Source organism: Streptomyces sp. NPDC001100 (genome assembly GCF_053598575.1).
The window spans coordinates 57,672-169,902 of sequence record NZ_JBSFKO010000003.1; the positions used below are offsets into that span (position 1 = coordinate 57,672).

At 68.8% G+C, this 112,231-nt stretch carries 117 protein-coding genes and 4 pseudogenes (2 of these 121 only partly in view); 31 read left to right on the top strand and 90 right to left on the bottom strand.

The features are described 5' to 3' along the window. A protein-coding gene (locus tag ACWDEW_RS04670) for an ATP-binding protein (RefSeq protein WP_450509582.1) crosses the window boundary here: on the bottom strand, positions 1-477 show its beginning. It extends 1,173 nt beyond the left edge of the window; the window shows 477 of its 1,650 coding nt (coding positions 1-477); its start codon is at positions 475-477; the stop codon falls past the left edge of the window. Between the two features lie 98 nt (positions 478-575). On the opposite strand from ACWDEW_RS04670, the gene ACWDEW_RS04675 reads away from it, so the two are divergent. The 3 genes from ACWDEW_RS04675 (at position 576) to ACWDEW_RS04685 (ending at position 3,640) form a co-directional block, all read left to right on the top strand. Continuing rightward, positions 576-1,562, top strand: coding sequence for a tripartite tricarboxylate transporter substrate binding protein (locus ACWDEW_RS04675; RefSeq protein ID WP_450509584.1), 987 nt, complete (start codon positions 576-578; stop codon positions 1,560-1,562). Positions 1,563-1,668: 106 nt separating this feature from the next. After that, positions 1,669-3,114 carry a GntP family permease gene (locus ACWDEW_RS04680; protein WP_450509586.1) on the top strand — a complete coding sequence of 482 codons (1,446 nt, stop codon included), beginning with the start codon at positions 1,669-1,671 and terminating at the stop codon, positions 3,112-3,114. A 184-nt stretch (positions 3,115-3,298) separates the two neighbouring features. After that, positions 3,299-3,640: a barstar family protein gene (locus ACWDEW_RS04685; protein ID WP_450510157.1), complete on the top strand. Its 342-nt coding sequence runs from the start codon at positions 3,299-3,301 to the stop codon at positions 3,638-3,640. A 118-nt stretch (positions 3,641-3,758) separates the two neighbouring features. Here the strand turns inward: ACWDEW_RS04685 and ACWDEW_RS04690 are convergent, their stop codons facing one another. The 9 genes and pseudogenes from ACWDEW_RS04690 to ACWDEW_RS04730 form a co-directional block, all read right to left on the bottom strand. After that, on the bottom strand, positions 3,759-4,421 hold the full coding sequence (locus tag ACWDEW_RS04690) for a response regulator (RefSeq protein ID WP_391279793.1): 663 nt from the start codon (positions 4,419-4,421) through the stop codon (positions 3,759-3,761). Beyond that, positions 4,418-5,611, bottom strand: coding sequence for an ATP-binding protein (locus ACWDEW_RS04695; protein ID WP_450509588.1), 1,194 nt, complete (start codon positions 5,609-5,611; stop codon positions 4,418-4,420). The genes ACWDEW_RS04690 and ACWDEW_RS04695 overlap by 4 nt, the downstream gene beginning before the upstream one ends. Before the next feature lie 93 nt (positions 5,612-5,704). Continuing rightward, positions 5,705-6,847, bottom strand: coding sequence for an ABC transporter substrate-binding protein (locus ACWDEW_RS04700; RefSeq protein WP_450509590.1), 1,143 nt, complete (start codon positions 6,845-6,847; stop codon positions 5,705-5,707). Positions 6,848-7,270: 423 nt separating this feature from the next. Next, positions 7,271-7,627: a TetR/AcrR family transcriptional regulator C-terminal domain-containing protein gene (locus ACWDEW_RS04705; protein ID WP_450509592.1), complete on the bottom strand. Its 357-nt coding sequence runs from the start codon at positions 7,625-7,627 to the stop codon at positions 7,271-7,273. A gap of 50 nt (positions 7,628-7,677) precedes the next feature. Beyond that, positions 7,678-7,794, bottom strand: a pseudogene (locus tag ACWDEW_RS04710) (TetR/AcrR family transcriptional regulator); the annotation flags it as partial. Between the two features lie 8 nt (positions 7,795-7,802). Further along, a complete protein-coding gene (locus ACWDEW_RS04715; RefSeq protein WP_450509594.1) occupies positions 7,803-8,546 on the bottom strand; it encodes an SDR family oxidoreductase in 744 nt (247 codons plus the stop codon). A gap of 267 nt (positions 8,547-8,813) precedes the next feature. Then, positions 8,814-9,038: a non-oxidative hydroxyarylic acid decarboxylases subunit D gene (locus tag ACWDEW_RS04720; protein ID WP_450509596.1), complete on the bottom strand. Its 225-nt coding sequence runs from the start codon at positions 9,036-9,038 to the stop codon at positions 8,814-8,816. After that, positions 9,035-10,462 (bottom strand): non-oxidative hydroxyarylic acid decarboxylases subunit C, encoded by a 1,428-nt coding sequence (locus ACWDEW_RS04725; RefSeq protein WP_450509598.1) that lies wholly within the window; start codon positions 10,460-10,462, stop codon positions 9,035-9,037. Before ACWDEW_RS04725 ends, ACWDEW_RS04720 begins: the two co-directional genes overlap by 4 nt. After that, positions 10,446-11,096, bottom strand: coding sequence for a UbiX family flavin prenyltransferase (locus ACWDEW_RS04730; RefSeq protein WP_450509600.1), 651 nt, complete (start codon positions 11,094-11,096; stop codon positions 10,446-10,448). Before ACWDEW_RS04730 ends, ACWDEW_RS04725 begins: the two co-directional genes overlap by 17 nt. Before the next feature lie 241 nt (positions 11,097-11,337). Between ACWDEW_RS04730 and ACWDEW_RS04735 the strand changes: the two genes are divergently transcribed. After that, the gene (locus ACWDEW_RS04735; protein WP_450509602.1) at positions 11,338-11,694 is read left to right on the top strand and encodes a MarR family winged helix-turn-helix transcriptional regulator; all 357 of its coding nucleotides are present in this window, start codon (positions 11,338-11,340) and stop codon (positions 11,692-11,694) included. 649 nt (positions 11,695-12,343) lie between these two features. On the opposite strand, the gene ACWDEW_RS04740 is transcribed toward ACWDEW_RS04735, so the two are convergent. Then, positions 12,344-13,195 (bottom strand): LysR substrate-binding domain-containing protein, encoded by an 852-nt coding sequence (locus ACWDEW_RS04740; RefSeq protein WP_450509604.1) that lies wholly within the window; start codon positions 13,193-13,195, stop codon positions 12,344-12,346. Between the two features lie 81 nt (positions 13,196-13,276). Here ACWDEW_RS04740 and ACWDEW_RS04745 point away from each other — a divergent pair, with 81 nt between their 5' ends. From ACWDEW_RS04745 to ACWDEW_RS04755, 3 genes are all read left to right on the top strand, one after another. Continuing rightward, on the top strand, positions 13,277-13,771 hold the full coding sequence (locus tag ACWDEW_RS04745) for a cupin domain-containing protein (RefSeq protein WP_450509606.1): 495 nt from the start codon (positions 13,277-13,279) through the stop codon (positions 13,769-13,771). A 168-nt stretch (positions 13,772-13,939) separates the two neighbouring features. Further along, a complete protein-coding gene (locus ACWDEW_RS04750) occupies positions 13,940-14,299 on the top strand; it encodes a DoxX family protein (protein WP_450509608.1) in 360 nt (119 codons plus the stop codon). 69 nt (positions 14,300-14,368) lie between these two features. Then, positions 14,369-14,794: a hypothetical protein gene (locus ACWDEW_RS04755; RefSeq protein ID WP_450509610.1), complete on the top strand. Its 426-nt coding sequence runs from the start codon at positions 14,369-14,371 to the stop codon at positions 14,792-14,794. A gap of 15 nt (positions 14,795-14,809) precedes the next feature. Here ACWDEW_RS04755 and ACWDEW_RS04760 read toward each other — a convergent pair whose 3' ends face one another. The 5 genes from ACWDEW_RS04760 to ACWDEW_RS04780 all read right to left on the bottom strand — a co-directional run bounded on the left by ACWDEW_RS04760 (position 14,810) and on the right by ACWDEW_RS04780 (position 18,433). Beyond that, positions 14,810-15,217 carry a PIN domain-containing protein gene (locus tag ACWDEW_RS04760; RefSeq protein ID WP_450509612.1) on the bottom strand — a complete coding sequence of 136 codons (408 nt, stop codon included), beginning with the start codon at positions 15,215-15,217 and terminating at the stop codon, positions 14,810-14,812. After that, entirely contained in the window at positions 15,214-15,447 is a 234-nt protein-coding gene (locus ACWDEW_RS04765) for a type II toxin-antitoxin system VapB family antitoxin (protein WP_450509614.1), read from the bottom strand. The genes ACWDEW_RS04760 and ACWDEW_RS04765 overlap by 4 nt, the downstream gene beginning before the upstream one ends. Before the next feature lie 706 nt (positions 15,448-16,153). Further along, complete coding sequence (locus ACWDEW_RS04770) at positions 16,154-16,384, bottom strand: hypothetical protein (protein ID WP_450509616.1); 231 nt, start codon at positions 16,382-16,384, stop codon at positions 16,154-16,156. An 82-nt stretch (positions 16,385-16,466) separates the two neighbouring features. Continuing rightward, a complete protein-coding gene (locus ACWDEW_RS04775; RefSeq protein WP_450509618.1) occupies positions 16,467-17,111 on the bottom strand; it encodes a response regulator transcription factor in 645 nt (214 codons plus the stop codon). Beyond that, positions 17,096-18,433 (bottom strand): sensor histidine kinase, encoded by a 1,338-nt coding sequence (locus ACWDEW_RS04780; RefSeq protein ID WP_450509620.1) that lies wholly within the window; start codon positions 18,431-18,433, stop codon positions 17,096-17,098. The genes ACWDEW_RS04775 and ACWDEW_RS04780 overlap by 16 nt, the downstream gene beginning before the upstream one ends. 294 nt (positions 18,434-18,727) lie before the next feature. On the opposite strand from ACWDEW_RS04780, the gene ACWDEW_RS04785 reads away from it, so the two are divergent. Both ACWDEW_RS04785 and ACWDEW_RS04790 read left to right on the top strand, forming a co-directional pair. Next, the gene (locus ACWDEW_RS04785) at positions 18,728-20,032 is read left to right on the top strand and encodes a serine hydrolase domain-containing protein (protein ID WP_450509621.1); all 1,305 of its coding nucleotides are present in this window, start codon (positions 18,728-18,730) and stop codon (positions 20,030-20,032) included. Between the two features lie 141 nt (positions 20,033-20,173). Continuing rightward, entirely contained in the window at positions 20,174-22,765 is a 2,592-nt protein-coding gene (locus tag ACWDEW_RS04790; RefSeq protein ID WP_450509623.1) for an MMPL family transporter, read from the top strand. A gap of 1,172 nt (positions 22,766-23,937) precedes the next feature. Here ACWDEW_RS04790 and ACWDEW_RS04795 read toward each other — a convergent pair. The 22 genes and pseudogenes from ACWDEW_RS04795 to ACWDEW_RS04900 form a co-directional block, all read right to left on the bottom strand. Continuing rightward, positions 23,938-25,587, bottom strand: a complete 1,650-nt coding sequence (locus ACWDEW_RS04795; RefSeq protein ID WP_450509625.1) for a DUF4192 family protein — start codon at positions 25,585-25,587, stop codon at positions 23,938-23,940. Further along, positions 25,584-26,108, bottom strand: a complete 525-nt coding sequence (locus ACWDEW_RS04800) for a hypothetical protein (protein WP_450509627.1) — start codon at positions 26,106-26,108, stop codon at positions 25,584-25,586. Before ACWDEW_RS04800 ends, ACWDEW_RS04795 begins: the two co-directional genes overlap by 4 nt. Further along, positions 26,105-27,136 (bottom strand): N-6 DNA methylase, encoded by a 1,032-nt coding sequence (locus ACWDEW_RS04805; protein WP_450509629.1) that lies wholly within the window; start codon positions 27,134-27,136, stop codon positions 26,105-26,107. The genes ACWDEW_RS04800 and ACWDEW_RS04805 overlap by 4 nt, the downstream gene beginning before the upstream one ends. An 82-nt stretch (positions 27,137-27,218) precedes the next feature. Further along, the gene (locus tag ACWDEW_RS04810; protein ID WP_450509631.1) at positions 27,219-27,521 is read right to left on the bottom strand and encodes a hypothetical protein; all 303 of its coding nucleotides are present in this window, start codon (positions 27,519-27,521) and stop codon (positions 27,219-27,221) included. Positions 27,522-27,590: 69 nt separating this feature from the next. Next, complete coding sequence (locus ACWDEW_RS04815) at positions 27,591-28,217, bottom strand: hypothetical protein (RefSeq protein ID WP_450509633.1); 627 nt, start codon at positions 28,215-28,217, stop codon at positions 27,591-27,593. Positions 28,218-28,300: 83 nt separating this feature from the next. Continuing rightward, positions 28,301-28,594, bottom strand: a complete 294-nt coding sequence (locus ACWDEW_RS04820; protein WP_450509635.1) for a hypothetical protein — start codon at positions 28,592-28,594, stop codon at positions 28,301-28,303. A gap of 119 nt (positions 28,595-28,713) precedes the next feature. Beyond that, on the bottom strand, positions 28,714-29,352 hold the full coding sequence (locus ACWDEW_RS04825; protein WP_450509637.1) for a hypothetical protein: 639 nt from the start codon (positions 29,350-29,352) through the stop codon (positions 28,714-28,716). Further along, positions 29,349-29,849: a hypothetical protein gene (locus ACWDEW_RS04830; protein WP_450509639.1), complete on the bottom strand. Its 501-nt coding sequence runs from the start codon at positions 29,847-29,849 to the stop codon at positions 29,349-29,351. Before ACWDEW_RS04830 ends, ACWDEW_RS04825 begins: the two co-directional genes overlap by 4 nt. Positions 29,850-29,910: 61 nt before the next feature. Next, positions 29,911-30,252, bottom strand: a complete 342-nt coding sequence (locus ACWDEW_RS04835) for an HU family DNA-binding protein (protein WP_450509641.1) — start codon at positions 30,250-30,252, stop codon at positions 29,911-29,913. A gap of 157 nt (positions 30,253-30,409) precedes the next feature. Further along, on the bottom strand, positions 30,410-31,213 hold the full coding sequence (locus ACWDEW_RS04840) for a hypothetical protein (protein WP_450509643.1): 804 nt from the start codon (positions 31,211-31,213) through the stop codon (positions 30,410-30,412). Between the two features lie 464 nt (positions 31,214-31,677). Next, the gene (locus ACWDEW_RS04845) at positions 31,678-32,409 is read right to left on the bottom strand and encodes a hypothetical protein (RefSeq protein ID WP_450509645.1); all 732 of its coding nucleotides are present in this window, start codon (positions 32,407-32,409) and stop codon (positions 31,678-31,680) included. Positions 32,410-32,440: 31 nt separating this feature from the next. Beyond that, complete coding sequence (locus ACWDEW_RS04850; RefSeq protein WP_450509647.1) at positions 32,441-33,931, bottom strand: DNA cytosine methyltransferase; 1,491 nt, start codon at positions 33,929-33,931, stop codon at positions 32,441-32,443. A gap of 204 nt (positions 33,932-34,135) precedes the next feature. Next, positions 34,136-34,753, bottom strand: coding sequence for a hypothetical protein (locus ACWDEW_RS04855; protein ID WP_450509649.1), 618 nt, complete (start codon positions 34,751-34,753; stop codon positions 34,136-34,138). Between the two features lie 92 nt (positions 34,754-34,845). Next, entirely contained in the window at positions 34,846-35,124 is a 279-nt protein-coding gene (locus ACWDEW_RS04860; protein WP_450509651.1) for a hypothetical protein, read from the bottom strand. 103 nt (positions 35,125-35,227) lie between these two features. Then, on the bottom strand, positions 35,228-36,154 hold the full coding sequence (locus ACWDEW_RS04865; protein ID WP_450509653.1) for a helix-turn-helix domain-containing protein: 927 nt from the start codon (positions 36,152-36,154) through the stop codon (positions 35,228-35,230). A gap of 84 nt (positions 36,155-36,238) precedes the next feature. Further along, positions 36,239-37,381 carry a PD-(D/E)XK nuclease family protein gene (locus ACWDEW_RS04870; protein WP_450509655.1) on the bottom strand — a complete coding sequence of 381 codons (1,143 nt, stop codon included), beginning with the start codon at positions 37,379-37,381 and terminating at the stop codon, positions 36,239-36,241. A 68-nt stretch (positions 37,382-37,449) separates the two neighbouring features. Next, a complete protein-coding gene (locus ACWDEW_RS04875) occupies positions 37,450-38,445 on the bottom strand; it encodes a recombinase RecT (protein WP_450509657.1) in 996 nt (331 codons plus the stop codon). A gap of 15 nt (positions 38,446-38,460) precedes the next feature. After that, positions 38,461-38,805 (bottom strand): hypothetical protein, encoded by a 345-nt coding sequence (locus ACWDEW_RS04880; RefSeq protein ID WP_450509659.1) that lies wholly within the window; start codon positions 38,803-38,805, stop codon positions 38,461-38,463. Between the two features lie 105 nt (positions 38,806-38,910). Further along, positions 38,911-39,114, bottom strand: coding sequence for a hypothetical protein (locus ACWDEW_RS04885; RefSeq protein ID WP_450509661.1), 204 nt, complete (start codon positions 39,112-39,114; stop codon positions 38,911-38,913). Between the two features lie 74 nt (positions 39,115-39,188). After that, positions 39,189-39,758, bottom strand: coding sequence for a hypothetical protein (locus ACWDEW_RS04890; protein ID WP_450509663.1), 570 nt, complete (start codon positions 39,756-39,758; stop codon positions 39,189-39,191). 457 nt (positions 39,759-40,215) lie between these two features. Further along, positions 40,216-40,458 carry a hypothetical protein gene (locus ACWDEW_RS04895; RefSeq protein ID WP_450509665.1) on the bottom strand — a complete coding sequence of 81 codons (243 nt, stop codon included), beginning with the start codon at positions 40,456-40,458 and terminating at the stop codon, positions 40,216-40,218. 328 nt (positions 40,459-40,786) lie between these two features. Continuing rightward, positions 40,787-41,695 (bottom strand): annotated as a pseudogene (locus ACWDEW_RS04900) (peptidoglycan-binding protein); the annotation flags it as partial. A 170-nt stretch (positions 41,696-41,865) separates the two neighbouring features. Between ACWDEW_RS04900 and ACWDEW_RS04905 the strand changes: the two are divergent. Further along, entirely contained in the window at positions 41,866-42,516 is a 651-nt protein-coding gene (locus tag ACWDEW_RS04905; RefSeq protein WP_450509667.1) for a hypothetical protein, read from the top strand. A 3-nt stretch (positions 42,517-42,519) separates the two neighbouring features. Here ACWDEW_RS04905 and ACWDEW_RS04910 read toward each other — a convergent pair whose 3' ends face one another. The 25 genes from ACWDEW_RS04910 to ACWDEW_RS05030 form a co-directional block, all read right to left on the bottom strand. Beyond that, complete coding sequence (locus ACWDEW_RS04910) at positions 42,520-42,963, bottom strand: hypothetical protein (protein ID WP_450509669.1); 444 nt, start codon at positions 42,961-42,963, stop codon at positions 42,520-42,522. Continuing rightward, positions 42,964-44,070: a hypothetical protein gene (locus ACWDEW_RS04915; protein WP_450509671.1), complete on the bottom strand. Its 1,107-nt coding sequence runs from the start codon at positions 44,068-44,070 to the stop codon at positions 42,964-42,966. Next, the gene (locus tag ACWDEW_RS04920; protein ID WP_450509673.1) at positions 44,067-44,993 is read right to left on the bottom strand and encodes a hypothetical protein; all 927 of its coding nucleotides are present in this window, start codon (positions 44,991-44,993) and stop codon (positions 44,067-44,069) included. The genes ACWDEW_RS04915 and ACWDEW_RS04920 overlap by 4 nt, the downstream gene beginning before the upstream one ends. A 13-nt stretch (positions 44,994-45,006) precedes the next feature. Next, entirely contained in the window at positions 45,007-45,963 is a 957-nt protein-coding gene (locus tag ACWDEW_RS04925; protein WP_450509675.1) for a hypothetical protein, read from the bottom strand. Further along, positions 45,963-50,231, bottom strand: coding sequence for a phage tail tape measure protein (locus tag ACWDEW_RS04930; protein WP_450509677.1), 4,269 nt, complete (start codon positions 50,229-50,231; stop codon positions 45,963-45,965). Before ACWDEW_RS04930 ends, ACWDEW_RS04925 begins: the two co-directional genes overlap by 1 nt. Positions 50,232-50,265: 34 nt before the next feature. Further along, positions 50,266-50,664 carry a hypothetical protein gene (locus ACWDEW_RS04935; RefSeq protein ID WP_450509679.1) on the bottom strand — a complete coding sequence of 133 codons (399 nt, stop codon included), beginning with the start codon at positions 50,662-50,664 and terminating at the stop codon, positions 50,266-50,268. Continuing rightward, positions 50,607-51,161 carry a hypothetical protein gene (locus ACWDEW_RS04940; protein WP_450509680.1) on the bottom strand — a complete coding sequence of 185 codons (555 nt, stop codon included), beginning with the start codon at positions 51,159-51,161 and terminating at the stop codon, positions 50,607-50,609. Before ACWDEW_RS04940 ends, ACWDEW_RS04935 begins: the two co-directional genes overlap by 58 nt. 2 nt (positions 51,162-51,163) lie before the next feature. Next, complete coding sequence (locus tag ACWDEW_RS04945; protein ID WP_450509682.1) at positions 51,164-51,838, bottom strand: phage tail tube protein; 675 nt, start codon at positions 51,836-51,838, stop codon at positions 51,164-51,166. 125 nt (positions 51,839-51,963) lie between these two features. Beyond that, entirely contained in the window at positions 51,964-52,407 is a 444-nt protein-coding gene (locus tag ACWDEW_RS04950; RefSeq protein ID WP_450509684.1) for a hypothetical protein, read from the bottom strand. Continuing rightward, positions 52,404-52,832 (bottom strand): HK97 gp10 family phage protein, encoded by a 429-nt coding sequence (locus tag ACWDEW_RS04955; RefSeq protein WP_450509686.1) that lies wholly within the window; start codon positions 52,830-52,832, stop codon positions 52,404-52,406. Before ACWDEW_RS04955 ends, ACWDEW_RS04950 begins: the two co-directional genes overlap by 4 nt. Beyond that, the gene (locus ACWDEW_RS04960) at positions 52,832-53,263 is read right to left on the bottom strand and encodes a DUF6093 family protein (protein WP_450509690.1); all 432 of its coding nucleotides are present in this window, start codon (positions 53,261-53,263) and stop codon (positions 52,832-52,834) included. The genes ACWDEW_RS04955 and ACWDEW_RS04960 overlap by 1 nt, the downstream gene beginning before the upstream one ends. Continuing rightward, positions 53,253-53,630, bottom strand: a complete 378-nt coding sequence (locus tag ACWDEW_RS04965) for a hypothetical protein (RefSeq protein ID WP_450509692.1) — start codon at positions 53,628-53,630, stop codon at positions 53,253-53,255. Before ACWDEW_RS04965 ends, ACWDEW_RS04960 begins: the two co-directional genes overlap by 11 nt. 48 nt (positions 53,631-53,678) lie before the next feature. Next, on the bottom strand, positions 53,679-54,071 hold the full coding sequence (locus ACWDEW_RS04970) for a hypothetical protein (protein ID WP_450509693.1): 393 nt from the start codon (positions 54,069-54,071) through the stop codon (positions 53,679-53,681). A gap of 170 nt (positions 54,072-54,241) precedes the next feature. Beyond that, positions 54,242-55,018 carry an aldo/keto reductase gene (locus ACWDEW_RS04975; RefSeq protein WP_450509695.1) on the bottom strand — a complete coding sequence of 259 codons (777 nt, stop codon included), beginning with the start codon at positions 55,016-55,018 and terminating at the stop codon, positions 54,242-54,244. Then, complete coding sequence (locus tag ACWDEW_RS04980; protein WP_450509697.1) at positions 55,015-55,611, bottom strand: AAA family ATPase; 597 nt, start codon at positions 55,609-55,611, stop codon at positions 55,015-55,017. Before ACWDEW_RS04980 ends, ACWDEW_RS04975 begins: the two co-directional genes overlap by 4 nt. After that, the gene (locus ACWDEW_RS04985) at positions 55,608-56,213 is read right to left on the bottom strand and encodes a 3'-5' exonuclease (RefSeq protein ID WP_450509698.1); all 606 of its coding nucleotides are present in this window, start codon (positions 56,211-56,213) and stop codon (positions 55,608-55,610) included. The genes ACWDEW_RS04980 and ACWDEW_RS04985 overlap by 4 nt, the downstream gene beginning before the upstream one ends. Beyond that, a complete protein-coding gene (locus tag ACWDEW_RS04990; RefSeq protein ID WP_450509700.1) occupies positions 56,210-57,403 on the bottom strand; it encodes a radical SAM protein in 1,194 nt (397 codons plus the stop codon). Before ACWDEW_RS04990 ends, ACWDEW_RS04985 begins: the two co-directional genes overlap by 4 nt. Continuing rightward, positions 57,339-58,508 carry a nucleoside-diphosphate kinase gene (locus tag ACWDEW_RS04995; RefSeq protein WP_450509702.1) on the bottom strand — a complete coding sequence of 390 codons (1,170 nt, stop codon included), beginning with the start codon at positions 58,506-58,508 and terminating at the stop codon, positions 57,339-57,341. The genes ACWDEW_RS04990 and ACWDEW_RS04995 overlap by 65 nt, the downstream gene beginning before the upstream one ends. Then, positions 58,466-59,488: a thymidylate synthase gene (locus ACWDEW_RS05000; protein ID WP_450509704.1), complete on the bottom strand. Its 1,023-nt coding sequence runs from the start codon at positions 59,486-59,488 to the stop codon at positions 58,466-58,468. The genes ACWDEW_RS04995 and ACWDEW_RS05000 overlap by 43 nt, the downstream gene beginning before the upstream one ends. Before the next feature lie 245 nt (positions 59,489-59,733). After that, positions 59,734-59,910, bottom strand: a complete 177-nt coding sequence (locus ACWDEW_RS05005) for a hypothetical protein (protein ID WP_450509706.1) — start codon at positions 59,908-59,910, stop codon at positions 59,734-59,736. A gap of 158 nt (positions 59,911-60,068) precedes the next feature. Then, positions 60,069-60,584, bottom strand: coding sequence for an NUDIX domain-containing protein (locus ACWDEW_RS05010; RefSeq protein WP_450509707.1), 516 nt, complete (start codon positions 60,582-60,584; stop codon positions 60,069-60,071). A 37-nt stretch (positions 60,585-60,621) separates the two neighbouring features. Further along, on the bottom strand, positions 60,622-61,329 hold the full coding sequence (locus ACWDEW_RS05015; RefSeq protein WP_401948298.1) for a hypothetical protein: 708 nt from the start codon (positions 61,327-61,329) through the stop codon (positions 60,622-60,624). Beyond that, on the bottom strand, positions 61,326-61,724 hold the full coding sequence (locus ACWDEW_RS05020; protein WP_450509709.1) for a DUF6415 family natural product biosynthesis protein: 399 nt from the start codon (positions 61,722-61,724) through the stop codon (positions 61,326-61,328). The genes ACWDEW_RS05015 and ACWDEW_RS05020 overlap by 4 nt, the downstream gene beginning before the upstream one ends. Then, positions 61,724-62,194, bottom strand: a complete 471-nt coding sequence (locus ACWDEW_RS05025) for an ATP-binding protein (protein WP_450509710.1) — start codon at positions 62,192-62,194, stop codon at positions 61,724-61,726. The genes ACWDEW_RS05020 and ACWDEW_RS05025 overlap by 1 nt, the downstream gene beginning before the upstream one ends. Then, positions 62,194-62,958 (bottom strand): TauD/TfdA family dioxygenase, encoded by a 765-nt coding sequence (locus ACWDEW_RS05030; protein ID WP_450509712.1) that lies wholly within the window; start codon positions 62,956-62,958, stop codon positions 62,194-62,196. The genes ACWDEW_RS05025 and ACWDEW_RS05030 overlap by 1 nt, the downstream gene beginning before the upstream one ends. Positions 62,959-63,162: 204 nt before the next feature. Here ACWDEW_RS05030 and ACWDEW_RS05035 point away from each other — a divergent pair, with 204 nt between their 5' ends. The 3 genes from ACWDEW_RS05035 to ACWDEW_RS05045 all read left to right on the top strand — a co-directional run bounded on the left by ACWDEW_RS05035 (position 63,163) and on the right by ACWDEW_RS05045 (position 66,186). Next, the gene (locus ACWDEW_RS05035) at positions 63,163-63,582 is read left to right on the top strand and encodes an NUDIX hydrolase (RefSeq protein WP_450509714.1); all 420 of its coding nucleotides are present in this window, start codon (positions 63,163-63,165) and stop codon (positions 63,580-63,582) included. A gap of 6 nt (positions 63,583-63,588) precedes the next feature. Beyond that, positions 63,589-64,752: a helix-turn-helix domain-containing protein gene (locus ACWDEW_RS05040; protein ID WP_450509716.1), complete on the top strand. Its 1,164-nt coding sequence runs from the start codon at positions 63,589-63,591 to the stop codon at positions 64,750-64,752. 192 nt (positions 64,753-64,944) lie between these two features. Beyond that, positions 64,945-66,186 (top strand): helix-turn-helix transcriptional regulator, encoded by a 1,242-nt coding sequence (locus ACWDEW_RS05045; protein WP_450509718.1) that lies wholly within the window; start codon positions 64,945-64,947, stop codon positions 66,184-66,186. 66 nt (positions 66,187-66,252) lie between these two features. Here the strand turns inward: ACWDEW_RS05045 and cutA are convergent, their stop codons facing one another. After that, entirely contained in the window at positions 66,253-66,579 is a 327-nt protein-coding gene (gene cutA, locus ACWDEW_RS05050) for a divalent-cation tolerance protein CutA (protein ID WP_450509720.1), read from the bottom strand. Positions 66,580-66,708: 129 nt separating this feature from the next. On the opposite strand from cutA, the gene ACWDEW_RS05055 reads away from it, so the two are divergent. After that, the gene (locus ACWDEW_RS05055) at positions 66,709-67,230 is read left to right on the top strand and encodes a hypothetical protein (RefSeq protein ID WP_450509722.1); all 522 of its coding nucleotides are present in this window, start codon (positions 66,709-66,711) and stop codon (positions 67,228-67,230) included. A 92-nt stretch (positions 67,231-67,322) separates the two neighbouring features. On the opposite strand, the gene ACWDEW_RS05060 is transcribed toward ACWDEW_RS05055, so the two are convergent. Beyond that, entirely contained in the window at positions 67,323-67,751 is a 429-nt protein-coding gene (locus tag ACWDEW_RS05060) for a DUF6233 domain-containing protein (RefSeq protein ID WP_450509724.1), read from the bottom strand. Positions 67,752-67,934: 183 nt separating this feature from the next. On the opposite strand from ACWDEW_RS05060, the gene ACWDEW_RS05065 reads away from it, so the two are divergent. Both ACWDEW_RS05065 and ACWDEW_RS05070 read left to right on the top strand, forming a co-directional pair. Beyond that, positions 67,935-68,330 carry a luciferase domain-containing protein gene (locus tag ACWDEW_RS05065; RefSeq protein ID WP_450509726.1) on the top strand — a complete coding sequence of 132 codons (396 nt, stop codon included), beginning with the start codon at positions 67,935-67,937 and terminating at the stop codon, positions 68,328-68,330. Positions 68,331-68,356: 26 nt separating this feature from the next. After that, complete coding sequence (locus ACWDEW_RS05070) at positions 68,357-68,563, top strand: three-helix bundle dimerization domain-containing protein (RefSeq protein WP_450509728.1); 207 nt, start codon at positions 68,357-68,359, stop codon at positions 68,561-68,563. Positions 68,564-69,462: 899 nt separating this feature from the next. On the opposite strand, the gene ACWDEW_RS05075 is transcribed toward ACWDEW_RS05070, so the two are convergent. From ACWDEW_RS05075 to ACWDEW_RS05105, 7 genes are all read right to left on the bottom strand, one after another. Then, positions 69,463-69,933, bottom strand: a complete 471-nt coding sequence (locus ACWDEW_RS05075) for a hypothetical protein (RefSeq protein ID WP_450509729.1) — start codon at positions 69,931-69,933, stop codon at positions 69,463-69,465. A gap of 222 nt (positions 69,934-70,155) precedes the next feature. Continuing rightward, entirely contained in the window at positions 70,156-70,488 is a 333-nt protein-coding gene (locus ACWDEW_RS05080) for a hypothetical protein (RefSeq protein WP_450509731.1), read from the bottom strand. A gap of 77 nt (positions 70,489-70,565) precedes the next feature. Continuing rightward, positions 70,566-70,856 (bottom strand): hypothetical protein, encoded by a 291-nt coding sequence (locus ACWDEW_RS05085; protein WP_450509733.1) that lies wholly within the window; start codon positions 70,854-70,856, stop codon positions 70,566-70,568. Then, complete coding sequence (locus tag ACWDEW_RS05090) at positions 70,856-71,905, bottom strand: major capsid protein (RefSeq protein ID WP_450509735.1); 1,050 nt, start codon at positions 71,903-71,905, stop codon at positions 70,856-70,858. The genes ACWDEW_RS05085 and ACWDEW_RS05090 overlap by 1 nt, the downstream gene beginning before the upstream one ends. A gap of 13 nt (positions 71,906-71,918) precedes the next feature. Continuing rightward, positions 71,919-72,335 carry a head decoration protein gene (locus ACWDEW_RS05095; RefSeq protein WP_450509737.1) on the bottom strand — a complete coding sequence of 139 codons (417 nt, stop codon included), beginning with the start codon at positions 72,333-72,335 and terminating at the stop codon, positions 71,919-71,921. A gap of 109 nt (positions 72,336-72,444) precedes the next feature. Further along, on the bottom strand, positions 72,445-73,152 hold the full coding sequence (locus tag ACWDEW_RS05100) for a hypothetical protein (RefSeq protein WP_450509739.1): 708 nt from the start codon (positions 73,150-73,152) through the stop codon (positions 72,445-72,447). A 675-nt stretch (positions 73,153-73,827) separates the two neighbouring features. Then, complete coding sequence (locus ACWDEW_RS05105; RefSeq protein ID WP_450509741.1) at positions 73,828-75,603, bottom strand: hypothetical protein; 1,776 nt, start codon at positions 75,601-75,603, stop codon at positions 73,828-73,830. Between the two features lie 143 nt (positions 75,604-75,746). Here ACWDEW_RS05105 and ACWDEW_RS05110 point away from each other — a divergent pair, with 143 nt between their 5' ends. Beyond that, positions 75,747-76,643, top strand: a complete 897-nt coding sequence (locus ACWDEW_RS05110; RefSeq protein ID WP_450509743.1) for a hypothetical protein — start codon at positions 75,747-75,749, stop codon at positions 76,641-76,643. A gap of 23 nt (positions 76,644-76,666) precedes the next feature. On the opposite strand, the gene ACWDEW_RS05115 is transcribed toward ACWDEW_RS05110, so the two are convergent. Together ACWDEW_RS05115 and ACWDEW_RS05120 are read right to left on the bottom strand one after the other, a co-directional pair. Next, the gene (locus tag ACWDEW_RS05115) at positions 76,667-78,160 is read right to left on the bottom strand and encodes a terminase large subunit domain-containing protein (protein ID WP_450509745.1); all 1,494 of its coding nucleotides are present in this window, start codon (positions 78,158-78,160) and stop codon (positions 76,667-76,669) included. Further along, positions 78,157-78,693 carry a hypothetical protein gene (locus ACWDEW_RS05120; protein WP_450509747.1) on the bottom strand — a complete coding sequence of 179 codons (537 nt, stop codon included), beginning with the start codon at positions 78,691-78,693 and terminating at the stop codon, positions 78,157-78,159. Before ACWDEW_RS05120 ends, ACWDEW_RS05115 begins: the two co-directional genes overlap by 4 nt. Before the next feature lie 258 nt (positions 78,694-78,951). Here ACWDEW_RS05120 and ACWDEW_RS05125 point away from each other — a divergent pair, with 258 nt between their 5' ends. Beyond that, on the top strand, positions 78,952-79,605 hold the full coding sequence (locus tag ACWDEW_RS05125; protein WP_450509749.1) for a hypothetical protein: 654 nt from the start codon (positions 78,952-78,954) through the stop codon (positions 79,603-79,605). A 32-nt stretch (positions 79,606-79,637) separates the two neighbouring features. Then, the gene (locus ACWDEW_RS05130; protein WP_450509750.1) at positions 79,638-80,798 is read left to right on the top strand and encodes an ImmA/IrrE family metallo-endopeptidase; all 1,161 of its coding nucleotides are present in this window, start codon (positions 79,638-79,640) and stop codon (positions 80,796-80,798) included. A 66-nt stretch (positions 80,799-80,864) separates the two neighbouring features. Here the strand turns inward: ACWDEW_RS05130 and ACWDEW_RS05135 are convergent, their stop codons facing one another. The 3 genes from ACWDEW_RS05135 to ACWDEW_RS05145 form a co-directional block, all read right to left on the bottom strand. Then, on the bottom strand, positions 80,865-81,062 hold the full coding sequence (locus tag ACWDEW_RS05135; RefSeq protein WP_450509752.1) for a hypothetical protein: 198 nt from the start codon (positions 81,060-81,062) through the stop codon (positions 80,865-80,867). Positions 81,063-81,115: 53 nt separating this feature from the next. Beyond that, positions 81,116-81,865, bottom strand: coding sequence for a hypothetical protein (locus ACWDEW_RS05140; protein WP_450509754.1), 750 nt, complete (start codon positions 81,863-81,865; stop codon positions 81,116-81,118). Positions 81,866-82,264: 399 nt separating this feature from the next. Continuing rightward, a complete protein-coding gene (locus ACWDEW_RS05145) occupies positions 82,265-83,278 on the bottom strand; it encodes a GlxA family transcriptional regulator (protein WP_450509756.1) in 1,014 nt (337 codons plus the stop codon). Between the two features lie 70 nt (positions 83,279-83,348). Between ACWDEW_RS05145 and ACWDEW_RS05150 the strand changes: the two genes are divergently transcribed. From ACWDEW_RS05150 to ACWDEW_RS05160, 3 genes are all read left to right on the top strand, one after another. After that, complete coding sequence (locus tag ACWDEW_RS05150; protein WP_450509758.1) at positions 83,349-84,317, top strand: NADP-dependent oxidoreductase; 969 nt, start codon at positions 83,349-83,351, stop codon at positions 84,315-84,317. Continuing rightward, positions 84,314-84,955 carry an NADPH-dependent F420 reductase gene (locus ACWDEW_RS05155; RefSeq protein WP_450509760.1) on the top strand — a complete coding sequence of 214 codons (642 nt, stop codon included), beginning with the start codon at positions 84,314-84,316 and terminating at the stop codon, positions 84,953-84,955. The genes ACWDEW_RS05150 and ACWDEW_RS05155 overlap by 4 nt, the downstream gene beginning before the upstream one ends. A gap of 260 nt (positions 84,956-85,215) precedes the next feature. Then, the gene (locus tag ACWDEW_RS05160; RefSeq protein ID WP_450509762.1) at positions 85,216-86,169 is read left to right on the top strand and encodes an IS481 family transposase; all 954 of its coding nucleotides are present in this window, start codon (positions 85,216-85,218) and stop codon (positions 86,167-86,169) included. Here the strand turns inward: ACWDEW_RS05160 and ACWDEW_RS05165 are convergent. Continuing rightward, the gene (locus ACWDEW_RS05165; RefSeq protein ID WP_450509764.1) at positions 86,166-87,065 is read right to left on the bottom strand and encodes a ParB N-terminal domain-containing protein; all 900 of its coding nucleotides are present in this window, start codon (positions 87,063-87,065) and stop codon (positions 86,166-86,168) included. The genes ACWDEW_RS05160 and ACWDEW_RS05165 overlap by 4 nt on opposite strands. A 2-nt stretch (positions 87,066-87,067) precedes the next feature. Then, positions 87,068-88,402, bottom strand: a complete 1,335-nt coding sequence (locus tag ACWDEW_RS05170; RefSeq protein ID WP_450509766.1) for a putative antirestriction adenine methyltransferase — start codon at positions 88,400-88,402, stop codon at positions 87,068-87,070. Between the two features lie 184 nt (positions 88,403-88,586). Between ACWDEW_RS05170 and ACWDEW_RS05175 the strand changes: the two are divergent. After that, a pseudogene (locus tag ACWDEW_RS05175) lies at positions 88,587-89,329 on the top strand (IS5 family transposase). A 37-nt stretch (positions 89,330-89,366) separates the two neighbouring features. Here ACWDEW_RS05175 and ACWDEW_RS05180 read toward each other — a convergent pair. Then, complete coding sequence (locus ACWDEW_RS05180; RefSeq protein ID WP_450509768.1) at positions 89,367-92,777, bottom strand: choice-of-anchor D domain-containing protein; 3,411 nt, start codon at positions 92,775-92,777, stop codon at positions 89,367-89,369. 84 nt (positions 92,778-92,861) lie between these two features. Here ACWDEW_RS05180 and ACWDEW_RS05185 point away from each other — a divergent pair, with 84 nt between their 5' ends. Continuing rightward, on the top strand, positions 92,862-93,116 hold the full coding sequence (locus ACWDEW_RS05185) for a hypothetical protein (protein WP_450509770.1): 255 nt from the start codon (positions 92,862-92,864) through the stop codon (positions 93,114-93,116). After that, a complete protein-coding gene (locus ACWDEW_RS05190; RefSeq protein ID WP_450509772.1) occupies positions 93,113-93,268 on the top strand; it encodes a hypothetical protein in 156 nt (51 codons plus the stop codon). The genes ACWDEW_RS05185 and ACWDEW_RS05190 overlap by 4 nt, the downstream gene beginning before the upstream one ends. A gap of 66 nt (positions 93,269-93,334) precedes the next feature. Here the strand turns inward: ACWDEW_RS05190 and ACWDEW_RS05195 are convergent, their stop codons facing one another. Then, positions 93,335-94,849: an exo-alpha-sialidase gene (locus ACWDEW_RS05195; protein WP_450509774.1), complete on the bottom strand. Its 1,515-nt coding sequence runs from the start codon at positions 94,847-94,849 to the stop codon at positions 93,335-93,337. A gap of 791 nt (positions 94,850-95,640) precedes the next feature. On the opposite strand from ACWDEW_RS05195, the gene ACWDEW_RS05200 reads away from it, so the two are divergent. Further along, positions 95,641-95,955: an acetyl-CoA synthetase gene (locus ACWDEW_RS05200; protein ID WP_450509775.1), complete on the top strand. Its 315-nt coding sequence runs from the start codon at positions 95,641-95,643 to the stop codon at positions 95,953-95,955. A 38-nt stretch (positions 95,956-95,993) separates the two neighbouring features. Here ACWDEW_RS05200 and ACWDEW_RS05205 read toward each other — a convergent pair whose 3' ends face one another. Next, entirely contained in the window at positions 95,994-98,651 is a 2,658-nt protein-coding gene (locus ACWDEW_RS05205) for a glycosyl hydrolase (RefSeq protein ID WP_450509777.1), read from the bottom strand. A 234-nt stretch (positions 98,652-98,885) separates the two neighbouring features. Between ACWDEW_RS05205 and ACWDEW_RS05210 the strand changes: the two genes are divergently transcribed. Together ACWDEW_RS05210 and ACWDEW_RS05215 are read left to right on the top strand one after the other, a co-directional pair. After that, positions 98,886-99,452, top strand: coding sequence for a Chromate resistance protein ChrB (locus ACWDEW_RS05210; protein ID WP_450509778.1), 567 nt, complete (start codon positions 98,886-98,888; stop codon positions 99,450-99,452). A 420-nt stretch (positions 99,453-99,872) separates the two neighbouring features. Then, positions 99,873-100,418: a hypothetical protein gene (locus tag ACWDEW_RS05215; protein ID WP_450509780.1), complete on the top strand. Its 546-nt coding sequence runs from the start codon at positions 99,873-99,875 to the stop codon at positions 100,416-100,418. 38 nt (positions 100,419-100,456) lie between these two features. Here the strand turns inward: ACWDEW_RS05215 and ACWDEW_RS05220 are convergent, their stop codons facing one another. Further along, positions 100,457-100,879, bottom strand: a complete 423-nt coding sequence (locus ACWDEW_RS05220; RefSeq protein WP_450509782.1) for a YkvA family protein — start codon at positions 100,877-100,879, stop codon at positions 100,457-100,459. 172 nt (positions 100,880-101,051) lie between these two features. Between ACWDEW_RS05220 and ACWDEW_RS05225 the strand changes: the two are divergent. After that, positions 101,052-101,892 (top strand): annotated as a pseudogene (locus tag ACWDEW_RS05225) (undecaprenyl-diphosphate phosphatase). A gap of 310 nt (positions 101,893-102,202) precedes the next feature. Continuing rightward, positions 102,203-105,064 carry a hypothetical protein gene (locus ACWDEW_RS05230; protein ID WP_450509784.1) on the top strand — a complete coding sequence of 954 codons (2,862 nt, stop codon included), beginning with the start codon at positions 102,203-102,205 and terminating at the stop codon, positions 105,062-105,064. Positions 105,065-105,752: 688 nt separating this feature from the next. Here ACWDEW_RS05230 and ACWDEW_RS05235 read toward each other — a convergent pair. From ACWDEW_RS05235 to ACWDEW_RS05265, 7 genes are all read right to left on the bottom strand, one after another. Beyond that, positions 105,753-107,222: a sensor histidine kinase gene (locus ACWDEW_RS05235; protein WP_450509786.1), complete on the bottom strand. Its 1,470-nt coding sequence runs from the start codon at positions 107,220-107,222 to the stop codon at positions 105,753-105,755. Then, complete coding sequence (locus ACWDEW_RS05240; RefSeq protein ID WP_450509788.1) at positions 107,219-107,950, bottom strand: response regulator transcription factor; 732 nt, start codon at positions 107,948-107,950, stop codon at positions 107,219-107,221. The genes ACWDEW_RS05235 and ACWDEW_RS05240 overlap by 4 nt, the downstream gene beginning before the upstream one ends. A 197-nt stretch (positions 107,951-108,147) precedes the next feature. Further along, positions 108,148-108,765 carry a hypothetical protein gene (locus ACWDEW_RS05245; protein ID WP_450509790.1) on the bottom strand — a complete coding sequence of 206 codons (618 nt, stop codon included), beginning with the start codon at positions 108,763-108,765 and terminating at the stop codon, positions 108,148-108,150. A 29-nt stretch (positions 108,766-108,794) separates the two neighbouring features. Then, on the bottom strand, positions 108,795-109,190 hold the full coding sequence (locus ACWDEW_RS05250) for a PepSY domain-containing protein (protein WP_450509792.1): 396 nt from the start codon (positions 109,188-109,190) through the stop codon (positions 108,795-108,797). Positions 109,191-109,417: 227 nt separating this feature from the next. Then, positions 109,418-110,554, bottom strand: a complete 1,137-nt coding sequence (locus ACWDEW_RS05255) for an MFS transporter (protein ID WP_450510159.1) — start codon at positions 110,552-110,554, stop codon at positions 109,418-109,420. Positions 110,555-110,592: 38 nt separating this feature from the next. Further along, a complete protein-coding gene (locus ACWDEW_RS05260) occupies positions 110,593-111,165 on the bottom strand; it encodes a Chromate resistance protein ChrB (protein ID WP_450509794.1) in 573 nt (190 codons plus the stop codon). 48 nt (positions 111,166-111,213) lie between these two features. Continuing rightward, on the bottom strand, positions 111,214-112,050 hold the full coding sequence (locus ACWDEW_RS05265; RefSeq protein WP_450509796.1) for an undecaprenyl-diphosphate phosphatase: 837 nt from the start codon (positions 112,048-112,050) through the stop codon (positions 111,214-111,216). Between the two features lie 108 nt (positions 112,051-112,158). Between ACWDEW_RS05265 and ACWDEW_RS05270 the strand changes: the two genes are divergently transcribed. Continuing rightward, positions 112,159-112,231, top strand: the 5' end (the start) of a protein-coding gene (locus tag ACWDEW_RS05270; RefSeq protein ID WP_450509798.1) for a BlaI/MecI/CopY family transcriptional regulator. The gene runs 323 nt beyond the window's last position; only the first 73 of its 396 coding nucleotides appear in the window; it begins with the start codon at positions 112,159-112,161; its stop codon lies off the right edge, out of view.

Sequence of the window (112,231 nt, forward strand, 5' to 3'; positions counted from 1 at the left end):
CATGACGGTGCCCATGGTGCGCCCCAGGTCCCCGCTCGCCGCGCCGAGCACCGGCACCTGCGCCACCAGTTCGCGGCTGCCGTCCCAGGTGAGCGAGCCGGACCAGCCCCGTCCGCGGGCCACCCCCGGCCCGAGCCGCAACCGGTCACCGATGACCGTCGGGTTGGTCGAACTGACGATGCGACCGGAGGAGTCGGCGATCGTCACGGAGGTGATCCCGGACTGCACCAGCGTGGAGTGCGTCAGCGGGGCCAGCGTCTCCTCCGGCGCCGGTCGTGGGAGCTGGTTGCGCACCAGTGGATTGGCGGCCAACTGCTCGGCCAGCGCACTCACGCGGCGGCCCTCGACCCGGCTGAAGGTGGCCTCCGACTGGGCGAGCGAGAGCGCCGCGACCGCCAGCAGCACGACCACGACGATGGCGAGCTGCAGCGCCAGCATCTCGCCCGCGAGGGTATGACGCCGAAAACTGGTGACCACAACGAACTCAATCTCTACTGCTGACACAAACTGGGCGGCTCGCACCACGGGCCGCACAATCATGACGTCCATCCCGACGGCTGCGGAAGAGAGGTGCCATGAGAGGTCGCTCGCACGCCCTTCGCGGTGCCCTCCTCGCGCTGTCACTGCTTCTCGTCACCGGGTGCCAGGTGCTGCCCGACGGGGAAGGGGCCGACACCGGGCTGCGGATCATGGTTCCGAACACCCCCGGTGGCGGCTACGACACCACGGCCCGGACAGTGGCCCGCGTGCTGCAGGAGACCGGTGTGGACTCCGGCGTGCAGGTCTTCAACCTGCCGGGAGCGGGCGGCACGGTCGGCCTGCAGCGCATCGTGAACGAGCGGGGCAACGGCCGGCTCGTTCTGCAGATGGGTCTCGGAGTGATCGGTGCGTCGCACGTGGCACACGCGAAGGCGTCCGTCATCGAGACCACTCCGCTGGCCCGGCTGGTCGAGGAGGCCGGCGCGGTGGTCGTGCGCCGTGACTCGCCCTACCGGTCGATCGACGATGTGATCGCCGCCTGGAAGAGGAATCCCGCGAGCCTGAAGGTCGGGGGCGGATCCTCACCCGGCGGACCGGACCACCTGCTGGCCATGGAGCTGGCCAAGGCCGTCGGTATCAAGCCGCATCGGGTCGGCTACGTCGCCTATGGCGGCGGTGGCGGCGACCTGCTGCCCGCTCTCCTCGACGGCAAGGTCGACTTCGCCACCACCGGGTTCGGCGAGTTCCTCGACCAGATCGACGCCAGTCAGCTCAGGGTCCTGGCGGTGACCAGCCCACGACCGATCGACGCACTGCCCGGAGTACCGACCCTCAAGGCGTCCGGCATCGACCTGGTCTTCAGCAACTGGCGGGGGGTCGTGGCGCCGCCCGGCATCAAAGGCGCCGATCGGAAGCGGTGGATCGAAGCGCTGACGGCGATGCACCGGTCCCGGCAATGGAAAGCGGAACTCCGCCGCCATGGCTGGACCGACGCGTTCACCACCGGCGACGCCTTCGCCGCGTACCTGTCCGAACAGGACACATCTGTGGCCCGTCTCGTCAGGGATCTCGGACTGGACTGACCGGGCTACCTACCGCCCGCCCCTCCTGACACCAGCCGCACAAACACCCTTCCGCGCTGCGGCTCACTTCGCCATGCCCATCACCTGTCCGTCGAAAGGCACCCGCATGACCACGCACACCTGGTGGTTGCTGCTCATCCTCACCATCGCGATCACGGCCCTGATCTACCTCATCAACTCCCGCTTGCGCATCCATCCGTTCGTCGCGCTCATCGTCGTCGCTGTCGGCACCGGCCTCGCCGCCGGTGAGCCCGCCGCCAAACTGGTGGAGTCCCTTGAGGACGGTGCCGGCGGCACCCTCGGGGACGTGGGCATCACGCTGGCCCTGGGCGCCATGCTCGGGCGCCTGCTGTCCGACTCGGGCGCCACCGATGCCCTCGCCCACGCCCTGATCGACCGCTCCAGTACCCAAAGGCTGCCTTGGCTGGTCACGGCCGCGGCGTTCGTGATCGGCATCCCGATGTTCTTCGAGGTCGGCCTGATCGTGCTGCTGCCGCTGATCTTCAGCGTGGCGCGCCGGCTGGAGGCCCAGGGCGGCACGAAGGGCTCCCCCTACGTCCTGCTCGGCGTACCGGCCATCGCCGCGCTGTCCACCCTGCACGGCATGCTGCCGCCGCACCCGGGGCCGCTCACCGCCATGACCGGTCTCCACGCCGACCTGGGCCTCACCATGGTCGTCGGCTTCGTCTGCGCCGTCCCCACCGTGATCCTGGCCGGCCCCGTCTACGCCCGGTGGATCGCGCCGCGCCTTGCCGAGGTCCGCCCGGACGAGGCTCTTGTCGCGCAGTTCACGGGTGCGTCGCAGTCCGTCCGAGAGAAGTCGCCCGTCAGCCTGACGGCCGGCGCTCCGCACGCGTCATCGGCGGATACGGACGTCACCTCCCGTTCCCGGATACCGACCGGGCTGGCCATCACCGCAGTGCTCGTCCCTGTCGCCCTCATGCTGCTGCGTACCCTCGCCGAAACGGTGCTCGACGAGACGACCACCGTGAGTTCCGCGCTGACCTTCCTGGGCGAACCCGTCGTGGCGATGCTCGCCGGGCTGCTCTTCGCTCTCGGCGTGACCACTCTGGGCACGGGCCGCTCCGGCGAGGAGGTCCGCGCATCCCTGACGGACAGCCTGAAGTCCATCGCCGCCATCCTGCTCATCATCGGTGGCGGTGGTGCGTTCAAGCAGGTTCTCCAGGACTCCGGCATCGGCGACGCGATCGCCTCCGCCGCCAAGGGGGCGCATCTGAACGTCATCGTGCTGGGCTGGCTGATCGCACTCCTGCTGTCGCTGACCACCGGTTCCGCCACCGTCGGCATCGTCTCCGCCACCGGCATCATCGCCCCCATGGTCAGCGGAGGCGGCCTGGAGGCATCGCTGCTCGTGGTGGCCATCGGGGCAGGCTCCCTCGGGCTGAACTACGTGAACCACGCCGGCTTCTGGCTGGTCAAGGAATCCTTCGGCATGGATCTCACCCAAGCCACCAAGACGCAGACGGTGGTGCAGACCCTGGTCAGCGTGCTGGGTTTGGGCATGGCCCTCCTGTTGTCCGTCTTTGCTTAGGAAGTGGACCGACCCGCGGCGCGTCGGCCCACTGGGTCGGGAAATCCGCGAGGCGCGCCACGCATCGAAAGCCGCTCTCCCACCGAACCTGTCAACGTTCACGTGGCAGGTCGAGACCGCTCGACAGATGAGCAACGTGGCTCCGGAGTATCGCAGTTGAGCCGTCCGACACCTTGAGCAAGGGATCGAGGACCCGAATGGGCGCCGGCTCGGATTCCCGGACTGGTTCGGCCACCACTGGGACGCCTTCCTCGACTGCCTGCGCACGGTGGTGGACAACGCGGACCACGACCTGACGGTCGTCGTCCGAGAGGCCGGCGACTTGCTCACCGACGAGCAGCCGGGCGTACTGGGAGTCTTTCTGGCCGTCCTGAGTCAGGTGAGGGATCGGCCCGGCACGGCACCTGGCTCGTCATTGCTCGTGGCCGACGCTTCCGACCGTCTGTCCGGTCTGGCACGGAGCATGACAGGGGCCGGCTGCTTCGTGGATCTCGACGACGGCTGGAGTGCTTCTGCGTCCTTCTGATCAGCACGGCCACGGAGCTGACCGGCGCGAGCCGGGACTCACGCCGAAGGGGTGCCTCTCACGAGAGTGGTGCCCCTTCCGGCATGCAACGGCCGGACACGCGGTGTCCCCCGAACGGTCAGCCCACGTCCAGTTCGAGCAGTCCCAGCCGCACAGCCTCACTGACCGTGCCGGCCCGGTTCTCGGTGCCGAGCTTGCGATAGATCCTGACCAGGTGGGTCTTGACCGTGGCTTCCGTGACGAACAGGGCCGAGGCGATGGCCCGGTTGCTGAGCCCCTCGGCGAGCAGTCGAACGACCTCGGACTCACGATCGGTGAACACGGGCCCCGGTTCGGCGGGCCGACCCACGAGGCGAGCCGCCGCCTCGGGGGCCAAGCCCATGCCGCCGGCAGCTGCGGCGCGCACGGCACGGAACAGCTCCTCGGGCGGGCCGGCCTTGAGGATGTAGCCCCGGGCGCCTGCCTCGACGGCGCGGACGACATCGCCACGGCCGCTGTAGCTGGTCAGCACGACGACATGGACGCCCGGTGCGGCGGCGGTGATACGGCGTGTCGCCTCGATCCCGCCGAAGCCGTCGTCCGACGTTGCGCCGTCCGACAGCCGCAGGTCCATGAGCACCACGTCGGGCCGCAGTCGCTGGGCCAGCCGTACGGCCTCCCTGCCATCGCCCGTCTCGGCTATCACATCGAGGCCTGGCTCGCCCTCCAAAAGAGCACGCAGACCGGCTCGTACAACCGTGTGGTCGTCGACGATCAGCACCCGCAGCGTCTTCTCGGTCACGAGGCGCCGACCAGGTCGCGGTCGGCCACCGGCAGTACGGCCCGGACGCTGGTGCCGTGGCCCGGGGTGCTGTCGACGGTGAGCGTGCCGCCGAGGGAGCTCAGGCGTTCCCTGGCGGCGACCAGTCCGAACCCCCGGTTCTGGCTTACGGGTTGAGCGATCCGTTGGTCGAAGCCCCGTCCGTTGTCACGGACTTCGACAGCCGCCCAGCCGTCCCCGTGGGTGAGAGTGACATGGACGTGGGTCGCCCGGGCGTGTTCGCGGGCATTGGCGAGCAGGCCCTGAGCCACGCGCAGCAGCGTCACGGCACGTTCGGTGGGCAGGAGGTGAGGTGCTCCTTCCGCACGAAAGGCGACGTGCGGTGCGGTGGTGGCGGACTGCAGGCGGGTGCACAGCCCGCGCAGGGCGGTTTCCAGGTCGTCCCGCTCCAGGGCGGGCGGTGTGAGGTCGCTGATGATGCTCCGGGTCTCCTCCAGGTGCGCGCCGAGGGCCTGGGAGACAGCACGCACCTGGCGCAGGGCGGCGTCCGGGTTGCGCTGCCAGTCCCGTTCGACGGCCTGAAGGAGCATGCGGCTGCCCGCGAGTTCCTGAGCGAGGGTGTCGTGCAGGTCCCGGGCGATTCGCGCCCGCTCGGCGAGCCGTCCGGCCTCACGCTGACGGTTCGCCAACTCACCGCGCGTGGACTCCAGTTGGCTGTTCAAACGTTGCTGGGAACGGTAGAGGACGACCGTGGCGCCAAGGGCGGCGAGCGGGGGCCCCAGCACATCGGCGTCGACGCCGCCGATCCGTACCAGCGAGGCGAGCAGCCCGGCCGTGATCGCGCCCACCGTCGCGACCGTCACCCCGCGCCCGGGCATCCGCAGTGCCAGCACCGCCAGCGGAACAGCGAGCCATGTGTAGGCGAAGGCGAGTGGTACCGGGATCTCCCAGGAGGTCCAGGCCCACAGAAGTACCAGCGTCCACAGCCAGACCGGCCGTCCCGCGGCACCGAAACGGTCCCAGCGGGCCGGCCCGGCCATGTAGAGCAGGCCGAGGGCGGCGGTAGCCGGTGCGACCCTCCAGCACAACTCGCTGTTCAGCTCGACGAGCCGCACGAGAGTGCCCGCGACCGGAAGCAGGAAGACCAGGTGCGCGAAGTGCCGCACGGTCGGGAACTGCCGTCGCTGAGCGACGGGACGGGAAGGGGACACACGGGCTCCCTGCGGCGGGCCGAACGCAGTCGACAACGGTGCCAGGAGTGTAGGACGCGTCTGTGTGCCCCCGGTAAACCACCCTCCACGTGGTCACCGCCCCGGGTGCAGGCCCAACCACCCCGGCGACGGGTCGCCCTTGACCTCACCGAAGTACAGGGCGAAGGTCTGCTTCAGGCGCTCGACCTCGGCCCGGTCCTCCATGAACTCCGGGAAGCCGTCGACGTGAGCGTTCGGGAAGTCCCAGACGGGCTTGAGGCTCGCGTTCGGAGTGATGTCCTCGCGGACCGACCAGCCGTTGAAGGCCGCTTTCTGGCGAGCCTCGGACAGTTGCCAGTTCATGTAGAGCTTGGCCGCCGCCGGATGAGCGGCCTGCTTGAGGATCGCAGCGCGCTGGCCCCAGGCCATGAAGGGCGCATCCTCCGGGAGGACCCACTTCAGTGTGGTCGAGGTGGAGACCGCGCTGCCGGAGCCACCGACGCCGATGGTCTTCTGCCGGCCGGTGACCGCGGCGCCAGGGGTGTGGGTGCCGCGCGCGAACTGCGGTTGCTGCGCCGCGAAGGCGGCCACCCAGTCCCAGCCGTAGGTGCGCTGGTAGAGGCTGTAGAGGTAGAGAACCGCGTCGTCGTCGTTGGGGTAGGAGGACGCGATGGCGTTCCTCCAGCGGGCGTCGACCAGGTCGGCGGCGGTCTTCGGGGCGTGGGCGCCGGCGGCCTGAATGTCGTACATGAAGCTGAAGGCGATGACCATCAGTGCCGTCCACGCGCCGTCGGGGTCCTTGAAGCCCTTGTGCACCTCGGAGAAACCGGCCGGCTTGTAGGGCAGCAGCTTGCCCTGACGCTTCCAGCGGGTGAAGTCCTGGAGGGTCTGCAACTGGACGACGTCGGGGACCAGAGTGCCGGTCGCGAGCTGGTTGTCGACCCGGACGTCGTGGTACTTGCTGTAGTCGACGGCGACCGTCAGCTCGACCTCGGGGAAGGCAGCGGCCCATGCGGTCCGAACGCCGGCGGCCTGGCTGTCGACGTCGCCGCCCTGGTAGAGGACGAGCTTGCCGCCCTCGGCGACGGCGGCCTCGTACAGCTCTTCCAAGGAGCGCCGCTCCTCACGGACTCCGAACAGGGAAGCCCCGGCGCTTCGGGCGCCGGGCGCGGCAGACGCCTGCCCGGCGGCGGCCCCGGCGAACGCGACGCCCGCGCCTGCGGCGATCAGCCGACGCCTGCTGAAGTCCCTGGACATGGTGGGAATCCTCTCCTCGTGTCTGATCTGCGATTCATCGGCGACTCGGGCTCGACGACCTGGCAAGTCTCGCGGGAGGAGGCTCTGTTCCGCGTCACCCGTAAGCCGGGACCGCATTCAACCGTTCGATGGACTCACGAACTCCTCTACCGACCGGACTCCACTGGCCACCGATACATTGATACATCCATATATGAAAGATCTTGTGTATACATATCGTCCGCCTTGCACGACGAGGAGTGATTCACCACCGCCTACGCGCGCGGGCTGCTCGCCACCGCCGGCGTCCAGCCGCCACGCGATGAGAATCTCGCCCTCTTCACCGACTGGGTCGCGCGGACCGTGGCCGAACCGCCACCACGGCACGTCGATCTCATCCGCCCGTTCGCCGAATGGCACGTCATCCGCGAAGCCCGCCGACGCTCAGCGCACGGTCCCTACGAGTTGGGCCCACAGGAGCTGGCCGCAGATCATGCCGAGGAACTGTTCGGCCACTGCGGATGCCGTCTGCGTCTGTCGGTCGGTAGAACGGGAGATGAGGGTGCCGGCTTGCACTTCGGCCTCGAGGTAGTCGCAGAGCCGGTCGAAGAAGGGGCCGCGATCGACGGCCAAGCCGGTGCCGGCGATGTCAGCGAGTTCCGGCGTCCGGGGAAGCTCGGTGCTGATGAGGCGGCACAGCGCCGCCGTGCCGGGCCGCGACACCAGGCAGGTGTAGTCGCGGCCGATGTGAGTCGGGCCGTTCCGGGGATCGCCGGGCGGAGGCGGCTCGACGTACTGCACATGAAGAGGGTGCCGGTGGAGACGCGGGCCTCCCCGGTGATCCGGGCCAGGGAGGTCTTGTCGTATCCCTGGGCGAGGAAGAGGTCGCGGGCCGCGCGGATGATGCGCGCGCGGTTCTCCGCTTTGATCTGCGCGTGATACCCGGCCTCGCCCGTCTCCCAGCGCACCCTCGCTGTCAGAGGACGGTCTGGCCACCGTCCAGGACAAGGTCCTGGCCCACAGTGAAGGCCGAGGCATCGGAGGCCAGGTACACGACGGCTTCCGCGATCTCTCCGGGCATACCCATGCGTCCCACAGGGATGCCGGAGCTGATCGCCTCCAGCATCGCCGCGCGCTGCTCTCCGAACTTGGAGTACAGCGGGGTGTCCACCGGGCCGGGGCTGATCGCGTTGAACCGGATGCCGTGCGACTTGAGCAGGTCCGCGTTCCACGACCGCATCAGGGAGCCGACAGCCGCCTTCGTCGCCGCGTAGGCGTTCGCCCGCCCGTAGCCGCCGTGCGCGCTGTTGGACGAGTTGAGGATGACCGAGGACGGGTTGGCCAGCACGGGTATCAGTGCCTGCGTGAGGAAGAAGACGCTCTTGACGTTGATGTCGAAGAGCCGGTCGAAACTGTCCTCCGTGTGGTCCTCGAACGGCCGCCAGTCCGAGACGCCGGCGTTCAAAAAGGCCACGTCCAGCTCTCCGAAGTGCTCACGCACCCGCTCCGCCAGGCCGCGCTGCGCATCGAGATCACGCGCATCCGCCCGGACCACCGGCACCCTGTCCCCGAGGACCTGTCGCGCCTTGTCGATGCTGGCCGGGGTTACGCCTGTGACCAGCACGTCCGCCCCCTCCGCGACAAAACGCTGCGCGGTCTCCAGACCGATCCCGCTCGTGCCGCCGGTGATGAGGGCGCGCTTGCCCGCAAGACGATTCATGTGTCTGTTCCTTGTCGAGACGCGAGGTAGGTCGATGGACTTACCAACTGGGGGTAGCTGCTGCACTCCCCCCTCATGGCAAGTGGATCCACTTGCCATCAAGGGAGATTTGTTGATCACGTGGATGTGAGCGAGATGCCGCGCATGCGTGAGCTGCCGGAACCCACCGACTGTTCACCGGCCCCTGCCGCAACGGCCCAGGACCTGTCGGCGGTTCGGGGGCTGCACGCCGGCGTCACGCCCGATGATCACGACTCGATACGCGCCCTAGACGAGACGCGGGGCGTGCTGGATGTCGTCGGGGGTGATGCGGAAGTCTTCGGGATAGGCGTCGGGGTCGGTGGCGGCGGCGGGTTCGGTGGACCGCCAGGCGTACCAGCACCGGGAGCAGGAGCGCATGACCCATTGCCCGAGGAGGGGCGACTCGGCGACCAGGCTGATGTCCGGCGAGCTGCAGCGGGGGCAGATGTGGGGTGTGGTCACGGCGGTCATCGCAGCATCTCCTTGAGGGTGCGCTCCCAGTCGGCGGTCTCCGGGTAGGGGGTGATGAGCTGGTCGTCCTCACCGCGGATGTCCGGGGACCTGGGGGTCGTGGCGTCCAGGACGAGGCGGGTCGTGATTCCCTGGGGATCGCTCGCAGGGTCCAGGGGGTTGCCGAACATCCGCGGGATGCTGATGGCGTCATGCTGCGGGTTGAACTTCACGGACAGGGCCCACATGACCTGTTCCAGGTTGAACGGGTCGACGGTCTCGTCCACGACGATGACGAGCTTGGAGTACCCGATGCCGTGCGGGGTCGTCAGCGCGCGCAGGCCGACGACGCGACCGAACCCGCCGTGGCGAACCTTGGTGGAAATGATGTTGACCATGCCATGGGTGTACATGGCGTTGACGGCCTGGACCTCGGGGAACGCCTCCTTGAGCTGCCGGTGGATCGGCACGGAGGTGTTGAGCGCCATCAGGTAGTCGATCTCGGTCCAGGGGAGGCCGAGGTAGAGGTGTTCGAAGATCGGGCTGCGGCGCATGTGGACGCGGTGGACCTTGACGACGGGCAGGGCGCGGCCGCCGGAGTAGTGGCCGGTGAACTCGCCGAAGGGGCCTTCGAACTCGCGGTCCCCGTAGATGACCTCGCCTTCCAGGACGACCTCGGATCCCCAGGGCACGTCGAGTCCGGTGTACGGGGCCTTGACGATCGGGTAGGGGACGCCGCCGCGCCAGGCGCCGGCCATCTCGTACTCGGACTGGTCGTAGGCCAGCGGGGTGCTGGCGACCAGGGACAGGATGGGGTCGTTGCCGATGGCGATGGCGATCGGCAGGCCGGTCTTCTTGCCGTCGGAGGCCATGATGTGGCGGCCGAAGTCGTGCGGGGGGCCGGACTGCAGGCCGAGGTGGTCGGGTCCCTTGACCTGCATGCGGTAGATCCCGACGTTCTGCTTGCCGAAGTTGTCCGGGTCTGCGGAGTCGCGGGTGATGACGGCTGCCTTGTCGATGTACGGGCCGCCGTCGGCGGGGTTGAGGCGGAAGACCGGCAGCAGTTCGAAGAGGTTGATGTCCTCGGAGATGCTGATCTCCTGCCACGGTGCCTCGGTGCGGCGGTCGACCGGCACAGGGAACTTCTGCCAGCGGTCACCGAGCTCGAAGAACTGCTCCTTGAGGGAGGTCTCCTTGGGAAGGCCGAGCATCAGTGCGTGGTTGGCCCAGGAGCCGTGGACGTTGAGCGCGACGCGTGCGTCGCTGAAGCCCTTGATGTTCTCGAACAGCAGGGCCGGTGCCGTGTTGCCGTCGAGGTTGGCGACGGCACGGCCGGCAGCGCCGAGATCGGGCTCGGGCTTGACTTGACGGTCGATGCGCAGCAGCTGCTTGTCGGCTTCGAGCGCGCTCAGGAAGCTGCGCAGATCGTCATAGGGCGCTTGCATGAGATACCTCCCGGGAGGCGGGTGCGTCTCCCTCGGTGCAGATGAGGCTTGGGGTGGCGGGAGCCTTCCTCCGAGGCGGCGGGCCTTCCCAGCGGGGAGTGTCGGACAGTTCCAGGTCGAACTGGTCCAGCAGCCGCGCGACCGTGTGGTCGACGATCTCGTCGACGGATTCGGGGCGGTGGTAGAAGGCCGGCATGGGCGGCACGATGGAGGCGCCCATCCGGGACAGGGTCAGCATGTTGTCCAGGTGGATCTCGCTGAGCGGCGTCTCACGGGGTACCAGCACCAGCCTGCGACGTTCCTTGAGGGTGACGTCGGCGGCCCGGCCGATGAGCCCTTCGCCGTATCCCATGCGGATGGCGGCCACCGTCTTCATGCTGCACGGAGCCACGATCATGCCGTCGGTGCGGAACGATCCGCTGGAGATGGCGGCGGCCTGGTCCTTCGGGCCGTAGGTCCGCGTGGCAAGCGCACGGACATCGCGGACGGAGAAGTCGGACTCCATCTCGATCGTGGCTCTGGCCCACTGGCTGAGCACGAGATGGGTCTCCACGTCGAGCGTGCGCAGCGCCTCCAGCAGCCGTATGCCGATGATCGCGCCCGTGGCACCGGTCATGCCTACCACCAGTCGCATCGGCCCTCCTTCGAGCAACACTCCACACTCGGAATGTAAGAACACGGAATGTCCGTGCTTGGACTAAGGTAGGGCGAGGAAGCGTGAAGCGCAAATGCCGATGCGCAGAAGTGAAGGGCTGGACATGCAGGAGACGAACAGGCCAGGCGGGGCGGGGCTTGGCTCTCTCGACCCGCTCAAAGCGACAGGTCACCTGCTGCGACGGGCCAATCAACGCTTCGTGGCGCTCTGGTCCGGCACCATGCCTGGAGGTCTGACATCGCCCCAGCTCGCCGTCCTGGCCCTGCTCGCCGTCGAGCAGCCGCTGGACCAGCAGACCATCGGGGAACGCGGCGGCTTCGACAAGTCGACCTGCGGCTACCTCATCGACCGTATGGACCGCACCGGTCTCATCCATGCGGCCGTCGACCCGGCCAACCGGCGCCGCAAGCTCGTACACCTCACCCCGGAAGGCCGTAGCACCCTCAACGAAGCACTGCCCGTAACAGTCCAGGTGGAAGAGGCCATGACGGCATCACTGACCCGGAGCGAGAGAACTGAACTCAACCGTCTGCTCGCCAAGATGCTCACCCTGCAGGGACACGGGACTGCACCCTGAGGTTCCCTCGCCGGGGTGGGCCGGGGGCCGAGCCGACACGGAGGCTTTATCCCAACGACGAGCCCGAGAACAACAGTTGAGGTCCTCTCCGTCTGTCACCCCATGTGCAGCCAGACCTTCCCGTGCGAGCCGTCCACGGCGTGCGTCCCGCGGATCGCGGTCTTCAGTGGTCAGTCAGGGTCGTGATCAGCGCGAAGAGTTCGCTGATGCCGGTCTCGGCGCCTTTGACGGAGAAACTCGATCACGCGCACAAACACCCGCTCACCCTTGCGCCGCCCGCGCAGCTCTCTCAGGGACGTCCCGTCCGGCAGGCGCCCAGGGCGACCAGCGTGGCACGGACTCGGCCCATGCGGGCGGAGAGACGAGGCAGGCTCATACGGATCCCCAGACCACGACAGACCTCCTGCGCCGCCGGCGCCGTCGCGGCCGTCGCGCCATTGGGCGTGACAAGCGTTCACAGCGAGACCGACGCCGCGGCCAGAGCCCCGCCGGCCAACAGCCACCGAGACCGCCGACTTCTGTGCGACCGACGCCTGGCTTTGTTCACGAGAAGAGAAGCGACAGCAGATATTCACCATTTCCGGAGGCGGTCACGAGGGCTGCAGCGTTCGAATTGTTCACGAGCTGCGGCAGCGCCATTTGCCGATCCTCAGTGGCGGTACGCGGCTGTCGCGATCTTGATGAATGATCGGGTCAACGGGTTGGTGTCTCCTTCGTTGCACACCGCCACCACTCGGCTCGGCGCCATGTCGATCAGCGGCACCACGGTGAACTCCGCGGGCAGGTCGTGTCCGAGCGGGGCCAGGCCGACCGTGCCGTTCCACAGCACAGCCTGCAGGCATTCCTGGACGGCGCGCACCACTGGTCCCTCCCGCGGCCTGCCACCGTTCCAGTACGACTGCCAGATGGGGTCTGTGCCCTGCGGGAACTGGAACCACCGGCGGTCGCGCAGCTCGGCCAGCCGCAGCTCATCGCGGCGGGCCAGCGGATCGTCGGCGCGCAGGACCACGCCGACCGGATCGGTCCGCAGCGCATGCACCGTCAGGGCGGTCTCGTCGAACGGTGCCCGGGTGAGGGCGACGTCGACCAGTCCAGCGCGCAGTCCGCACGTCGGGTCAGTCAGATCGGTGTCGCGGATGCGGATGTCGACTCCGGGGTGGTTTCGGCGGTAGGCCGCGGCCAGCCTGGCCACTCCCGGGTCGGTGCCGTCGCCCAAGATGCCGACGGTGATAGTCGCGACGCCGGCTGCTGCGCTCACACGTACCCGGACGCGGTCGGCGTGGTCGAGTAGGGCTCGCGCCTCGTCGAGCAGCACCGCGCCCACTGGAGTGAGCGTGACGCCGGTGGTCGAGCGGGCGAAGAGCAGGGCCCCGACCTCGGCTTCCAACTGCTTGATCGCCCGGCTCAGCGGCGGCTGACTCATATGCAGTCGGGTGGCGGCCCGGCCGAAGTGGAGTTCCTCGGCGACCGCCACGAAGTAGCGCAAGGTCCGTAGCTCCACGCTGCAACGATACCCATGAGGTATCGGCTCCGCTGAATCGGTCTTGGACACCGGCGAGGTCCCGGCGGTGCACTCGTGACCATGACCGAAAAAGCGAAGACCAGCGAGCCGCAGGCCGACCCCGCCGTATCGGTGGTGGGTCCCCACGACGGCGAGACGATCGTTCTGGGCGCCACGCGCATGCGCGTTCTGGAGGACGGCAGCCACACCGGGCACCGCCTCGCGATCGCCGAGTCCGTCCTCGCCCCGCACACGCAGGGCCCGCCGCAGCATCGCCATGGCCAACACGACGAGGGCTTCTATGTCCTCTCCGGCACCGTGCGGTTCACCGTCGGGGACGAGGACTACGACGCCGCCGCGGGGACGCTCGTCATGGTTCCGCCCGGCACCCCGCACACCTTCGCCAACCTGACCGACCAACCCGCCGTCATGCTCAGCACATTCACCCCTGACCTGTATGTGCAGTACTTCCGAGACCTTCAGGAGGTGCTCGCATCCGGACAGCCGCTGACGCCACAGGCCAACATCGACACAATGAGCCGCTACGCGACACAGCCCGCGACCGACCTCGCCTGAAGTCGGCGGGACGGAACGGCCCGGCCGCCCTCCTTTCGGCCTCTGGGGCCGTGGCGCTCCCGCCTTTCGCGTCCGAACCCCTCGGACGACGGACCGGCCGTCTCCAGGGGCTTCCCTGGCACTCGACGCAATCGAACCCCGCGAACCGGGGCCCCGTGAACGGAAACCATGAACATCGCCTACTGGATCATCGCGGGACTGCTCGCGCTCTTCTACCTCTACGCAGGCACGCTGAAGGTGATCCGCAGCCGCGATCAACTCCGACCGATGATGGCTTGGGTCGACCGTATTCCCCTGCCCGCCGTCAGGGCGCTGGGGGCGGTCGAAATACTCGGCGCGGCCGGTCTGGTCCTACCACCGCTGACCGGTACCGCGCCTTGGCTGGCGTCGGCCGCAGCCATCGGCTTCGTACTTCTGCAGACCGGTGCGATCGCCGTTCACCTGACCGGAGAAGACCGCCGGATCACACTCAATGTCGCACTCACCGCCACCGCGGCCGTGACCGTCTGGTTGGCCACCAGGCTGTGACCGTGGCTCAGTCCTCGACCGGCGGAGGCGACTGCTCGGCCAGCCGCCTCACGGCCGCTGTCACTTCTCATGAACATCGAACACGCCGCCGTCCACGCGCTGCGCGGTGGGGCACGCGAGAGCAGCTCGGAACTCGTCCACCCCGACGGGACGGTGGTCATAAGGGGCGGACGTGACACCAACGTGCGCTGGTGGACCTGGGCCGGTTACCGAGCCAACGCCACCCTGGCCGCCACACTCACCACGATCGCCGATCCCCTCCAGCGGCCGACGGACGTCTGCATCCGGCTTCGCGAGGACGTGACGCCCGCAGAATGGAGGAAGGCCGTTTCGGAGTCAGCCGATCAACTGTGCCTTCCCGCAGTGGACGCGCGTGCGCTGAATGGCCTCAATTTCAGCGCGGCACTGCCGACCCAGCTCGCGGAGGCCACCCTTGCCGCACGGCTCGCGAATCTGGACGGTGCGACGGCCGCGCTCAGAGGACCGACCAAGTGAACCGGCTCCAGAAGATCAGGCTCGTACGTCCCGCTGCTGAACTTCCTTGAGCACTCCGGCCACCGTCACGAAGTCATTGTCCACGTGGAGGACAGTGTGCCCATGGTGCACAGCTGTCGCACACACCAACAGGTCGATCGCCCCAGCCGTTCGGTGCTGACCCTGCTGGGTCAGTTTGTACTGGGCGGTGTCGACCCAACGCCAGGCATTCTTCGGAACCGGAGCGAGCAAGCAGAGCGCGTCCAACTCCTCCGCCAGTTCGTCCCGGTGGGCAGGGCTGGTTGCCGAGTAGAGAAATTCGGCCCGTGTCGGCTCGCAGAGATGGAACACCCCGGCAGCAATGTGTCCCTCCCAGGGACGCAACGCACCTGGAGTGCGAAACAGATGCCACAGAGCCGAGGTGTCCACCAGATACGTGATCACTCGAAGGCCTCGCGTCGCGCACGCTTCTCCGCGTCATGCGCCGCCGCAGCCTGCTCGAACTCACCACGCGCACCCCGCGCGGCGAGCTTCTCCGCAGCCTCAAGCCGCCTGAACCGCGCCACGTAGTCCCGAAGGGCCGCGTTGACGGTCTCCTTCTTCGTCGTGACACCCATGAGCCGCATGGCCTCGGCCAGCGCCTCGTCGTCGAGATCAATCTGCGTGACGGACATCGGACACCTCCAACATCCACGATGTATGCACCCAAGATACATCACCAACATTGGGCGCAGTCATCGATCACAGACAGACCACGCGAGGCAAGTGCGCTGGGTGTCGGAGCGTTCCCATGGACCTCTTCCCGCCACGGGTCGAGGCACCGAAGACCTGCTCGACGTCGACACGAAATACCGCATAGGCGCCATGCCCGACTTGACCGGAATCGGTATCCAGAATCCGTCCAGACGATCATGAAATCATGACCGCGACGGGGTCGCCAGGATCCTCAACTCGCCCGACCCTCCAGCGAAGTTGCCGGTCAGATCGATTCTGCTCGCGTAGCGAGTGGTGGGGCGGGTGGGACTCGAACCCACGGCCGACGGATTATGAGTCCTTCGAGGATCTTGGCGCCCCTTGCCGATCAACGCCCATCCATGACGTTTTCGCAGCTCAGATACAGTTATCCGTGTTGGGGTTAGTCAGCCCCTGCCGGTCTGTTCCTGTCCTCGCGGCCTCAACTCGGCCTCAATGAGGCCCGGCAAGATCGCGCCGACGAGATAGCGGACGGTCGCACCAGTTCAAGGACGGGAATCGAACCCACGCGCAGCGGATTCCCCTTCCAACGCGCAGAGACTCCACCCCAGGGTGCCAGGGCGGAACCTCTGGGAGCAGTTTCACCGAGCAACGCGTATACACAGAGCCCGAGCTACAGGACCGGAATCAGTCTGCGTCCAGCTCGGCCGCTTCGACGGAGTGCCGCTGCAGCCAAACGTATGCGTCGGAGTTCTCCTTGAGCCAGCGGGCACAGACGGCCCACTCAACCCGCTCGCTGCCCGCGTCACTCAACACGACGTCCGCGACCAGCCACGTACAGCCCGCCCAGGCACCATGGGCACTGCACACCTTCTTGACGTCACGTGAGGAGCGACAAAAGGCGACGCGTGACGTCATGACCCGCTCCTCCTCGACATACGTGCGGTGGGTCACCGGCTGAGGCGTTCCCACACCCCTGGTGGCTGACGGCGGTGGTGGCTCAGCCTTGCAGGTAGGCGAGGACGGCCAGGATCCGGCGGTTGTCGTCCTCGGACGGTTCGAGTCCGAGTTTGGTGAAGATGTTGTAGCTGTGCTTGCTGACGGTCTTCTCGCTGACGAACATCCGGCCGGCGATGGCGGCGTTGGAGCGGCCCTGGGCCATCAGCGAGAGCACCTCGTGCTCACGCGGGGTCAGCTCCAGCAGGAGGGGGTCGGCCGAGCGGTGGGTGAGGAGGGCGCCGACCACGTCGGGATCCATGACCGTACTGCCGGCGGCGACCTGCCGGACGTTGGCGACGAACTGGTCGACGGCCATGACCCTGTCCTTCAGCAGATAGCCCACGGCCCCGGCCCGGTCCGACATCAACTCCCTGGCGTACAGCTGCTCGACGTACTGCGAGAGCACCACGACGGGCAGGCCGGGGAGCTGTCTGCGTGCGTCGATCGCGGCGCGCAGGCCCTCGTCGCTGAAGGTCGGGGGCAGCCGTACGTCGACGATGGCGACGTCGGGCCGATGGGTCGTCAGTGCCCGGATCAGCGAGGGGCCGTTGTCGACGGCGTCGACGACCTCGAAGCCGTTGGCCTGGAAGATCCTGATCAGGCCCTCACGGAGCAGGGCGAGGTCTTCGGCTATGACGATGCGCACGGCAGCGACATCCTTATCTCGGTGGGTCCGCCGGGCGGACTGTCGGCGGTCAGGGTGCCGTCGAAGGCCGCCAGGCGGCGCGCGATGCCCCGCAGGCCGGTGCCGCCGTCAAGGCTGGCCCCGCCGCGGCCGTCGTCGGACACCCGCATCGTCAGCAGCCCCGCCGCCGTGCCCGGTTGGGGCGTGAACTCCACGGTGATCCGGACGTGCCGGGCCCGGGCGTGCTTGATGGCGTTCGTCAGGGCCTCGGCGACGGCGAAGTAGGCAGCGGACTCGACCGGCGCGGGCAACCGTCCAGGCAGGCGGGTGACCACTGTCGTCGGTATCGGGTTGGCCAGCGCCAGGGCCTTCAGGGCGCCGTCCAGGCCGCGGTCCGCGAGCACCGGCGGATGGATGCCGCGTACCAGGTCCCGCAGTTCGGCCAGGGCGTCGGAGGTCGATGCGCGGGCCTCGGCCAGCAGGTGCTGGACGGCCTGCGGATCGTCGGGCAGGAGTTGTTCGGCCAGGCCCAGGCTCATGCCCAGCGACACCAGCCGGGCCTGTGCGCCGTCGTGCAGGTCCCGTTCGATCCGGCGTAGTTCGCCCGCCTGGGTGTCGACGGTCTCGGCCCGCGAGGCGGCCAACTGCGCTACTCGGGAACGTAGTTGTGCCTGTGCAGTGGGTGCCAGCAGGGAGCGGATCACCAGGGCGTTGAGGTTCGCCAGCCGTACGGCGGTGGTGTACCAGAGCAGGAGGAACACCGGGCCGAGCGGGACCAGCGCGAACGACTCCTGGACGCTGTGCAGCTGGAAGCCGTTGCCCAGCGGCGTGCGGAACACCTGAGGAGGGGTCAGCGCGTACAGCAGCGGATAGCTCAGGTAGAAGACGCCGCAGAGGAAGAACAGGAACGACAGCCCGTAGGTGAACAACCCGGTGATCGAGTTGGCCGCCAGCCAGGCCCAGTCCCGCCAGGTCGCCGGGTCACGCACGATCGCCCACAGCCGCACCGGCCAACCACCGTCGGGTGTCGGCAAGTAGGGCCGGGCCACCGGTTCACCGAGTCGGTCGGCGGCCCATTGGCGGTGCAGGTCGGCGAACCAGCGCACCAGGACGGTCAACAGCAGGATCAGCGGGATACCGGCCCCGAGCGCGACGACTGCGATCGAAGTGCTCCAGAGTGTGAGCAGGCCGAAACCCAGGACCGCGCCGAGCAGCAGCACCAGCGACCAGCCCAGCAGGCTCACCCGCAGGGCGAGCCCGGCGCGCGGGGCGACGCCGGTCGCGGGACGTTCCTCCGACTGCCGTGTGCCACGAGGGAACTGGCGCTCGTCGGAGTAGGTCATCGCGCTCCATCATCGTGCATCGGTGCCGCGTCGACCGACCGTCGACGCCAGGCCACCATCACGGGCCGGAAGTTGATGATGACCGACCGACCCGGCTCCCCGCACTGGGGTTATGTCCACCATCTCGGGGGCCCAGCACCCGTGTCCTTCGCCCCCGTGGCCGGGAGGCTGAAGTGGTCGGAAGGCGTGGTGCGGCAGGCCCCACGTGGACGCGGTCATCGCCTGACCCGATCCGACCCATGCGCCACGTTCGACCGCCCCATTCCCCATTCCCCACGTCCAGGAGGACACTTCATGCCCCGGAACACTCCCTACCCGCGCCGCGCTCGGCGCGCATACCTGACGCTGGCCCTGGCCACGGTACTGACGGGTTCGCTCACGGCCTGCGAGACGTCCGCCGCGGCACAGGGCACCTCCCACACCCCTGTCGGACGGCCGGGCGTGGTGGCAGCCCAGGAGGCTCGGCTGACCGCGCTCGCCCAGCAGACCGTGGACGCCGGAGTGCCCGGGGTCATCGTCCGGGTCGACAAGGGCCACGGGCGGCCGACCGAGATCGTCCGGCAGGCCTCCTGGAGCAAGGCGGACCACGTCGTGGCCGCGAACGACGAGTTCCGGATGGGCTCGAACACCAAGACGATGGTGGCCACCGTGGTCCTGCAACTGGTCGCCGAACACCGGCTCAAGCTGAGCGACCCGATCGGCGAGTGGCTGCCCGGCCTCATCCCGAACGGGGCCGCGATCACCGTGCGGATGCTGCTCAACCACACCAGCGGCCTGTTCGACTACACCGAGGACCCAGACGTGCTCAAGGCGTTCACCGGCCAGGACACCAGGCTCTGGACCCCTCAGGAGGTGCTCGCCGCCGCCGTCCGACACGACCCGCTGTTCGCTCCCGGTATGAAGTACTCCTACAGCAACACAGGCTATCTCGCGCTCGGTCTGATCGCCGAGAAGGTGACCGGACACACCCTGGGCGACCTGGTACAGCAGCGGATCGCCGGTCCGCTCCACCTCAAGAACACCTATTTGGTGACCGGCGCCGACACTGCGAAGAGTCCCGCGTTCGCCCACGGCTACGAACCGGACGCCGCCCGCCTCGCCCCGTTGCTCCCCTCTTACGCGCCCGCCGGGACCGCGTTCGCCGGCCCGGCCCGGTCCGCGGGATATGTCGACACGACGTGGATCAACAACAGCACCGAGTGGGCCGCCGGCGCCATGGTCTCCAGCGCGCGGGACTGGGCCCGCTTCGACACCGCGCTGATGTCCGGCAAGCTCCTGCCGCCAGCCCAGCTGAAGGAGATGCGCACCACCGTCGCCGAGGAGTCCGGGAATCCGAACCGGTACGGGCTCGGTCTGGAGCGGGTGGTCACCCCCTGCGGCACTGTCTGGGGCCATGACGGCCAGGCCCCCGGCTTCTCCAGCTGGGACTACACGGACGCCACCGGACAACGCACCGTCTCGGTCCTCGCCACCACCATCTTCGGCCTGGCCGTGCCGAGGACCGGCTCCGCCGGCAAGGCCCTGCTGAACGCCGCGGTCTGCACCATGCTCGACAAGCCGCTCCCCGCCGCGCCCGCGTCCGCGCCGACCGGCTCCTGAGACCTCGCCGCACCCGCGTGCCCTGGCGGACAGACGCAGCCGCCCCGACCGGTGCGTGCCGACCGTCCCATTCCACGCGCCTTCCACACGCCTCCCGCTTTCCTATACAACTCCCCGCACCGCAAAGAAGGTTGTACAGCCATGTCCGCACTAGCCAGATGGTGCTTCCGGCACCGCCTCCTCGTCGTCGGGATCTGGGCCGCGTTACTGGTCGCACTCGCCGTGCCGTACGCGACGCTCGGCACCAGCTACTCCGACGCGTTCAGCCTGCCCGGGCTGGAGTCGTCGAAGGCGCAGGCGCGGCTCCAGGCGTCCGAGCCCCGGCAGGCCGGAGACAGCGACCAGATCGTGGTGCACGTACCCGACGGGTCGATCCGGGACGCCGCCGTCCGGCGGAGGGTGACCTCGATGCTGGACCGGGTCGCGGCTCTGCCCTCGGTCGCCTCGGTGACCAGCATGTACGGCCCTGCGGGAGCACCCCGGATCAGCGAGGACGGCAGGACCGCCTACGCGACGGTGACCTTCGACGCGCAGGCCGAACGGATACCGGCCGCCGACATCACCGGGGTGATCGACACCGCCCGGGCTGCGCGTGACGCGGATCTGCGGGTGGAACTCGGCGGCGAGGCCATCAGTTCCGCGGCTGAGGGCAAGACGCGGAGCACCGAGGCGATTGGGCTGGTCGCCGCCGGCGTCATCCTCTTCGTCGCCTTCGGCTCACTGCTGGGCATGCTCGTGCCCCTGCTGGTAGCGATCGCCGCGCTCGGCGCCGGACTGCTCGCCGTCGGGCTGACCTCGCACGTGATGACCCTGGGCACCGACGCCCCGACGGTCGCGGCCCTCATCGGGCTCGGAGTCGGCATCGACTACGCCCTGTTCATCGTCACTCGCTACCGGACCGGCCTGCAGACCGGCCTGACACCCGAGCAGGCAACCGTACGCGCCCTCAACACCTCCGGGCGGGCGGTGGTCTTCGCCGGACTCACCGTCGTCACCGCCCTCCTGGGCCTGCTCGTCCTGCGGATCGGCCCACTCAGCGCGATGGGGATCAGCGCCGCGACGGCCGTCCTGGCCACGATGATCGCGGCGGTGACCCTGCTGCCGGCCCTGCTCGGCCTCTTCGGGGACAGACTCCTGAACAGGCGTCAGCGGCGAGCCGCGACCACCCGGAACCCAGGGACCGGTCACCCGCCCGTGCACCCGCAGCCGCACAGAACGGCAAGGCCCCGGGGCCGCTGGGCCGAGCAGGTCGAACGCCACAGGACGCTGTTCGCCATGGCCGCGCTCCTTGTCGTCGCCGTCCTCTCGCTGCCCGCGCTGTCGCTGCGCCTGGGTACCTCGGACGCCGGAAACGACCCGAAGGGCACCACCACCAGAGCCGCGTACGACCTGCTCGCCCAGGGCTTCGGCCCCGGATCCAACGGCCCGCTGGTACTGGTCGCGCAGCTGAGCGCGCCCAGCGACGCGCCAGCCCTGAACAGGCTGATCTCGGCCGTGCGCAGCACCCCCGGGGTGGCATCGGCAACGGCCGAGCCGGTCACCGCGAAGACAGGACTGTCCGTCATCGACGTGGTGCCGACCAGCGCGCCGCAGGACGAGGCCACGAGCACCCTGATCACCCACCTGCGCAAGGACGTCGTCCCCGCCGCGGAGCGGGGAAGCGGTCTGACGGTCTACGTCGGTGGCACCACAGCCGCCTCCGGTGACCTGGCGGATCTGCTGGCGGGCAAGCTGCCACTGTTCCTCGGGGTGATCGCCGGACTCGGCTGCCTGCTGCTGATGGTCGCCTTCCGCAGCGTCCTGGTGCCGCTGACCGCCGCCGTGATGAACCTGCTCGCCTCGGCCGCGTCCTTCGGAGTCGTCGTCGCCGTGTTCCAGTGGGGATGGGGCTCCGAACTTTTGGGCCTGGGAAAGGCCGGGCCGGTGGAGGCCGAGCTTCCGGTGATCATGCTGGCGATCCTCTTCGGCCTGTCCATGGACTACCAGGTCTTCCTGGTCAGCCGGATGCACGAGGAGTGGGAGCACACCCGTGACAACCACCGCGCCATCCGGATCGGTCAGGCCGAGACCGGTCGGCTGATCAACGCCGCCGCCCTGATCATGATCTGCGTGTTCACAGCCTTCGTCTTCGGCGGGCAACGGGTCATCGCCGAGTACGGCGTGGGACTGGCCGCGGCCGTCGCGATCGACGCCTTCGTCCTGCGGACCGTGCTGGTCCCGTCACTGATGCACCTGCTCGGACGGGCGAACTGGTGGCTGCCTGCCTGGCTGGAGCGGATCCTGCCGCGCGTGTCCATCGAGGGCACCCCCTCCCGCGAACCCGTCCCCTTCGTCCCCGTGCCCGCGGGGGCCCCTCGGGCAGAGCGGACGGCGAACCCTCACCACACAGGCTTGCCGACGACCACGGGCCGACCGGCGGTGATGTCACCGCCATCCAGGCCCGCGCCGCCGCTACGACAGGACAGCACACCGCGTGCTCCGAAGTCGGTCGCTGTGGCGTACCTCTGGTGGTTCTTCCTCGGCCTGTTCGGCATTCACCACTTCTATCTAGGCAGGACCGGCCGTGGGCTGCTACACCTGTGCACTCTCGGCATCTGCGGGCTGGGCTGGCTGGCCGACGCGCTCACCCTGCCCCACCAGGTCCGCAGCGCGAATGCCCGCATCGCCCTGCAGGACGTCGCACCCCGGGCCGACGCCATGACAGGCCCGGCCCCGACCGACTCTGTCCGCTGACCGACGAATTCGCCGGTCAGCCCCGACGTCCCCTGTCCGAGCAAACCGGAGACGGTACGCCAATGCCCTACGGATGCGCTTGTGGTCCACCGACCAGGCCGACACCTCGCGCCACGCCGGCATCTGTGACTTCGTCCGGAGCCGGCGCCGAATCAACACGCCTTTCTCGTTCTCCAGCAGCCAACCGAGCTGCGGCCGACGACGGCCGCAGGTCACAGACCGCCGGTGCTCCGCCAGGCTCGCCTGGCGGCAGAAACCTCACGAGCCGTCCAACCCGGTGTCCTACGAAACGCGGCGAGCGGCCAACTCGACCGCCCTCCGCTACGGCCAGTACAAGTCGTGAACCGCAGTCCGGTCCGACGGGCGACTTTCCTGATCGAGCCGGGTGGCCCATGACTGATCCCAGAGGTGCGCCAACGGCCCGGAGACACCGTCGGCCTGGACACCGCCGCGGCGTCCCGGCCCCTGTACGGCCCCTGTACGGCACCTGGTTTTGGTATCGGCCCTCAGGGCAGCCGCCCGGACCGCGAAAGACAACCTCGGCCACCTGCTTCACCGCAGGTCAGAGGGGTTCGAACTTCCCGAGCACCGCCGGACTCCAAACCCACGAGCAGCGGATTCAGTCCGCTCAGGCAGAGTTGACGCTCCAACACCCAAAAACAAACGTTTCCGCAGGTCAAGAACCTGCACAGGTGGGGCGGGTGGGACTCGAACCCACGGCCGACGGATTATGAGTCCTTTGAGGATCTTCCGGCCGCTTCCTGATCTTGCCTCGATCTTCCTGTTTTCGCAGGTCAGAGACGTAGATCGGTTCGGGTCTTGCTCTGGGTTTCCCAGTCTTTCCAGATCCTTCCGTCCCCTGCACGTCCCCTAGGGATCCCCTCGCGGGGCTTCCCCGGCGCAACCGCGGCCGAGATCTCACGCGTCACGGCAGGTCAACCCAAGGGGAGAATCACACGGTAGAACTCTCGCGCAGCGGAGTGCCTTACCGGCGGAGTGGGCTCCCACCCCCTGTGCCCGAGGGTGGAGCCGAGCGGCTTTTCGCAGGTCAGCCGCCGTACTCAAGCTTAACGCGCAGCTCCCCGTTCCGGACGGTGCGCCGGGAGGCGTAGGCATGAGATGTCTCCGGGTTGGGAGCGGCCCCGGCGAAGCTGCCGGGGCCGCCGTGGGGATCAGAGGTTGTCGAGGTCGGCGCGGCCCTCGGTGAACCGCTGTGCTGCCTCGCGGTAGATCGCCAAGAACGCGGCCGGGTCGTGCTCGGTGCGAATGCCGTCGAGCATGTGCTTGGCGAGCCTGTAGTCGGGATCGATGTCGAGGGCGTCCGAGAAGGCGTGGTTGGCGGTGACGGTGTCGTTCTGCCGCCAGGCGACCCAGCCGAGGAGGGTCAGGAGCGGCGGGGCCTTGTCAGTGTGCGGGGGCACGCAGCGCCGGGCGAGGTGACCCCACAGTTGCCGCTCGGTGGGGAGTTCGCTCTCGTCGCCGGTGGACAGCGCGGCATAGCGCGTCTCGGGATCTTGAACGCCGAGGATGATGCGGGCGGCGATCTCGTCCATGAGCTGCGGTGAGCCGTTGCGGAAGTCGGTCAGGGCTCCGCGGATGATGTCGATCGTCCCGTAGCAGGCAAGGAGCTGTCCGCGGTAGGTGCTGGCCTGCGCGGTGTAGTAGTCGGTGGCGGCGTCGAGGGCTTCGCGGTGGCGGTCCGCCGTGCTGTCGGTGACGGGTCGGTACTCGCTGGCGACCTGGACGGCGTGCTGGACGTGCGCCATGCGGCGGTCGCGGCTCTCGCGGGCGGAAGCGAGGAAGTCCCGGGGGTCCTCGCCATCGATGGTGCCGAGGTGTATGCCGACGGCTACCTCGTAGTCGGGGTCGGCGGTGAGCGCGTCCCGGAGGGCTAGCCGGGCGGCGATGAGGTCGCCTTGCCGCCAGGCGACGAAGGCGTACAGAGTCAGCGCGGGAGCGGCCGCCTGTGTGAACGGGTCGGCGCAGTGCCGAGCGAGGTAGGCCCACAGGCGTCGGGCGTGGGGAAGGTCGTCGTCCTCCGCGTGCGCCATACCGGCCTCCAGTGCGCCGTCGTCGTGCAGGCCGACGATGAGCTGAGTGGTCAAGGCGCGGTTGAGGGCGGTCGCTCCGGCCTGGAACTGGCTCAGGGCCGCGTCGATCTGGGCGCACGTCGAGGTGAGCGTGGCGTCGCGTCCGACGCTGGTCTCGCATCGGACATTGAACTGGTCGATGGCGGCGTCCAGTTGCTTGAGGAAGTCGGTGTCGGTCGGGGCTGCCGCCCGGAACTCCTTGACGATGTCGCGGGTGCGAGGGCCGGGGGTGCGGCCGAGGCGCGTCATCTGTGCCGCAACACTGGTGGGGTCATCGGCAGTTGGAAGCGGCTGGCCCTCGCAGCACCCTTCGGTGGTGCACTCGAACGCCCACCACCGGTTCGCGACGAGACCGATGGTCTGGAGTACTTCGGCGCGCTGCCGGCCGAGGGCTGTCGTGAGCCAGTCGGCGACGGGGGCGAGGAGCGCGGCGGTGTCCCACGGGGTCTCGTCGGCGCGCGGCTCGCGGCAAAGGTAGACGACGACGCCCTCTCCGGGATCGTGCCTCATGTCGTGGGCGTACGCCACGAACTGCCGGGCGGTGAGTTCGGCGGCGGCCTGCCATTCGGCGGGGTCGTCGGGCAAGGGGCACGTCATGGTCGGGCCGTCGATGAAGTTGGGGCCGGGGGCGTGGAGGGCGATGCTGTCGTCCGGGTAGTGCCCGAGGAGGTACGGCAGGATCTCGGCGAGGTTGGGCAGGCTGGTGACCTGCACGGTGTTGTCGGGGCTCACTTCGGGTCTCCCTCAGGGGTCGGGGTGGGGTCGGACTGCCCGATACGGGCGGGCGGGGGCGGCGCCGGGATGCCGCGCGGCTTGTTCGTCAGGGCGGGGAGCAGGTGGTCGCGGACAAGTGCGCCAAGGTCGGCGGCGAGGGCCTTACTGGTGCGCGTGTTGAGGACGGCGTGCCAGTTGCGGCCGGGCTGGAGCCGGGCGTCGCGGGCCGCCTGTGCCTCGGCCTGCTCGGCGGGGGTCGCACCGTCGGGGATCGGCGGCAGGTCGGGGCCCGCGGTGATCCACGTCTGGATGGCGAAGCCGCGGGATTGGATGCGCAGGCCGACGCTGTGGCCGTCGGGATGGCGGTAGAGGGCTTTGCGGTCGGGGGTGTCGGTGTCCTCCTTGCGCCAGGGCGGGTCGAAGGGTGGGGCGATCTGGTCGAGGGGCGGTACGTCGATCTCGTCGCGTGGCTCGGCGAAGGCCGGGCGTCGGCGGCGGACGACGGGCGTCTTGCCTGGGCGGTCGAAGGTGCCGGTCATGCGACGGGCTCTGTGCTGGGCATCAGCTCGTCGACCAGGTCGAAGGCGCGGCGGAAAGCGACGAGCGAGTGGGCAGTGCCCAGGTACTGGTCGCGCTCCTCGAAGGCTTCGAGGGCTTCGGCGCGGGTCTTGGCGTAGTCGTCGTCCGGGGCGAGGGAGTCGGCGCAGCCGATGAGGCAGCGGGGGCCGAGGTCCCAGATGATCGCGTTGACGGCGGCGCATCCGGCCGACAGCGAGTCGATGTCGTTGCCGTACCAATGGAAGTCGTGCGGATCGAGGCCGAGTTCGCGCAGGCGGACGGCGACGGAGCGGAACATCGTCCCCGAGCCGACGGCGGGTTCACGGAAGGACATGCCCGGCTCCGCGAAGTCCTTGTCGATGGTGATGTTCGCCATGAGGTCCGTGATGCATGCCGGCGTGTGGTACTCGCCGCGCCACTTCTTGTCGCTCTTGTGCCGGAGGCCGGTGAGAAGGGGGCTGAGGACGTCGGCCTCGGAGCGTCGCCAGACGTCGTCGTGGCCGGTGAGGTCCATCAGGCCGGTGTTGATAGCGGCGCGGGTGACGGCGTGGACGGCGCGGAGCTGCTGTTTGTCGGGATCGGGGTTCCAGGCCCAGTCGTGCAGGCGTATCGCGCGGTTGATGAGGTCGGGGCGGTTGATCCAGTGGCCGAAGTAGATCTCCTTGAAGAGCTGGGGCAGTTCGTGCGGCTGGCGACCCAAGACCCAGTCGGCGAGACCGGTGCCGGTGTCCGGCGGCTGGCGCAGGAGCGCGAGCGCGGCGACGGTGCCGAGGGGGACGTCGATGCTGCTCCCGCCGTGGCTCTGGTACCAGGCGTCCATGACGTTCTCGGCGATCTTGCGGGCATGGTCGTGGGGGTCGCGCGGGGCGAGGGCCTTGCGCCAGGTGGTCTTGGCGGGGCGTACAGCCGCCTTCGATTTGGGCGGGGCCTTCTTCTTCGCCCAGCTGGGTGCGGTCCGGGCCGCGGCGGGCGCGGCGGCTCGCGGCAGGAATATGTCGTCGTCAGGCATGGGGTTCCTCTGGATGCGCGCGTGAGGCCGCCCCGGTGCGCGGGGCGCGGCCGGGGCGGCAGTGGGACTGAGGCGTCGGGATTCAGTCGGCCTCGCGACAGGCCTGGAGTTGGGCCACGGCGGCTCGTATCTCGACGGCTTCGGCCGCTTCGGGGTGTCCGGTCTGGCGCAGGCCGGTGACCAGGAACATCAGGGCCAGCTCGTCGACGCCCATGTCGGCGACCAGCTCCTCGAAGCTGAAGTGCTCAAGCGCCACGGGGCGGTGGTCATAGCCGACTCGCAGGGTCTTCTCGATCTCCGTGAGAGTGCTGACCCTCTGTTCTTCGGTGAGGCCCAGGAGGGAGGACCACGCGGTGAGGGTGTCGTCGTCTACCGGGAACTTCACGTGCAGTTGGCCTTTCTGGGGCGGCCGCTCCCGGCCCGCGCACGCCGACCGGGAGCGGGTCGGGTGCGGTCAGGAGGGGAAGGGGTCGTTGCGGTGGTCGGGGTGGACGACGGCCCACAGTCCGGAGGGCATGGGTTCGGTGATGACGCCCCATCCGGCCCAGCGCATGACGGCGAGGTAGCCGAGCGGTCCGCCGGCGAAGCCGGTGCGGTCGCCGCAGTCCGGGTCGGGCGCGATGAAGATCCATCCGGGCAACGCGTCGCAGGCAGGCAAGACTTGGAAGCCGGGGCGCAGCTCGCGGGTGCCGTCGGTGACGATGGGCGGCAGTCCGGCGGCGTCGAGGATGCGGATGGCCTGCTGGATGTGGGGGTGGTCGTGGTGCTCGGGGAGCGTTCCGACGCCCTTGCGGATGACCTGCCGGGGCGGCTTTGCGCCTTGGCTGGCGTGGTAAATGTCCATGAGGAGCAGCGCGTCCTCGATGCGCCCGGCGAAGCGCAGGGCGAGGTTGGCGACGACGGCGACAACATGGCGGTCGCTGCCCATGAGGCGCCGGAATTGCTCGTCGGTCATGTGCTGGAACTGGTTGGCGCGTATGACCGCGTGGGCGCGGGATGCCGTGCGCAGGGCGCGGGCGACGTATTCGGGTTCGGTACCGATGTGGTTGGCGAGGGTCTGAATTCCTCGGGTGTAGGTCATGCGGTGGTCTCCAAGAGGACGCTTGCGCGTATGGGTGCGCCCCCGGCCGTTGGCCGGGGGCGCTGTGCGGTGAGGGGTGTTGGTTACGGGGCGCCGTGGTGGAGGAGGACCGTGGCCATGACCTGTTGCTCCTTGAGGGTGAGGGGGCGGCCGATGATGCGGGTGATGTGGGGGCCGCCGTTGTTCTCCCGCGCGGTCACGGTGGAAAGGAGGTTGGCGTTGACCACGGTCCAGGTGACGTTGTGGTGGGTGAAGAGGGAGAACCGCTCGTCGCTGGCCAGGTCCCATTCGACGCTGCCTTCGGTGAAGGCGGTGAGGAGGGTTTGCTCCTCGACCTGGGCCCTTCCGTTGGGGAGTTCCGTGTAAGGAAGGTTCATTTCTTCACCTTTCTTTTTGGTTCGGCTTTTCCGAACTTCTTACTTATATCTTAATGGCAAATACCCTAGAAGCAAGTTCCAGGCATTTTTATGCGCATTTAATTTCCGCAATTCAATTCCTAATTCGCTGATGCGGGAATGAGGTCGGGCCAACGGACTGCCTCCAGCGCGCGGCGGTGGGAGTCGGGTACCGGCACGGTGGGATAGCCGAGCCAGTCGAGCCCCATCGCGGCGAGGATCGCGGCGTCCGCTTGGTCGTAGCGGCCGGGCCCGTCGCACTCGACGCCGTATCGCTCGACGGCCACCGCGCGCACCATGCCCTTCGCGACCCGGGCGCGGTCCTTCCGCGGGTAGTCCAGGGCGGGGTTGGCGCGGCCGGTCGCGTAGATCGTGCGGCCGTGCGGGGTCACGACGGCGTACGGGATGCGGCACCGCCACAGGTACTGGGTGACCAGCCACCACAGGCCGGCCAGCTCGTGATGGCCGGCCTGCCCGCCCTGGGCGTACGCGGCCCCCTCGACCACCACCAGGTCCGCACTGTCCGTGCCGACCTTCACGTTGAGCGCGACCGCCGCCAGCAGCCAGTCCAGCCGTTCATGGCTGCGGCGGCGCCCGGGCCGGAAGGCACGCGCCCAATCGCTTCCGGCGATGCCCGTCGAGGTCAGCGACAGGTCGAGACCGACGACGCAGGGCTGCCACTCCCCCGTCGCCTGGACGCTGGGCAGGGTCACCGGGGCGCTCTGGAGTTCGGCGGTCACCGGGCGCCCTCACCGGTCGCCGCACGGTGCTTGGTGATCAGCCGCTCGGCCTCGGCGATCGCAGGCTCCCTGCGGCGGTCGGTCCACTCGCCCTCGTAGCTGCCGACCGGGCCCCACAGGTACCAGCCGGTGTCGTGGTAGCCGTCGTTCGGGTTCCTGCGGCGGCGGCCCAACTCCCACCAACCGTCGCGCCAGCGCCAGAGGCGATTCGCATCCGCTTCGCGCACCCAACCCGCACGCTCGGCCAGGGCCTGGAAGCGGGCCAACTCGGTGCGCAGCATGGCCGCTTCAGCTGCGGCGTCCAGGTCTCGCGGGGCGGCGCGTTCGGCATGGCCGGTCCGGTGTACGGGTGATGCGGGGTGCAGGCCGAGTTGCTGCACGGCGTCGTCCCTCTGGCGGGCGACGCGGAGCAGCAGGCGGGCAGCGCCGTGCATGCCTCGTTCTTCGAGCCACTTTGCGGTGGCGTCGATCTCGACCCCCACGGATCGGTCGTTCATCGGTCGGACTCCTTCGCGGGGCCGCCCCGGCACTGGCCGGGGCGGCCCCGATGCACGGTGGTTACGGGCGGGCGGGCTTGGGGGTCTTCGGGTCCTTCCGGATGCAGATGCCGGAGTCAGGCATCACCCGGCCGCCCGCGACCAGTTGCTTGAAGCGCACACCGGGGCGGAACCTCACGACCCGGCGGGCGGTGAGCTCCACGGGCTGCCCGGTCTGCGGGTTTCGGGCGGTGCGGGCGGGGCGCATCTCGGGGGTGAGGCTGCCGAAGCCGGTGACGGAGACGGTTTCACCGGCGACGACGGCGCGGACCATGGCGTCGAGGACGGCTTCGACGGCGAGGGTCGCGTGGGCGCGATCGCCGGTGGCCTGCGTGACCGCGTCGACGAGCTGGGCCTTGTTCACTTCGGGTTCCTTTCGATTCAGGAGCTGGAGCGCGGTAGTCGAGGGGCGGGCGCGCCACGCGGAGGGAAGAGGCCCCAGCCCTAGGCCGGGGTCCGTGTCGTCACACGCACTCCCACACGTGTGTGAGAAATGATTCATGAATGTCATCTATCTCTTGTCAGTCGGGAAGACGGATCAGGAACTTTCCGATCGCGAGTACCTGGGAGATCGGCAGGACCACAGCGTCGGCGGAGACCAGATACGGCTCCTCGCCGGCACCGGGGCGTGCGGGCACCGTCCACACCGTTCCCGTGAGGTCCGCGTACCGGGCCCCCACCTCGAGGAGGCGTCCTGCGGAAAAGAACCTGCGGGTGCGCAGCGACGGGGACCATCCCTCGCCGGGCACCGGACCGTCCCCGGTGCCCGGCACCTGGAGGCCGAGGAAGTTGGGTCCGGCCGTCACCAGGGTGCCGACGGCCCCCAGGGAATGGAACTCGATGGCCTCGCCATGCTGGCCTGCCTTCAGCCACCTGGAGAGGTCGTCAGCACTGAGCTGGACAGGCCGCCCATACACCGAGCCGTCATCACGGGCTCCGAGCATGACGCGCAGCAGCGAGCGCCACGGCAGGAGGCTGGCGTTGGAAGCAGCCGGGACCGTGATCTGGGCAGTTCCTTCGGTGAACCTCAGCCGGTGGTGACCGTCAGCCGTGACGTGCTCGACGGTGACGGTGTCCGACGACTCCAACCAGCCGCGCAGTGCAGCGGCGTCCTCGTAGGCAATCGGTGCCGTCCACACATCGCCCGCGATCTCGGTCCGGGCGACCGCAAGGGCTCGGTCACTGCACGCAGCCGCGTGAAGGTAGCCGGGGGTGGAGTCGAGAACCAGGACATCGTGGTCATGGGCGTCGTCGTCCACGGGGAAGCGGTGCGGGGCGACCTGGTCGAGGATGGCCGCCAGGGTGTCGGCCCGAAGGGTGAACATGATGGGTCTCCGCAGGAGTTGTAGGAGTTGGTGTTCAGGTCGTTGAAGCGCGTTTGCGGGCTCGGCGCGCCCGTTGGGCGAGCCGTCCGGCCTCTCTGCACAGGGAACAGGCGCGCTCCCCGCGTCGGTTGTGAGCACGGGCTCCGGCTTCGGTGCCGTGACGTATCGGGCGCCGCACGCGCTCGTGCAGCTCGTCTGGGCTCGCGCCTCCGCAGGTGGCGAGGATCTGCCCGCTGCGCCAGTACCGGCCGCCGCACACACCGTCGAACAGGCTTGCTTTCGGCAGGACCAGCTCGACGCAGCGTGCTCGGAACGGACAGCTCCGGCAGACGGAGAGGAGCGAGAGGACCAGCGGCTCCGTCGGGGCTGCGTCCGCCGTCTCGTCGAACGTGAAGCGGTCGTCCCCCACGCAGGGAGCCGCGGCGACCCACCCATTGCCGCTCATCTGCTCCGCCTGCCGTGGGCTAGGCGGTTGGCGGCAACGGAATCAGGTGCGTCTGATCGCTGGTACTGACGCCGTGCGGGTGGACGTAGTCGCTGGGCAGGGGCATCAGGTGTCGGTCGGCCAGCGCGGGGATGGAGAGCACCTGGGCGAGGATCCGGGTGAGGCGGGTGTCGCAGGACGGCGTCCACCTCGGACGCGGCGCTCGGATCTGCGTGCCGTCGTCGGCGACACCTTCGAGGACCTCGATGATCCGGCCCCCTGACCTGCGGCCGTCGACAATGACTGCGGTTGCCTCCGGGTGACGCTCACGCACCAGTTCGGCCACCCGCGCTACCCGGTCGACCGGTGGCAGCTCCAGCAGCCACGAGTTTCCCTCGGAGGCCGAGTTGCGGTGGACCGAAGCCCATGCCGGAGAGAGGTAGGGCGCGAGCGCGGTCTGTACGTCGGACTCGATCTCGTCCGCGATGTAGTCGAGCGGATGCTCCTGGGCGCCTTCGCGGTTGTTCCACAGCTCGGGGCACGTTCCGAGCGGGCTGGTCTGGGCACCCAACACAGCGTGCAGGTCGAGGGTCCGCGTGCTGTAGAAGGCGAATGTCACGTAGACCGCCTCGGGGCAGGCGGCACGGATCTTCGCGCTGACGTGGTCGAGCACCGCGAGGCAGTAGGCCTGTGCGATGCGCTTGCCCTGGGCGTCCAGTTGACGGCGCTGCTCGGCGAGCAGTGTCAGGTCTTCATGCGTGGTGGATGTCATGGCAGGGGTGTCTCTTTCTTGTAGGGGTGGGTCAGGCGAGGACGGGCATGAGGCGTTCACCGATCCAGCGGGCGACGTTGACGGACACGGCATTGCCGGCCTGTTGCGTCTGGGCGGCCTTGCTACCGACGACCTGGTAGGTCTCGGGGAACCGCTGGGCCGACAGGTGCTCGCGGGGTTGGAGCATGCGAAAGCGGCAGTCCATAACGGCGGGCGCGCTGCGCACGACAGCCGCCGAGGCCCGGGTCGACAGGGTGTGCAACGGTTCAGCCGCCGTCTTCGGGGCGGCTTTGCGGTACGGGATGACCAGGGTGTTGCGGGCCCGGTCACCGGCAGCGCCATCGGGTACCACCAAGCCGTGGTGCCGGGCCCCGGCCAGCGTGCTGAGCGGGTTGTCGACGGGCGCCACGTCGCAGTTGTTGCGGAACTCCACGATGAACGGGTCGACGGTGACCAGGGCTTCGCTCTCGCGGGTCATGCGGGTACGCATCGGTTCGGCCACCGAGGAGGCCGTGTCGTTCCACGAGCCGCCGACCGGCACCAGGAGTGCTTCGCCCACCTTGACCGTGCGGACAGGCAGCGGCCTGGTGTCCGGAGCAAACGCGCGGTCGCTTCCGTCCTTGCCGTGCGTCAGGGTGACGACGGACGGCTGGTGAGGGAACTTGGCCAGTCCCGCCTCGATACGCCGCATGGTGTTCGGCACCAGCGGCCGGTCACGGTCCCCGATGCGCTGGCCGATGTCGTCCCACATGATCACGTCGGAAGCCGGTCGGACGTACGGCTCCACCAGGGCATGTCCGCAGCTTGTGTTCGGGCACCGGTAGTCGTACTGCTGGCCGTACTTGCCCACCTTCACCTTCGGGTCGCGCCAGCTCTGGCGGGCGCGAACGTCGCGCCCGCAGTGAACGCAGTACGCCCGCGGACGCGGGGCAAGGTCGGGTCGGCGTATCCCGGCGAGAGTGAAAACCAGATAGACCCGGTCGCGCCACTGCGGGGCGTACGGGTTGGTCTCCGAGCCGATGTGCGCGGAGGACACCGAGACGATCTGGACGCGATAGCCCAGCTTCTTCATGCACCGGATCCACTCCGGGAACAGGCCCCAGCCGGTGACGAACTCGACGACGTTCTCCACGACGACGCAGGGGAAGCGTTTGGCCTCGGCGGCGCGCAGCACGCACCAAGCAGTGACCCGCGTCAACTCGAAGGCTTCTGGGGGCAGTTCGCGCCACTGCTCCTCCTCTTCGAACAGGGCGTCTTGTATGGGGTCGGGGCGCTTCCTCCCGCCGGCGGGGCTGAGCTCCCAGCAGATGACCGAGGCCCAGAGCACGAGAGCCTTGGGGAGCCAGCGCATGGGGTAGTTCTGGATGTCGGCGCAACGGGCTGCGGCCTTAGGGTGGTTGAGCGCGAAGGTATCGACCGAGGTCTGCCAGTGGTTGATGCCGAGGATGGGGTCGAATCCGGCTTCGAGCAGGCCGGTGGCGTCTCCGCCTGCTCCGCAGAACAGGTGGACGGATCGGGTCACGATGGTGATCTCCCAGAGGTGATCGCCCGGCCCGGTGGGCCGGGCGACCTACGGTCAGGACTTGTGACGGGACCGCGTCGCACGGTGGTGGCGGCTGTCCTCGATGCCGAGGGCCGTGAACGCCATCAGGCCGATGACGCACACGAGCAGCAGCCAGGTCACCGGTCCGCGTCCGTGGTGGCGGGCTGTACGCGGCCCGGCCGGTCAGTCATCGCTCCGGGTGACACGGACGGTGGTGATGTGTCCGGCGTTCTCGAACAGAGCCAGCGGGTAGGTGCTGGGCTCGGGCCGCTGCCAGACCCGGCGGTAGCCCTCGTGGCCGGTCAGGCGCAGGGACCATTCCGAGAACCGGGCGATGGCGGTGGCCGCTCCCTCGATCCCGGCGCTCTGGTTCTGGCTGGGGCCGTAAGGCGCGATGTGCGTGGACGAGACCATCAGCCGGGGTGCGCGGCGGGGAACGTCGAGGCCGTCGATGCGGGCCATCAGCGGTATGAGGCTGTTGTGGTGGTGACGCTGCGGGCCGTTGGGCGTGGAGTCGTACAGGACGGTGTGCCGGTCCGGGTTCCCCACGTCCCGGCGGATGGCGATCCAACCGTTCACGTCCGCGCAGTCGGCGGGCAGGCTGTGTTCGGAGACGATGATCAGTTCCGTGCCGTCCGTGAGATCGGCGCGCACGAAGAATTCGCCGCCGCCGGTCTCGACGTCGGTGACCCAGCCGGCGTAACGCAGCGGGGTGATGATCCGGTTGTAGCTGAAGAACAGCTGGTTCCACAGCGGGTCGTTGGTGCGGTTGTGGTCGGGCAGTGCGGCGATGACGGTCATGTGGTCTCCAAGAGGGTATGCTCGGCGGGCACGCAGGAAATGCGTGCACACCTTTGAGAAATGTCACCTATCTCAGGTGAAAGCGAAGAGCTTCAGACGGCAGGCAGTTCACTTCGGGCGAGGATCTGCACCGCCCACATCCGGCCGCCGCGCGTGACGACGCAACCGATCGCACGCCCCTGGTAGGGCAATACGAATCCACTGCCGCCCTCTTCCCGCTTCAGGGTGTCGACGAGGTCGCGGACGCCGTCCTCCGCGCACTCGGGCGAGCAGTACAGGCCGTCACCGAGCCGTGGAGCGAGGTGGGGGCCGTGGACAACTTCGGCGACCACGATGTAGGCGTCGGGGGCCGGGCTGAGCGTGATGGTCACGAGCGATCTCCAAGTGGTGGGCAAGTCCGGCGAGTTCCGAACTTCTACTTATATCTTAATGGCATACATCGAGGCGTCAATGTGGGTGATCTTGCGAACGCCCTTACCTCTGGCGGGACTTGGCCGCCGCCTGCCGTCCCCTCTCCCGCCCCATGCGGGCCAGCTCCCGCGTCCGCTGACGGGCCATCTCCAGCGCCTGCGGGTCGCTCCGCGCCACCCGGCGCTCCTGCTCGGCGAAGAACTCCCGTAGCCAGTCCTGCTGGTCGCGGTGCTCGCGGTCGGCCGCCTCCCGGCGTTCCTCTTCCCGCTCGGCGCGCGGATTGGTGCCGCATCCCCGGCAGTTGCCCACCGGCTCGGCGTGCTTGGCACAGCCCGTTCTCTGCTGTCCGCGACGCGTCTCCGTGTCCCCGACAGCACCGCCCGTGGGGGTAGGGGGGTTAGGAAGAGAAGAGGAAGAAGGGGGAAGAGAAGGGGTTTCCCCGGGGGAACCCGCCCGGTTCCCCTGCGGCAACCCACTGGGTTCCCCCGGGGCGACCCTGCGTGTGGCCCCGCCAGGGTTCCCCTGGGGCAACCCAGCCCCCCGCGCGGTCTCCTCGGCGGCCCGCACCTCCTGCCGAGCAGTCACGTCCTGCTGGGTGCGGGCCGCCGACGACGGTCTGCGGCGCGGCGTACCGCTGCGCGCCAGCCGGGGGTTGGTCGGTGCCTGACGCGCTGCACGGCGCCGCTCGGCCAACTCCTCCGTGGAGGGGATGGGCGGCACGCCGTACGGGAAGACGCGGTACTCGGCACGGCGGCCGACACGGCCGATCGTGACCCGCTCGACCAGGCCAAGGCCGACGAGCTCCGTGACAAGCGTGCTGACCTGCTTCTCCCCCACGCCGGCCCACGCCATCATCCGCTCCAGGCCGGGCCTGGCCAGCCTGGTCTGGTCGTCGGCCGAGTCCGCGATCTTCATGAGGACCAACTTCTGCGCTTTGTTGAGCACCTCCTTCGGCAAGTAGGCGGCCACCACCATCAGTTGGATGCTCACCGGCACCTCTCCGTGTTGCGTCCCGCCGCCGCGCCGGGGCCGGGGCGGGGCCCACGCGGGTACCGCCCCGGCCTGGTGCGGTGGTCAGGACTGCTTGCTCGCGGTGACGTTGATGCTCACCGCTGTCCGCCGGTCGTGGTCGAGGCGGGTGGGCACGGGGACGCCCACTTCCTTGAGCCTGGCTTTCATGGCCGGCGTATCCGGTGCCATGGGCACCTCCAGGCCCGCGCGGCGGTAGAGGCCGACCATGGCCTCGATGTCGTCGACCTTGGTCGGGTTGCCGCCGCTCCACCCCAGGACGTTGTCTCCGTAGGTGCCCGGCTCGGAGCCGTCGAGCTGGGCCCGCAGGAACTTCTGACGCTCCTTGAGGGGCTTGATCCGCTCGGTGACGGCGACGTACTCGGCCAGTGCTACAGCGCGTTCCTCGTCGTCGTGGACGAGTCGGCTCTGCACCGAACGTCCTGTTGCGATCGGTCCCCAGCACGCGGTGCGGAAGGGACAGTGGTCGCAGATCGCGGACAGGCCCGGCCCCTGGAACGTGCGCGGCAGTTCTTCCGGGGAGGCGGCGGCGCGCACCTGCTGGACCCACCAGCGGGCGCGGCGGGCCCGGTCGGCCTCGTAGGCGATCTCCTGTACGTGGTCGTCGCCGTTGTCGCGGTTGATGAACCGGAACCGGATGCGGGCAACGGGCACGGGGCCGATCCGGGCGAGCTGGCGCTGGCCGCTCACGCGCGCGAATCCCTCGGCGGCGAGGAGGTCGGCGTACAGATACACCTGCCGCATCTCGGCCTCGCTCGCCCCGTACCGCAGGACGTTGTCCCACTGGTAGGTGCCCTTCGTCTTCACGTCCTCGACGGTCGTCTGTTCGGCAGGGAGCGTGGGGCGCAGCCGCTTCGGGAGCTGTGCGGCGGTGGTGCTGTCGAGTTGGACGGCGTCGATGTGCCCCCGGACGGTCTCGTCCTCGACGCGGCGCTCCACGAGCCAGCCGTACTCCTCGCGGGCGGCGTCGAGTATCCCGGCGTGCAGCCAGGTGCCGAGAATCGCCTTGCGCTTCTCGCCGGTGTCGGTGGGGGTGCGGCCGTGCAGCAGGTATCCGGCTCGGCGTGCGCACACGGTGTCGCTGGCGCCCAGTTTGGTCTGCTGGGAGCGGGGGCGGCGTGCGTCCGCCGCGTGGGCGGCGGGCCACAGGCTGACGGGCCGCTGGGGCACGAGGGCCACAGTGGTCATGATCTTTCTCCAAGAGGATGCGGGGTGCCTCACCGCTGACGGCGGGCGGCACCCGGTGTCGGCAGGGGTCAGGAGGCAGCGCGGCGCGCGGGGGCGGTTCGCTTGCGCGGGGCGCGCTTGGCCGGAGCCGGGGGCTCGTCTGCGACGGTGGCGGTGTCCTGCTCCGGGTCCGGGGCCTTGGCCGCGTTCTTCGCGGCACGCGGCCGCTTCTTCGGCGCCGCCGTCGCCGCGCTCGTGTTCCGCTCCCCCGTCTCGGGGTCACCGCCAGGCTCACCTCTCAACGTGCCGCCCGCGGAGTCGCCCGCTTCGAGTCCGGCCGCCACCCGCAGGCGCCGGGTCGCCTCCTCCGCCTCACGGACGACGGCTTCGGCGTCGGCACGCTCCATCTCCTCGTCGACGTAGACGCCGGAGAGGTCCTGCGGTGCGGCCATGCGCAGCGAGCCGGCCTCGGCGCACTTGCGCAGCATGTGGGCGGGCATCTGCTGCCACATCTTCGCCACGACGTACGCGCTCTGCTTGCGGTCGTAGTAGGTCGGGGCGAACTCGTCCCAGCGAGCGATCATGGGGAAGCGGCTCGTGCCGCGCAGGACGGTGACCTTGACCGCGGCCGGGTACGCCTTCGACAGCCACACGTCGTGGGCGTTGCCCTCGGAATCGTAGTAGACGGTGTCCTCGTAGGAGATGGACTCCCCGGCCTTCGCCGCCGCCCGGTGGGCGACCGTGCGGAAGCCGTCGATCCCGGTCTGGATCGTCCATGTCTTCTCGGGCTCGTCGGGGTTGTCGGCGGCCTTCCAGTTGGTGCGGCCGATCATGTAGATCTGCCGTGCGAACGGATCGAGTCCGGTCCGTACGCAGTAGTGGAAGAACATGGCCAGGTGGCCGCGCGGGGCGGCGGCCAGGCCGGGGCTGATCAGGGCCAGCGTCGAGAGCTGCTTGTGGTCGAACTCGTCCTGGTCGGCGCGCAGGGTGATGGCGCTCGGTGGGACAGGCTGGGGCGCCGTCGCGGTTGGTTCGACCACCGTGCCCTCCACTACGGCGGGTTCGGCGGATGGTTCGTCGGTCACGCTCTCTCCAAGAGGTCAGTCGGTCCGCAGGCTGCGGACCTCGAACGCGCGCTCCCATTCGGGATGGCGTTCGATGAGGAGCCGGACGTACCGGCTGCGGAAGTTGTTGTTGAGGCGGAAGTCGTCGCCCTCGGTCGCCGTGACGTAGTGCCAGCGCAGGACCTCGAAGAGCATCCCGATGCCGATCCGGCGCGCGCCGCGCTTCAGGTAGTCGGCGGTCAGGGTTTCCAGGGCCCGGAGCACCCAGGGATTGAGCTGGTGGAACGTCTCGAACTGGGCCTGGATCGAAGACGGTTGCCCCTCGGGCTGCCGCACGGTGTGGATGACCAGGCCTGGTATCTCGCCCTGGACGCCTTCCATACCCACCCCCTGGTAACATGTTCGAAGAATGTCACCTATCTTGAGGGTTGAGGCGCGGATGATCAACCCCCCTAGGACAGGCTGGACTTCACACCCCGGACCGGATCAGACGGAGGCCCGCTCAACATCGCTCTCCATGCGAGCCTCCCGCGCCTCGTTGGCCCGCGCGACGTCACCGAGCGCCCTGACGGCAATATTCGAGTCGGGATGCTTGAGCACGTAGAGCGAGAGAGCCCCTTCGACGACCAGGACCTCGCGGGCGTCCATGACGGCGACTTCGTCGCCGCCCGGCGTGGCAATTAGCTGCACTGCTACCTCCTTGGCGAATTGAGATTACATATATCTTATTCGCAATTTGAGGCCATGTACAATATTTGCGCAGGTCAGAGACCCTTTGATGCGTGACGGCCTCGGGTGAGAACCCGACTGCCCGGCCCGTCGTAGGTGCCGGCCCGCAGGGCGGCCACGACCTCCTCGTCCGCGTCCCACGACACGCTCCGCGAGCTCTGACGCAGTTCCGGCACGGCATCGAGGACGGTCTCCAGGAGCCAGAGCATCGACCCGGACAGCAACCAGTCGCATCCGGGGAAGCGCCCCGTCGCGATGGTCATGGCGAGGTTCCCCTGTGCGGGCAGGTGGAACATCGCGATGATCTCCTGCTGGCCGACGATCGGGGGAAGTTGATCTCCCAGGTCCGGTTCCCAACCCGCGCCCTGCTCCGCGACAATCCGGGCCTTCGCGTCCAAGTCGACCTGGCGGAACCGCGTCGTCGTCGTGCCGAACCGGGCCGCGAAGCCGAGCGGCCAGTAGCGGACTCCGCTGACGACCAGGGCGGTCGACGGGTCCAGCACGCCCCGGCTCGGAGCCAGCCACTGCGCAACCATCTTCGGGTCAACGCGGTACAGGGCGGCGAACTCCTGATGCCCCACCAGGTACGGCTTGCGCCGGCTCATGCTCGTCCTCCGCTGTGCGTCCTGAATGCAGCACGTCAGCGTAGCCGTGCGGGTACGCCGGCGTGCCCGACGGTCGCTGCTAGGGTGGCGGCGGTCTTTCCAAGAGGACCCAGCGGCCCCCACCTCGGTGGGGGCCGTGTGCGTTGGTGTGGCGCTATGCCGTCATCGTTTCGAACCAGAACGCGTGATGGAACGGCCATTCCGACCCGACGCAATCACCAGGATCTCGCGTAGTCCAGCCTCAACATCTAGGTACTCACCGAGGCTGACCAGAACTGTCTGATGGTGTTGGCCCAAGGCGAGTTGCTGCTGAGCACCCTCGTCACGACCGACTGTGTCCTGGTGACTGATCACTGTGTTCCGTCTGCTGCTGTGTTCCATGTAAGTAAGAGGCTTCGCGAGCGTCCGGCGTGAACCTCATCGCTAAGGATTGCGAAAAAGCAAGGCGGTCGTCGCCTTACCTCAGCAGGCTCACGACAGTGAGCGCCACCGCCGTGATGCTGGCCAGTACTGCGAGGGTGGGCAGCGGCCAGCGCGTCTTCTCCAACGCGCTGACCCGTTCCTCCAACTCCTCCAGGGCCTTGTCCGTCTGGTCGCTGCGCTGGACCAGCAGCGCCAACTGACCGTCGATACGGGCGAAGCCGACCTCCACCGTCGCCCGGAGTTCGGCCAGGGCGAGAGCCACCTCTCCCTCGGGCACGTCGTCCTCCTCTTCTCTCGCCGTAGGACGATCAGTACTCCGGCGAGGCCGGATCGCGCTTCGCCGTCAGCCACGATGCTGTCCCCTGCTTACCCAGGACCGTGCCGACGGTGGACTTCAGGGCGCTGAGCGCGGCAGGCATCGAAGCGACCGCCGCGGCCTGCCATGCCGTCAGGGACACCAGGTCCGTCGTGCTGGACGCGGCCATCAGGCCCAGCAGCGACTGCACGTAGGTGGCGAGGGTGCGCTCGGCTATGTCGGCGAGGGCCTGCGGCATGGGGTCGTTCTCCTGGGACGGGGTGGTCGTGGTCTGCTCGGTCGTGCCGGCCTGGTGAGGGACGCGCAGGGCAGTCCAGGTCTGAGGTCCGGGGATGCCGTCGGCGTCGGCGCCGTGGAAGCCGCGTTTGATCTGGAAGGCGGCGTACGAGCGGCGGTGCGCCTCGTTCCAGACCTGCCCGGGCGGCACGTCGTAGGAGTCGCATCCCTCTGCGATCAGGCGCTTCGCCATCGCGGCGATCACCGGTGAGGAACGCCCCACACGGAAGAACTGAGCGCCCGGGTACGCCGCGTACCTCGGGGTCGGCTTCGGGACCGGCGTGGGCGTCGGTTTCGGAGTGGGCTTGGGCGTCGGCTTGGGCTTGGCTCCGCCCTTGAGGTGGCGGGCCACTCTGGCCCGGAAGTCGCCCATGTCGATGCCGCTGGGGTCCGGCTTGCCCGGCTGCCACTCCTTGTGGCCGATGACGCTGCGTTCGTCCCACCCGTGCGCGCGGCAGACCGCCGCCGCCGCGCGCGCCATGGCGTCGAGCTGCGCGGACGGCCACTCCTGGCTACCGGTGTTGATGCACTCGAAGCCGTAGAAGTGCCGGTTGCCGTCGGTGTCGGCCTCGTTGTCGCGCGGGAGGGTCTTCTTCTCCGCGATGACCGCGAGCAGAACGTCCGTGTCGCCCATACCGGCGTGGTTGCAGCGTCCGTAGCCGACCATGTGCACGGTGCCGGAACGGTCGATCACGCCGTGGCACAGGGGTCCGGGCAGGTCCTGGTAGCCGGTACGGCACAGCTCGACCATGTCCTTCTCGGAGCTGTACGGACCGGTGTGGTGGATCATGACCCCGTTCACGGGGCCCCAGTTGCCGTGGGTGTTGCGGTTGTGGGTGCGCCATGTGCCGTGCTCGACGACGCCGAGCCCGGCGCTTTTCAGCGCGGACAGGAACTTGTCCGCGCTCAGCGGTGTAGCCACGCGCTTCGTCCTTCTCCCCTGCGCCGGATGGCAGTCGGCCGTGGCCGCTGCGGCGGTCCGGTCCCTCGGGAGTGCGAAGCGGGTGGAGGGTCACCCTGCTGTCAGGATACTCACTGGTCGGCGCGGGGAGCCGGATCGCATCCGCCGCAACGCGCGCTCAGGATCTGCTCATGCAGAGTGAACTCCTCATTGCTGTAGTGGGGTTGGCGGGGACGGCCCTTGGCGCCGGGCTGGGCGTGCTCGGTGTGGTCCTTGCGGCCCGGTTAGCCAATCGCGCTCAGTTCGACGGTCAGATGACACAGGCCCGCCGTGAAGCCTTCCACTCCTGCGCTCAGGCGTTAATTGCCCGTCAGACGGCTTTGAAGGAGCACTTGGACCTTCTGTCCGACGTCGCCAATGCAGAGGAAGACGGCCTCGACCCACGCACGCGACATGCGCAGTGGCAGTCCTACTGTCAGCAGAAGGAGAACTTCGCGAAGCTCAACGCTGACGCGCTCCAGGCGCTTGGCGCGGTGGCTGTCGTGGGCACACCCCACGTATGGAGGCAGGCGACCGCCACCTCTGAACGTGCCGAAGTGGTGTACGAGCGCCTGGAGGCATGGTTCAGATCCTTTCGAGGTGAAGAGGACTGGGTTGGCGGCCCGGTACGCCGCAGCACCTACCGGCAGTTCAACCGCATGCTCGACGAACACAACAACGCTCTTCACGCCTTCCTCGACGCGTGCAATGCGACGTTGTCGCCTACGCCGCGACGCCGACTGCGCTCGGTACCGCGCCAACCCGCCATCAGCCCGATACCCTGGAGAGTCGCGAGGCAATGAGCTCTATGAGGCATCGTCGGCCCTGTCTGTACGGCAGGAGGCGCCGTCCAGGCTGATCCAGGTTGCCTGGAGACTGCCGCCGCCCTGAACCCGCAGTCGGACCAGGCCCTTGGGGGTGATGTCGAGTTGGAGGGCGCGACGGGCGGCGTCGGAGGCGACATCGACCGTGCGCGGAGCTTCTGGCCAGTAGCCCTCGGGCAGCAGCGCGATCAGCTGGTCGTCGGTGGCCCGCCCGCCGACGAGGCCGATGCGGCCGCAGAGCTCCGTGGTGTCCCAGGGATTGGCGCGGAACTGCGGCGGCTGCTCCTCGTCCGGGACCGTCGTGTCACCGGTCAGCGGGAGGTCATGCCACTCCGGGTAGGGAGCGCGGCGAGCGCGTTCGAGGGTGGTGACCCTCTTCTCCAGCCGGGCCAGTCGGCGGCCGAGGTCAGCGATCGTGTCCGGCATCTACTGCTCCTCCTCGCCCGTGTCGTCCTCGGGCTTGTTGGTGCGTTCCAGCTTCAGCGTGACGCGGTCGGCGGTCTCTCCTTCGCCGGGCTTCACGGTCCAGCCGACGATCCGGCACCAGCCGTCGTAGGCGGTGTGCGGCTCGAACAGCCGGATACGGACGTCGTCTCCGATCCGGAGCGCGTCGATGGGCGCGGCCGGGTGGTCGATGATGTCCAACTCGGTTAGCGAGGGCAGGACTTGACGTGCCAGACGTTCGCGGCGAGTGCGCTGCTTCAGCTTGGCGGCGTCCTTCTCGCTCGTCTCCAGCCGGTGCTCCAGGCGGAGACGCCCGTTGCGTACGCCGTCGATGACGACCGTGCGCTTCTTGCCCTCGCCCGCGCCGAGTCCGATGGCCCACTGAGCGTAGGAGTCGGCGTCCTTGATGACGTGCGGGGTGCCGACGACATTCGCGCCGGTGGTGAAGGTCAGGTCCTCCCGCCGCCGGCCGAGTCGCGGCGCGCCGAGGAGGATGCGTCGCTCGGCGCGCCGCCCGCGCCAGGTCACGGTCTCCGACCATTCCAGGCCGTCGTCGATCTCGGCCATCTCGTCGACCATCTCGCCGAGGTTGCGTGGGTCGGTCTTGGACGTGGTGAAGGGGTCCTTCGCCGTGCCGGTCTTGGCTGTCGACTTCGTGTCGTCGACGACCACGCCGAGGTCGCCGTCGGGCTGGGCCTGGCAGTACGCCCACACGTCGCGGATCACCTGGCACGGGTCGGCTTCGATGTAGGGGCCGCGGCCGTCGAGGTTGCCGTGGAGGTCGAAGCGACGGTGGAGGTAGCTGCCGAACCCGGAGGCCTCGACGGGCAGCGTGCTGCCCTCCGGCTCGGCGCGCCACAGCAGCCCGCCCCAGTCGAGGCGGGCGTCGCGCTCGACCAGGAGCACGGTGTCGCCGGCGTCGAGCAGTTCGGACAGCGCGCGGCGGAACGTGGTCGGCACGGTCGCCTTGAGCGAGCCGGGCCCGGATATCTCCGGGCCGTACTCGACCTCGCCCAGCGGCAGGTTCCAGTGCAAGACGTCACCGGTCGCGGCCCGTACGGCGATGTAGCGGTAGTCGGCCATCGTCACGCGGGCCCTTCCGTGAACGCGACGTCGAGCGTGACCGTGGTGCCCGTCGCGACGGCCAACTCCCCATCGCCGTACTGGTCGTTCTGGTTGATCTCGACGGCCAGGCGCTGGCGGCTGCCCCGGTAGGCAGGGGGTACGGCGACGTCGTCGGCCAGGGTGACGCTGGAGCGGCGGGTGGTCGTGCCGTCGTCGTCCACCACCGTTGCCTTGGCCGCGCGCTCCCCCAGCCGGGTGCGCAGCTCGGCGTAGACGGGGCCTGCCTCGGAGCGCAGTCCGGAGAGCGTGACGACGATGGTGGCCCGTGTCGCCCAGGTGGGGATGTCGAGGTCCCAGGCGGCTTCCTTGGGCCAAGCCGCCCACTGACCGTGCTTGCCTGGCACCTTGTCGGTGGTGGTCGGGTGTACGACGCGCAGAAGGCGTTCGGTGCGTGGGTTCGCGATCTGCCGCAGGTCCGTGATCATGTCGGCGGTGATCGCCCCGGTGTTACGGGGCAGGGTGACGCGGGCCAGAGCGATCCCGGTCATACCGTCGGGCACGGCGGAGGCCTCGCCGGTCACTGCCTCGACGACGTGGAAGTAGCCGATCTCCTGCGTGCGGGGGTCGCGTTCGCCTTCCCACTCGGGGTCCTCGATCCGCAGGACGATCAGGTCGGTGCGGGCGACCGAGCCGGTCGGTGAGATGCCGACCTCGGCGTCGCCGATGTTGCTCTGGGTGTAGGCCCCTTGCCAGGGGCGGGCACCGTGGACGAGAGCCGAACCGTCACCGACCCGGACACCGGGGCCGGGTGTGGGAAGCGGCCGGACCTTCAGGTCCTCGCTCTCCGCGATGCCCTGCCGGCCTCGGGCGAGGTCGCGGATCATCAGGCGCATGGCCCGGGCGGAGTGGTCGGCCCCGCGCACCATCATCGGGGGTTGCAGCGTCACGAGTGCTCTCCGTTCACAGGGTGGTGTACGCCGACCGCCACGCCACCTCGAGGCGCGCGGTGGCGGACGGGTCGTTCGCGCTCCAGGCGATCTCGGACCGTCCGGGCGGGAGGGTGAACAGGTCGAGACGGGATGCGGGGCTCAGGTCGTTGGCGACGTTGATGGTGCCGTTGCGCAGTGCCCAGCGCGTGCCGGGCCGCGTCTCCAGCTCCACCCATTCGCCCTCGCGCAGCGTCACATCGAGGTCGAGGACGCGGCGGGTGCGCGTGTTCCAGATCCGCGGCCCGGTGACCGGGCCGTGCACGCGCAGGCTGGGGTACGACGGCACGTCACCGCGGTTGGTGATCCAGCCGGGCCGATCGTCGGCCAGTTGGCTCTTCGGGTCTGCGGAACCGGGACACCCGGCGTCAGATCCCAGCGCCTCGTCGAGGGTGCGGTCAGGATGGTCGGCGCGAGCGGCCTGGTCCAGGTCGAGCGTCAGCGTCGACAGCTCATCGTCGTACCAGCGTGGGTCGTCCAGACCCGCGAACTCGATGTCCAGTGGGATCCATCCGTGTACGGCGGTTGCGGTGCTGGTGGCTTCCATCCGTCGAAGTCGCCCGTACATACGGCGAGTTGCGTGTCCGGGCCACCGGCCGCGCAGGATGTGACGACCGTCCGGGCTGGTGCGGGCGTCGGGGTCGTCCAGCGCCAGCTCCAGCCGGGCGAGGATGGCGGCGGCCTTCTCCGGGTCGCCGGGGGTCTTGATGCCGGCCTCGAAGCGCAGGGTGCGCGGGCCGTAGAAGTCCCGGCCGGGAGTGGTGCCTTCGCTGTTCGGGTTGTCGGCGTCCTGGGGTCGGGTGGCGGGCGCGCCGAGGCCTTCGATGTTCCCGACCGGTACGTAGCTGCCCTTGCCGAGGACGACGCCTCCGATCTCGTACTGCCAGGGGGCCAGTTCGGGGCGGCTGCTGGTGTGGGGTGCTGTGGTCATCACACTCTCCCGCCCCGCTGCGCGTTGCGCAGGGTGCGCATCATCTCGTTGCCGATCTGTTCGGGGGTGGCGGCGCTGTCGGTGACGGTGACCGGCATGGAGCCGATCAGTGGCTGCTGTTCGCGTACGACGACGACCTGGACGCGGCCGCCGGCGCGGGCGTCGACGACGCGGGTGCGGGCCTGGTCGCTGCCGGTGCGGATGTCGAAGGAGCGCACGACACCGGCGATCGCCGCCGCGTTGCGGGCCTGCTTGAAGGAGTTGGCGAGCAGCGGGTTGTAGTCGTGGTTGCGGGCACTGCGGACACCTCCGTCCGCGAACCACTCGACCTGCCCGCCGAACCGGTCGACCACGGTCTCCACGACGGCCTTGCTGCGCTCGCGCTTCGAAGTCCCGAGTGGCACATAGGCCTCGCCCCCGGTCTCGGGTTCACCCCAGACACGCCAGCTCCCGGCCGGTGCGATCTGCGCGACGTGCTGTTCACGGCGCGCACCGCCGGTGAGGCCGCCGTCGGCGAAGTAGTCGACCACGGCGCCGTCGGCATGCCGGTTGGCGTTCTTGCTCAGGTTCTCGGCCTGCTTCTCGATCGCGTCGGCGGTGCTCCCGGTCTGCTTGGTGAGCTGGTCGAAGACTGTGACGTGCCGGGTGGTGACCGTCAGTTCCTTGCCGCGCAGTGCGTCGATGCGGCGCTGGATCGAGTCCGCCGCCTTGCGCGGCCCGGAGGTGGGGACGGTGACCTTGACGTTCTTCGTGCCGGGAACCTTCTCCACCCGGAAGCCGAGGGCTTCAAGTTCCTTGCGTGCCTGGGCTGTTGGCGCGCGGACGATGACGGACTTGGCGCCCGGTGTGGCGCGGAGCTTCGTCTGGACGGCCTGAAGGTTCTTGATCGCGGCGGCGGTCGGCGCGGACACCGGGATGTTCTTGCTGTTCGGGGTCCGACCGAGCGTCTCGATGAGGGTGTCGAGGTTCTTCTTCGCTCCCTGAGTCGGCGCGGTGATCCTGATCTGCCGGGTGCCCGGCACGGTCTTCACGGTGAACCCGAGATCGCGGAGCTTCTGCTGCGCACCGTCGCTGAGCGAATCCACCTTGATCGTCTTGGCGTTGGGGAGTCGCTGGAACTCCGCCTGGACGGCGATCAGGTTCGCCAGCGTGCTGTCCATGCCCTTCGTCTGGAGCAGCAGCGACACCTTCGACGGCAGCAGACCGAGGCTGTCGGCAACGCCTTCGGCCTGGGCCTTGGTCAAGCCGTAGCCACGCGCGGCCGCGATCGCCTCCGTACGGGCACGGCTCATCTGCTCGCGTGCCTTCGCGAGCGCGGCCGGTAGTGTCTCACCGTTGCGCTGAGCGAGATCGAAGGTCGCCACCGAGGCGTCGGCCGCCGCGTCGGACAGGGCGGTGAGCTGGGTGTAGAGCTGCTGGCCGTTCCTCGTCGTGGTGTTGAGGGTCTTGTCCTCGTTGACGAGCTGGCGTCCGCCGTAGCCCCCCTGACGGCTGACGCCCTTGCTGCCCTCCTGAAGGTCGAGGACCGCGCTGTTGACCTTGGCCTCGGCGGCCTGGAGGGAGATCTGTCCGCCCGACAGCAGGTCGAGAGCCGACTTCAGAGACCGAGTGCGGGTGTCGGCGTCGGCGGTCTGGTCGGCCAGGCCGCCGACAGCCGCCTTCAGACGGTCGTACGCCGACGTGCCATCCCCGGCTCCCTTCGTCGCCGCCGCCAGGTCCCGCGCGTTCTTCACCGACTCGGCCATCTCGCCCTTGACGCTGCCGAGCGCGTCGGCAGCGTCCTTGTACTGCTGACCGACGTCGGTGTAGTCGAGGACCGACGACTTGCCGCCCGCCACGTCCCGGTACTCCCGGTGGGCGTTCGCGGTCGTGAGGAGCTGCTTCTGCAGCGCGTCCAGGCTCGTGCCCTGTCCGAGGTAGGCGTCGGTGAGGCTGGCCAGCGGCACGCCGGCCTGCTCCATGACCTTGGTCAACTGGCCCTGGTTGGTTTTGGTGTCCAGCAGGGCCTGGGCCGCCTGATTGCGGACGTTGGAGTCGATCTGCCCGCCGGACTCGCGCAACGCGGAGGTGAGGGTGGATATGCGCTGCTGGTGTTCGGCAGCAGCCTGCGCGGCCTTCTGCTGGCGGGCGGCCAACAGCCCCAGACCGACCGACACCCCGGCCATCACGACGCCGAACGGGCCGCCGAGCGCGTTGGTGACACCGCCGAGCGCCGAGCGCAGTCCCGACCCAGCGGCCCGGCCGACGCCGTTGAGCGTGCCGGTGAACGTGGTGCCCGCCCCGTTCGCGCTGCGGAACGCGGCGGTCATGGTGCCGAGGAAGCCGACCCGGGCCTGGAGGGCAGCCCAGGCGGCGCCGTACCGGGACAGGGTGACGCCGGATGCGGCCGCCAAGGACTGCTGGAGGCGCATCTGTTCGTTGGCCGAGGCGAAGCCCGAGCGGACCGGGCCGCTGACGGTGTTCGCTATGCCCGTCAGGGTCGGCTGGACGCGGCGGAACAGGAGCATCGCCAGGGCTGCGGACTGGATCGGCGCGGGCAGCGCGCCGAACGCGCTGACCAGTCCGCCGACGAGGTGGCCAATGGGTACGAGGACCAGGGAGAGCCCGGAGACGGCGTCCAGCGCGACGTTCGCGACGGTGGCGATGATGTCGAGCGTTCCGGCCGCCGTGCCTCCGTCGTCGCCGAGGTCGGCGATGGCCCTCAGGAGGGGTTCCGCGCCGTCGGCGGCGTTGTCCAGGACGTCGCCCAGGGTGCTGGCGGCGTTGATCAGCAGGTTGAGGCCGGTGGCCAGCGCGTGCTCACCGATGTCCTGGAGCGGCCCGATGAGCCGCTGGGCCTCATCGATGAGCGACCCGATCCCGTTCTTCGTGGACTCCTTCAGGTCCGGGCCGTACAGGGTGGCGATGTCGCGGCCGTACTCAAGGGCAGTGGTCAGGTAAGGCGTGGCCCCGGACATCCCGCGGGTGAGCAGGCGGGTCACCCATTCCAGGCCGGGCGCCATCCCCTCGTACAGGGCGATGCCGGTCTGCCTGGCCTGAGTGCGTAGCTGTGTCATCGCACCGGTGAGTCCCTTACCGCGCGAGGCGGTGATGGACGCGGCCGACCCAGTCTGGTCGACCGCGACGGCCAGGGCGTCGAAGCTCTCGGTGCCCTGATGGGCGAGCGCGACGGCGCCGCTGAGCGCGGGCTTGCCGAAGGCGCGGGTGACGGCGGCGGTGAAGTCCTGCTCGGACATGGAGTGTTCGGCCTTCGACAGGCCGTCGATGACCGTGCGCAGCCCGCGGAAACGCCCCTGGGTATCCCAGGCTTCGATCCCGAGGTCCCGCAGGCCCTTCTTCATGGCCGGCGTCGGTGCCGCCAGGTTGGCGAAGATCCCGCGCAGGCTCGTGCCGGCGGTCTGGCCGAGGATGCCGCTCTTGCCGAGCATGCCGACCGCGGCCGCGGTGTCCTGGAGGCTGACGCCGAGCGCGTTCGCGACCGGGCCCGCGTACCGCATCGAGTAGTAGATGTCGGTGATGGAGCCGGACGCGTTGTTCGCGGTGGCCGCGAGCGTGTCAGACGCCTTGGACGCCTGATCAGCACCAAGGCCGTACTGATCCATGATGTCGCCCAAGTAGCGGGCGCTGGTGGCGGCGTTGACGTCGGCCGCCGACGCGAGCTGGAGCGAGGCGCGTACGGCGTCGATCGACTGGTCCGCACGGAAACCCGCCCTGCTCAGTTCGACCATGCCCTCGGCGGCGTCGGCCGACGTCGTGGTGGGCAGGGTCAGGTCGTTGCCGAGTTCCTCGGCGACGGCGGCCGCCCGCTTCATCTGTGCGGCGGTCGCATCGGTCACCGCACCGAAGAGGTTCATCTGCCGCTGGTAGCGGTTGCCCTCCTCGATGATCTCGCCCGTGCCGAGGACAAGGGCCCCGCCGGCGAGCATGTTCGTGGTGGACAGGCCGCGCCGACCGGCACCGGCGGTGGCCCGCTGGAGCCGGGACATCGACCGAGCGCCGTCGTCCCCGGCCGCGCGCAGTGCCGTACGGGCGGCCCCGGCGCGGGCCGTGATCCGGTTCAACTCCCCCACGGCTGCGCGGGAGGAACGATTCAGCGCGGCGAACTGCGTAGCGAGCCGCGCCCCGTTGGCGTCCAGCCGAGCCAGGGAACGGTTCGCCGCGTCGGTCCGGTCAGCGAACGTACGCATCTGTCCGGAGGCAGCACGGGTTCCCGCGATCAGGTCGCGGACCTCGGCGCGCATCGCGACCGTGAGGGTGAACCCGGCCACCGCGGGCGGCCTCCTTACAGGGTGCAGGGGTGTATCAGGGGCGCTGTTCGTACTGCTCGCGCGGGAGGAGCTGGATCTTCACGCCGTAGCCGGACCGGTCCTGGGGGACGTGGTCGCGTTCCTGCTCGATCAGCTCGCAGCCGGGGCAGCGCAGGGTGTCGGTGACGTAGGCGTGCGGGTCGCCGCCGCGCTGGTGGTCCCACTCCTGCAGCCGGGTGCGGCACTCCGGGCACACCGACCGCTGCCACTGCGCCCACGCCATCGCCTTGGCCCGGTCGAGGTCGGACCAGCGGCCGTCACCACCGAGGAACTGCGAGTGCGGGATGCGGTACTGCTCGCACAGCTCCAGCTCGGCGCGCAGATCGGCATCGCGGCTCAGCCTTTTCCCAGCTCGACCCGGCTCTCCTGCTGGACCTTCCAGGCCGCGTCCCACAGCGCGTTCGCGTCCGGCGTCGACCAGCCGTCGAGCAGTTCCTCGGCTTCCTCGCGGCTCATGCCGTCCACGGAGGCAGCCGCCACCAGGGCGGCGGGGAAGGTTTCCGGGTTGAAGATCGACCCGTCCTCCGCCTGCTGTTCGGTCGGCGGATGCTCGGAGATCAGCTCTTCCAGAACAGGACGAGGCAGGGCCCGGAAGATCAGGAACTCCGAGGCCTCATCAAGGAGTTGACGGGTCTCGTCCCGTGCGGTGTCGGCGTCGGCCGACTGCCGGACGGCCGATTCGTCGCCAGGGTTCGCCTCGGCGACGAACCGGGCGCGGCGGGCCCGCTGTTCGGCGTCGTCGTACCGCTGGCGCAGATCCTCGTCATCACAGATCCGCAGTCGCTTCTGCGGACGGGCCCGCCGGCGAAGGCGGTCCATCTTGGCCGACCACGCCCCCTCCGCCGACGTGGCGGAGGCAGGCGGCCGGTTGTCCGGGGTGCGGCGCGTCACGATCAGCCCTCGTCGCTGTCGTGCTCGCGGACCGTCGCGGCGGTCTTCGTGGTGGTGACGCTGGACAGGCTCACCGTGCGCTCATCGCCGTCCGGACCGTGACCGTGGTCATGCCCGTGACCATGGTCGTCGCCGTGGTCGTGTGCGGGCTCGGGGTCGCAGTCGCCTTCCGGCAGCGGGTGCGGGTGAGCGGCGGGCGGTACCGGCCGGTCGAGCGACGGTTCGTCGGTGATCGTGTAGTCGACCTTGAACTTGGCGGCCTCGTTGCCGGTGGAGTAGGTCGCGGCGCGTGTGGCGACCTGGACGGGGAACACGTCGACCGAGCGCGAGCCGGGCAGGTCACCCTTGCGCAGCAGGACCACGTAACCCTCGGCCCCCTTGGGCAGCTGCTGCTCGATCGCGTCGGAAAACCGGTCCTCGTAGAAGGTCAGCGAGCTGCTCTCGGCCTTGTCGTTGCCGGGGATCGACGAGTTGAAGGTGCTCCCCATGTCGGGGGTCTCGATCGGCTCGTTCTCCAGGGCCCAGCCCTCGATGTCCGAGACGGCGTCGGTCAGGACGAAGGCGTTCGTGATCTCACGGCGGCTGGGGTACTTCGGGTCGTTGATCTCCGTCGCCCAGAGGATCTTGGAGATACCGCGCCGAAGGAATCGGGTCTGGGTGGACTTCTTCAGGGACACAGGTCCGCTCCCGCTTCCGGGGCAGCGTCCCGTACCGAGGCCCTGCCCCTTGAATTCAAAGGGGGTCGCCTGGCCTGGGGCCTAGCGTCCGCGCGGGCCTCCGCGGTGAGGAACCTGAAGAGTCTTCAGGCTGGCGTCACGGTGATCGTGACGCGTTGTACGTAGGACACGATAGCTCCTGCCGCCGACACCGAAGGCTCCCCTCCGGAGTCATAGGTCAACTCACGGTCGATGACCCTGAGTTGAGGAATGCGCAGGTCATAGGCCCAGCCGTTGTCGTCGCGGCCAACAAGGCCGGCACGCACCCGGTCGGCCAACCACTCGACCTGATCAGCCCGCTCCCCGACGGAGGTGACCTGATACGACCAGGCCGCATCCGCGTGCCAGTCCCACAGGGGCGGACCCGTGAACTCTGCGGGCAGGGAGTCGAGGATCGTGTACGGGACGGTGGCGGGCTCCCAGCCGGACTTGCCCTGGATGCGCGGGAGTTCACCGACACCGCACGGGCGTCCGGTGGTCTGCTCGACGAGGACAGTCAGCGCACGGGTGACCGGTAGTCGGGCGGTCACGGCAGTACCCCGTCCGCGAGGGCCTGGATGAACTCCGGTTCGGTCTGCCGGAACGCGGGCTCGACGTGAGGGAACGGCGGTTGCCGGTAGTGCCGCCCGATCGAGTCCACGCCCACGAAGCCGTACTCCAGCCGTCGCGCCTGCGGTGCGTCGGAGAACACCTCGGCGCTGGCCTCGCCGCCCCCGATACGCATCCGCACGTCCCAGGAGGCCCGGTAGTGCCCGGTGATCACGTTCGGGCCCGGCCTGCCGCTGGCGTTACGCTGGATACGAACACGCAGCAGCATCGCGTGATGCCGTGTGATCGTCCGGGTGCGGGCGCGAGTGGCCGGGCCCATCCGGGCGAGGGCGGCGGCCAGCGCGATCGGGTCACGGAACGCGGCCGCGTCCGGATGAGCGTTGGGGTGCGGGTTCACCGTGGCCATCAGTCGATCGCCTGGACCCGGACGATGCGCACCACGCTGTAGGTGCCCACCGCTTCGTCGGAGACGCGGAACCGACGGCCCACCAACTGCGGGTCACGGGGCCCCTTGGGCCGGACGGACCCAGCAACCCGGATTACGTCGTCGCGCCGCAACTCGGGCGCATCGACAGGCAACACGGCCTGGTACTCGGTGGTCGGCGGCTCAACCGTGACCGATGCCGCGACCGGCTGCGTGATTGCGGGGCGACCGTACGGCATCACCGCACCGAGGCCGTCCCACACCAACTCCTCGTCCGGTACCGGCTGCACCAGCTGGCCCGTGACCTCGTCCAACACGTCGTCCGTACGGCCCGCACTGTCCCGCCACGCCTCCAACTTGTCGTCCAGGATGCGGTCGACGACCCGTCGGGCACCCTCTACGTCAAAGGCCACGCGCCCACTCCCCGAGTTGGGTGAGCATCGCCTTCGTCAGCGAGTACGGCTCGGTGCCGAGGTCGGGGCGCGTGAGCGCAGCTCGCTCCAGCGCCTCCGGGTCGATCGCATCGAGGAAGACAGCCGCCGCCGGACCGGGGTCAGGCACGTCAGCCACCGTGACACGGGCCATCCCTGACCACTGGGTGTCGCCTCGGTCCGCCACGTGCAGCAGGACCTCCGGCCGTTCCCCGGCGAAGTGGCTGACGGAGTACGCCTTGATGGCGCTCGGGTCGATCGAGGTGCCGTCGATCTCGATGTCGGCCCGACCGCCCTGCGCAGTGATCTCTACGCGCCGGGCGGCGGCCGTGTCGTTCATCCGATCCATTCAGCCGACGCTAGGAGAGCTGTCGGACAACGGGGGCGGGATGAGCGGTCAGGCCGGTTTCCTCGAACAGCTCGCGGCCGGAGGCTCAAAGGCTCGTAGCACTCCGCCTTCAAGCCGGACGAACAGCCCGGTTTGAAAGGCGATCAGCCCGAGAGCCACCCGCCCAAGAGCCCGCTCGGGCAGGTCTGTAAGGCAGCTCGACACCGGAAGCACGGACGGAACTGCTCGGGGATCCAGCGGGCGAAGCGGAGCGACTTCAGCGCGTGTGAGCAATTCCGTCGCGAAGAGATGGACGATGATTTTCCTGCGGCGCATCTGGGTCACGTCGATGCCGACCTGGCGACGGATCGCCAAGCCGTACTCCACGCCGTTCATGGCGTGACTCGCCGCCCGCTCAGCTTCCCGGTCGTTCTCGATTGCGGCGCCAGGCAGCACGAACATGCCGCGGCCGATGTCGTTGAACAGTAGGTGCTCCGGTTCGACCCGTACGAGGACCGCGGCCCAGACGATCGGGGGCCTCCAGTTCTCGTAGGGCGCTCGCCGACGTATCAACGGCTGCTCGACGCACCTCGCTGTTGGGCTGGCCAACATGCTTGCTACGGCTGTTGTCATCAGGCTCCGCCCATCGCAACAGCCACGATCTCTTCGAGGTGGCTCGGCTGACTGGTGCTGGGAATGGGAGCGATGTGGCTGCCGTGGTCGAGGAGCCATTGCAGGGGTGCGGCCGGCCCGTTCGTACGGGCGAGGAGACCGGCGTCGAGCGGCCGGTAGGCCACATACGGAATGCCGAGTTCGCCGCACACATCTACCGCGTCGTCGAAGCGGTCGGTGGTGTTGAAGACGTTCTGCACAGCGGCGACGGTCAGGTCCTTGCCCACCAGATGGATGGCCTCGGGGGTGACCTTGGACAGGCCGATGTGCCCGATCTTGCCCTCGTCCTGAAGCGCCTGCAGGACGGCGATCTGGTCGTCGAGTGCCACCTCGGGATCGATGCGGTGCAGGTAGCACAGTTCCAGCCGCTCGACTCGCAGGCGGCGCAGGCTCGCTTCCGCACAGGCCCGGAGGTAGTAGGGGCTGCCGAGGGGCATCCACTGGCCTGGTCCGGGGCGCACCATGCCGATCTTCGTGGCGATCAGCACGTGCTCTGGGTACGGGTAGAGCGCGTCACGGATCAACTGCTCGGCGGTGTGGGGGCCGTAGGCGTCGGCGGTGTCGATGTGGCTGATGCCGTACGTGTTCACGGCTTGACGCAGGATGCTGAGCGCGGTCTCACGGTCTGAGGGCTCGCCCCACGTTCCGGGGCCGGTCAGGCTCATGGTGCCGAAGCCCAGTCGCGATACGGATTTCCCGGCGATGGTGATGGTGCCCCCGGGCAGCGCGGATGTCATACGAGGGCCTCCTTCAGGCAGCTCCGCACGGCTTCGTCGACGATGTGGGCCTGGCTGTCGGGGTCGCTGTGGACCCGAAGGTGGGGGATGTCGTCGCGGTCCAGGAGCTCGTGCACGTGATGGTCGACGAGGCGCCGGTAGCGCGGGTCGTAGACATGGCCGGTGTCGACGGGCACGCTCTCGTCGAGGATCGTCGCCAACAGCAGGTGGTATTTGGGGAGTTGGGTGGCGGCGAGCGTGAGGAGACGTTCGCGTTCCGTCCGGGGAGCCGTCTCACCGCGGTATTCCAGCGCGGCGTGGAAGTAGGCGACGGCGTCATGGGCAGCACGGTCGAGAAGGACGACTTCGGCGCCCTGCGCCACGGCGGCGATCTCGTCGGCAATGCCCTGCACCATGATCCACTCGGTGGACCGGGCAGTATGGTGCTGCATCTTGGGCAGGCCGGCCGCCGCGGCCCGCTTTGCGAGACGGCCGGTGCGGCCCACGGTGATTCCTTCGGCGCGCAGTTCCATCTCTATGCGCTTCAAGAGCGTGGTCTTGCCGGTGGAGTGGGTGCCGAGCACGCCGATGCGGATGGGCTGGTGGGTGGTCACCACAGGGTGGGTTCCTCTTCTGGTTCGGAGGCGCCGGGCAGGGAGGGCGGCACGGCCGCGGCGATCAACTGGTCCCAGGACTCGTAGTGGCCGGCCATGGCGAGCAGGAGCTGGGCGGTGACATACGCGTCGTAGGTCGCGCGGTGCCTTCCGACTCGCGGGGCTTGCGACAGGTCCGGTGCCACGTGCTTGATCAGGGCATCGAGGGTGTAGGAGGGCAGGTCCGTGTAGGTCGCCTTGGCGAGGCGCAGGGTGTCGATGACCCCGGCCGGCTTCCAAGTGGGGAGGTGCCGGTGCAACTCCCGGTAGTCGACATGGGCGTTGTGGGCGCAGATCCAGTCCTGGCCGAGGAACTCGCCCACCTCGTCGGCGAGTTGAGCCCAGACGGGCTGGGCGGCGAGGACGTCGTTGGTCAGGCCGTGGATGTCGGCCGCGCGCGGGGTGACCGGCCGTTCGGGGCGGATCAGCCATGCTCCGGCCGTCGTGGTGTCCGGGATTCCGGCGCGGACGGGCAGGGCCGCGATCTCAACGAGGTCGGGCGGGTTGGTGCCGTTGCCCTCGACGTCGACGACCAGAAGCGCGGGCCAGGAGGCGAAGTTCATGGTGTGGTGAGTCCGTTCTCCGCCTCCCAGCCGATGGGGGCCCGGCCGTGCTGGCGGTGGAGGTGGGGCTTGGCGCGGTCGTGGCACTGGTAGCCGAACCCGTGCTGGAGGAAGTAGCGGGGCGGCTCGTCCAGTCCCTCCACGACGATGGCACGCTCGTTGATCTCAACGGCGCCGATCGCGCCGAGGGCGCGCGCCTGCCGGGTGACCTCCGCCAGGTCCGGCCTGACCCAAGCCCCTTTACACAAGGCGATCTGCGCGGGCGGGCAGATGCGGCACAGCTCGTCGATTCCGAAGTGGCCGTTGTAGTCGGCCTCACCGTGCGCGTAGGCGACACCACAGCTCGTCTTGAGGAACAAGGTCCCCCACGGGGCACCGCCGGGTTCGCTCCGGGACGCGTACGCCTCCATGATCCGCTGCTCGGCCAGCTCCGGCATGATCTTGCGGCGGGCCGTGTCGTCGTACGGTGTCGGCAGGCCGTTCGCCTCGTAGTAGGCCTTGATCTCGTCGCGGAAGAACAGCCCCGTGAACACGGTGGCGTGGGCGTGCAGGGACAGTTCGCGGGCCCGCTCCAGGTGCTCGTCGGAGTCGTTGAGGCCCGGCACGATCGGCCGCCAGTACAGGACGGTCCGGTAGCGGTCCGCGTGCTCGTAGAGCATGCGCAGGCTGTCGGCGGCGTAGGTGGAGTTGACCGGTTCGATGGCCGGGTCGTCGATGCCGGAGTGCGTCACCAGAATGGTCAGGCGCAGATTCTTGTAGGAGTTGAGGACGGCGCAGTCCTCGGCGCTCACGCGCCACCGGGTGATGACCAGGACGTGGTTGGTCAGGCCGCGGTCGTCGAGGTCACGCAAGACGGCGAACAGGTGCGGCTTGACGACCGGCAGCATCGGGTCCGTGGCCCGGTTGAACACTTGGATCGGTGTCCGGTGGGGCCGGAAGTACGGGTGGCCGACCAAGGCCGCGACGGCGGCTTCGTCGCTCATCAGGCGCTTGGGCGTCTTCATGCCGAAGTTGTCGAACAGGTGGCGCACGCAGTAGCCGCACTCCAGCGGGCAGCCGACGATGTGGTTCAGCGACAACCCCGACTTGCGGTACTCGATCACGTCGGCGAGCGCGGGCTTCAACTCACCGATCTGCTCCACGGTCAGCAGCGGAAGCAGACGGCGGCGCGGTACGACGGGGATGGTCATCAGGACCTCCAAGCGCGGGCTGTTCAGCGGTCGGTGGGTGTGGCTGAGCAGGGATGGGGGCAGTGAGCAGGCTGCGGCGGTTGGCGCCGAACCATGTGCCGAAGTCGCGGCGGGCGGCGTCCGCGTCGTCCGAGGTGTGCACGAGGTTGTGGACGAGGCGCTGCTCTTCGAGGGCGCGCTCCAGGCTGTCGTGGCCGAGGTCTCCGCGGATCGTCCCGGGTGCCGCCCGCGGTGGGTCGAAGTGGCCGATCAGCTGACGCAGGCGGTCGTGGATGCCTGGCTCCCCGTGGGCGAGAGCGACCGTTACCGCTTTGCCGGCGTAGGCGTCGTCCAGGCACACGGGGATGTCCCGGTCGGGGAAGTGGTCCGCGTCGACGAGGAGGTCCCAGTAGTGCACATGGGCCTGCCACGGCTGCACGGTGACGTCGCGACGGCTGGCGACCGTACCGACCGCAGCCTCGATCCGCTCAAGGATGGCGTCTACCAAGTCGCGGTCGATGGCATCCGGCTTGCACAGGATCACCGAGCACCGGTCGAAGTCGGCGATCTGCAGACGGCGCCCGGGCCCGTACCAAGTCCCGTACTCCCGGCGGGCACTGGCCGCATCGTCGCTGGTCTGGACGAGGTTGCGTATGAGACGGTTCTCCGCCTGAGCGGCCGCGAGGCTGTCGTCGCCCAGGTCACCGCGGATCGTCCCGGCCAGCGCCCGGGTCGGATCGGTGTGCCCGACGAGCTGGCGCAGCCGGGCATGGAGACCGGGTTCACCGTGCGCGAGCGCCACGGTGACCTTCCGGCCGGCGAACGCGGCATCGATCCGGAACGGCAGATCGGCCAGGTTCCGTCGCCCGGTGTCGGCGAGGAGATCCCGGTAGACGACGTGCGCCTGCCACGGCTCGGCGATCAGGTCCAGACGGTCCGAGACGGCGATACCCGCTGCACAGACCATCCCGAGGATCTGGTCGACCAGACCACGCGCTACGGCGTCGGGTTTACACAGGATGACCGCCCAGCAGTCGAAGTCGATGCCCTCGACCACCGTGCCGCTCATCGGCCGGCTGCCGCTCACCGGGAACCGCCACCCGAAGTCGCGGCGCAGACCGGCCACTTGCGTTCCATGAGCCAGCGCAGGTTGGGATCGAGCGCGGCCAGGACATCCGGGTCGAATGCCGTGGTCCGATCGTGCTGGATCTGCCGGTACAGCTCGAACAGCAGCACTACTTGCTGCCAATACGGATCCAGGTCCAGGCCCGCAATGTGCTCGGCGCTGTAGCGGCGGCGGTTCGTACGGAGCACGTCTTCGTGGTGCAGGACGTCCGCGATGGTGGAACCCTCGGTGTTCCGCGGCATCGCCGGGAACGGGAAGGACGGCGGCGCCGGCCGGGAGTCCGCCTCCTCCAGGACTCGCTCAACACGCTCGGCGTCGCTGTCGTTGACGTGGGCGGACCCGATCGTGTGCGTGTACGTCCCCAGCTCCAGGCCGAGTTGGATCGCGGCGTACTCGTGGATCATCGTGAAGGAGAAGACGTCGGACAGCAGGCCGCAGTCAAGGTCGTTCGCCCGCATGTTGCACACCATGTGCAGCCGCCCATCGCGCAAGAGCAGGTGCAGGCCCGCCAGGCACGCGACGTCGGGGTTGTCGAGGTCGGCGAGTTCCTTCGCCGCGAACACCGGCAGGTAGCCGCGTTTGCTGTCGGTCTCGTTGAGCAGCAGCTTCACAACCTGGTCGAACTGGGACCGGCCGCCGCGGATCGGGCTGAACAGCGTGTGCCCGTAGGCGGACCCGCCGAGGCGGATGCCGTCGGCGCTGCTGGCATGCATGGACGTCGAGTAGTAGCCGATCATCTCCAGGTCCCGGCGGCCGGCGAGGTACCACAGAGCCTCGGCGAACTGAAACACCGGATTCGCCCGGCGCTCGGCCAGATACGGGAGACGCTGACGGGGATCCGTGAGTCGGAAACTGACCCCGATCACTTCACGGGCGGCGTTGCCGCGTGCGTCAATCCGGTGCTCTGGCTGCTCGGTTGTGAGTCGCAGCAGAGCGATGTAGGCACCTTCGACGCTGTCGAAGATCGGTGCTGTGAGCAAAGCACTCTCCAGGTCGTGAGAACGAAATGTGCCAAGTGGGGCTCGATGAAAGGGAGTTGAACCCACGCGCGGCAGCGGATAGGAACAGGGCTGCTGTGCACGGGGAGGCAGGAGCCGGGCCTGCCCACGCGGCGGGCAACGCGTCGACCTGGCCGAGGCCGGCAGCGTCGACGAACTTGACGGCGCCGGCGTCAGCCCTCTGTTGCACCGTCGTGGTCAGCGGTGGTGCGGTTTCCGGTTACCGGTTACTCGGTAGTGGTTGCGTCGTCGTCGCCGTAGAGGCTGTCGGGTGTGTGAGTGCGGACGTGTCGGTCCGAGAGAGCCCCTTGGGTGCTCGTCGACTTCGGGTGGGGGTTGTCCTTGGTGTCCCGCTGGATCTGGGCCATCGCGGCTCTGACCGTGGACTTCTTGTTACTCGTCACGCGTTGCACTCTTTTTCTGCTCGGTTCTCATCGGGGATCGCTCCGGCCGCCGGCCGTCTCAAGGGGACGGTCGGGATGGAGTCTTGGCAGCCCGTCCCCTGTGGCAGGTCTTCCGCCCTGGGCGGGCCCCCGGGTCTTCGCGGACAGGGGACAGAAGTTCATGACGCGTCGGCTGGGACCGGTCGGCCTTCCACGAGATACGCGGGGTGCAGGGACGGGTCTTCCAGTACCGCGACCGCGGCTCGAATGCGCCGCTCGGTGTGCGCCCCGGCCACTTCGCCCAGTTGGTGGAGAAGTACGAACCGATACCCGATCAGTTCCGGCTGTTCACCAGGGGCCGCTTCGGGTAGGACGATCTGGGTGTCGCTCGGCACTGTGCCGAGGTCGTAGACGAGGTTCAGTCCCTCTGTCGCCCCGGTCTCCTCGTTGCGTGGAACGTAATCCACCGCGAGGAACCGTCCTGGCGTGATGATCAGACCCGTTTCCTCGCGCACCTCCCGCGCGCAAGCCAGGTGCGGTGCCTCGTCCCCGTTCGCGCAACCGCCGGGCAGTCCAAAGGCTCCGTCCCTGTAGCCCTTCTGCACCATGAGCACCGCCCCGGCCTCGTCCCGGATGATGGCGAGTGCCCCCGTACGACGACGGGGCGGATTCGTGAAGTCAGTGTCTTTATGCATGCCTCTCCTCTGGTCAGCGTTTTCGGAGCCGCTTCTTCTAAGCGGCAGAAACCAGGTCGTCCAGATCGACGACGGTGACGCCTCGTAGCTCGCGCACGAGTTGCGAGGCCAGGAACCACGGGGTCAACTGCCGATGCCTGTACGGCAGCGGGGTTTGTGCCAACTTGCCGTCGAACTCGACGGGCTCGGGGCGTCCGTCGGCACCGGCGCGGTAGAGCGCCCCGATCACTCCGTGCAGCCGCGGCACCCTGGCCCGGAGCGCGACGGTTCCGGCCCGCACGAGGTGTCCGCACTGCTCGACGGCGGCCTTCGCGTGTTCCAGACACAGAGGCGGCTGAGCCGTGAGGCACCCTTCCCAGCCATCCGTGGAGCCGGCCTCGTGCTGCGCGGCCAGGAACAGGTAGCCGAGCTGGGTGTGGCTGGGCTGCTGCACGCAAACCTGGCACCGCAGCCCTTCCATGCACTCCCGCTGTCGCGAAGGGTGCACGTCCCGCCACCGCGGTGTCCCAACGACGTCGTTGCCGTGGCGGGACTGGGAGCAGCGTGCCCAGAGCACGCCCCGCTCGTCCCGATCGCCCGGTCCTTCGTTCAGGTAGAACAGACCCTTGCCGCCGGGCCGCAGTCCTAGGTTCGACAGCGAGTCGGGCTGTTCGCCTTGGCGTGCGGTGATGTACGGCACGAGGCAACTGGTCGGGGCGTGCGTGCTGGTCAGGGAGTTGAGCTCCCTCGACGTGGCGCGCGTCATGAGGCGGTATCTCCCATCAGGTCGAGAAGCGCGAGGATGGCCAGGGCGAACCGCCGGAGATGGCCCGGTGCGTCACCGGGGTGGGGGTGATTGGCGCTCAGGTAGATGAGGCGCCGAACCTCGTCGACCGGGTACGGCTGCACGAGGTAGGGAACGATCTCCACGAACGTGGTGGTCGCCTCCCGGAAGCGCGCGGCGATGGCCGCGACCAGATGCAGGTCAGGGTGGGCGTGCTCGCCGAGTACGGCCTCAAGGTCCTCGTACAGCTGCTCGCCGATCGCCTCGCCGGCGAGCGAGCGGCGCAGGCCGAAGAGGACCACGCCCAACGTCTCGTGATCGTTGGAGGTTCGCGGGCCCAGCAGCCGTACGGCGACATCAGCCGACACTGCGACCATCACGACCTCCCGCCGGGGATCGCGAGAGAGCACCACGTCATGGTGCCGTCGGTGCTGACCCCCCACTCCTTCGCGACGGCGGCGACAAGTAGCAGGCCGCGGCCGTTCTCGTCGGCCATGCCCGCAGAACGCAGTCGGGCCGGAGTAGAGGTTCCGTCGGTCACTTCGATGCGCAGTTCGTAGGCGGAGTGCAGCACCTTGAGCCGGACCGGTTGTCCCTCGCCGTGCTTGACGGCGTTGGTGACCAACTCGGAGACGACGAGCGTGGCGTCGTCGGTCAGCATCACCAGGTCCCAGCTGCGCAGTTGATCCCTGGTGATCCGTCTCATCTGCCCAATCCGGCGTTCAGCCGGATGGAAGTCGACCTTGAAGCCACCCTCGCCCGCTTGATCCCAGGTCTCGATGGCAGCGGCGACGGGCGTACGGGATGTCATCGCTCCGGCAGCGAGCGGCTGGGCTCGCTCCGTCATCACCCCGCCTCCGAAAGCATGGGTGTACGGCCCGAGGCGGGGGCCGGCGCGAACCCTCGGCGCATGGGAAACAGGGGCTGTCCAAGGGCGCGCCAGAAGAGCCGATCTCCGGTGAAGGCGCGTCGCGCGTGAAGCCAGCGTTCGTTGTCGAGCAGGTATCCCTGGCCGGGTGCCAGGGCGAGGCAGACCTGATGGCGTCCGGCTGCAGCTCGCAGTTGCGGGAGGTAGGGCTGAACTATCGGGTTCCAGCGCGCCAGCTTGTCGAACCGCAGGCGCACGGACACCCGCCGATCGCCGTGGACGGTGAACACCTGCGTGGCATGGCCGTCTCCGGCCCCGAAGAAGGCGGTGCGCGCTTGTGCCAGCGCAGCCCCCGCCTCCTGTTCGCCGGCGAAGAGGTCGGAGTGCATGGCCTGTCCGTCGGTGAGCAGGCATTCCCCACCCGTGGCGGCAGCTTGTCCGCACACGAGGAGCATCAGGCGGGGCGGATTGGGGGTGCCGGAGCGTTCGGTGTGCGGATCAAGCGGGCCGTTGCCGAGCCCGGCGAATCCCGTCCGATGCGCATGACGGCCGGTGTCGCGGATGGTGGTGAGCCCGTCCGAGTCGCTGTCGCGGTGCGGCACCAAATTCATGGTCCGAGTCGCGAAGGCGAGCACGGCAGCGCGCGAATCGAGACCGTCGACAGTGACCAGGCCCGTGTCCCGCAGCAGCCCCGCGATCTTCTTCTCGGCCCCAGGCGCGGCCAGGTCGACACGGTTGCGCATGAAGACATCGGTGTACGGCTGCTGAACTCGGCGCATCACGGATCTCCTTGGCTGCGGCGGATTGGTCCCACTGTTCGGCGCCGCCGGACCGGCGGTAAAGCGACAGATTGTCGACTCGGGCATTTCACCCACGCCCAACTCGCGCCACAGGCCACGTGCTACGTTCCGATCGCCCCCGGCCGTACGTGCAATCCGAGGAGAGAGATGGCGTACACGCCCCCCACCTGGCCCGTCTCCGTCAAGGGCGTCGCCGTGGACGGTCAGCGACGCGTACTGCTGCTGAAGAACGAACGCGAGGAGTGGGAACTGCCCGGAGGACGACTCGAACTCTCCGATGCCACACCAGAGTTCACAGTGGAGAGAGAGATCGAGGAGGAGACCGGCTGGGCGGTCAAGGCCGGTCCTCTCCTGGATGTGTGGATCTACCAGCCCCTGCCCGTGGCCATGCCGGACCGGCGAGTCGTGATCGTCACCTACGGCTGCGTCGTCCATACCCCGGACAAGACCCCCGTGGTGAGTCACGAGCACAAGCAGCTCGGCATGTTCACCGCTGACGAAGTGCCCGGCCTGACGATGCCGGACGGATACAAGCAGTCCATCGCCGCCTGGTACGCACGGATGTGACGGAACATGGACAGTTCGATGGTCCTGCGGCGCTCGCAACACACCGTGTGGCACTGGGCGACTCCGCAGGCCGAGGCAGTCCTCGCGTCTCGCGATCTCGGAGCCATCCTGCGCTTCCACCGTTCCGTGCACGGCATGAACCAGTCCGAACTCGGACGGCTCCTCGGCTACGACAAGACGTACATCTCGCTCCTCGAACTCGGCAAACGGAGCCTTGAAGACATCGGCTCCCGCCGGCACATCGCCGAGGCCCTGTGTCTTCCCCCGCACATCGTCGGCGTCACCGATCCAGCCGACACCGACCACCGCGCCATGCTCCAGTTCGGCGAGTCCACGGTCCGCCTCGCCGAGATCGCCCGCCAGTCCGGACATGCCTCCGAAGCCGTCGCCGAGTTGTGGCCTCTGATCGCCCGGCTGGAAGCCCGCATGGAGGACGGACACGCGGAACGGGATGTCCTGCACCTCCTGGCCCGAGCCCGTGTCGGCCTCGGCGTCGCCCTGGGCAACGTCCTGCCGGAGGAACGGCTGAGCACCGCCGCGCACTGGACCGCGAAGAGCATCGACATCGCCCGCTACTTCGGCGAACCGCCCTTCACCTCCTACGTGTTGCGCATGCACGGCAACGAACTGCGTAAGGCCCGCCTCCACGGAGCCGCCGTCGACCGTCTGCAGCACGCGGCTGCCATCGCACCGGACAACGAGGCGAAAGCAGCCGCACTTCCGCTGCTCGCTCGTGCGGCCGGCGCCCTCCGGAACCAGCCCCTGTTCGACGAGGCGATGCGGGAGACGAACCGACTCCTCGACGAGACCGACCACACCTCGTTGTTCAACCCCTACGCCCTGCACGAGATCCGCCTGCGAGGGCTGATGGCCACCGACAGGACCGACATCGCCATACAGCTGATCGAGCAGGGCAGTCCTGTACCGACAACTACCGTCGCCCCGCAGTGGCGCGTGATCGAGCTCATCACCGTGGCCCAGGTACGGCTGGCCGCCGACGACCCAGGCAGCGCCGCGCAGTCCCTGCACACCGCCGTCGACGAAGCAGTCCGCCAGCGACTTCCCCACCAGTTGCAACGCATCGTGCGCGCGGCGCAGTACCAGCTGCCGGAGATCAGGGAAGTCGCGGGCCATGCCCTGGACCGGATTCGGCAGGAGATGGCCGCCTAACTTGATCTCGTTCCAGAGCAGCACCGGCTGGCCTCGGTCATCCGACTTAAGGAACGTGGTCATGGGCCCATCGCACCGCGCTACGAAGCCGTCTGCCAGGGGAATCCAGAGGGGGAAAAATCTGTCAAGGGGGGAAACTCCGGGGGGAATTGAGGCCATGATTGAAATCCGCCCACAACAGAGGTCACACTCATGACGGATCCGTTCGCCGAACTGCTGATCCGGCTCCGCAAGGACGCAGGCCGGACGAAAGAGCAGCAGGCAGACGCGATCAACGCTGCCTCCGGCCGGGAAACCCTGACCCGCCGCGAGATCAGCCGCTACGAGAAGTTCGAGAACATCCCTACGAACCACACCCTCGCCCACATCGCGGTGGCTTCCGGCGTCCCCTTCGAAGAGCTACTGCGGGAGGCCAAAGCCGCCCGCGCCCGACGGAGGATGGGAAACGTCCGTGACGAGGAGGATCAGGACGACGTGAAGCGCCGCACGCTGCTGGGCAGTGCCGCCGTCGGCGTAAGCGCGGCTGCCGAGCCCTGGGGACGCCTCGCCTTCGCCCTCAGCAAGGGCTCGGTCATCGACACGCCCGCCGCGGTCGCGCTCGTCAACCGTGCTGCCGACCTGCACGTCCAGGAGCTCAACCTCAGTGCCCGCCGCCTGCAAGGCACGGTTGAGTCGCACCTTGACGCGATCACCGCGGCCCTGCCTCACGCCGGCGAGCACGAACGGGCTCTCACCGTCGCAGCCGGGGAGACCGCCGCCCTTGCCGGCTGGGTGGCCTGGGACCTGGGCGAGTACACCAAGGCCGGTTCCTACTACGACGTCACGATCGAGTGCGCGGCGAAGGCCGGGCATCCTCCCCTCAGGGCCTTGGCCCTCACCTACGCCAGCTACGGGGCTCCGACATCGAAGAGGAAGCTGGAACTCCTGTCCCAGGCCTCCCAAGATGTGCGTGGCCACGGCAACGCCACGGCCGCGGCCTGGGTTCTCGGAAGGCACGCGGAGGAAGCCGCCGCGGTCGGCGACGAGGCAGGGGCGCTTCGTGCGCTTGACCGAGCACGCTTCGCATACGACTTCGCGGATCACACCAGCGAGCAGGCGTGGGTCCGCTTCGTGACGCCGTACCGGATGGATTCGTTGGCTCTTTCCGTGTACGGGCAGTTGAGGCGATCCGAACTCTCCGCCACGGCCGACACGGCGGTCGGTCGCCTCGGGGACGAACTACCGGACGGCGGCGTCGTCGTCCTCGGCGATCTCGCCTCGGCCCTGCTGCGCGGAGGCGACGTCGAGCAAGGCGTATACGTATCGCGCCAGTTCACGGCCGCGTCACAGGCCAAGCCCAACACGATGGGCAAGGAACGCGCCGCGAAAATCGCCGCATGGCTCCCCGACACCGAGCAGGAACTCGCCCACCACTTGCGGCAGTTCGCGTCCTGAAGCGATCCCCTCGTTCGGCACACGGCAAGCTCAGAACACGACCGCCGTCGCGCGGTACGTCGTTCCTCAGTCCCGCGTCGTCTCCTCAAGAACCCACGACAGATACGCCTCGGACCCGCCGGTCACAGGCAGCGTGATCCACTGAGGGACGTCGTACGGATGCTTCTCGGAGAGCCATGCCTCCAACTGCGGGAGACGGTCTGTCGTCGTCATGTACGAGATACGCCACTCCCGCGCCGTCTCGACCGCGTTGTTCCACCAGTAGACGGCGGTGATCGGCGCGTCGATGTGAACGCCCGCTGCCAACTTACTCTCAACCGCACCCCGCGCCAGCGCCTTTGCCTGGTCCTCGTCGTCGATGGTCGTCTGCGCGATCACAATCTCGTTGGCCATGCAACTGCCTCTCCAGCTCGGTGTAGCACGACCCTATCCAGCCGTCTCTGGCGCTTGCCCGCCTCTCCCGAGGCGGGGATTGCAGGGTCAACCACCTTGAGCAGAGCCCAAGCTGGCATGATCCACTGCATGGCTGAGGGTGGGAAAGCTGTAACGGAACCAGCGCCGGTGTCGCTCGCAAAGACCCCGGAGAAGGGCCGGCGACGCATACCGATGTGGGCCACTGCCGCTGGCATAGCGGCCGTCACAGTCGGCGTCGTGCTTTGGGTCTGGGCGCCGTGGATCGACCGCAGCCCGTTCACCGCCTACACGGTAGGGGTGCAGGACGAGGAACAGACCGTTCCTGGCTCGACACCCGACAGCTGCGTCCGCACGGCCGCCTCCGAAGAGGAGACCGTCATCTACGACGAGGACGGCAAGAGACTGGCCTCCGGACGCGCCGAGCGAGAAGGCGAGCGCCTGGGCCCCGAGTTCGGAGAGTGGGCCGGGGACTGCCTGATCGTGACTCGAATCGACGACATCCCCGGAGGCATGGGCACATACGTGACCGAGTGGGGCGGAGGAACCCGCAACGAAATCTCGGAAGAGGAGCTGCGCCGCCCCTTGGAACAGAGTCGCGAGCAGTTCAAGACGATGGACAAGCCGGAGTAGCCCGCGTGCGGCCTACCAGTAACTATGTGCAGGCGTCAGCTACGTCGCCCCCTCGCCAACTCGGCCGCCTCGTCCGCGGTGGCCGGTCCGGCTCAATCCAGATCGATACCCAGTTCCGTGTCCGGACGGCAGAACTCACAGGCGTCGAAGTGCGGACGGTCCTTCGTCAGGACCTTCCGAGCCAGGCCCGGCTCAACAGGGCGCACGTCGCGGGGAGTCCGGTCGCAGTCGGCAACGTGGATCACTGCCCCTTTGGTGGCGTCGTGGCGGTCCCGGCGTTCGAGAACGTATCCGGTGGACGGGTGACCGCCGGTCTCCGCGCGGGTCACGGACCGCGGCCTCTTGGGCACTACGAGGGGTGGCCGAGGGATGGCCGCGCGATCGGCACGTGCGATCGCACGCTCTACGTCTCGCCGCTGGAGCCGCAGATAGGTGCCTATCGTCTCCTGCTGTGCGAGTTGCTGATCGAGATACGCCAAGATCGCCCGGAGGCGGGGCAGATCAGGCGGCAACTCGTTCATGTGTTCGATTCAAGCACATGCTCCTACCCAGTCGAGTGTGACCGTCACCGATAGCTGGCCACTGTCAGCGTTAGTTGGCCAGCCGCGCACATCGCGTTGGTATCAGGCCCTTCAGTCGCTGCGGATCAGTTACAGATTCCTCACCTTCTGGTGGCTGGAGGGTGAGCTGGTCATGATGGGCGCATGACGTTGGCAGCGAGCGCCCTCGCGCAACTGGCGACCTGGCCCGATCTGGCCGAGGCGGAGCCGAGCTGCGGCGTTGGCCGAGCCCTCCGCACGGTGCACGGCGAGATCGCCCACTTCCACTCCGACGGCCGCGTTGACCTGTACCTCACGGCCCGGGCCATCAGGCGGTTCGAAGACCACCTCAGGGCCGCGACGGCCGTTCAGCTGGTGCCCGGTTCGCAGTGGGTGACGGTGCACCTAGACGTCACTACGGACGTCCATCTGCTCATGACCCTGGTCAGCCTCGCCCTCCAGGCGCACCAGGCGTGGCCTGTTCCAGACGACGTGCCGCGAGCCGAATGCAATGATCACCGCAGTGCGGTTGGACCGCGTGAGAATCTCGGCGGAGGCTGAACACACCTCTCCAGACAGGTGGGGCGATGGCAGACAAGGAACGCGAGTCCGAGGCAGTCCGTGGGGTCGTGGAGCGCCTGACGGAGGCATTCAGCGCGACACGCAGCCCGGCCGAGGTCGAGGCCGCGGTCGCCACAGCTCATGCATCCTTCGAGAGCCGACCGGTCCGCGAATTCGTACCCGTACTCGTGGAACGCAAGGCCCGGGCCCTGTTGAGCGAATCATCCGGCTAGCGATCCGCGCTCCCCGAGCGTGCACGCTTGAACCCGAGCCGAACGGCGACCCCTCGGATTCTATGGTCCGCGTGGCCAACTACGGCTGAGCAAAGTGGCTTCCCAATGGGGAAGTCACTGTCAGAGATAGGTGGCCACACGCCCCCCGTCTCGCGCCGTCCAACCGAGCGCGTGCCGTCGAACCTCAACCGGTGAGCGACAGCACAGAGCCTCCATCCGGGTTCCAGATGGAGGCTCTGATCACTGACCGCGAGGCAGCGAGGTCAGCCCGTGACCGGTTCCACGTTGTTGCATGGGTTGTACGTCTGGTCGTTCCACGGTGCAGCGCAGGGGACGTTCACGTTAACGAGAGAGCCTCCGGGCACCACAAAGTTCTCGCCGACGCCGCTTGACGGGGGGGTCGATCGGCCAGGGATCCGCTGTGGCCGCGCCGCCACTGCACAAGATCGCGACGCTGGCCAGCAATACGGCCGCTCCAAGCTTTGCCCTGTACATCACGTTGCTCCGTTCTCCGAGTTCGGCGCCGAAAGGGATGCCGCTCACGAGAACGTTTCTATTTGATCTTGGTTACGTGTCGAAGTTCTGATTCCCCCGCACGGCCCTGGCGCTCCCGCCACGGTCGCAAGTAACGGCCCGTCGGCGGGCAGCGAAGACGACGACCATCAGGGAGATCACCGAGGCCGACCGAGACACAAGCTTCGGCGCCGAAACCGAGACCGTGGTGGCCACCTATCTCTGAGCGAAATGGCCAACTCTCTTTGAGTGCAGCTCAGTTACCAGCGGTCGCGCCTTCGCCCGTGGCCAACTATCCCTGGCAGTCACATCGAGTCTGCCATTCAGCAACAGGTGGCCATGCTCAGCGGTAGATGGCCACGCTCCCGCGACCAGCTGTCATGTGATCAGTCGTTTTCCGTCGCCAGGTCTGTGCGCATCAAGCCGCGCAGGACTTTGAAGTCCTCCTCAAGCTTCATGCGAACGGCGTGTGCCTCGATATCGGCGGGTTCCTTGCCGTCTGCGTAGTGATCGCGCAGGCGACGCATGGACCGGAAAACCTCATCGGCGGCAGTTTCGACATTGGGCGGTGCCACCAGGCGCAAACGCTCCAACGCGGCGTGAACGCCCGATGACCTGAACGCCTCCCGAGTCACGGAGTCTCGCGCCGCCTCACTCGGTTGGTCGCCAAGGCTCACGGAACGGATGGCCTCGCCAGCATCGTTCATGGCTGTCATGAACGATGTATAGGTCTCCCTTCGGACATCCAGTGCCCGACTGGACAGCTCTCGATGCCAACGGTTGCGATCCGCGATGACGGTGGCCGTGATTCCGATCGCGGCGCCGACGGCAGTCGACAGCACTGAGCCCCAATCCATGCTCTCAGCGTGGTGGACGTGCGGGCGAGGCGCCAGAGGATCTGCCGTCCCAAGGTCCGAGCGGCCAACTATCACTGAGCAGAGTGGCCAGGTGTCGTAGAGCGCAGCACCCCAACCGGTCGTTCTGTGAAGTGATGTGGCTAGCTATCGCTGAGCGTCACATCGAGTGGGACGTTCAGCGATCCGCCCGTCCTCCTGCCCTTGTCTTGGCCCCGCAGCCGCCTACCGAAAGCGACGCGTGGGGGTGAGCCACGCGACCGTCATCACCGGCTCTACCGCTTCGCCTTCGTCGTTCGGTTCATCCGGGGCCGCGGTTTGACGGACCTGCTCGATCTGCCGCTCGATGCCACGCAGGTTCTCCTGCAAGTCCATGGTCACTACGCCGTCGACGGTGACCTTCAACGGATCGGCCAGGAGCCGGGCGCGCCGCTCCCCCAGCACTTCGAGGGCGACAGCGCGCGCCGAGCGCAGTCGAAAGTAGCGGCGTTCCAGGTCGGCCGGGTCGGTGTCCGGGCCGACCTGCGCGAGTAGCCACGACCGCTGGAACTCGTTCAAAGGTGCACTTCCTCAAGGTGAAGCGCGGTACGGAGCCGTACGGGGGTGAGCCGGCTCCGCACCGCGCCGTGAGCGTACTACCCGGACGCCGAGCGGGACCGACGTACGGGCGCCTTCTTGCCCGCCCCACTGGTCGGCCCGGGATCCTCCGCCGAGCCGCTGGCGCCCTCAACTGGGCTCGGGTCAGCACCGGTTGGCGGATCGGACTCGCTATCGTCCGAGGGCGGTGGCGCGTCCCAGGCGTCGGGGTTCGTGACGAGGTCGGCGAGCTCCGGCTCGGGGTTGTCGCCCGGCAGCAGGATCAACTCCTCATACGTCGTGGGGTCCTTGACGTAGACAGCGGCCTTCAGCCGCCTACGGTCACGCATCACAGCACCTTCGCCACGATGTGCGCGTCCGGGGTGTGCATGACCGGCATGCCGACCGCGGCGCCCTTGGTCCAGATCTGCACGGGGTCGTCCTGCACCCCGCGGGTGATGATCAGGCCGGGCGCGTCCTCCCGGACGATCTCCGGGTTCGAGCCGCGCGACAGCACCAGGGCCTCGGCCGTCACCCCGTACAGGGTCTGCGCCCACTTCTCCCGCTCCGGCGGCACCAGGATCCACAGGTCCTCGGGCAGTACCTTGCGGGGCTTGCCGTCCACCCGCACTTGCGCCTTGTAGAACTGGATCGGCGGCAGCGAGTAGTTGCCGCGCACCACGTTGATCTGCTGCGGCGTCAGCGTCGCCGTCGGTGTCGCCGACGGGCTCACCGACCCGTAATACGCGGCCCGGTAGGCGTTGTTGGCCGCCAGGAACGAGAACGCCTTCCGGCTGCTGACCACCATCTCCGGTTCCGGAGCCCCGATGTCGTCGAGGTGCTGGATCCACCGCAGCTCGTCCGCGATCGGGTCGGAGGCGGGGTCCGACCACGGGCGGGCGGCGACCGGCATGTTCTCGGCGGGGACGTTCCAGTCGACCTCCAGCGTCAGCCCGTTCTCCTGCACCAGCTCGAACTTGCCGTCCGCGAGGACATCGCCGGCGGCCAGCTCCAGGCGGGAGCGGATGGCCTCCACATGCCGCTCCACGTCGTCGTAGAGCAAGTCGATCAGCCGGTCCTGATCCGAACCGTGGGATGCCTCCAGCAGGATCTGCTCCTGCTCGGACACCACGAGCTTCTGACCCAGCGCGGGCAGCGCGCCCTCGCGGGAGGTCTGCCACGCCTCACGGGTCGCGAACGGCACCGACGCGTTGAACGCCCGATACTTCGCCGCATTCACGTACCGGCCGGAGTCTCGCGTACGCCACTTCACCTCCCGCATCTCCACGGTCGGGAAGATCGTCTGGGTGAGCAGGAAGTCCTTCGGAGACGGGATCGCGCGGGCGAACGCCGTCAGGTCCATCGTCGAGACGTCCTTGAGCAGGTCCTGAATCGTCACAACAGGCCCCCGCTCACACGAAGCGGATCTGCGCGGCCCGCGGGTGCCACGTCAGCTGGGACACGTCGATACCGCCCGGAACCTTCGACGCCTTCACCGCGCCGTGCCACAGCAGAGCGGCCGGCACCCGGGTCTGCCCCGGCGCGAACGGCGCCTCCGCGATCACGAACCCGCGCAGGATCTGACGACCGCACTGGGCGTCCGGGTCGTACGGCCCGTACAGGCCGGACTCCGCGACCCGGCCGACCGGCACACCCGACAGGACCCGGCCGTACGGGTCACAGCCGTCGCCGCACACGAAGTGGGTGCCCTCGCAGAACAGCGTCAGGTCGAGGGTGATCGTGTCGACGGAGTCGGTGCCGTGCAGGGACGCCAGCCACTCGCGGTTGGCGGTCGTGTACTCGGACTTCGAAACGGGCTGGATGGACATGTGCGTGTCTCCATGGACGTTGCGGTCAGAATCCGCACACCGCCCACCAAGGCGATGTCGTCCACGAAGTCGAAGGGGGCGTGGTCCCCAAGTGATCGGCGCCCGGACGTTAGCGGGCGGCGGTGTCGCTGAACTCGGCTATCAGGCCCCGGCGCTTGGCCATCTCCAGCCCGGCCGAGCCTGGCTTCGACACCGTCGTCGTACGGGTCGGGCCGCGCCCGGCCGGTGCACCCGCGGGAGCCGCCGGCACCGGGGTACGGATCTCGCCGAACAGTTCGGGGCGGCGTGCGCGCAGGGCCTCGGCCGCCGACTGGACCTGCGCCTCGTCCGCGTCCTCATCGCCCACGGCCAGCAGCCGCTCCGCGTCCGCCAGATCGTCGCCCTCCGCGCCGAGCGCCACTAGAGCACCTCGACGAAGAGCCGCCCGCTCCCGCTCGGCGGCCAGTTCCTCACGACGCGCGGCCTGCAACTCCCGCTCCTGGGCAGCCTGTTCACGGCGCTCGACTTCCGACAGCGCGGCCTGCTCGGCCTCCCGCTGCTCGGTCACGAACTCGCTAAGCGCCTTCGGGGAGTCGAACCCGAGCGTGGCCAACAGCCGCTTGACCGCTGCCCGTTCACCCTGCGCCTTCTCCCGGGTGAGCATCTTTCCCAACCGGTCCTGGGTGACGGTGACTTGCTGCTCCTGGCCGGGCTCGGCCGCGTCGTCGAGCTGATCGTTGCTCTCGTCTTCCGACGAGGCACCGAGAACCGGGTAGATCGGCCGCCCGTCATCACGGAACCCGACAGGACGGCGGCGGGGCGGCAGGGGCCGGACCATACATCTCCTCCAGAGCGCGCCCCCGCGCTGACGATCAGTGTAGCCAGCCTGTCGGCGCCAGAGACAGGACGATCCGTCAGGCGCGATTCCCGAACAGGCCACCCACTAGCCGCTCTACGCGTAATCTGACCATGTGCCACGGCACGCTCACCTTCCACCGCAGCCCGCTCCCGGATACGGGATCCGGGAGGATCAAGTGGAGGTGGCCGATGCGACGGCACTTACGGGGACTGGTCGACAAGCTCGGACGGCGCGAACTGGCCCTGATCACCTTGGGATCTCTGATCTCAGCGGTGATCGCCAAGGTGGTGGACGTGCTGTTCAGCTGACGACCACGGCGTTGTAGCCGCCGTGGTCGCCAGCCGCTGGTGGACCGTTCCCCAGTGGAGCCCTGCGCCGTTCATGGAGCAGGGCTCCACTGCGAACTGGACGCGGGTAAACCATGGCCGGGGAACGTAGTTGGGCCGCTGGCGGTCGGCCCCGTAACGGTCAGCCGCGTGGCGGCGCAACTGACTCTTATGACTTACCGGGTACCCGGTACCGAGGATAGGCGATGTGCGGGCTAGCCCGCAGAGCTTAAGCGTCATGGTCGCCCTAATCCTTTAACGACGACGACGTCCGTTAAAGGATTAGGGCAACCGCTAACGCCCTGGGCCTGACCGATCGGCGCCCATCTCAGGCCGCCACAAACCCGGATGAACTTCCCTCTTCTTGCTGGTCATTGTCTGCGTCCGCGCTGCGCCTCCCCTCGGCCGTGTTCTCGGCGATCCGCAGCGCGGCCTCCTGCTCCGCCTTCGCCCTGATCCGTGCGACCTCCTGCGAAGCGTCCTTGATCGGGTACCCGGCCTCCACGAGCATCGCCACCGCGGTCTCCAACGACAGCACCCCCGCACCGAACGCCGAAACGACCTCCTCCAGCACTGCGGCCCGATCTGTCGGCGTATGCGGCGCCCACGCCAACCGCGTCGGCAACGACTCCCCCACCGTCCAGCCCTCCGCCCGCCCCGCCTGGTACAGCCGCTGCACCATCTTGAACAGCAACCGGTACTTGTGCTCACGGGCCAGCCGCATCATCCCGATCAGCGCGTCCAGCGGCCCCAACGCCAGCTTCAGCGCATACCCCGACGGCACCTCGGTAGCATCCAGCGTCCCCAAACCGGCCGCTGTCACACGGGAGTTGGACGCGATCCGCTCCAGCAGGTGATCCACCCTCGCCCGCAGTTCGGCCAGCTGCGGGGAGGTATCCAGCGCATCCATCCGCCCGGTCTCGCCGAGCTGCCACACCGCACCGGCCTTCACCGCAAGCTCCTTGGGCTGGCCCGTCGCCCGGTCCACCGGCAACCGCGCACCCGCCAGCCCGATGATCGGCGTACCCGTCGTCGCAGACGCCGCCGAGCTGTCCGAGTCCGTCGCCGCCAATTCGTCCAGCGCCTGCAACACCCGCGCAAGCACCGAACGCCCCCAGTGCTCCCCGCCGTCCGGGATCGTGTTCGCGAAGTGCACCACCGGCACGAAGTCGATCATCAGGTCCAGCCGGTTCAACTCCGTGCCGTCCGACCGCACTCGGTACGACGCCTTGCCCATCGGGAGCCTGTCGAGCGTCTCGCCGTTCTTCAGGTCGTCGAGCAGCCACTCCGCGTCCGTGAGATAGCACGTCACGTTGGAATTCCGGCCCGGGTCCCACGGATACTGCCGCGCCCCGCCTCCGTCGGACTCCTCAGCGTCCTCGGAGACAGGGCCCAGCTCGTACGTGACGCGACGCACCCTGGCCTTCAACCCGGCCTCATCGTCCGCCGGCAGCTCCCACGCCAGATGTACGCGGACGGGGAAATCCTCGTCCTCGTCGTCCCACTGAGGGAAGAAGAACCCCGGATCGTAGACGCGTAGCGTCGGCCGCCGCTTCTCCGGGTTCCACGCCAACACCATGACGGAGTCCCCGAGAAGGACCGCCGCCCGCTCCGCCTGCTGCACCCGGAACGTCAGCAGCTCTTTGTCCGCCCACGTCCGCAACCGCTCCTGCACCGCGGCCGCCTCTGCCGCGCCCGGCGTCGGCGTCTCATCGTCGGCGTGCTCGGCGCCCTCGACCGCGACCTTCTGCTCCGAACCGAGAAGGTAACCGAGCGCGGTGTCCACGAGGTTGGCCGCGTCGCCGAGTTCCCGGCGCTCCAGCGCGCCCGCGTCGCCACCGGCCGCAGCGAGCTGCCCGGCCTGGTTGTTGTCGTACGACGCGAGCACCTTGTAGGCGGCCAGTCGCCGTAGCTCTTGCGGCGGAACCCATGTCCTGGCCAGCTCCGGGAAGGCTCTGCTTCCCGGACATCCGGCATCGGCCATCACCGGCTTGTAGTTCAGCCACGACCAGGCATCAATCAGGAATTGGCGCAGGCCCACTTGCCCTCCAGGCAGTCGCCCGCGCCCAGCGACAACTTTAGCCTCTTCCTTCTGACATCCCACAAGGCCGCAACCAACACCGCACCGTGAAGCGTCATGAGGAGGTAACGTCCCGCCCCCTCAAGTCAAAGTTCAGGAGCGGAATGCCCATACGGCCTGTCTGGTTTAGTCAGCTTCAGAGTCGGATTAACGCCACAGTAGAGCGCGTGCCGAACCGGCAACGCACCCAACTGGGTTTTGCGCTGGCACTGCCCAGTTTCATTTGCTTCAACATTGCCCTCGCTCACGGAACCAACGTCTGGGGTTGGCTCGCTCTAGGGGTGGGCGTGGCACTGGCGACCACCGCACAGAAACTACTAGACCCGTTCTGGGAATCCCGCAGCCACAAAGCTAAGCGACGCCGAAGCGCGATATCCGGTTTCGCTTACCCAATCGTCGTCTTCATGATGATGGTCTTTCAAGTGCCCATTGCAGCGCGAGAAGGCCACGGAGCCTGGGGCCTCCCACTCATTGCCGCCTGGCTCCTCTATACCCTGTTCAACCCATCCCACGAACCCGAAGAATTCCCACTTGAGCTTCTGCGCCTACGCATTGCACGCGCGACCGCACTGCGCGTCGCCTTCAACTGGTTTGGGATGATCGGGCTCATCGGGTTCCTTGCAAATACCGCCACAGAGAAGGGACTGGACGGCCCGGCCCTCAGCATCAGTCTGACACTGTTCGTCGGTGTAACAGTGTCATCGCTCAGAATCTACAGTCGCGTCCGCAAGCTGTGCACTCGAATTCACGCTGACACGCAACGCCTGTTTCGCGATTTGGAAGAGCTACGTGAAGCCAGCGACATAAAGGAGCAGTCAGCCAGGCGAGCAACCGCTCGCCGAACCTGGGACGACCTACACCGAGTACTCCGAAACAGGGTCGACACGGGTTTTCATCGGTACGGTACATTCGTACTCCCCCTGGCAGCACTCAACGAGCTTCAGGAAAAGGTAGTTTCCGCCATCGATGCAACTCCGCCGACAGAGGTAGCACACAAGGCACTGCTCGACGACCTGGGCACGATTAAGGCAGCCTGCGAGGCCAAGCTTGATGACATGACGTGAAAGAGGCGCAAGAGCCCGCGCGGCTACCTACGACCACCCAGTCTCTGGTCATTCGCTGAACGTGGCGGCGGCATCGCCGGATCCAGGAACAGATCCCAGAGCGCCCACACCGCGCTGTCGAGCAGGTCCGGCGAGTCCTCCGTCTCCCCCTGCCCGACGAACGTCGTCATCTGCTCCTCCAGCTCCGCGAACACCCGTGCCGCCCCCACGTGATGGACCCGCACCTGCTCGTACAACTGCGCCGCCGGAGCCGCCCGAGCCCGCTTCCCTCGTGTTGCATGAACGATCCGCCAGTTCACGGTGGGGTCAACCTGTTCCAGCAGCGCGGGCAGGTAGTCACCGCCGTTGTTCGCCTCGATGACCACGCAGTCGGCACGGTGCTCGTGATAAAGCGTCGCGGCCCGCTTCATCGCCTGCGTCGGCGTGTACCGGTCCTGCTCCGCGTGGAGCAGATACCCACGGGGTCGCTCGTCCCCGTACATCGATTCCACCGGGAACCCGCGTCCCGCCACCGTAAACGCCGTCATGTCCGCGTTCTCGTGGGACTTCGTGGCCGGGTCGACCGCGACGACCACCCGCTGAAGGTCGGGCAGATGCTCGGGCCGAGGGCGAAAGCCCTCGACCTCCAGCATCCATCCCTTCCACAGCGCGCCCTCCACGTCCTCCAGCAGCTCGCCGGACAGCTCCTGGCGCCCCAACCGGGTGCCGGCGTACTCCTCCTCCAACTCCTCGCGAGCCGCCGCCGACAGGTTGGCGTCGTTCTCCCGCATGTGCCCGCGGGTCAGCACCACCCGCGGCGGCACGCCGCCCTCCTGGTGGGCTTTCTCCTGGGTACGGCCGCGCTCGACGAGCCGCTTCACATGCGGGAGCGGCTTCGGGGTCGTGGAGATGACGACCTGCGGCGTGTCGGCCTCGCGCAGGCAGAACCACAGCATGTCGTAGACCTCTTGCGCGGTATGCCGCGACCATGCCGCGTACTCGTCGCACCACGCCTTGTCGAACGCCCAGCCTCGCAAGTTGTCCGGCGTCTCCGCGCCGAAGCCACGGATCAACGTGCCGTTCGTCAGCTTGAGGACCGTGTCTCCGAGCGACGAGTTGTACTTCGCGACCTCCTCCGGCGGGAACACCGACAGCAGGCCCGACTTCGGGGACTCGAAGCAGATGTCCCGCACGAGCGTGGCGTTTCTCGCGATCACCGCGATCTGCGACCCCGGCGTTTTCGCCCACTCGCGCACGGCCTCCGCGGCCGTACGGGACTTGCCCCAGCCACGGCCGGTGAGCAGCAGCCACACCGTCCACAGCCACAGCGGCTGACGCTGCGCGGCACGGGCGTGGTGATGCTGCCACCCCTCATGAGGGAGCCCGTCACAGCCGACCACCTCGCACGCCCACCGCCGCGCCGACAGCTCGTCGGCCCGGATCAACTCGGCGACCTCATACCAGAGTTGATCGTCGGTCATCAGCGACGGGTCCGCGAAGTCCTCGACCATCCGGCGCTTGGCCCGACCCCGGCTCACTGGGCGCCCTCCGACAACCGACGCTCCAACTCCCTACGGAGCTGGAGCATCCGGGCCTGACGCTCCTCGTCCGTCAACGCCTTCACGTCCGCGCCCTGGTCCCGCTCCTCGCCCGTCCCGGCCTCGGGTGCCTCGCCCACGGCTCGGCGTTCGATCTCCGCCGCGACCTGGATGTAGCGCAGCAGCTCCGATGGCGTCAGCTCCCGAGGGTCCAGCGTCTGAAGCCGCGCCACCGCCTTGCTCTGCACGGCCTGCGCCAACTTCGCGTGCCTGCGGGCGATTTCACGCCGCGCCTGCGCCTGCTCCGCGAGGAACAGTCGGTCCTGTTCCCGGTCGTACGCCGTCGTCCGCACCACCCATGCGAACTGCCGCGACCAACGGCCCACGAGCGCACGGGATTTATCCAACTCCCGTGCCACCTTCGTGACACTGCGCGCCGGCCCGAGGTCGCGGTACACGGCGAACGCCTCGAACGCCTGAGGGGACTCACCGCTCCGCCGCTCCCAGGGATCAACGGCGCTCCGGCCACTCACCGGGACCTTCCTTCTCCCCCGCGCCGCGCAGCCCATCATGCACGAGGAAGAACGCAGCCTCGTCCGAGACAGGGGCGTATAGCCCCGCCTCACAGCTCTCAGAAGGCTCACAAGATTCTTTAGAAAGCCCACCGTCGAGGGCCGCACCCTTTTGACCTGTGGCAACTCACGTCAGCCGAGGACCGTCGGGCTCTGCACCAACTGGACTTCTACACAACAGGGTTGACGAGGTGTGGGTTCATCGCGAAAATTTCATCCATGAACCCACAGTCGTGGCTCGATGCGTTCGTGGAGCGCAATGCGGTGGACCTGGCACGGATGCGCGAGTACTGCGAACTGAGCCTCGCTGTCGCTATGAAGAGCGAGCGGAAGAAGCGACCGACTCCCAAGAAGGTGGAGGGTTCGGTGGTGGCCATGGAGATGCGTGATCTCGTCCTGCTCGCCGCCGACAACCCTGTCTTCGTGTCCGGCAATTTCACTCTCGTGGAGAAGCCGAACCGCTCAGTGTGTCTCCGGGAGAAGCTCACCGGCCAAGAGATACGTGTCCGTAAGACCAAGGAACCGTCCCTTCTCAATGCGGCTGCGTACCGGCCTCCCGACATCCATCAGCCCCCGATCTTCGACGCCGACGGCGACGGCCTTGACCCCGGCCTGGTCCCGGTCCTCGTCTGGCACATCGATCCGAGCGACCTCATGGCTGACTTCAGGGCCGTCATCGTGGACGACCTGGAGGAACTGAACCGCTCCCCGATGACGGTCTGTGCTTCCACGGAGGTGCCTCTTCTCGCCAGCCTGAAGGACGCTAACGTTGCGACCGCCGCCAGCGCGGTGAGCGACGACTTCGGCAACCTGGTCAGCCGACGTCGTCCTCGGGAAGCCGATGGAACAGGGGATACACCGCCTCAGGCGTAGCCCCACACGGACAGACAATGGAGATGGGTGCTGTGGCTGAGACGATCGCCGTCTACGGATATCGCGTCCGGCAGGCGCGGACGATCCGCCACAGCCCGATCAAGCCCCTCGCGCAGATGCTCGACATGTCTCCCTCTGCGTGGACCGCGCTGGAACGCTCGACGTCCACGGACATGCCTCGCCTCAAGCTCAGGTCTCTCGCGACCCGCTTGAAATTTCCGGCCGAGTTCTTCTCCCAGCCTCCAGGGCTCCCCATCCACCGCGGCTCTCTACTGTTCCGCAGCAAGAAATCGATCAAGGTGGCGCAGATCGACGCTCTCACCACCCTGGCGGAGATGATCGTCGAGCTGGTGGGCGCCCTCGGCGAACACGCTACGCAGCCGCCTCTCCGGTTGCCTATGGCACTCCGGCAGGACATCAGTCCCGAGGAGGCGGCCCGACTCACCCGTCATGCGCTCGACCTTGCCGAATCCGAGCCGATCCCCCACGTGATCCACACGCTGGAACGCGCGGGCGTACCCGTCGCCGTCGCCGACGTCGACATGCCGGATGCCAGGCACGACGCCTTCTCCGTATGGGGTGGGGATTTTCATGAGCAACCCCTGATCGTCGCTCGGCCGGTGAACTCCTGGGAGCGCACACGTTGGTCGATCGCCCACGAAGCCGGCCACCTGATCCTGCACCGCGGAGCCACGGGCGAGGTGGACGAAGATGCCGCCAACCGCTTCGCCAACGAGTTCCTGCTACCCGCTGACATGCTGCGCGAGGAGTGGCCCGGTGCCGTCACACTCACGTCCTTGATGCCGCTGAAGGAGCGTTGGAAGATGTCGCTCGCAGCGATCATCACGCACGGCAAGCACCTCGGACTCATCGAGGAGCACCGTGCCACGGGCCTCTTCAAGCAGCTCTCCGCGCGTCGCGATCCCAACACAGGAGTCACCTGGCGAGTCCAGGAGCCCGGGTGGGCCGACCTGGAACCCGAGCGACCCCGTCTCCTCGCCGTTATGACCGAACGGGGCTTGGAACAACGACCTACGCCCGACCTGTTCACCGCCCTCACTGGCGGCTGGGCCTCCGACCTGATGGAGGAGATCATCTCCGGTCAACGCGAGGCACCCGCAGTCGTCCAGGAGCACGCCAAGACCGCTCCGACATCGCTGCCCGACAACGTCGTCGCACTGCGCCGGGCTTGAGTCTGGCTGGCGGTGGGCCCGCGCCCCGCGCCGACCTTGGGCGACGGGGCGTCGGAACCTCACCCGTTATCGACGATTCCGCTTCCTCGGCCTCCATGGCAGCCAGTTCGCCGCCGCCTCGATGACGTCCACGACGTCCTTCCTGTCCGCACGGAACAGTGCGATCACCACGGTCACGAACAGGGTGAACATGAACAGAAGGAGCGCGAAGCCCACCCACTCTGCCGCATCGTCCGGCAGCAGTCTCACAACCTGCATGTACATGCGCTGTCTTCTCCAGGCCGCGGACCGGGCGCGACCTCAGAGTCAAACAAAGGTCACGCTGTGCGGTACATAGGCGGCAGGCTTCGAGACCCGGTCTTCCCGAGCATCCGCACGACGGCATCACGCGGTGGCGCATTCCGCGTGCTCGCGCTCGTCAGGGCTGTACGGAGGTACACCAGCCCCCTGGAACCGAGTTGGGCGAGTCTGTCCCGGTGCTCACGGATGGCCACACCTCGTAGCCCGATCAATGCGAGCAACAGGCTCTTGATGTTGCGCGCCTCGCGACGCGTGAGCCCGATGGCCCGGCCGAGGCGGTAGACGGTGCGCTGCCAGGACACGCCCTCGCTCCCCGAGCGGGGCTCTTCGGTGCGCAGGAAATCCATGTTGTTGCTCAGGCAGTCGAAGTCGTTCATCGGCAGCAAGACCGTCTCGCCTCGCAGCAGGCTCCACAGCCCCGCCACAAAGCTCTTCATCACGGCGGACTTCCCGGATCCGGCCACCGCCATGATCAGTCCGTTATCCCTATCGACGGCCTCTCGGGCACTCAGCACCGTCTTGACCCCGATACCGAAGCGGCCAATCGAAGGGCGGCTTCGCCGTCGGGACAGGTCTTGGTAGAGGTCGAACAGGGACGCCGCCCGCACCGTTTCCCGTGCCCGCACGGACACGCTTCGGTCTTCGTGCCGATAAACAAAGGCAGGACACGGGTTCATCGGCCGGAACGCTGCCGAAGTCTCACATCGCTGCTGACCTTGCAGTTCTTGCGCGGCGGCCGCATACGCTCGGCTCAGAACGTCGGCCACGACTCCGCTCTGGATGGACGCGCCCAGCCCACCGTCCCGCGAGGCGTCCGCCGGCGTCGTGCGGTCAGCAGGGATCTCAGAAGTCTCATCTTCAAGCCACGGAGGCAGCGGCCGACCCTCTTCGTTCACGTCACTGCCCCCTTCCGCCCTCGGCTCGCACACCAAGCGTACCGGGAGGATGAGACAGGCCGTTCTGCGTAAGTGGGGCACACCTGGCGACAGTTGGCTACCAAGCCGCACCGACGCTACGAGACCGGGTACACCAACACCTCTAGGGCACGCCTAGGTGTTCTATCCATGGAGGTTGGTGACAGGGCGCGACTTGTGCGCGTGGGGGGCCTGCTGGCGATATTGCCCGCAACCGTGCGTGGTCGATCCCGTCGCTGATGGGCGAGGTGCTTACTCCTCGCCAGGCATCTCGCTGCGGCCTCGGAACGTGGTGCGGTACGCCTGGGGTGTGACTCCGATCGCTGCGTGTAGATGCTGGCGCAGTGAGTTCGCTGTGGCGAAGCCGACCTCTGCGGCGACCCGGTCGACCGTGAGGTCGGTGGTTTCCAGGAGATGGCGCGCGTGGTTGAGCCGCTGCTGGGTCAGCCAGCGTCCTGGGCTGGTGCCCGTTTCTTCCTGGAAGCGGCGGGAGAAGGTGCGCGGGCTCATCCGGGCGTGCGCGGCAAGCTCTCTCAGAGCAAGCGACTGGTCAAGGCGTTCCAGGGCCCAGGCGCGGGTGGCGCCGGTGCCTTCGTCCCTCTCCGTGGGCATGGGCTGGATGATGAACTGGGCCTGGCCGCCCTCGCGCCAGGGCGGAACCACGCACTGCCGGGCGACCTGGTTGGCGACGGCGCTGCCGTGATCGCGGCGCACCAGGTGCAGGCAGGCGTCGACCCCGGAGGCGACGCCGGCCGAGGTGAGCACATCGCCGTCGTCGACGAACAGCACGTCGGGGTCCAGCGCCACGCGGGGGAACAGCTGGCGGAAGTCGTCCGCGAGCGCCCAGTGCGTGGTCGCGGGACGTCCGTCGAGCAGCCCGGCGGCGGCCAGGGTGAAGGCGCCGGTGCACAGGGAGACAATGCGGGCCCCCGGGCGGATGCGGGCGAGCGCCGAGCGGACCGGCTCGGGCAGGTCGACCGTGAAGTGGCTCAGGTCGTAGGGCGGGAGGATGACGGTGTCGGCGCTCTCCAGCGCCTCGGGCCCATGGTCGAGGGTGAGGGCGAGGCCGGTGCTGGTCGTGACCGTACGGTCCTCGGTCGCGGCGCAGCCGATCACCTCGTACGCCCCCGCAACCCCGGCGTAGTGGACCCCGCCGAAGACCCGTTCGGGGATGCCCAGGTCAAAGAGGTACACGCCGTCGAGCGCGAGGACGACGACCCGGTGCGGCGGCGCACCGGGGGTGGCGAGAGGTTCGAGCGCGACCATGGCACGATTCTATGGGTTTATGACCATCTTGCCATTGGCGAGGTCAGGGCACCTGCCGCAGCCTGGAACCATGAAAACGCACACCATGCAGGTCATCAGCCAGAACACGCTCGGAGACCCGGAGGTACTCCACCCGGTCGAGCGCGAGCGCCCGGAGCCCGGCGTCGGACAGGTCCTCGTCGCCGTACACGCCGCCGGAATCAACCCCACCGACGGCCAGCACCGCAGGCTCGGCCTGTTCCTGGGCCAGCCGCCCTTCACGCTCGGCTGGGACGTGTCCGGTGTCGTCAAGGCGGTCGGCCTGGGCGTCTCGCTCTTCGAGGTGGGCGATGAGGTGTTCGGCATGCTGCCGTACCCGGACGGCGCCGGAGCCTATGCCGAGTACGTCACTGGGCCCGTCCGTGCCTTCGCGCCCAAGCCCGCGGAGCTGAGCCACGCCGAGGCCGCCGCGCTGCCGATGGCAGGCCTGGTCGCCTGGCAGACGCTGGTCGACACCGCCGATCTGCGGCCGGGGCAGCGGGTGCTGGTGCTCGGCGCGGCCGGCGGGATCGGGCACATCGCGGTGCAGGTCGCCAAGGCGCGCGGTGCGTACGTGATCGGCACGGCGTCCGGCGACAAGTGCGACCTGGTGCGCGGCCTGGGGGCCGACGAGGTCATCGACTACCGCACCGCCGACGTCGTCAAGAAGACCCAGGACATCGACGTGGTCCTGGACGTGGTCGGCGGCACCGACCGGCTGCGCTCCTTGGAGACCCTCAAGCCCGGCGGCATCCTGGTCTCCAGCCTGCCCGTCGAGTTCGACGAAGTGACCGCACGCGCCGCCGAGTTGGGGGTGCAGGCCAGGAACCTGGTCGTCGAGCACGACCGGTCCGGCATGGCGGGCCTCGCCGCTCTCGCCGAGGGCGGGCGGCTGCGCCCGCACGTCGCCGCCACCTTCCCGCTCACCGAGGCCGCCAAGGCCCACGCGCTGGCCGAGTCGGGCGGTGCCACCGGCAAGCTGGTGCTCACCGTCCGCCCGCGGACCGGCAGCGCGTCGTGACGACGATCGGCTTCATCGGCGCGGGCAGTGTCGCCGGCCAGGTCGCCAGGAAGGCCGTGTCGCTCGGCTACGACGTCATCCTCAGCAACGCGCGCGGGCCCGAGTCACTGGCGGACCTGATCGCCGAGCTGGGGCCTACGGCGCGCGCAGCGACCGTCGTCCAGGCCGCGCTGGACGCGGACATCGTCATGGCAGGCATCCCGATGGCGGCATACCGAGACCTGCCCGTTGCACCGCTCCGAGGCAAGATCGTCATCGACGCTATCAACTACTACCCACCCCGCGACGGCCACATCCCTGCCCTGGACACGGGCGAGATGACCACGTCCGGGCTGGTGCAGCAGCACCTCGAAGGCGCCGAAGTCGCCAAGGGCTTCAACCACATCGCTGCGGCCGACATCACTACCGAAGGCCGCCCCAGCGGCGCTCCGGGACGGCGAGCACTCGCGACCGCCAGCGACTTCCCCGAGGCGGCTGCGTTCGTCACGGAACTCTACGATCGGTTCGGCTTCGACACCGTGAATCTCGGCCCGCTCTCGGAAAGCTGGCGTGCCGAGTTCGACCGTCCCGCCTTCCTCGCCGCCGTGGGCACTGCTGACCTGCGGGCTCGGCTGGCCGAGGCCCCCCGGATCGCGTGACCTGACGCGGCAATCCAACTCCGGCGTGCGTCGCGCGCCCACGCGTGTGCCGTCACCCACAACCGCGACGCCAAAGCACCCCCACAGGACGCGGGCGCGAACGCCATCGTGGCCGCTGCTGCCGGGGCGAGACGAGCCGCGCTACCGGCAAGCCGGAGCTCACCGCAGGCCGCTGACTCACAGCCAGCACCACGGCCGGGTGCACGGGATCGACCCCGTGCACCCGGCCATCGTCATCTTCAGAGCCAGAAAGTCCCCGCATGGTCCACCGCAATGCACCCCTGACCGAGACCGGCCGCCTGCGTCTGGCCCGCTGCGTCGTCGAGGACGGCTGGCCGCTGCGGCGGGCCGCCGAACGCTTCCAGGTCTCGCCCACCACGGCCCAGCGGTGGGCCACCCGCTACCGCGAGCTCGGCGAGGCCGGTATGGCCGACCGCTCCTCACGGCCTCACCGCAGCCCACGCCGGACCCCCACCCGTACCGAGCGTCGGATCATCAAGGTCCGCATCCTGCGCCGCTGGGGCCCTGCCCGCATTGCCTACCTCCTCGGACTGAACCCGGCCACCGTCCACCGCGTCCTGACGCGCTACGGTCTCGCCCGCCTGGCCCACCTGGACCGAGCCACCGGCCGGGTGATCCGCCGCTACGAACATGCGGCCCCGGGCGACCTCGTGCACGTCGACGTCAAAAAGCTCGGCAACATCCCCGACGGCGGCGGTCACAAGGTCCTCGGCCGACAGGCGGGCCGCAAGAACCGCGCAAAGGCGGGCATGAGCTTCCTGCACAACGCCATCGACGACCACTCCCGGCTCGCCTATAGCGAGATCCTGGTCGACGAGAAGAAGGAAACCGCCGTCGGATTCTGGCAGCGGGCCCACACCTTCTTCACCACTGCCGGAATCACCGTCCGCCGAGTCCTGACCGACAACGGCTCCTGCTACAGGTCCCACCTCTGGCGCAACTCACTTGCCGAACAAGGGATTTCACACAAGCGGACCCGCCCCTACCGCCCCCAGACCAACGGCAAGGTTGAACGGTTCAACCGCACCCTCCTCGACGAGTGGGCCTACGCCAAGTCCTACCGGTCCGAATCCGAACGACGCGATGCCTACCCTCTCTGGCTGCACACCTACAACCACCATCGCGGACACACCGCGCTCAAGGGCCAATCACCCGCCAGTCGCGTCCCCAACCTCGCGGGTCAGCCCATCTAGCTCCGGGCAGCCAGGACTTCCAATACCCGCCACGGCTCGCCAGCCGGCACCGTGCCGTCCTGAACCATCCGGTCGATCGCTACTCGTGCGGCCGCCGCCGTCTCCACCGGCACAGCACGCACCCCGAACACCGTCTCCAGCGGCGCCGTGCCCGCCCGGCTCGCCTCCCCGGAGGCCGCGTCGAACCAGCCCTCCGCCAACTCACCCACATGCCGCTCGAACACCGCGAGGATCACGCCCAGCGCCGTCGCGCTGTTGCCGATCTTGTACGCGGCCCGCGAGGTCTCCAACGCGTCGAGCACCGGCTCGTACTGCTCCAGCCCGGCCACCCACCGCTGGTCCGCCGTAGCCATCGACCGGGCCGCGTCGAACGCGGCCTCCGCGCGCTCCAGTTCACCGGGCAGGAACATGAACTGCACGCTGGCGAAGTCGAGGTTCGCCTCGCCGAGGGAGGCGACGTCCACCTTCTCCAGCAGGTCCAGGGTCTTGTCGTCCAGGCCGGTGTACTGCCGCCACTCCACCGACTCCAGCTCGTCGTACAGCTCCTTGAGGATCGCCGGATCGTCCTGCCCCGCTATCGCGTTGTGGGAGAGCTGGAGCGCGATCTGCCGTTGGCGGGGCAGTGGCTCGTCGATCTGCATCCACCAGATCGACGACAGGCCGGCCTCGATCGCCGCGAGCGTCCGGTGGTTGCCGGACAGCACGACCAACCGCCCGGACTCAACGTCGTTCCACACCAGCGGTGTTGAGGTCAGGCAGCCGTCGCGCTCGATGTTCGTCACGAGCTGTCGGAACTGCTCGTGCGGCAGGAAACGCGCGTTGACGTCGAGGAGCGTCAGTGTGCGCGGGTCGCCCTGCACCATCTGCGGCGGGGCGAGGCGCGTGGTGTCCTCCATGGTCAGACTCCCGTCTTCGTCGTCGGGGCGCCCCACCGCTTCGCCCATATCTGAAGGGCCTCGGCCAGCGTGTGCTGGCCCATGGCCCCCTGGTACTGGAGCTGGAACTTCCAGCCGTCCTCGTTCGACGGGCTGCGCTTGTTCAGCCGCAGCAGCCCGCGGTACTTCATCGACACCGGGTTGTTGCTGAACGCCGTGGTCGCCACCCGCCGGATACGCCGTGAGAACGCCCGCTGGCACAGCAACTGCGCCTCGGCACTCATGGCCGCGAGGACGATGAGCTTCGACAGCCGCGGGTAGTCGGTCGGCGCGACCGCGAAGTCCGAGAGCACGTACGCCTCATCCGGCGTGAACGTGCTGGGCGCCATGGCGAACACACCGAGCAGCCGACCGCCTCCGTCCCGGACCGCGACGGCCAGGTTCGCCGAGCCGGGCGCGATCTTCGGGTTGAGGTACCGGGAGCGGAGCGCGTTGAACTGGCCCGGCTTCAGCAGCGACAGCGTGAGCGGGCCCGCCAGTTCGTCCCCCTCACGCAGTCGAGGAACCTTCACCGGCTCGATCGGCTGGCGCGGGGCGACGATCCGAGTCCGGGCCTCACTGGCGTACACGTAGAAGGGAGCCGCACGCGGCGTCGCCTTGATCACGCCACGCAAGTACGGGTGCAGTTCGGGCACATCGTGGTTGGAGGCCGTCAGCCAGTACGGGCGGTCCGTGATCGCGCCGAGCACATCGACCACGTCAGCGTCCGACAGCGGCTCGTACTGGGGCGCGTCCCAGGTGAAGTGAGCCTCCAACGGCTCGTACAGCTTCTCGTAGCCACCGCCGTAGAAAGGAGGGAAGGAGCACACCGGGGCGTCACGCGGAACCTTCTGAAGCCAGGAGCGCACGTCCTCCACCTCGTACGAGGCGAGTTCGATGCCCGCCCCGGACAGCCGCTCGACCGTCTCCGCGTGCTTGGCCTTCCACTGCTCCCGGTAGGAGCGCACCACGCGTTCGTGCCAGAGCCCGTCGCGGCCAACGCTGGCGAGGAACCGGGTGCCGAGCATAAGCGTGGCAACGGTCCCAACTCCATCGTCCAAGGAGTCGGCGAGCCAGCCGAGTTCGTCTCGGCTTTCCTCACGCGGTTGGATGCCGACCGGCTGCCGAGTGAGCCAACGGCCGACCGCGCTGGTGTAGATCGACACGTCAGAGGAGTGGAGGGTGAAGCCCAGGCCGGCCAGTGATCGTTCGATGGTGAAGTTGCCGCAACACGGGACGTGGACCGACCCCCGCGGCCAACTGGACGCTGTTTCTCGGACGATGGCGCGCATGGGGCTCGGAATGGTGCCTTGAAACATCTCGCCTCTCGAGTGCACGCTACACAGAGTGACGATGCCCGGCCTGTCGGATTTCCGGGCCGGGCATCGTGCGGGAACCTAACCTAGAGATAGGTTAATTTATTTTAAATCATGTCATCTATCTATGGCTGGCAACGCCCGACTTAGACCGTGTCCACGTGGTGAGGCGGACGTTGGGCCGTACATGGGGCGGGGTACGTGGAGTTTGGACTGGTCCGGACGGGCTGTGGGAGACCGCGAAGCCGCTGATCCCGCCGTCGAGAGTGCGGCCGCCGGGTGGCGGGACTCAGGACACGCCTGATGATACGCTCCGCGGCCATCATCTACGTCCTGGTCAGGGGCTGCGCCTGGCGCCAACTGCTGTCCTGCTTCGGGATATCGAAGTCGACTGCTCACCGCCGGTTCCTGATCTGGTCGAGAGCTGGTGACTGGGGCCGACTGCACGAAGCCGTGCTGCACCGCCTCGACGACGCCGGCCTCGTCGACGTCACCCGCATTGTCCTCGACACCGCCCACGGCAGGGCGAGAAAAGGGGCGAGCACACAGGTCCGAGCCCCGTGCACCGGGGCAAGCCGGGTTTCAAGATGCACGTTCTGTCGGACGCGAACGGACTGCCTCTCCTCGTCGGCATCTCGGCCGGTAACACCCACGACGAAGGGCTGAAGCCCATGGGCGAGGGTCACCAAACGAGACACGACCCTTATCGAGGCCGGTACTTCAAGCCCCAGCGCCTTCACGCCGACAAGGCGTACGACCGAGCCGATCTGGGGAAATGGCTGCGCGGCAAGCGGATCGGAGTGCGCATCGCCCGCAAGGGCATCGAATCCAGCGAGCGCCATCCCCGCAACTACCTGGAACTACCTGGCCCTTCTCGGACTCGCCGCCGCCCGCTGCTACTACAAACGCCTCGTCCGCCCCACCACGTAGGACACGGTCTTAACGCCCACTCAGTTGCGGCGGATTCCTACGTCCCGGTACCGCTCATCTTGACCGACACAGTGGGATTGCCCGGGTCGCTGCTGGTGAGGTGGAAGATCGCTTTGGCGATCCCCGCCGCGGTGGGCTGGAAGTGCACGGTGAGGTCCTGCTCCTTGCCAGGCTGCAGGGTGAACGGGAAGCCGGGGCTGCTGGTGAGAGAGAAGGCCAGACTGCCCGAGGCCGGCGCGAAGCCGGTCACGCTGAGCGGCGTCGATCCAGCGTTGAACACCTTGGCCACCAGGTTAGCCGAGCTGCCCACCGCCACCTTTGCGAACCCGAGGTTGGCGACGACGGCCACCCGGGGGCCCGCTGATGCGAAGAGCTCGAAGACGCTGCGGCCCTCCGTGCCGACGCGCAGTAGCGACGGCGTGCGAGACCAGTCGAGGGCGAGCGCCACGCAGCTCGCAGTGGGCAGTCCTACGCCGAGCACGCGCCAGGTCGCACCGTCATCGGTGCTGAACAGCACGCCGGTCTCGTTGCCGCAGATCAACGTCGGCGGCACGAGGGGAATACGGTGCTCTGTCCACGCCAGCCCGTCCACGGAGGTGAGCACGGTACCGAAGTCGCCGACAGCGATGAACTCCGAGCCCCTCCAGAGCATCGCATTGAGCCGGTAGACCGACCCTGTCGCCCGCAGCGCCCAGGTGACCCCGTCCGGCGAGGTGACCACCTCACCGGTGTTGACCGCGCCGACGAAGCGCACGCCCGACCACGCCACGTCGTTGATCTCGTTGGAGGTCGGCGACACGCGTGCGGTCCAGGTGTTGCCGTCCGGCGAGGTCAGGATGGTGCCGATGCCGGTGGCCACATACTGCGTACCCGACCAGACGACGGAGACGAGGTTGGCCGCCGTCGGGGCCGCATGCGGGGTCCAGGCGAGACCGTCCGGCGAGGTGACCACGGTGCCGGAATACCCAACCGCGACGAACTGGCCGTGGCCCCAGGTGATGTCGAGCAGCGCCTGCGGGGCCGCGTTGTTGACCGGCGTCCAGGTGACGCCGTCCGGCGAGCGGTAGACCGTGCCGCCCGACGCAGAGGTGGCAACCAACACCGCCCCGGACCAGGCCACACCCTGCAGCGCCTCCCCGGGGGGTCCCGCCTTGCGTGTGGTCCAGGTGATCCCGTCCGGTGAGGTGAGGATGGTCCCGCCCACGCCGACTACAACGAACTGCGAGCCCGTCCAGACCACGTCGACCAGCGCGTCGTAGGCGTCCGAGACCTGCGCCGTCCAGGTGATCCCGTCGGCTGACGTCATGACGGTCCCGAACAGCCCGACCGCGACGATCAGGCTTTCGGACCTGGTGATGCCGAACAGGCCGTTGCTTGAGCCCGGGTCCATGGCAACGCTGTGGACGGGTAGGTCGGGCAGGTTGGTGGCTACCGGACCGCCGTCGGTGCCGCTGGCGTCGACCCAGGTCATGCCGTTGTCGGTGGTCAGGTAGACGTGCCGGCTGCGGTTGGGCGGCGCGATATCCGAGTAGCCCCCGGCTCCTACCATCACGCGCCTCGGATCGAGAGGATCGACAGCGATGCTGGAGACGCCGCCTTCATGCAACCCAGTCGAGTACGAGTTCCACGTCGACCCCGTACCCATCAGCGCGTTGTCGGTCCGCCACATCGAGCCGTCGGACAATCCCACCCACACGCTCTCGCCGCCGCTGCCATACACGGGCGCGATGCTGAGGATAGCGGCGGGGAAGGTGTGGATGCTGGTGAAGTTGGCGCCGTGGTCGGTGCTCTGCAGCAGCTGCGGGCCATAGACGCCCTCTGGGCCGCCGGCGACGTAAACCCGGCTGCCGTCGCCGGGATCGACGGCAATGGCTTTGACGAAACCGGGTGTGATGCCCGCCGCGAAAGCCCACGACATGCCACCGTCGGTGCTGCGCAAGAAGACGTCGTTGTCGGTGGCGAAGACATTCAGTGGAACGAAGGGGTCGACGGCCACCCAGCCGCCGTCGCCGCCGAGCCGAGGAGCCCAGTCGATGCCGGGCATGCCGGGCGCGCGCTGCACGGTGCCGTTGTCCAGCGAGCCGGCGTAGCTGTAGCCGTTGTTCACCGCCGAATGCCGGCCGATGTCGAGGCCGCCCCAGCGGACGAGGAGGGTGGCGACGCCCTCGTTGAGGTTGGTCCAGGTGCTCCCGCCGTCGCCGCTGACCGCGGTGCCGCCGTCGGTGCCGACGTACAGGCGGGTGGGCGGCGCGCCCCAGTGGGGTTGCGGGGTGAAGATGATGGCGTGGTGGTCGACGTGGACCTTGCCCGCGGTCACCGATGCCGGGGTGAAGTTGTCGCCGCCGTCAGTGGACAGGTGCAGTTCCTGGAAGCCGAGGTAGAGCCGCCTGGCGTCCTGCGGGTCGACGCCGATGGTCTGGTCGAAGCCGAACTGTCCGCCGGTGGCGGCCGCCTTGGCTGCGGGCTTGAGCGTCCAATTGCCGCCGTCGTTGGTCGATTTGAACAGCCCCACCCAGGTCTGGGTACTCTGCGTCGACGCCGTCGCGTAGAGGGTGTGGTGGTCGGGCTTTGTCGACTGCGTCATGGTCACGGTGTCGTAGGTACCAGCGGCCGGCGCACCCGGGTTGGCGAACAGATTGGTGGGGAAACTGGCGCCGGCGTCGGTCGACTTGTAGATGCCCGACCCCTCGATGCATGCGTACACCGTGCTCGGCGTCGCGGTGTCGAGGTGCAGGTCCGAGAGTATGCCGCCCAGGATGGGTGCGTTGTTGTCATAAATGCCGGCGTTGTTGCCGAAGGTGGAACCGTCGTTGGCGGAGCGGTACACCCCATGGATGAAGGTGCCCACCACAACCACCCCCTTGGAGGGGAGGACGATGCGCACCACGTCGGTGCCAACCATGGCGGTTCCGCCGATAGTGCTCCATGTGTCGCCGCCGTCGACCGAGCGGAATAGCGACGGGAAGCGGGTCCCGAAGATGCCGCCCGCATACACGATGTCCGGGTTGACGGGGTCGAGGGCCACTGCGCTCATCTGGTTCCACGGCAGGCGATCGGTTTTCGGTGCCCAGGTGGCACCGCTGTCGAGGCTCTTCCAGATGCCCCCCGCCGTGGCGACGTAGATTGTTTGGTCGCTGCTGCCTCGCGGATCGATGGCGACGTCGTAAACGCGTCCCGCCACCGGCGCGGGGCGGTCGCCCAGAGTCTCGCGGATCGGTGCCGGCCCCACCTGCAGCCACTCCGCCGCGACCAGCGGACCACTTCCGGCGCCACCGCCGAAGCCAGTGCTGTGCAGGCGCATGGCACCGTGTTCCAGCCCCTCGGCTTGCTGCAGCGCCTGAAGCCAGGCCTCACGGTTGAGCACCGCGTCCGTTCTCGCCGTTGCCAGCCGGTGCGCCTCGTGCAAGCGCGTCCTGAGAGCCATCTCGGTGGTCGGATGCTGGGTCATGGTCTGACCTCCGCCGTGCTCGCCCGAAATCTGTGTGGCTGAGGGCATCAGGAAGCGTCTTCCACGACGTCCCTGTAATCCAGCGTGACGCCTGGAACAGATCACCGCCACTGGGGCCAGACCAACGGCAGTTCCTTCCGCGTGTTCGCCCGGCCGGAGAACTCCGGCAACTACTCGTGGTGGGACCGCACCGTCCCCACCTACAGCTTCTACACCCGCGACAGCGGCCAGAACTGCGCCAGCGCCGACGGCGTGGTGCGGGGATCAAGGGCCGCACCACGGTCGACGGCGGCTGCCCGATGGCTCGCGACCACAGCCCCTGCCCCGACCGTCCTTTGAGCGCCCGGCTGACCATCACCAGCGGCGACGGCGGACGGACGGTCACCGAAACCACCAGCGCCGTCGTCCCGACCGCCCAGCCGGTGTCCGTCACCGTCAGGAGCGGACGGTTCACCACGGTCACCATCTCCTTCGACTCAGGTATCCGCTGAACCTGAGACGCAACAGCCGCCCCGGCAAGACGTGCCGGGGCGGCTGTTGCGTTCATGGTCTGTCGGTCAGGGGCTGTCCTCGCCGCCCCCGGTGCCGCCGTTGGCCAGCCACTGCGCGTAGGCGATCGCGGCCAGACGGGCCGAGAAGGCGTTGTCACGTGCGGTGGCGGTCGTGGCGGTGGCGGTGCCTGCCGCTGCGGTGAGGCCCGAAGTCGGTGTGTACATCGCCTCGTTGAAGACCGACCCGCTGGGGGCCGAGGCGACGGCGAAGACGGGGTGGGCCGTTCCGCCGGAGAAGGACGTGGAGATGTAGTCGCCGACCATGGTGCCCTGCGTGGTGCCCGCCAGCCAGGAGTGGGTCATCGGGCCGGCCAGCTGGGTCGGCGGCGTCCAGGTGCTGCCGCCGTTGGTCGAGGAGACGTATCCGACGTCCAGCTGGCAGGTGGCGGCGGTGCAGTTGGCGACCGGGTGGTAGTAGTACGCCAGCGCCAGGTGGGCGGTGGTGCCCGAGGTGGCCGGGTCGACGGCGAGGCCGGGGATGAAGTGGTCGACGGTGCTGGTCGTGGCGTCGATCGGGATGCGGGTCACTGCCGACCAGGTGGTGCCGTTGGTGGTCGTGGACATCACGATGTCGTTGGAGGTGCAGGAGCCCCCGCTCGCACGGAAGCGGCAGTCCTGCCAGACCACGTACGCCTTGCCGGCGGCGTCGATCTCGGCGGAGGGCAGCGGGCCGCTGCGCAGGCCCCCGTGCACGGTGAACGTGCTGACGGTGGCGATGGTGGTGGTCGAGGTCCAGGTACTGCCGCCGTTGGTGGACCGGAAGGAGAGGATCGACGTCTCGGAGGCGTTGGAGGCCGGGACGATCACCGTGCCGTTGGGCTGGACGACGGGCTGGCCGCCCAGGCCGGTGGCGTTGTTGCCGGTGTTCTTCGAAGCACCCCAGGTGAGACCGCCGTCGCTCGACGTGGTCATCTTCAGACGGTCGCCGTCGCCGTTGTTGTCGTACTCGGTGTAACAGTTGCCGTAGAAGGCGCTCGTGGCGGTGTTGTCGCAGACGATCCAGTTCTTGTCGAGACTGGAGCCGGTCGCGGTGATGACGGGGTTGCTCCAGGTCAGTCCGCCGTCGGTGGAGCGGCTGGTGAAGACCTCGGGGACGGTGACGGACGAGGTGATGGGGATGGTGGAGATCAGCCAGGTGTTGTGTTTGGCGTCGTAGGCCACTGAGGGGTCGCTGACCCGCTGGAAGGTGCCGCCCGCCTGGGTGGTGATGCCGGGCAGGAAGCCCTTGGTCCAGGTGGTGCCGCCGTCGGTGGAGGTGGAGAAGCCGATGTTGGAGGAGCCGCCGTCGTTGAACCGGCCGACCTGGAAGGCGGAGACGATCGTGGAGCCGTAGGAGAAGGTGTCCGGCTCGACCTCGGTGGCGTGCTGGCTGGTGGTGTTGGTGTAGGGGTCGGTGCTGATCTGGGTGAGGGCGGGCGCGGCGGTGGCGGTGGTCGTCGACAGGGCCAGCACGCCGGCCGCGAGGGCCGCGGTCACCAGGCCGGGTCTCGCCAGGCGGTGGAGCAGGGATGCCAGGGACATGATCCGTTCCCTTTCGAAGAAGGGGCACGTCCGGCATCGGTGCGTCGCGCAGTGGGGTCGGGAGCATGCCTCGTACACGTCCGCGCCATCAGGGCGGGCGGAGCCCGGCCGAACCGAACATCGTGCAGGACGTGCTGAAGGACGCCGCCACTCTGCTGCGGCATGCATGACCATGTCAACGCTTTCCGGTGCAACACCACTCGAACCACAGGGAATTGACGCCCCCTTGACCCTCGAACACCCCGATGGCCCGCCTTGCCGCACCACGTTTTACAGGCAGCCGCTGCCACGGGGACGGCGGATAAAGGCCAGCAGTTCGGCGTCGCGGGCGGTGTAAAGCCGGTAGCCGGCCGAAGTCCGCTCGGCGGTGATCTGCATCCTCTTCGCCTCGGACCTACGCTGAGACCCCCCGCTTCTCCTCGGGCGACGGGAACCGAACAGCGGCCGAGGACGTCGCAGTGACGCTCGGAGGCGCATAGGGAGTGGTCATGACGCTGGAGGACTGCAGACGGGGTCGCGGATCCTGGACCTCGCTCGCGACCGTCCTGGTTGCCCTCTCCTGTGTTCTGACCGCTTGCGGAGGCGGAGGCGACGATTCGAAGGCGGACTCGCCGCCGCCGCGTCCTTCGACCGGTTCACCCACCGCCACCCCCTCGGAGAGCGGCCCCGGTACGCCGGAAGTCCCCAGCTCGCCCTCTGCCACAAGGTCGGCAACAGCACCGTCGACGCGAGCCCCGGCCTCTCATGGGACAGCCTCCACGTCCCCAGGGTGCGTCGCGGGCTCCACCACAGTGGCCGTCAGCCCTGGCGACGCGGTCAAGCAGCGACTCTGCGTACGGCCCGGGACGGTGGTGGCCCTCGTCCTGAAGTCCCGTACGGACGACAAACGGTGGACGGCGGTACAGAGCTCTGCTCCGGTCTTCGCCCTTGTGTCCGAGTGGCAGCCGGAGTCGGACGGCTCGGCCCGCGCCTCGCTGCGCTGTGCGGGTACCCGGGGTGGTACCGCGAAGATCACGGCGACGGCGAAGGCACCGGACGTGGCGGGCGCTGCGCGCGTCGCCTTCACGCTGCACGTGAGCGTGGTGCCGTACACGACGCAGGGGTGATCCCGGAGACCCGGGATCACCCCTGCGACCTTGCTAGGTCACTTGCAGTCGCTCACCTTGATCGTGTAGATGCCGCGCCCGTGAGTGGCCGCATACAGCGTCTTCCCGTCGGGGCTCAGCTTCAACTGGAGTACGGCGACCGCCGGGAGGTTCCCGACGCGCTGCCAGGTCGTACGGCCCGGTGCGCGGTAGACGACGCCGAGGTCGGTGGCGACGGCGAGGCCGCCGTTGGAGGTGACGACCGCGGAGTTCGTCGGCACGTCGGGGAGGTTCTTCGAGATGTCCTTCCAGGTGGTGCCGCCGTCGGTGGACTCGAAGACGTGGCCCACGCCGGCGCCGGGGCCCTCGGTCCAGTGCCGGGAGAAGCCGTTGACCGCGAGGTAGACGTGGTCGGCGTTCTTCGGGTCGACGGCGAAGCCGGCGAGGTAGCGGTTGGGTACGGTGCCGTCCGCGCCCGTGCTGGGCAGGGTGATGTCGTGCCAGCCGGTGCCGTCCGCGTTGCCGACGGAGATGCCGCGCGCGAAGCCCTGGTTGTTGCAGGGCCCGCACCAGGCCGCGTACACCTTGCCGCCCGAGGCCGCGACGGCCGTCGCGGTGCGGCCGGCGCCGAGGTCGTACACGCTGGTCCACTCGTCGCCGCTGCGGATGGCGTAGCCGTGGGTCTGCACCCAGATGTGCCGGCCGCCGGCGATCCAGGTCGCCGGGTTCTTCGCGTCGGCCGTGATCGGGGCGATGAAGCGGGCCTCGCCGGTGGCGTTGTCGGCGGGGGCGACGTTGTACGACGTGATCTTGCTGGGGTCGGTGACCCAACTGCCGTCGTTCACCGCGCAGTTCTGGGTCACCTGGATCGCGAGGTAGACGTACTCCTCGGCGAGGTTGCAGCCGTTGGCCGGGTCGGTGAGGGTGTCGCCGCCGTCGCCGCCGAAGTTGGAGCCCATGACGGTGTCGTTGCTGCGCAGGATCGACTGGCCGTTGTCCTGGAGGCCGCCGGTGACGGAGACGCCGCCGTAGGTCAGGTCCTTGCCGACGCCGACCGAGTAGTACTGGAGGGTGTCGATGGTGCCGTCGTTGAGGGAGGTCCAGTCGGTGGCGTGGCCGGAGGCGTCCTGGGAACCGTCGAGCGGGCGCTTGTAGACGCCGCCGTCGTTGCCGACGTAGACGAAGCTCTTGCCGTGGTAGCTGCCGATCGCGACGCCGTGCTGGTCGGGGTGGGTGGTCTGGTTGCAGTCGCCGGTCTGCTTGGTGGGGTCGATGCTCCAGCAGGGGAAGCCGAAGTTCCAGTACGGGCCGACGGTCGACCAGTTGGTGCCGCCGTCCTTGGTCTCGTGGACCTCCTCAAGGCCCGCGTAGACGTGCTTCGAGTCGTTCGGGTCGACGGTCAGGAACTGGTTGTACCAGGACTGCACGCCCGGCATATAGCCGCTGGAGGTGAGCGCCGAGCCGTCGGCGGCCAGCTGCGTGTAGTCGGCGACCTTCGTCCAGGGACCGAACGGCGAGCCGGCACTGTAGATGCCCTGAAGGCCGCTGTCGGGGTTGGCGACCATCTGCGCGGGCGACTCGTCGATGGCGTAGTAGCGCGAGCCGTCGGCGGAACGGGCGAACGTGACCGTGCCGACATTGGCGGCGTCGGTCGGCAGATCGCCGAAGCCGATGGTGATCCGGGTCCAGGTGCCGCCGGCGTCCTTGGCGTAGAAGCCGTTGTAGTCGTCACCGCTGCGCCAGCCGACCGCGAGGACCACCTTGGAGGGGTTCTTCGGGTCGATCGCGATGTCGTTGGTGATGTTCTTGTATGCGGCGCTGGCGTCGGTCGCCTTCGATCCCCCGGGCAGGTAGTCGGGGTTGGGCGCGAACTCCAGCTTCCACGCGCCCTTGAGCGTCTTCGTGGAGTGGCTCCACACGCCCTCGCTGGTCGCGGCCCACACCTTGCCGCCGCCGAAACGCAACTGGCGGACGGTGGTGGATTCCAGCTCGTCGCCGCCGACCCGGCTGCGGGCGGAGAACGTGCCGTGGCGGGGGTGGGACAGGACGTAGACACCGCTGCCGAGGTAGGCGTCGGCGTTGGTGTTCGCCTCGCCGGTGCCCAGCCACAGGCGCCCGCCGCCGTCGAGCGCGAGCGCGCCGGTGGACTGCGAGGGCAGCTTGTCGCTGATGGGCTGCCAGTGCCCGCCTCCGCTACGGGAACGCCACACGCCACCGCCCGCGCTGCCCGCAAAGACGTATCCGTCGTCGTCGGCGGCCACGGCGGCTATCCGGCCGGTCACATTGCCCGATCCGCCACTGGAGTTGGAGTCGTAGTCGCGGTAGCGCGGGTCGTCGGAGTTGTACGGCAGGTCGGTGATGTTGCGCCAACTGCCGCCGGTGCTCGGCAGGTTGGTCAGACTCGTCCAGGCGGCTCCGTACGCGCCCGGTGCGACGATGCCGGGTGAGGTGCGGGCCTCTGTGTACTGGTCGGCGCCCTCGGCTATCTCGTCGGCCTCGTTGCCGTCGTCACCGCCGCCGTCGTCCTCGGCTTTCGCCTTGGGGCTGACGGCAGCCACCGACTGCCCTCGTTCGGCGGCGAGTTGAGCCAGTGCGCGGACCCCGAAGGGGGTGCCGCCCGAGCCGGGCGCGGCGCCGGCGGGTATCGCCACAAGGGCGGCGGATGCGCTGATGGCACAGATCGTGAGCCATCGTCTCTTGCGGGTTGGTGCTGACACCAGGTCCTCCGAAGAACGGGTGGTCATAGCCGTCGCACAGAACCCGATCACCGGCGGCAGGAGGCGTCCGCTACTTGGACAAGTCTTTGACCAGAACCTGTCACTAGGGGTGGCCGAAAGTCGGCTCCGTGTCGCGCCGCAACCGAGGAGCGGCACAGCCAGGGACGCGGATGGCGGCGATTCCGTCCTGGCCCAGAGTCTGGCCCCTCACTGTGTCCGGGTTACGGTCGCAGTGTGGCGAATGAGGTGGATGGGCAGTGGCTGCTGGTGTCGGTGACGACGGCGGGGGCGGCACCGGCGTTGCGGATGCAGGTGTGGCGGAAGCTGAAGGGACTGGGGGCGCTGTATCTGCAGCAGTCGGTGTGCCTGCTGCCCGACCGGCCTGTAGTAGCCGCCGCTGCGGCGGAGCTGGGCGAGCGGGTGCGGGCCGACGGCGGGCGGATGCGCGTGGTGCACATCCAGGTCAGCGACGAGGGTGAACGCCGCGAACTGGCAGGGGAGATGACCGCTGCGGTCGACCGTGAGTACACGGAGGTGCTGGAGCGGCTGCCGTCGTTCTTCGCGGAGCTGGAGATGGAGTCCGGGCGCGGGCGGGCGATCTTCGCGGAGGTGGAGGAGTCGGAGGCGGATCTGGAGCGGTTCCGCTCCTGGGTGGCGAAGATTGGGGCCCGGGACTACTTCGGTGCCCCGCAGGGCGAGCGCGTGCGGGCGGAGCTGGCGCGGGCCGGTGAGGCGCTGGTCGCGTTCGAGACGGCGGCCCTGGCGGGTGAGGACGCGGACGGCGCGAGCGAGCCACTCTGACGGGGTGCAGTTCAGAGTCCGGGGTATCGCACAGAGAGCGAAGCGGTCGATCAACGGCCCTTGCAGGTCACGGCAGTTGAGCACGGTGCGGCTGGCATGGCTGACGATCTGCGCCAGGGTGAGGACCGGAATCGCCATGCGGAGCGCGAACAGGGCGGTGAACACGGGCAGGAGCAGCACCCCAGCCGCAGCCGGCCACCACCGAGACCAGGGCGAGGGCGAAGGCTGCCGTTGAGGCGGAGGGAAGGGTGAGGGCCCTGCGTGGCTACTGCAGGGGCGCGACAGGGGCAGTCGGAGACGGAGCGTATGACGTTCGGATCATCACCCGTACGTGGTGAGTGAGGGCCTGAGCCCGACGCAAACCCTACATGTTGTAGGGTTTGCGTCGCCTGCCGTGCTCAGCACTGATCGGGGGACTCTGTGCAGGAGCCCAAATTCACGTCGGAGACGCGTAATGCAGCCTTCGAACGCATCGTGGATCAGGCTCTCAGTGCCCCGGAGATCCTGACCGCCGCCAGTCGCACAGGGGCGCCGCTCACGCTGGAGCAGCTCCGTGCCAAGGCCGTGAGGGGGCGCACCGACATCATGGAAACCGCCGCTGCGCACGAGAAGCGCGGGCTGATGTTCGCTCTGGCGGCACTCTTTCTGAGTCTTGGTGTCGTAGCCGCAGGCGTGTATTTGATGAGCGGGTTCAGTCTGCACACCCTCGACCGGCGCCCGCAGATGGGCGACGCACTGGCCACGGCAGGGCTGATCGTGGCAGCCGTGGCGGCGGGAGCGTCGGCGGGCAATCTCGCCTGGCTGCTGAACGCGACGTACCGCTGCTCCGGAGTCGAGGGCGAATCGCTCACCGGCGAGGATTCCTGTGCGAGGCGAACGCGGGACGACGGGGAACGCGCCTCGCTGGAGCGTGCGGTGATGTCCTTCCTGCTGCGTCACCTCGACGCGGACGTGCGGGACCGATAGCGCCGGACGGCCTGGCGGCAGGCAACAGTCGCCGCGCGCTATTCCTGGTGCGGGACGGAAGGAAGCCCGGCGAGACGACGTACGACGCTCAGTCCGTCGTCGGTGCCGGGCCAGTGGCGGGTCAGGGCCTCGGGGCCGGCCTGCCGGATGACCGCCCGCAGGACGATGGCGACGGCGATCGCGTCGTCCGCGTAGCCGAGGACCGGGATGAAGTCGGGGATCAGGTCGATGGGCATGGCCAGGTAACCGGCCAGGATCCACAGCAGCCAGCGGGTGCGGCGGGATAGTTCGCGGTCGCTGGCCAGGCGTGAGATGAGGCGGAGCAGGTCGGGCAGGAGGCGGACGGATTCGGTCAGCAGATTGCCCTTGGGGCGGGCGATCGCCAGGGCGGCGAGCAGGATCAGCCAGCACGCCAGCAGGCCGATGGCAATACCGATCAGTATCTGCCACACATCGCTCACTGCTCACTCCGCCAGTCGTCGCCCGATCGGACGCGAAGCCCGCCCCCGGGAACCATGTTACGGGTGTAACATCCCCATCGGCTGCGGGACCGCACCCCCCGTCGGTCCCGCAGCCACCCCCGCACCGTGACCTGGAAAGACTCGGACCCTACACGCTGTAGGGTCTGGCGCCATGGCCTGGTTCCATGCTGTTGTTCTGGGCCTTCTGCAGGGGCTGACGGAGTTTCTGCCCGTCTCCTCCAGCGCGCATCTGCGGGTGTTCTCCGCCCTCGCCGGATGGCAGGACCCGGGGGCGGCGTTCACCGCCGTGATCCAGCTGGGCACGGAGAGCGCCGTGCTGATCTACTTCTGCCGCGACATCGCGAACATCATCGGCGCCTGGAGCGTCTCCCTGTTCCGGCCGGAACGGCGCAAGGATCCGAATGCGCGGATGGGCTGGTTCGTCATCGTCGGCACCCTGCCCATCGGCATCCTCGGCGCGGCGTTCCAGAACACCATCGAGACCTCACTGCGCGACCTCCGCATCGTGGGCACCACACTGGTCGTCTTCGGCCTGGCCCTCGCGGCGGCGGACCGCATGCGAGCGGTGCGCTACGCCAAGCCGATCACCGAACTCACCTTCCCACAGGCCCTCGGCTACGGCTTCGCCCAGGCCCTCGCCCTGATCCCGGGCGTCTCCCGGTCGGGCGGCACGATCAGCGCGGGCCTATTCATGGGCTACAGCCGCGAGGGCGCCGCCCTACTCGTTCCTCCTCGCCATCCCCGCCGTGCTGGCGTCCGGGGTGCTGGAGCTGTTCAAGATCGGGGAGGGGCCCGCCCCGGCGTGGGGGCCGACCCTGCTGGCCACCGCGATCGCCTTCGGCGTCGGGTACGCGGCGGTGTCGTGGTTCCTCAAGTACATCTCGCACCACAGCTTCACCCCGTTCGTCGCCTACCGGGTGCTGCTCGGGATCGCCATCATCGCCCTGGTCACCGTCGGCACGCTCGCCCCGGGCGCGGGCTCCACCGGCTGAACCCCCGGACATCACACCCCCGTCAAGGACCCGGCGTGAACCACGTCCGCGCGCCCGAGCGCCGGTGAACCGCGCGGCACTGCAAGGCTGTTGACGGTCGACCAGGCAGGCGCTTCCCGAGGTGAGGACAGTGCTCCTCAACGGAAAGGGGCGCATGGATTTACGGTTGGCTCATTTTGCACTAGAACACCCATTTCGTCTTGACGGGTCGCCGCGGCGACGAGGAGCGTTCCTTGTGTGCCTGCTGTGAAATCAGCTTGGGCCGGTGGTAGGCCGGGCACTTCTGTTGCGAGTCGCCGGAGGCGAGAGTATGCCGCGGATCCGTCTGACGTTCCAGTCGCTGTCGCTGTTCGAGGACGAGGAGGCCGGCGACACCCATATGGCCATGTACGCCACGGTCAAGGACGCCGCCGGCAACCAGCTGGGAGCCTTCCGCTGGAACAACCAGTACCAGAAGGTCGACGAGGTCCGCGGCTACAGCCTGCAGGTGGACACGGCGAACAACCCGGTCGTCGATTTCGAACTGGACGGGGTGGGCACGCTGAGCGTCAGCGCCTACACCGACGACGACAATCTGTGGCCGGACGAGGGCGGACACGAGAACTTCCTCGGCAGCGCCGACCTGCTCATCGACCCCCGTGATCCGAGCACCCTGGGCAGCCTGCTCTTCGGCCCGACCACCACCGACCAGGGCCACACCGGATACGACGTGACCGCGCAGGTCCACGTCGTGCCGCCCCCGCAGCGCGGCCAGGTGCGGCTGACGTTCAAGGACCTGGTGCTGCTGGAGGACGAGGAGGCCGGCGACACCCATGTCGCCGTGTACGTCTACGCGTTCGCCCCGGCGCAGGGCGGAGTGCCCGCGCTCGACAAGGAGTTGCTGCGCTGGAACAACGGCGGTGCCAAGGTCGACGAGGTGCACCGCTACCCGCTGACGGCCGGCGCGGTCAGCACCGTGGTGGACCTGACGGTCGGCGGACCCACCCAGATCGCCGTGCTCGGCTACGCGGACGACGACAACGACTGGCCGGACAACACCGCCCACGAAAACCTGCTGGGCGGCGCCGTCGCGGTCATCGACCCGGTCGACCCGCTCACCCTGGGCAACCGGCAGCTGGGCCCCACGGAGACCGACAACGGCAACTCCGGCTTCCTGATCACCATGACCAGCGAGGTCCTGCCGCCCGACGCCACCCCCGACCTGGAGATCACCGGTGTCGAGGTCACCCAGGCCATCCAGCACTTCCAGTCCGCGCTCGGCGCCGACAACACCCTCCCGCTGGTGGCCGGCAAGGCGACCCTGGTCCGGGTCTACCTCGACTCCGGCATCGACCCCGGCGAGGGCGGCGGCACCGTGGGCGGGGTGAGCGGCACCCTGACCCTCAACGGCAGTACGTTCACCACCGGGCCCACCGCGCCGGTCACCGCCCGCCCGATCGCCCAGGTCGACCGCGGCCAGTTGGCCCACACCCTCAACTTCCTCATCCCGGCCGACAAGGCCACCGGCCACGCCGTGCTGGTGGTGCAGGCCACCGTGGCCGGCACGGTCAGCAACCCGGTCGAGATCGCGGTCGACTTCCATCCCTCGCCGGTGGTCGATATCCTCATGGTGCGGGTCCAGGTCGGTTCGATCGCGCCGCCGTCGGACGCCGACTACATCAGGACCGCCAACACCCTGCCGCTGCGCTATCCCATCGCGGACGACCCGGCCGCGAGCATCCGGTACTGGATCCTGCCGGGCCAGGAGGTCATCACCACCAGCCGTGACCTGACGGGCGAGGACGGCTGGAACGACTTCATGGAGGACCTGGAGGACGTCCAGGAAGAGGCCGCGGACTACAAGTTCCTGTATGCCATGGTCGACAACTCCGTTTATCTGGGCAGTATTTCGGGCCGGGCCCGGCAGAGCGAACATGTCGCCTTCGGCCAGAACTTCACTGTCACCTTCGCCCACGAACTGGCCCACTTGTGGGGCCTCAAGCACGCGCCGTGCGGCAGCCCGGCCGACGTCGACGACAACTTCGTCCCCAAGGACGGCAGACTCGGCGACGTCGGTGTCGACCCGCACTCGATGACCGTCTGGCCCGCCTCCACCGGCGACTTCATGAGCTACTGCGGCTTCGAGGACAAGTGGATCAGCGGCTACCACTGGAGCAAGCTGTGGCTCCGCTTGAACCACATCATCTTCCCGGCGGGGGCCGACGCCGCCGGCCGGCCGGTCTCACCCAGGGCCGTCATGCCGTCCACCTCGATCCCGGCGAGCCAGCCCTTCCCGGGTCCGTTCGTCCGCGTCCGCGGGCGCCTGTCCCGCTCCGGCACCGTGAACTTCGGCCCGGCGCTGCGCACCTTCACCGAGCCGCCGCCACAGCAGGTGGAGGCCACGGACGCTGCCGCGCCGTCGTACACCGTCTCGCTGGAGGACGCCGCCGGACACGTGCTGGCCACCGCGGCGACCGACCCGTCCTTCCCCTCGGCCGAGGCCGACAGCGCCCCATTCAGCGCCCGCCTCCCGTACGAGGCCCAGACCCATCGCGTCGTGCTGCGCCGGGACGGCACCGAACTCGGCGCGCTCGTCGTACCGCCACGCCCGCCGCACTTCGTCCTCACCCGCGGCGTCGCGCTCCCGGAGATCGACACCGCGGGCGTCCTGCACCTGAGCTGGCGGCCGGTCGGCGACGGCCCCGGCACCCCGCCGCCCTCCACCTACTACGTCCGCTTCACCAACACCTCCGGGACCATCGCCCAGTGGGTGGGCGTGAACCTCACCGACACCGCCTTCGACCTGGACCTGCGCGACCTGCCCGGTGACGAGCACTGCCTCGTGCAGGTCGTCGCCACCAACGGCTTCCACACCTCCTATGTCCAGACCCCGCCCTTCGCCCTCCCCAAGCGGCCCCCGCGCCTCCTCCTGGGCCCCACCGACGGCCCGCTCCTGCACGCCCAGGGCACCTCACCCCAGCACGGCGCGCTCACCGAGACCGCCATCACCTGGCTCGTCGACGGCACCCCCGCCGCCTCCACCGGCGGCTCTCTCGACGTGCGCACCCTCAGCCCCGGCACCCACGCCATCACCGTCCGCGTCACCGACCCCGACCACCTCGCCGCCAGCCAGGACCTGGGCCGCTACGACGGCACCACCGGCCTGCGCCTGCCACCCGGCCTGGCGCTGTAAGAAGCCCGCTGCCCGTTGCCGCTTCGCGCCGGGGGCCTCAGCGAACCCCGGGATTCGGCGACGTGTTCCGGGGCAGGTGGCAGTACGTCAGCCGCGGCGTGTGCTGCCTGGCCTGGGACATCGGCGGATCCCGTGGAAGCCGCCGCTCACCGGTGAAGCGTGGCCGCCGTGGATGGTGATCCCCTGGGAAAGCGGGTCGCCTCGCATTCCTGTGGCGCGGGCGCTCGGACCCTTAGGGTTTCGCGGTTGCCGCCGAAGGCTGCGGGGAACTGTCGCGCCTCGTTGTGTCGTCAGCGGTACGGCTCAAGTTCTCGGCCACGACGTCGCGGCCACGGTTTCCTTTCGCGGCACTGGTGTGGCTGGGCCGCAGCCAGGTGAGGGGGGATGCCGGAGCGGATGATCGCGCGTGGGAGACCGTGCCGCTGACTTCGACCCCGCTCTCGTGCTCGGTGGCTATCCCTGTCACGACGATGATGCTGACGGCGACCGTGCAGAGCGGGAGGGTCCAGTCACCCAGGAGACGCCGACGCTGATCGCTGCAATGGCCGGGTCGCATGCCTGCCTCTTCTCGCACCGTTGGTCCAGTGGCAGCCCCGCTGCCCTTCCTCTACGGTCCGCGCCCTTGGCAGGAGAGTCGATCCCCCGGGAGTATGAAGGGGATACGTCCCGCCAGAGGACTGATTACGCGTTAACCGCTGCCGCGTTCCCCTCCGACGGCCACGGGCGCGCTGTCGGAGGCATCCCTCCATGTGCCGGCGCCGGCCGTATCCGGTCGGCGGGTGATGCGGCGGCTGCGCGGGGCGGTGGCCGGGCGCAGGCGGATGCGGGCGTCCAGGCCGCCTCCCGGGGCGGCGTGCAGGGTGACTTCGCCGCCGGAGGCGCGGACGAGGTGGCGGACGATGGGCAGGCCCAGGCCGGTGCCCTCGTGGTCGGAGGGGGAGGCGCGCCAGAACCGGTCGAAGGCGCGTTCCCGCTCCGCCGGTGACATGCCCGGGCCCTGGTCGATGATGTGCAGTTCGGCGCCGGGCGCGCGGGCGAGGGTGATGGCGGTGCCCGGCGGGGCCACGCGCAGCGCGTTGGCGAGCAGGTTGTCGATGACCTGCTCCAACGCCCCCGGGATCGCCCGTACATGGCCGGCGGCCGGGCCGGTGACGGCGAGGGCGACCCGCTGTTCGGCGGCGAACGATTCCCACATCGCGATGCGGTCGGCTATCACCGCGTCGAGGTCGATGTCTTCGGGGGTGGTGGCCGCGTTCTCCAGCCGGGCCAGCGCGAGCAGTCCGTGGACCATGCGGCTCAGGCGCTCGACCTCCTCGATGGTCTCGTCCAGGCTGCCGTGGGCGCGCGCATCGAGGTAGGGCTCGAAGTTCTCCAGCCGCAGCCGTAGCGCGGTCAGCGGGGTCTTGAGCTGGTGGGAGGCTTCGGCGGCGAACGCGTGCTGGGCGTCCAGGAGGTGTTGCAGGCGGGTGGCGGTGCGGGTGAACGAGGTGGCCAGGGAGCGCAGTTCGGGCGGCCCGGTGGTGGCGTCGGGCGGGTTGGCGAGATGGCCGTCGGCGAGCTGGCGGGTGGCACGTTCCAGCGTGCGCAGGGGTCGGGTGATCCACCGGGCGAGGGTGAGGGCGACCAGCGCGACGGCGGCCAGGATGCAGGCCCCGGCGAAGGCGAGGGCGAGCCAGATGCGGTGCACTCGGTCGGCCGTCATCGCGGTCGGGTAGGTCAGCCGCAGCGCACCGCGGATCGTGGTGCCGGAAGCGCCGGGCTGGGTCGCGTACAGGACGTCGTTGCCGCCGGTGTCGGTGGAGGTGCCGGTGGTGGGCTGGTTGCGCAGGGCGGCGGCGATGTCCGGCTCGGCGGACAGGTTGGTGCCGGTGGCCGTCGTGGTGCCGGAGGCGGCCAGGACGAGCCCGGTGCGGTCGACCACGACGACCCGGCCGCCGGTGCGGGCGGTGTAGTCGCCGATCAGCCTGGGCAGTTCCGCGAGGTTGCCCTTCTCGATGTTCTCCTCGCTGACCTCGGCGAGCATCGCCGCGTCGCGTTCGACGGTCTGCGCGACACGGGCCTCCTCCCCGCGGGCGTAGAGGTAGCCGAGAGGAATCTCCAGCCCGGCCAGGACCAGCAGGGCCACGCCGACATAGCTGAACAGCAGACGCCGGATCACCCCGCCGCCCCGGGGCCGGTCTCCTCGCCGGGGACGGTGAGGCGAAAGCCCACGCCGCGCGCTGTGGTTATCCAGGCGGGATCGCCGAGCTTGCGGCGCAGCGCAGCGACGTGGGCGTCCAGGGTTTTGGTGGGGCCGAAGAAGTGCGGGTCCCACACCGCGTCCATGATCTGCTGCCGGGAGTGGACGGCTCCGGGGTCTTCGGCGAGGTGGGCGAGCAGGTCGAACTCCCGTGGGGAGAGGGCTATGGGGTGTCCGCCGAGGCGGACCTGGCGGGTGCGCCGGTCGAGGTCCAGCGGGCCCAGCCGCTGCGGCGCGGGTGCCCTCGTGAACGCTGCGGGTGCCGTGTCCGGTCCGGGCGGTAGGGCCGGGAGGGTGCCGGTGCGGCGGGTGACCGCGCGGATGCGGGCCACCAGCTCCCGTACGCCGAACGGCTTGGCGAGGTAGTCGTCCGCGCCCAGCTCCAGGCCCACCACCCGGTCGGCCTCCTCGCCCCGGGCCGTGATCATGATGATCGGGATGGGCGAGCGGGCCCGCAGGCTGCGGCACACGTCCAGGCCGTCCATGTCCGGCAGCCCGAGGTCGAGCAGGACCAGGTCGGGCGAGCCATCGGCGGCGAGCCCGGCGGCGCCGGTGCGCGCGCGGTCCACGGTGAATCCGTAGCGGCCCAGCCCTTCGGTGAGCGGTTGGGCGATCCGGTCGTCGTCTTCGATGAGCAGCAGCCGCATGGCGACAGGCTCGCACAGCTGTGTCACGGGAGTTGGGGTGTTCACGTGAACCCGCCTGGGACCTGGGGGAAGGGAACGGTGCCGCGCTTCCGCGAGGCCGTGTCCGGGGATGCCGCCCGGCCGGCCGGGCGCGGGGTGGAACCGGCCGGCCGGGCGGTGGTGGCGGGCACGGGGACAGTGCCGGACGGCGTGGGGGGTCAGCCATCGTTCGTGCTGTCGCCGTCCCCGCGTCCGTTGTCCTCCTGCCGGTCCTGCCCGCCGGCGCCGGGCAGCGGGCTGGTCCCGGTCGGAGAGACGCTCACACCTCCGCTCGCACCGCCTGCGGGGGACGACGCGGAGGCCGTGGCCTGCGGAGGCAGGTCCGGTACGGCCGGCGACTGCGGGACGGTGACCTCGGAGGTCCCGCCGGACGCTCCCGGTGCCGGGTCGGAGGAGACCGTGTCGCTGACCATCGACAGGGAGAGACCGAAACCGCCCGTGATCACCAGCGCGGCGGCAACGATCACGGCCCACCTGGGCCAGTCGGCCACCCGCTCCCACCAGCCCGTCTCCCGCGCGTGGCCCCGGCTGGCGGACTGCCCCTCCTCCGCACCGTCCACTCCCGCGGGCGGGGCGGCGTCCAGTGCCGCGCCGAGCGGCGGTCGGCCGTCCGACCAGGATTGCGCGGGAGCGGGTGAGGGGTAGTCGAAGGAGTCCTCCGCATAGCCGACTCCGTAGGCTCCCTCCGCCGGGCCGCGGGCCGGGGCGGCGAACAGCGCCGTCGCGTCGGTGTCCGGCAGCTGAGTCGCTGCGGGGTGTGCAGGATCAATGGACATGGCGCTCCTCCTTTCCAGCCGGCCTGCGGTCAGCCGGCAGTCTCGGTTTCCTCGGTGCCCTCCTGCTTGGTGCCGGTGACCGCGTACGTCTTGTCGAGGTAGACCTCGACACTCGTACCGTCCGCCTTCTTGATCTCCACCGCGTACATGCCGGGCTTCTCCGTGTCCTCCTCGGACTTGACGACGGTGCCCGGGTACTTGGCGAGCGCCGCTGCCTCGGCCTTCTGCTTGATCTCGCCGGTCAGCGGCGGTTCCGTCTTCTCGTCGGCGTCCTGCGCCTGCGCGCCGCTGTCCGCCTGGGCCGACTGCTGGGTGTCCGCGGCCTTCGAGGAGCCGGAGTCGGAGCTGCCGCCGCAGCCGACGAGCGCGAACAGCAGAAGGGCGGCGGGGGCGGCGGCCAGGGCACGACGGGGAAGGGCACGCATCAGGCGTCTCCAGAACAATGGGGGGGCGGAGTCCGGTGGTGCCGGACTACCGGGGGACGACTACGACCCTAGGAAGACGCCCTCCAGCACAAGCCCCGAGAACCGACAGCAGCAGACCAGCAAACGACCAATCTTTGGCCACCGCCGCTGTCATCGGGCCGACGCTCTCCCCGGCGACGGTCGGACACCGTGCCCGGAGGGGCATGTGGCTGCTGAACCGGGGGGTGTCACCTGTGTCCGGTACGGGTGCGGACCAGACCGAGTACCGGCCCCACGGCCAGCAGCACGGCGAGGACCGCGTAGCCGTGGGTGAGGGTGGTGACCGAGGCGACGGCGGCGACCAGCAACGGGCCGCCCGCGTCGCCGAGTTCACGGCCGAGTTCGGCAGTGCCCATGGTCTGGCCGAGGCGTTCGGCCGGGGCGGCGGCGGCGAGGGCGGCGAAGCCGAGCGGGGTGATCAGGCCGACTCCGGCACCGGTCAGGGCTGCGGCCAGGAGGATGCCGGTCAGTCCGGGCAGCATGGCACAGGCCAGGCCGGCGGCGGTCAGCAGAAGTCCGGCGGTGAGGCCGGCGCGGGTGGTGAGGCGTCCCTCGTCCAGTGCACGCCCGGCCCGGGGCTGCACGAGGGCCGCACACGCGGCGAGCACGGACACGGCGGCGCCGGTGGCGACGGTGCCCAACCCCGCCACCCGGCCGGAGACGGGCAGGAAGCCCACCCCGACCGAGAGCGCGGCGGTCGCCGCGGCCAGGGCAGCGGTCGGGGCGAGGAAGGCCGGTTCGGCAATGCGGCGGGCGAGGTCGAGCACCGTCTGCCGGGTCTTCGGCAGGGGCGGTACTGCGGGAACGGCGAGCGCGGCCCACACCGCGACCACTGCGCCGAGCACCGCCAGTACCCCGAACAGCAGCCGCAGGCCCCCGGCCCACACCAGCACCCCGCCCAGCAGCGGCCCGAGGGTGTAGCCGAGGGACTTGTAGAAGCCGTAACTGCCGAACGCCCGGCCGTGCTTGGCGGCCGGGTTGAGGCGGGCGACCAGCGCGGAGGCCGACGGGGAGAAGGCGGAGGCGGCGGCGCCCTGGCCGAGGCGGGCGGCCCACAGCCAGCCGGGGCTGTCCGCCACGGCGTACACCGCGGACGCGGCGGCGAACGCGACCAGCCCGCCGAGCAGCACCGGCCGGGCGCCGATGCGGTCGGCGAGGGTGCCGAAGACCGGCTTGAGGAGCACCTCGGCGCCGTCGTAGAGGGCGAGCAGCCCACCGAGCACCAACAGCGAGGTCACGGCGCCCTTCGCGTCACCGCCGAGGCTGGCGGCGATGCCGTGCGCGCCGAACGCGGTGGTGAACCCGGCCGCGTACAGCGGCCACATCTGCCGGGCGGGCGCGGCCTGGGCGGACGCCGTCGTGGTCACCGGTCCTGCTCCGGGGTCTCGTGCAAGGCGCGGAAGACCCGCTCGGCGTAGTCCTCGCAGACGGCGGCGCACTGCTTGAGGCGTGCCGCGGCCTGGGCGGCCTCCGGGGCGCCGAACACGTCCCGCGCGGTCAGGTCACGGTGCCAGCGCCGGAGTCGTTCCAGGGACTGTTCCTCTTCCTCCAGCTCGGCCAGGGTGAATTTGGCGATGCGGATCTCCTTAGCGATCTCCGCCTCGAACTTGCCGCAGTCGGCCAGGAACTCCGTCCAGTCCTCCGAGCGCGCGGCGGTGAACATGGCCTGGAAACGGGCGGCATCCCTAGGCCCGCGCCCGGACGCGTTCAGCGTCACCGCCTGCCCGCCGGACTGCTCGGTGAGGTCGAGCGCACGGGCGACGCCGTCCGCGAAGACCGCCACGTCGGGTACGGCCCAGACGCCCTGGCCGAGCGAGAGCGCGCCGATCCTGCGCAGCTCCCGCCAGACCGCGACCCGGTGCCGCGAGGGCTCCGCCGGGAGCCTGACCACGAGGACGAGCCAGCGACTCCCGGGCTCCCTGCTCACATTCGTCACGTTGCAGAATGTAGCAGGCGTTACATCAGTCACCGCAGGAGAAGTGTGTCAGGCGTTGAGCGTCCCCGTGGCCAGCAGGCCCAGCAGGCCGGCCCCGACGACGATCCGGTAGATCACGAAGGCGTTGAAGGAGTGCTTGGCGACGAACTTCAGCAGCCACGCGATGGAGGCGTAGGCCACCACGAAGGAGACGGCGGTGCCGACGGCCAGCGGCGCCACGCCGACCCCGGCGCCCACGGCGTCCTTCAGCTCGTACAGTCCGGCGCCGGTCAGGGCGGGGATGCCGAGGAAGAAGGAGAGGCGGGTGGCGGCGACGCGGTCCAGGTCGAGGATGAGCGCCGTGGACATGGTGGCGCCGGAGCGGGAGAAGCCGGGGAAGAGCAGGGCGAGGATCTGTGAACAGCCCACCAGCATCGCGTCCTTGAACGTCACATCGTCCTCGCCGCGCTTGTGCCGGCCCATCTGGTCGGCCGCCCACATCACGCCGGAGCCCACGATCAGCGAACCCGCCACCACCCACAGGGAGCCGAGCGGGCCCTCGACGAGCTTCTTGGCGGCCAGGCCGACGACCACGATCGGGAGGGTGGCGTAGATGACCCACCAGGCGAACTTGTAGTCGTGACTCTGGCGCTCCTCACGGTTTCTGAGGCCGCGACCCCAGGCGGAGACGATGCGGGTGATGTCCTTGAAGAAGTAGACGAGGACGGCGGCGATCGCGCCGACCTGGATGACGGCGGTGAAGCCGACCACGGAGGTGTCGTCGACCGGGATGCTCATGAGCCCCTCGGTGATCTTCAGATGGCCGGTGGAGGAGACGGGCAGGAACTCGGTCACCCCCTCGACGACTCCGAGGACGGCGGCCTGGCCGATGCTGATCGCGCTCATGGGGGACCCATCTGTGTGGCACACTCGGGACACGAAAGCTTTTACACGGGAGTAGAACTCCTACACGGGTGTAGAAGATAGAGGGCGATGCGGGAGAACAACAAACCCATGGCAGCCGACACAGCGGGACGCGGTCCGAAACGGGCGAACGGCGCCCGCGAGACCCAGCTCCTGGGCCTCC

Coding starts and splice junctions, on each gene's coding strand:
- ACWDEW_RS04785 (WP_450509621.1), top strand. CDS start 18,728: ATGCCCCGGAACACTCCCTACCCGCGCCGCGCTCGGCGCGCATACCTG.
- ACWDEW_RS05100 (WP_450509739.1), bottom strand. CDS start 73,152: ATGGTCCGGCCCCTGCCGCCCCGCCGCCGTCCTGTCGGGTTCCGTGAT.
- ACWDEW_RS04890 (WP_450509663.1), bottom strand. CDS start 39,758: ATGAGCCGGCGCAAGCCGTACCTGGTGGGGCATCAGGAGTTCGCCGCC.
- ACWDEW_RS04680 (WP_450509586.1), top strand. CDS start 1,669: ATGACCACGCACACCTGGTGGTTGCTGCTCATCCTCACCATCGCGATC.
- ACWDEW_RS04925 (WP_450509675.1), bottom strand. CDS start 45,963: ATGACCACAGCACCCCACACCAGCAGCCGCCCCGAACTGGCCCCCTGG.
- ACWDEW_RS04755 (WP_450509610.1), top strand. CDS start 14,369: ATGAACATCGAACACGCCGCCGTCCACGCGCTGCGCGGTGGGGCACGC.
- ACWDEW_RS04720 (WP_450509596.1), bottom strand. CDS start 9,038: ATGACCGCCGTGACCACACCCCACATCTGCCCCCGCTGCAGCTCGCCG.
- ACWDEW_RS04905 (WP_450509667.1), top strand. CDS start 41,866: ATGCAGAGTGAACTCCTCATTGCTGTAGTGGGGTTGGCGGGGACGGCC.
- ACWDEW_RS04805 (WP_450509629.1), bottom strand. CDS start 27,136: ATGCCTGACGACGACATATTCCTGCCGCGAGCCGCCGCGCCCGCCGCG.
- ACWDEW_RS05195 (WP_450509774.1), bottom strand. CDS start 94,849: ATGTCCCTGGCATCCCTGCTCCACCGCCTGGCGAGACCCGGCCTGGTG.
- ACWDEW_RS05245 (WP_450509790.1), bottom strand. CDS start 108,765: ATGTCCATTGATCCTGCACACCCCGCAGCGACTCAGCTGCCGGACACC.
- ACWDEW_RS04955 (WP_450509686.1), bottom strand. CDS start 52,832: ATGGCCACGGTGAACCCGCACCCCAACGCTCATCCGGACGCGGCCGCG.
- ACWDEW_RS05040 (WP_450509716.1), top strand. CDS start 63,589: ATGGACAGTTCGATGGTCCTGCGGCGCTCGCAACACACCGTGTGGCAC.
- ACWDEW_RS05165 (WP_450509764.1), bottom strand. CDS start 87,065: ATGGAGGACACCACGCGCCTCGCCCCGCCGCAGATGGTGCAGGGCGAC.
- ACWDEW_RS04725 (WP_450509598.1), bottom strand. CDS start 10,462: ATGCAAGCGCCCTATGACGATCTGCGCAGCTTCCTGAGCGCGCTCGAA.
- ACWDEW_RS04745 (WP_450509606.1), top strand. CDS start 13,277: ATGACCGAAAAAGCGAAGACCAGCGAGCCGCAGGCCGACCCCGCCGTA.
- ACWDEW_RS05035 (WP_450509714.1), top strand. CDS start 63,163: ATGGCGTACACGCCCCCCACCTGGCCCGTCTCCGTCAAGGGCGTCGCC.
- ACWDEW_RS04780 (WP_450509620.1), bottom strand. CDS start 18,433: ATGACCTACTCCGACGAGCGCCAGTTCCCTCGTGGCACACGGCAGTCG.
- ACWDEW_RS04985 (WP_450509698.1), bottom strand. CDS start 56,213: ATGAACTTCGCCTCCTGGCCCGCGCTTCTGGTCGTCGACGTCGAGGGC.
- ACWDEW_RS05125 (WP_450509749.1), top strand. CDS start 78,952: ATGAACCCACAGTCGTGGCTCGATGCGTTCGTGGAGCGCAATGCGGTG.
- ACWDEW_RS04965 (WP_450509692.1), bottom strand. CDS start 53,630: ATGGATCGGATGAACGACACGGCCGCCGCCCGGCGCGTAGAGATCACT.
- ACWDEW_RS04830 (WP_450509639.1), bottom strand. CDS start 29,849: ATGAACGACCGATCCGTGGGGGTCGAGATCGACGCCACCGCAAAGTGG.
- ACWDEW_RS04975 (WP_450509695.1), bottom strand. CDS start 55,018: ATGACATCCGCGCTGCCCGGGGGCACCATCACCATCGCCGGGAAATCC.
- ACWDEW_RS04970 (WP_450509693.1), bottom strand. CDS start 54,071: ATGTTCGTGCTGCCTGGCGCCGCAATCGAGAACGACCGGGAAGCTGAG.
- ACWDEW_RS04700 (WP_450509590.1), bottom strand. CDS start 6,847: ATGTCCAGGGACTTCAGCAGGCGTCGGCTGATCGCCGCAGGCGCGGGC.
- ACWDEW_RS04840 (WP_450509643.1), bottom strand. CDS start 31,213: ATGTTCACCCTTCGGGCCGACACCCTGGCGGCCATCCTCGACCAGGTC.
- ACWDEW_RS05145 (WP_450509756.1), bottom strand. CDS start 83,278: ATGGTCGCGCTCGAACCTCTCGCCACCCCCGGTGCGCCGCCGCACCGG.
- ACWDEW_RS04675 (WP_450509584.1), top strand. CDS start 576: ATGAGAGGTCGCTCGCACGCCCTTCGCGGTGCCCTCCTCGCGCTGTCA.
- ACWDEW_RS05160 (WP_450509762.1), top strand. CDS start 85,216: ATGGTCCACCGCAATGCACCCCTGACCGAGACCGGCCGCCTGCGTCTG.
- ACWDEW_RS05265 (WP_450509796.1), bottom strand. CDS start 112,050: ATGAGCGCGATCAGCATCGGCCAGGCCGCCGTCCTCGGAGTCGTCGAG.
- ACWDEW_RS05015 (WP_401948298.1), bottom strand. CDS start 61,329: ATGACGCGCGCCACGTCGAGGGAGCTCAACTCCCTGACCAGCACGCAC.
- ACWDEW_RS04790 (WP_450509623.1), top strand. CDS start 20,174: ATGTCCGCACTAGCCAGATGGTGCTTCCGGCACCGCCTCCTCGTCGTC.
- ACWDEW_RS05085 (WP_450509733.1), bottom strand. CDS start 70,856: ATGCGTGACCGTAGGCGGCTGAAGGCCGCTGTCTACGTCAAGGACCCC.
- ACWDEW_RS04910 (WP_450509669.1), bottom strand. CDS start 42,963: ATGCCGGACACGATCGCTGACCTCGGCCGCCGACTGGCCCGGCTGGAG.
- ACWDEW_RS05030 (WP_450509712.1), bottom strand. CDS start 62,958: ATGCGCAACCGTGTCGACCTGGCCGCGCCTGGGGCCGAGAAGAAGATC.
- ACWDEW_RS04730 (WP_450509600.1), bottom strand. CDS start 11,096: ATGCGACTGGTGGTAGGCATGACCGGTGCCACGGGCGCGATCATCGGC.
- ACWDEW_RS05060 (WP_450509724.1), bottom strand. CDS start 67,751: ATGAACGAGTTGCCGCCTGATCTGCCCCGCCTCCGGGCGATCTTGGCG.
- ACWDEW_RS05070 (WP_450509728.1), top strand. CDS start 68,357: ATGGCAGACAAGGAACGCGAGTCCGAGGCAGTCCGTGGGGTCGTGGAG.
- ACWDEW_RS05230 (WP_450509784.1), top strand. CDS start 102,203: ATGCCGCGGATCCGTCTGACGTTCCAGTCGCTGTCGCTGTTCGAGGAC.
- ACWDEW_RS05065 (WP_450509726.1), top strand. CDS start 67,935: ATGACGTTGGCAGCGAGCGCCCTCGCGCAACTGGCGACCTGGCCCGAT.
- ACWDEW_RS04800 (WP_450509627.1), bottom strand. CDS start 26,108: ATGACCGGCACCTTCGACCGCCCAGGCAAGACGCCCGTCGTCCGCCGC.
- ACWDEW_RS05240 (WP_450509788.1), bottom strand. CDS start 107,950: ATGCGGCTGCTGCTCATCGAAGACGACGACCGGATCGCCCAACCGCTC.
- ACWDEW_RS05025 (WP_450509710.1), bottom strand. CDS start 62,194: ATGACGGAGCGAGCCCAGCCGCTCGCTGCCGGAGCGATGACATCCCGT.
- ACWDEW_RS04770 (WP_450509616.1), bottom strand. CDS start 16,384: ATGACGTCACGCGTCGCCTTTTGTCGCTCCTCACGTGACGTCAAGAAG.
- ACWDEW_RS04845 (WP_450509645.1), bottom strand. CDS start 32,409: ATGACATCCACCACGCATGAAGACCTGACACTGCTCGCCGAGCAGCGC.
- ACWDEW_RS04735 (WP_450509602.1), top strand. CDS start 11,338: ATGCCTGGAGGTCTGACATCGCCCCAGCTCGCCGTCCTGGCCCTGCTC.
- ACWDEW_RS04990 (WP_450509700.1), bottom strand. CDS start 57,403: ATGACCATCCCCGTCGTACCGCGCCGCCGTCTGCTTCCGCTGCTGACC.
- ACWDEW_RS04880 (WP_450509659.1), bottom strand. CDS start 38,805: ATGGAAGGCGTCCAGGGCGAGATACCAGGCCTGGTCATCCACACCGTG.
- ACWDEW_RS05250 (WP_450509792.1), bottom strand. CDS start 109,190: ATGCGTGCCCTTCCCCGTCGTGCCCTGGCCGCCGCCCCCGCCGCCCTT.
- ACWDEW_RS04765 (WP_450509614.1), bottom strand. CDS start 15,447: ATGTCCGTCACGCAGATTGATCTCGACGACGAGGCGCTGGCCGAGGCC.
- ACWDEW_RS04715 (WP_450509594.1), bottom strand. CDS start 8,546: ATGAATCGTCTTGCGGGCAAGCGCGCCCTCATCACCGGCGGCACGAGC.
- ACWDEW_RS05020 (WP_450509709.1), bottom strand. CDS start 61,724: ATGGTCGCAGTGTCGGCTGATGTCGCCGTACGGCTGCTGGGCCCGCGA.
- ACWDEW_RS04820 (WP_450509635.1), bottom strand. CDS start 28,594: ATGAACCTTCCTTACACGGAACTCCCCAACGGAAGGGCCCAGGTCGAG.
- cutA (WP_450509720.1), bottom strand. CDS start 66,579: ATGGCCAACGAGATTGTGATCGCGCAGACGACCATCGACGACGAGGAC.
- ACWDEW_RS04815 (WP_450509633.1), bottom strand. CDS start 28,217: ATGACCTACACCCGAGGAATTCAGACCCTCGCCAACCACATCGGTACC.
- ACWDEW_RS05180 (WP_450509768.1), bottom strand. CDS start 92,777: ATGACCCAGCATCCGACCACCGAGATGGCTCTCAGGACGCGCTTGCAC.
- ACWDEW_RS05255 (WP_450510159.1), bottom strand. CDS start 110,554: ATGTGGCCGCTGTACGCGGCCGGGTTCACCACCGCGTTCGGCGCGCAC.
- ACWDEW_RS05075 (WP_450509729.1), bottom strand. CDS start 69,933: ATGGATTGGGGCTCAGTGCTGTCGACTGCCGTCGGCGCCGCGATCGGA.
- ACWDEW_RS05045 (WP_450509718.1), top strand. CDS start 64,945: ATGACGGATCCGTTCGCCGAACTGCTGATCCGGCTCCGCAAGGACGCA.
- ACWDEW_RS04855 (WP_450509649.1), bottom strand. CDS start 34,753: ATGACCGTCATCGCCGCACTGCCCGACCACAACCGCACCAACGACCCG.
- ACWDEW_RS05095 (WP_450509737.1), bottom strand. CDS start 72,335: ATGTCCATCCAGCCCGTTTCGAAGTCCGAGTACACGACCGCCAACCGC.
- ACWDEW_RS04750 (WP_450509608.1), top strand. CDS start 13,940: ATGAACATCGCCTACTGGATCATCGCGGGACTGCTCGCGCTCTTCTAC.
- ACWDEW_RS04870 (WP_450509655.1), bottom strand. CDS start 37,381: ATGACCACTGTGGCCCTCGTGCCCCAGCGGCCCGTCAGCCTGTGGCCC.
- ACWDEW_RS05150 (WP_450509758.1), top strand. CDS start 83,349: ATGAAAACGCACACCATGCAGGTCATCAGCCAGAACACGCTCGGAGAC.
- ACWDEW_RS05055 (WP_450509722.1), top strand. CDS start 66,709: ATGGCTGAGGGTGGGAAAGCTGTAACGGAACCAGCGCCGGTGTCGCTC.
- ACWDEW_RS05170 (WP_450509766.1), bottom strand. CDS start 88,402: ATGTTTCAAGGCACCATTCCGAGCCCCATGCGCGCCATCGTCCGAGAA.
- ACWDEW_RS05010 (WP_450509707.1), bottom strand. CDS start 60,584: ATGCATAAAGACACTGACTTCACGAATCCGCCCCGTCGTCGTACGGGG.
- ACWDEW_RS05135 (WP_450509752.1), bottom strand. CDS start 81,062: ATGTACATGCAGGTTGTGAGACTGCTGCCGGACGATGCGGCAGAGTGG.